This is a genomic window from Granulosicoccus antarcticus IMCC3135, assembly GCF_002215215.1.
Classification (GTDB): Bacteria; Pseudomonadota; Gammaproteobacteria; order Granulosicoccales; family Granulosicoccaceae; genus Granulosicoccus; species Granulosicoccus antarcticus.
On record NZ_CP018632.1, the window covers coordinates 6,783,174 to 6,898,516 of the forward strand.

At 53.7% G+C, this 115,343-nt stretch carries 107 protein-coding genes (2 of these 107 cut by a window edge); 36 read left to right on the plus strand and 71 right to left on the minus strand.

The window, feature by feature from the left end; genetic code table 11:
* The 6 genes from htpG to metH form a co-directional block, all read right to left on the minus strand.
* Positions 1-1,797, minus strand: partial view of a molecular chaperone HtpG gene (gene htpG / locus IMCC3135_RS29375; protein ID WP_088922154.1) — the 5' portion only. 126 nt of this gene lie to the left of the window's left edge; the window shows 1,797 of its 1,923 coding nt (coding positions 1-1,797); its start codon is at positions 1,795-1,797; its stop codon lies beyond the left edge, outside the window.
* A 484-nt stretch (positions 1,798-2,281) separates the two neighbouring features.
* Complete coding sequence (gene rplS, locus IMCC3135_RS29380; RefSeq protein ID WP_088920823.1) at positions 2,282-2,626, minus strand: 50S ribosomal protein L19; 345 nt, start codon at positions 2,624-2,626, stop codon at positions 2,282-2,284.
* A 2-nt stretch (positions 2,627-2,628) separates the two neighbouring features.
* Complete coding sequence (trmD, locus tag IMCC3135_RS29385) at positions 2,629-3,393, minus strand: tRNA (guanosine(37)-N1)-methyltransferase TrmD (RefSeq protein ID WP_088920824.1); 765 nt, start codon at positions 3,391-3,393, stop codon at positions 2,629-2,631.
* 1 nt (position 3,394) lies between these two features.
* Positions 3,395-3,946: a ribosome maturation factor RimM gene (gene rimM / locus IMCC3135_RS29390; RefSeq protein ID WP_088920825.1), complete on the minus strand. Its 552-nt coding sequence runs from the start codon at positions 3,944-3,946 to the stop codon at positions 3,395-3,397.
* A 7-nt stretch (positions 3,947-3,953) separates the two neighbouring features.
* A complete protein-coding gene (rpsP, locus tag IMCC3135_RS29395) occupies positions 3,954-4,211 on the minus strand; it encodes a 30S ribosomal protein S16 (RefSeq protein ID WP_088920826.1) in 258 nt (85 codons plus the stop codon).
* A gap of 280 nt (positions 4,212-4,491) precedes the next feature.
* A complete protein-coding gene (metH, locus tag IMCC3135_RS29400) occupies positions 4,492-8,184 on the minus strand; it encodes a methionine synthase (protein ID WP_088920827.1) in 3,693 nt (1,230 codons plus the stop codon).
* 465 nt (positions 8,185-8,649) lie between these two features.
* Here metH and IMCC3135_RS29405 point away from each other — a divergent pair, with 465 nt between their 5' ends.
* Positions 8,650-9,039: a DUF3293 domain-containing protein gene (locus tag IMCC3135_RS29405; protein ID WP_169727546.1), complete on the plus strand. Its 390-nt coding sequence runs from the start codon at positions 8,650-8,652 to the stop codon at positions 9,037-9,039.
* A 241-nt stretch (positions 9,040-9,280) separates the two neighbouring features.
* A complete protein-coding gene (locus IMCC3135_RS29410; RefSeq protein ID WP_157736349.1) occupies positions 9,281-11,770 on the plus strand; it encodes a bifunctional diguanylate cyclase/phosphodiesterase in 2,490 nt (829 codons plus the stop codon).
* Here IMCC3135_RS29410 and IMCC3135_RS29415 read toward each other — a convergent pair.
* The 3 genes from IMCC3135_RS29415 to IMCC3135_RS29425 are packed head-to-tail and all read right to left on the minus strand — an operon-like array spanning position 11,753 to position 16,628.
* Entirely contained in the window at positions 11,753-13,744 is a 1,992-nt protein-coding gene (locus IMCC3135_RS29415) for an ABC transporter permease subunit (RefSeq protein WP_088920830.1), read from the minus strand. The two genes, IMCC3135_RS29410 and IMCC3135_RS29415, sit on opposite strands and share 18 nt — an antisense overlap.
* Positions 13,741-15,669 carry a hypothetical protein gene (locus IMCC3135_RS29420; RefSeq protein WP_088920831.1) on the minus strand — a complete coding sequence of 643 codons (1,929 nt, stop codon included), beginning with the start codon at positions 15,667-15,669 and terminating at the stop codon, positions 13,741-13,743. The genes IMCC3135_RS29415 and IMCC3135_RS29420 overlap by 4 nt, the downstream gene beginning before the upstream one ends.
* A gap of 8 nt (positions 15,670-15,677) precedes the next feature.
* Positions 15,678-16,628: an ABC transporter ATP-binding protein gene (locus IMCC3135_RS29425; RefSeq protein WP_157736350.1), complete on the minus strand. Its 951-nt coding sequence runs from the start codon at positions 16,626-16,628 to the stop codon at positions 15,678-15,680.
* A 64-nt stretch (positions 16,629-16,692) separates the two neighbouring features.
* Here IMCC3135_RS29425 and IMCC3135_RS29430 point away from each other — a divergent pair, with 64 nt between their 5' ends.
* Entirely contained in the window at positions 16,693-17,310 is a 618-nt protein-coding gene (locus tag IMCC3135_RS29430; RefSeq protein WP_257790398.1) for a DUF6151 family protein, read from the plus strand.
* Positions 17,311-17,357: 47 nt separating this feature from the next.
* Here the strand turns inward: IMCC3135_RS29430 and IMCC3135_RS35115 are convergent, their stop codons facing one another.
* From IMCC3135_RS35115 to IMCC3135_RS29535, 22 genes are all read right to left on the minus strand, one after another.
* A complete protein-coding gene (locus IMCC3135_RS35115) occupies positions 17,358-18,395 on the minus strand; it encodes an NYN domain-containing protein (RefSeq protein WP_236994688.1) in 1,038 nt (345 codons plus the stop codon).
* Between the two features lie 107 nt (positions 18,396-18,502).
* The gene (locus tag IMCC3135_RS29440; RefSeq protein ID WP_088920834.1) at positions 18,503-20,401 is read right to left on the minus strand and encodes a monovalent cation:proton antiporter-2 (CPA2) family protein; all 1,899 of its coding nucleotides are present in this window, start codon (positions 20,399-20,401) and stop codon (positions 18,503-18,505) included.
* The gene (locus tag IMCC3135_RS29445; RefSeq protein WP_236994689.1) at positions 20,394-21,029 is read right to left on the minus strand and encodes an NAD(P)H-dependent oxidoreductase; all 636 of its coding nucleotides are present in this window, start codon (positions 21,027-21,029) and stop codon (positions 20,394-20,396) included. Before IMCC3135_RS29445 ends, IMCC3135_RS29440 begins: the two co-directional genes overlap by 8 nt.
* 26 nt (positions 21,030-21,055) lie before the next feature.
* Positions 21,056-22,201, minus strand: a complete 1,146-nt coding sequence (locus IMCC3135_RS29450; protein ID WP_088920836.1) for an iron-containing alcohol dehydrogenase — start codon at positions 22,199-22,201, stop codon at positions 21,056-21,058.
* 174 nt (positions 22,202-22,375) lie between these two features.
* Positions 22,376-22,528: a hypothetical protein gene (locus IMCC3135_RS34375; protein ID WP_157736351.1), complete on the minus strand. Its 153-nt coding sequence runs from the start codon at positions 22,526-22,528 to the stop codon at positions 22,376-22,378.
* A complete protein-coding gene (locus IMCC3135_RS29455; RefSeq protein ID WP_088920837.1) occupies positions 22,525-23,892 on the minus strand; it encodes a glutamine synthetase family protein in 1,368 nt (455 codons plus the stop codon). Before IMCC3135_RS29455 ends, IMCC3135_RS34375 begins: the two co-directional genes overlap by 4 nt.
* A gap of 93 nt (positions 23,893-23,985) precedes the next feature.
* Positions 23,986-25,035, minus strand: a complete 1,050-nt coding sequence (locus IMCC3135_RS29460) for a TRAP transporter substrate-binding protein (RefSeq protein WP_088920838.1) — start codon at positions 25,033-25,035, stop codon at positions 23,986-23,988.
* A gap of 77 nt (positions 25,036-25,112) precedes the next feature.
* Positions 25,113-26,435: a TRAP transporter large permease gene (locus tag IMCC3135_RS29465; protein WP_088920839.1), complete on the minus strand. Its 1,323-nt coding sequence runs from the start codon at positions 26,433-26,435 to the stop codon at positions 25,113-25,115.
* Between the two features lie 68 nt (positions 26,436-26,503).
* Entirely contained in the window at positions 26,504-27,013 is a 510-nt protein-coding gene (locus IMCC3135_RS29470) for a TRAP transporter small permease subunit (protein WP_088920840.1), read from the minus strand.
* A 152-nt stretch (positions 27,014-27,165) separates the two neighbouring features.
* Positions 27,166-27,795 carry a hypothetical protein gene (locus IMCC3135_RS29475; protein WP_088920841.1) on the minus strand — a complete coding sequence of 210 codons (630 nt, stop codon included), beginning with the start codon at positions 27,793-27,795 and terminating at the stop codon, positions 27,166-27,168.
* A gap of 24 nt (positions 27,796-27,819) precedes the next feature.
* Complete coding sequence (locus IMCC3135_RS29480) at positions 27,820-28,149, minus strand: hypothetical protein (protein WP_088920842.1); 330 nt, start codon at positions 28,147-28,149, stop codon at positions 27,820-27,822.
* Between the two features lie 40 nt (positions 28,150-28,189).
* Complete coding sequence (locus IMCC3135_RS29485) at positions 28,190-28,810, minus strand: FixH family protein (protein WP_157736352.1); 621 nt, start codon at positions 28,808-28,810, stop codon at positions 28,190-28,192.
* A 13-nt stretch (positions 28,811-28,823) separates the two neighbouring features.
* On the minus strand, positions 28,824-30,236 hold the full coding sequence (gene ccoG, locus IMCC3135_RS29490; RefSeq protein WP_088920844.1) for a cytochrome c oxidase accessory protein CcoG: 1,413 nt from the start codon (positions 30,234-30,236) through the stop codon (positions 28,824-28,826).
* A 66-nt stretch (positions 30,237-30,302) separates the two neighbouring features.
* Positions 30,303-31,238: a cytochrome-c oxidase, cbb3-type subunit III gene (gene ccoP / locus IMCC3135_RS29495; RefSeq protein WP_088920845.1), complete on the minus strand. Its 936-nt coding sequence runs from the start codon at positions 31,236-31,238 to the stop codon at positions 30,303-30,305.
* Positions 31,231-31,473, minus strand: coding sequence for a cbb3-type cytochrome oxidase subunit 3 (locus IMCC3135_RS35670; protein ID WP_418251413.1), 243 nt, complete (start codon positions 31,471-31,473; stop codon positions 31,231-31,233). Before IMCC3135_RS35670 ends, ccoP begins: the two co-directional genes overlap by 8 nt.
* A gap of 14 nt (positions 31,474-31,487) precedes the next feature.
* The gene (gene ccoO, locus IMCC3135_RS29505; protein ID WP_205738195.1) at positions 31,488-32,096 is read right to left on the minus strand and encodes a cytochrome-c oxidase, cbb3-type subunit II; all 609 of its coding nucleotides are present in this window, start codon (positions 32,094-32,096) and stop codon (positions 31,488-31,490) included.
* Positions 32,097-32,127: 31 nt separating this feature from the next.
* Positions 32,128-33,645, minus strand: coding sequence for a cytochrome-c oxidase, cbb3-type subunit I (gene ccoN / locus IMCC3135_RS29510; protein WP_088920846.1), 1,518 nt, complete (start codon positions 33,643-33,645; stop codon positions 32,128-32,130).
* Between the two features lie 300 nt (positions 33,646-33,945).
* The gene (ccoS, locus tag IMCC3135_RS29515; protein ID WP_088920847.1) at positions 33,946-34,191 is read right to left on the minus strand and encodes a cbb3-type cytochrome oxidase assembly protein CcoS; all 246 of its coding nucleotides are present in this window, start codon (positions 34,189-34,191) and stop codon (positions 33,946-33,948) included.
* Entirely contained in the window at positions 34,170-36,770 is a 2,601-nt protein-coding gene (locus IMCC3135_RS29520; protein ID WP_088920848.1) for a heavy metal translocating P-type ATPase, read from the minus strand. Before IMCC3135_RS29520 ends, ccoS begins: the two co-directional genes overlap by 22 nt.
* Entirely contained in the window at positions 36,767-37,513 is a 747-nt protein-coding gene (locus tag IMCC3135_RS29525) for a sulfite exporter TauE/SafE family protein (RefSeq protein WP_088920849.1), read from the minus strand. Before IMCC3135_RS29525 ends, IMCC3135_RS29520 begins: the two co-directional genes overlap by 4 nt.
* 38 nt (positions 37,514-37,551) lie before the next feature.
* Positions 37,552-37,761 (minus strand): DUF2788 domain-containing protein, encoded by a 210-nt coding sequence (locus tag IMCC3135_RS29530; protein ID WP_088920850.1) that lies wholly within the window; start codon positions 37,759-37,761, stop codon positions 37,552-37,554.
* On the minus strand, positions 37,762-38,625 hold the full coding sequence (locus IMCC3135_RS29535; RefSeq protein ID WP_157736353.1) for a DUF2189 domain-containing protein: 864 nt from the start codon (positions 38,623-38,625) through the stop codon (positions 37,762-37,764).
* Between the two features lie 473 nt (positions 38,626-39,098).
* Here IMCC3135_RS29535 and IMCC3135_RS29540 point away from each other — a divergent pair, with 473 nt between their 5' ends.
* Positions 39,099-41,144: an NAD(+) synthase gene (locus tag IMCC3135_RS29540; protein WP_088920852.1), complete on the plus strand. Its 2,046-nt coding sequence runs from the start codon at positions 39,099-39,101 to the stop codon at positions 41,142-41,144.
* 93 nt (positions 41,145-41,237) lie between these two features.
* Here IMCC3135_RS29540 and IMCC3135_RS29545 read toward each other — a convergent pair whose 3' ends face one another.
* On the minus strand, positions 41,238-42,167 hold the full coding sequence (locus IMCC3135_RS29545; RefSeq protein ID WP_157736354.1) for a hypothetical protein: 930 nt from the start codon (positions 42,165-42,167) through the stop codon (positions 41,238-41,240).
* Positions 42,168-42,433: 266 nt separating this feature from the next.
* Between IMCC3135_RS29545 and IMCC3135_RS29550 the strand changes: the two genes are divergently transcribed.
* Both IMCC3135_RS29550 and IMCC3135_RS29555 read left to right on the plus strand, forming a co-directional pair.
* Positions 42,434-43,432 (plus strand): TAXI family TRAP transporter solute-binding subunit, encoded by a 999-nt coding sequence (locus tag IMCC3135_RS29550; protein WP_157736355.1) that lies wholly within the window; start codon positions 42,434-42,436, stop codon positions 43,430-43,432.
* Between the two features lie 370 nt (positions 43,433-43,802).
* A complete protein-coding gene (locus IMCC3135_RS29555; RefSeq protein ID WP_157736356.1) occupies positions 43,803-44,741 on the plus strand; it encodes a CHASE domain-containing protein in 939 nt (312 codons plus the stop codon).
* Here the strand turns inward: IMCC3135_RS29555 and IMCC3135_RS29560 are convergent.
* From IMCC3135_RS29560 to IMCC3135_RS29575, 4 genes are all read right to left on the minus strand, one after another.
* The gene (locus tag IMCC3135_RS29560) at positions 44,725-46,335 is read right to left on the minus strand and encodes an alkaline phosphatase (RefSeq protein WP_157736357.1); all 1,611 of its coding nucleotides are present in this window, start codon (positions 46,333-46,335) and stop codon (positions 44,725-44,727) included. The genes IMCC3135_RS29555 and IMCC3135_RS29560 overlap by 17 nt on opposite strands.
* Positions 46,336-46,620: 285 nt before the next feature.
* Positions 46,621-47,331 (minus strand): bifunctional nicotinamidase/pyrazinamidase, encoded by a 711-nt coding sequence (pncA, locus tag IMCC3135_RS29565; protein ID WP_088920857.1) that lies wholly within the window; start codon positions 47,329-47,331, stop codon positions 46,621-46,623.
* Positions 47,332-47,365: 34 nt separating this feature from the next.
* On the minus strand, positions 47,366-47,644 hold the full coding sequence (locus tag IMCC3135_RS29570; protein WP_088920858.1) for a hypothetical protein: 279 nt from the start codon (positions 47,642-47,644) through the stop codon (positions 47,366-47,368).
* A 74-nt stretch (positions 47,645-47,718) separates the two neighbouring features.
* Positions 47,719-48,990: a cupin domain-containing protein gene (locus IMCC3135_RS29575; protein WP_157736358.1), complete on the minus strand. Its 1,272-nt coding sequence runs from the start codon at positions 48,988-48,990 to the stop codon at positions 47,719-47,721.
* Positions 48,991-49,069: 79 nt separating this feature from the next.
* On the opposite strand from IMCC3135_RS29575, the gene IMCC3135_RS29580 reads away from it, so the two are divergent.
* Positions 49,070-50,194, plus strand: coding sequence for a DNA alkylation repair protein (locus IMCC3135_RS29580; protein ID WP_088920860.1), 1,125 nt, complete (start codon positions 49,070-49,072; stop codon positions 50,192-50,194).
* Between the two features lie 47 nt (positions 50,195-50,241).
* On the opposite strand, the gene IMCC3135_RS29585 is transcribed toward IMCC3135_RS29580, so the two are convergent.
* Both IMCC3135_RS29585 and IMCC3135_RS29590 read right to left on the minus strand, forming a co-directional pair.
* Positions 50,242-51,177 (minus strand): pirin family protein, encoded by a 936-nt coding sequence (locus IMCC3135_RS29585; RefSeq protein WP_088920861.1) that lies wholly within the window; start codon positions 51,175-51,177, stop codon positions 50,242-50,244.
* Positions 51,178-51,226: 49 nt separating this feature from the next.
* Positions 51,227-52,105, minus strand: a complete 879-nt coding sequence (locus tag IMCC3135_RS29590) for a pirin family protein (RefSeq protein WP_088920862.1) — start codon at positions 52,103-52,105, stop codon at positions 51,227-51,229.
* A gap of 126 nt (positions 52,106-52,231) precedes the next feature.
* Between IMCC3135_RS29590 and IMCC3135_RS29595 the strand changes: the two genes are divergently transcribed.
* The gene (locus IMCC3135_RS29595; protein ID WP_088920863.1) at positions 52,232-53,146 is read left to right on the plus strand and encodes a LysR substrate-binding domain-containing protein; all 915 of its coding nucleotides are present in this window, start codon (positions 52,232-52,234) and stop codon (positions 53,144-53,146) included.
* 6 nt (positions 53,147-53,152) lie between these two features.
* On the opposite strand, the gene IMCC3135_RS29600 is transcribed toward IMCC3135_RS29595, so the two are convergent.
* On the minus strand, positions 53,153-53,887 hold the full coding sequence (locus IMCC3135_RS29600) for a maleate cis-trans isomerase family protein (RefSeq protein ID WP_088920864.1): 735 nt from the start codon (positions 53,885-53,887) through the stop codon (positions 53,153-53,155).
* A 58-nt stretch (positions 53,888-53,945) separates the two neighbouring features.
* Positions 53,946-54,563 carry a glutathione S-transferase family protein gene (locus IMCC3135_RS29605; RefSeq protein ID WP_088920865.1) on the minus strand — a complete coding sequence of 206 codons (618 nt, stop codon included), beginning with the start codon at positions 54,561-54,563 and terminating at the stop codon, positions 53,946-53,948.
* Between the two features lie 170 nt (positions 54,564-54,733).
* On the opposite strand from IMCC3135_RS29605, the gene IMCC3135_RS29610 reads away from it, so the two are divergent.
* The gene (locus IMCC3135_RS29610) at positions 54,734-56,698 is read left to right on the plus strand and encodes an AAA family ATPase (RefSeq protein ID WP_088920866.1); all 1,965 of its coding nucleotides are present in this window, start codon (positions 54,734-54,736) and stop codon (positions 56,696-56,698) included.
* Between the two features lie 63 nt (positions 56,699-56,761).
* On the plus strand, positions 56,762-57,130 hold the full coding sequence (locus tag IMCC3135_RS29615) for a glyoxalase superfamily protein (protein ID WP_088920867.1): 369 nt from the start codon (positions 56,762-56,764) through the stop codon (positions 57,128-57,130).
* A gap of 80 nt (positions 57,131-57,210) precedes the next feature.
* On the opposite strand, the gene IMCC3135_RS29620 is transcribed toward IMCC3135_RS29615, so the two are convergent.
* Complete coding sequence (locus IMCC3135_RS29620) at positions 57,211-58,161, minus strand: hypothetical protein (protein WP_205737775.1); 951 nt, start codon at positions 58,159-58,161, stop codon at positions 57,211-57,213.
* Positions 58,162-58,285: 124 nt separating this feature from the next.
* Between IMCC3135_RS29620 and IMCC3135_RS29625 the strand changes: the two genes are divergently transcribed.
* The gene (locus tag IMCC3135_RS29625) at positions 58,286-58,753 is read left to right on the plus strand and encodes an Lrp/AsnC family transcriptional regulator (RefSeq protein ID WP_205737776.1); all 468 of its coding nucleotides are present in this window, start codon (positions 58,286-58,288) and stop codon (positions 58,751-58,753) included.
* 33 nt (positions 58,754-58,786) lie between these two features.
* Here the strand turns inward: IMCC3135_RS29625 and IMCC3135_RS29630 are convergent, their stop codons facing one another.
* Positions 58,787-59,647, minus strand: a complete 861-nt coding sequence (locus tag IMCC3135_RS29630; RefSeq protein ID WP_088920870.1) for a DMT family transporter — start codon at positions 59,645-59,647, stop codon at positions 58,787-58,789.
* 115 nt (positions 59,648-59,762) lie between these two features.
* Here IMCC3135_RS29630 and IMCC3135_RS29635 point away from each other — a divergent pair, with 115 nt between their 5' ends.
* The 3 genes from IMCC3135_RS29635 to IMCC3135_RS29640 all read left to right on the plus strand — a co-directional run bounded on the left by IMCC3135_RS29635 (position 59,763) and on the right by IMCC3135_RS29640 (position 62,302).
* Positions 59,763-61,193 (plus strand): aminotransferase-like domain-containing protein, encoded by a 1,431-nt coding sequence (locus IMCC3135_RS29635; protein ID WP_205737777.1) that lies wholly within the window; start codon positions 59,763-59,765, stop codon positions 61,191-61,193.
* Positions 61,190-61,360 (plus strand): hypothetical protein, encoded by a 171-nt coding sequence (locus IMCC3135_RS34380; protein WP_157736359.1) that lies wholly within the window; start codon positions 61,190-61,192, stop codon positions 61,358-61,360. Before IMCC3135_RS29635 ends, IMCC3135_RS34380 begins: the two co-directional genes overlap by 4 nt.
* Before the next feature lie 63 nt (positions 61,361-61,423).
* Complete coding sequence (locus IMCC3135_RS29640) at positions 61,424-62,302, plus strand: DMT family transporter (protein WP_088920871.1); 879 nt, start codon at positions 61,424-61,426, stop codon at positions 62,300-62,302.
* Positions 62,303-62,394: 92 nt separating this feature from the next.
* Here IMCC3135_RS29640 and IMCC3135_RS29645 read toward each other — a convergent pair whose 3' ends face one another.
* Complete coding sequence (locus tag IMCC3135_RS29645; RefSeq protein WP_236994690.1) at positions 62,395-63,732, minus strand: cation:proton antiporter domain-containing protein; 1,338 nt, start codon at positions 63,730-63,732, stop codon at positions 62,395-62,397.
* A 59-nt stretch (positions 63,733-63,791) separates the two neighbouring features.
* Complete coding sequence (locus tag IMCC3135_RS29650; RefSeq protein ID WP_088920872.1) at positions 63,792-64,850, minus strand: alpha/beta hydrolase family protein; 1,059 nt, start codon at positions 64,848-64,850, stop codon at positions 63,792-63,794.
* An 81-nt stretch (positions 64,851-64,931) separates the two neighbouring features.
* Here IMCC3135_RS29650 and IMCC3135_RS29655 point away from each other — a divergent pair, with 81 nt between their 5' ends.
* Entirely contained in the window at positions 64,932-66,059 is a 1,128-nt protein-coding gene (locus IMCC3135_RS29655) for a helix-turn-helix domain-containing protein (protein WP_157736360.1), read from the plus strand.
* A gap of 64 nt (positions 66,060-66,123) precedes the next feature.
* On the opposite strand, the gene IMCC3135_RS29660 is transcribed toward IMCC3135_RS29655, so the two are convergent.
* Both IMCC3135_RS29660 and IMCC3135_RS29665 read right to left on the minus strand, forming a co-directional pair.
* Complete coding sequence (locus IMCC3135_RS29660) at positions 66,124-66,681, minus strand: hypothetical protein (RefSeq protein ID WP_088920874.1); 558 nt, start codon at positions 66,679-66,681, stop codon at positions 66,124-66,126.
* Between the two features lie 202 nt (positions 66,682-66,883).
* Positions 66,884-68,410, minus strand: coding sequence for an HAL/PAL/TAL family ammonia-lyase (locus tag IMCC3135_RS29665; RefSeq protein WP_088920875.1), 1,527 nt, complete (start codon positions 68,408-68,410; stop codon positions 66,884-66,886).
* 558 nt (positions 68,411-68,968) lie between these two features.
* On the opposite strand from IMCC3135_RS29665, the gene IMCC3135_RS29670 reads away from it, so the two are divergent.
* Both IMCC3135_RS29670 and IMCC3135_RS29675 read left to right on the plus strand, forming a co-directional pair.
* Entirely contained in the window at positions 68,969-69,442 is a 474-nt protein-coding gene (locus IMCC3135_RS29670; protein ID WP_088920876.1) for a DUF4410 domain-containing protein, read from the plus strand.
* Positions 69,443-69,560: 118 nt separating this feature from the next.
* Positions 69,561-69,746, plus strand: coding sequence for a hypothetical protein (locus tag IMCC3135_RS29675; protein WP_088920877.1), 186 nt, complete (start codon positions 69,561-69,563; stop codon positions 69,744-69,746).
* On the opposite strand, the gene IMCC3135_RS29680 is transcribed toward IMCC3135_RS29675, so the two are convergent.
* From IMCC3135_RS29680 to IMCC3135_RS29690, 3 genes are all read right to left on the minus strand, one after another.
* Positions 69,747-71,894: a heparinase II/III domain-containing protein gene (locus IMCC3135_RS29680; RefSeq protein WP_088920878.1), complete on the minus strand. Its 2,148-nt coding sequence runs from the start codon at positions 71,892-71,894 to the stop codon at positions 69,747-69,749.
* Positions 71,895-71,972: 78 nt separating this feature from the next.
* On the minus strand, positions 71,973-73,361 hold the full coding sequence (ffh, locus tag IMCC3135_RS29685; RefSeq protein WP_088920879.1) for a signal recognition particle protein: 1,389 nt from the start codon (positions 73,359-73,361) through the stop codon (positions 71,973-71,975).
* Positions 73,362-73,521: 160 nt separating this feature from the next.
* Positions 73,522-74,259, minus strand: a complete 738-nt coding sequence (locus tag IMCC3135_RS29690; RefSeq protein WP_088920880.1) for a DUF2786 domain-containing protein — start codon at positions 74,257-74,259, stop codon at positions 73,522-73,524.
* Positions 74,260-74,431: 172 nt separating this feature from the next.
* Between IMCC3135_RS29690 and IMCC3135_RS29695 the strand changes: the two genes are divergently transcribed.
* On the plus strand, positions 74,432-75,298 hold the full coding sequence (locus tag IMCC3135_RS29695) for a cytochrome C assembly family protein (protein WP_157736361.1): 867 nt from the start codon (positions 74,432-74,434) through the stop codon (positions 75,296-75,298).
* Between the two features lie 106 nt (positions 75,299-75,404).
* Positions 75,405-76,712 (plus strand): HlyC/CorC family transporter, encoded by a 1,308-nt coding sequence (locus IMCC3135_RS29700; RefSeq protein WP_088922158.1) that lies wholly within the window; start codon positions 75,405-75,407, stop codon positions 76,710-76,712.
* 53 nt (positions 76,713-76,765) lie between these two features.
* Here the strand turns inward: IMCC3135_RS29700 and IMCC3135_RS29705 are convergent, their stop codons facing one another.
* The 5 genes from IMCC3135_RS29705 to IMCC3135_RS29725 form a co-directional block, all read right to left on the minus strand.
* Positions 76,766-77,341: a DUF3299 domain-containing protein gene (locus IMCC3135_RS29705; RefSeq protein WP_088920882.1), complete on the minus strand. Its 576-nt coding sequence runs from the start codon at positions 77,339-77,341 to the stop codon at positions 76,766-76,768.
* A gap of 60 nt (positions 77,342-77,401) precedes the next feature.
* The gene (locus IMCC3135_RS29710; RefSeq protein ID WP_088920883.1) at positions 77,402-78,655 is read right to left on the minus strand and encodes an ABC transporter permease; all 1,254 of its coding nucleotides are present in this window, start codon (positions 78,653-78,655) and stop codon (positions 77,402-77,404) included.
* A gap of 1 nt (position 78,656) precedes the next feature.
* A complete protein-coding gene (locus tag IMCC3135_RS29715) occupies positions 78,657-79,394 on the minus strand; it encodes an ABC transporter ATP-binding protein (protein WP_088920884.1) in 738 nt (245 codons plus the stop codon).
* Positions 79,395-79,427: 33 nt separating this feature from the next.
* Positions 79,428-80,024, minus strand: a complete 597-nt coding sequence (locus IMCC3135_RS29720) for a ZrgA family zinc uptake protein (protein WP_157736362.1) — start codon at positions 80,022-80,024, stop codon at positions 79,428-79,430.
* Positions 80,025-80,090: 66 nt separating this feature from the next.
* The gene (locus tag IMCC3135_RS29725; protein ID WP_088920886.1) at positions 80,091-80,498 is read right to left on the minus strand and encodes a hypothetical protein; all 408 of its coding nucleotides are present in this window, start codon (positions 80,496-80,498) and stop codon (positions 80,091-80,093) included.
* A 167-nt stretch (positions 80,499-80,665) separates the two neighbouring features.
* Between IMCC3135_RS29725 and radA the strand changes: the two genes are divergently transcribed.
* From radA to dxs, 4 genes are all read left to right on the plus strand, one after another.
* The gene (radA, locus tag IMCC3135_RS29730; RefSeq protein WP_088920887.1) at positions 80,666-82,045 is read left to right on the plus strand and encodes a DNA repair protein RadA; all 1,380 of its coding nucleotides are present in this window, start codon (positions 80,666-80,668) and stop codon (positions 82,043-82,045) included.
* A 126-nt stretch (positions 82,046-82,171) separates the two neighbouring features.
* On the plus strand, positions 82,172-82,441 hold the full coding sequence (locus IMCC3135_RS29735) for an exodeoxyribonuclease VII small subunit (protein WP_205737778.1): 270 nt from the start codon (positions 82,172-82,174) through the stop codon (positions 82,439-82,441).
* Positions 82,441-83,367 (plus strand): (2E,6E)-farnesyl diphosphate synthase, encoded by a 927-nt coding sequence (gene ispA / locus IMCC3135_RS29740; RefSeq protein ID WP_088920888.1) that lies wholly within the window; start codon positions 82,441-82,443, stop codon positions 83,365-83,367. The genes IMCC3135_RS29735 and ispA overlap by 1 nt, the downstream gene beginning before the upstream one ends.
* 190 nt (positions 83,368-83,557) lie before the next feature.
* Positions 83,558-85,504, plus strand: coding sequence for a 1-deoxy-D-xylulose-5-phosphate synthase (gene dxs, locus IMCC3135_RS29745; RefSeq protein WP_088920889.1), 1,947 nt, complete (start codon positions 83,558-83,560; stop codon positions 85,502-85,504).
* Between the two features lie 192 nt (positions 85,505-85,696).
* Here the strand turns inward: dxs and IMCC3135_RS29750 are convergent, their stop codons facing one another.
* The 3 genes from IMCC3135_RS29750 to dapA are packed head-to-tail and all read right to left on the minus strand — an operon-like array spanning position 85,697 to position 88,358.
* Entirely contained in the window at positions 85,697-86,494 is a 798-nt protein-coding gene (locus tag IMCC3135_RS29750) for an MBL fold metallo-hydrolase (protein ID WP_088920890.1), read from the minus strand.
* 2 nt (positions 86,495-86,496) lie between these two features.
* A complete protein-coding gene (gene bamC / locus IMCC3135_RS29755) occupies positions 86,497-87,483 on the minus strand; it encodes an outer membrane protein assembly factor BamC (protein ID WP_157736363.1) in 987 nt (328 codons plus the stop codon).
* Complete coding sequence (gene dapA / locus IMCC3135_RS29760; RefSeq protein WP_088920892.1) at positions 87,480-88,358, minus strand: 4-hydroxy-tetrahydrodipicolinate synthase; 879 nt, start codon at positions 88,356-88,358, stop codon at positions 87,480-87,482. The genes bamC and dapA overlap by 4 nt, the downstream gene beginning before the upstream one ends.
* An 89-nt stretch (positions 88,359-88,447) precedes the next feature.
* On the opposite strand from dapA, the gene IMCC3135_RS29765 reads away from it, so the two are divergent.
* On the plus strand, positions 88,448-88,915 hold the full coding sequence (locus IMCC3135_RS29765) for a peroxiredoxin (RefSeq protein WP_088920893.1): 468 nt from the start codon (positions 88,448-88,450) through the stop codon (positions 88,913-88,915).
* A 138-nt stretch (positions 88,916-89,053) separates the two neighbouring features.
* On the opposite strand, the gene IMCC3135_RS29770 is transcribed toward IMCC3135_RS29765, so the two are convergent.
* Positions 89,054-90,166, minus strand: a complete 1,113-nt coding sequence (locus IMCC3135_RS29770) for an AI-2E family transporter (RefSeq protein WP_088920894.1) — start codon at positions 90,164-90,166, stop codon at positions 89,054-89,056.
* 194 nt (positions 90,167-90,360) lie between these two features.
* The gene (locus IMCC3135_RS29775) at positions 90,361-91,272 is read right to left on the minus strand and encodes a selenium metabolism-associated LysR family transcriptional regulator (RefSeq protein WP_088920895.1); all 912 of its coding nucleotides are present in this window, start codon (positions 91,270-91,272) and stop codon (positions 90,361-90,363) included.
* A 125-nt stretch (positions 91,273-91,397) separates the two neighbouring features.
* On the opposite strand from IMCC3135_RS29775, the gene IMCC3135_RS29780 reads away from it, so the two are divergent.
* The 4 genes from IMCC3135_RS29780 (at position 91,398) to IMCC3135_RS29795 (ending at position 95,456) form a co-directional block, all read left to right on the plus strand.
* Complete coding sequence (locus IMCC3135_RS29780) at positions 91,398-93,089, plus strand: proline--tRNA ligase (protein WP_088920896.1); 1,692 nt, start codon at positions 91,398-91,400, stop codon at positions 93,087-93,089.
* Positions 93,090-93,160: 71 nt separating this feature from the next.
* Entirely contained in the window at positions 93,161-93,487 is a 327-nt protein-coding gene (locus IMCC3135_RS29785; protein WP_088920897.1) for a WHG domain-containing protein, read from the plus strand.
* A gap of 164 nt (positions 93,488-93,651) precedes the next feature.
* Positions 93,652-94,179, plus strand: a complete 528-nt coding sequence (locus IMCC3135_RS29790) for a redoxin domain-containing protein (protein WP_088922160.1) — start codon at positions 93,652-93,654, stop codon at positions 94,177-94,179.
* Between the two features lie 65 nt (positions 94,180-94,244).
* Positions 94,245-95,456, plus strand: coding sequence for an ISAzo13 family transposase (locus tag IMCC3135_RS29795; protein WP_088920898.1), 1,212 nt, complete (start codon positions 94,245-94,247; stop codon positions 95,454-95,456).
* A 91-nt stretch (positions 95,457-95,547) separates the two neighbouring features.
* On the opposite strand, the gene IMCC3135_RS29800 is transcribed toward IMCC3135_RS29795, so the two are convergent.
* From IMCC3135_RS29800 to tfpB, 8 genes are all read right to left on the minus strand, one after another.
* Positions 95,548-96,924 carry an NAD(P)/FAD-dependent oxidoreductase gene (locus IMCC3135_RS29800; RefSeq protein ID WP_205737779.1) on the minus strand — a complete coding sequence of 459 codons (1,377 nt, stop codon included), beginning with the start codon at positions 96,922-96,924 and terminating at the stop codon, positions 95,548-95,550.
* Positions 96,925-96,986: 62 nt separating this feature from the next.
* Entirely contained in the window at positions 96,987-97,307 is a 321-nt protein-coding gene (locus tag IMCC3135_RS29805; RefSeq protein WP_088920899.1) for a BrnA antitoxin family protein, read from the minus strand.
* A gap of 212 nt (positions 97,308-97,519) precedes the next feature.
* The gene (locus IMCC3135_RS29810) at positions 97,520-98,398 is read right to left on the minus strand and encodes a hypothetical protein (protein WP_088920900.1); all 879 of its coding nucleotides are present in this window, start codon (positions 98,396-98,398) and stop codon (positions 97,520-97,522) included.
* 60 nt (positions 98,399-98,458) lie between these two features.
* The gene (locus IMCC3135_RS29815; RefSeq protein WP_088920901.1) at positions 98,459-99,655 is read right to left on the minus strand and encodes a GNAT family N-acetyltransferase; all 1,197 of its coding nucleotides are present in this window, start codon (positions 99,653-99,655) and stop codon (positions 98,459-98,461) included.
* A 28-nt stretch (positions 99,656-99,683) separates the two neighbouring features.
* The gene (locus tag IMCC3135_RS29820; RefSeq protein WP_088920902.1) at positions 99,684-100,694 is read right to left on the minus strand and encodes a cupin domain-containing protein; all 1,011 of its coding nucleotides are present in this window, start codon (positions 100,692-100,694) and stop codon (positions 99,684-99,686) included.
* A gap of 311 nt (positions 100,695-101,005) precedes the next feature.
* Positions 101,006-101,176, minus strand: coding sequence for a transposase (locus IMCC3135_RS35675; RefSeq protein WP_236994691.1), 171 nt, complete (start codon positions 101,174-101,176; stop codon positions 101,006-101,008).
* Positions 101,177-101,209: 33 nt separating this feature from the next.
* Positions 101,210-102,106, minus strand: coding sequence for an RNA-guided endonuclease InsQ/TnpB family protein (locus IMCC3135_RS29825; RefSeq protein WP_236994692.1), 897 nt, complete (start codon positions 102,104-102,106; stop codon positions 101,210-101,212).
* Between the two features lie 147 nt (positions 102,107-102,253).
* The gene (gene tfpB / locus IMCC3135_RS29830; RefSeq protein WP_088920903.1) at positions 102,254-104,059 is read right to left on the minus strand and encodes a type IV pilus assembly ATPase TfpB; all 1,806 of its coding nucleotides are present in this window, start codon (positions 104,057-104,059) and stop codon (positions 102,254-102,256) included.
* Positions 104,060-104,215: 156 nt separating this feature from the next.
* Between tfpB and wrbA the strand changes: the two genes are divergently transcribed.
* Both wrbA and IMCC3135_RS29840 read left to right on the plus strand, forming a co-directional pair.
* Positions 104,216-104,845: an NAD(P)H:quinone oxidoreductase gene (wrbA, locus tag IMCC3135_RS29835; RefSeq protein WP_088920904.1), complete on the plus strand. Its 630-nt coding sequence runs from the start codon at positions 104,216-104,218 to the stop codon at positions 104,843-104,845.
* Positions 104,842-105,264 (plus strand): DUF2069 domain-containing protein, encoded by a 423-nt coding sequence (locus tag IMCC3135_RS29840; protein WP_088920905.1) that lies wholly within the window; start codon positions 104,842-104,844, stop codon positions 105,262-105,264. Before wrbA ends, IMCC3135_RS29840 begins: the two co-directional genes overlap by 4 nt.
* Here IMCC3135_RS29840 and hda read toward each other — a convergent pair whose 3' ends face one another.
* Positions 105,265-105,990: a DnaA regulatory inactivator Hda gene (gene hda / locus IMCC3135_RS29845; protein ID WP_088920906.1), complete on the minus strand. Its 726-nt coding sequence runs from the start codon at positions 105,988-105,990 to the stop codon at positions 105,265-105,267.
* 54 nt (positions 105,991-106,044) lie between these two features.
* Positions 106,045-107,322, minus strand: coding sequence for a DUF2066 domain-containing protein (locus IMCC3135_RS29850; RefSeq protein WP_157736364.1), 1,278 nt, complete (start codon positions 107,320-107,322; stop codon positions 106,045-106,047).
* Between the two features lie 101 nt (positions 107,323-107,423).
* Between IMCC3135_RS29850 and purM the strand changes: the two genes are divergently transcribed.
* The 3 genes from purM to IMCC3135_RS29865 all read left to right on the plus strand — a co-directional run bounded on the left by purM (position 107,424) and on the right by IMCC3135_RS29865 (position 110,218).
* The gene (gene purM, locus IMCC3135_RS29855) at positions 107,424-108,482 is read left to right on the plus strand and encodes a phosphoribosylformylglycinamidine cyclo-ligase (RefSeq protein ID WP_088922162.1); all 1,059 of its coding nucleotides are present in this window, start codon (positions 107,424-107,426) and stop codon (positions 108,480-108,482) included.
* Between the two features lie 65 nt (positions 108,483-108,547).
* A complete protein-coding gene (purN, locus tag IMCC3135_RS29860) occupies positions 108,548-109,180 on the plus strand; it encodes a phosphoribosylglycinamide formyltransferase (RefSeq protein ID WP_088920908.1) in 633 nt (210 codons plus the stop codon).
* 105 nt (positions 109,181-109,285) lie between these two features.
* Positions 109,286-110,218: a DUF3108 domain-containing protein gene (locus IMCC3135_RS29865; RefSeq protein ID WP_088920909.1), complete on the plus strand. Its 933-nt coding sequence runs from the start codon at positions 109,286-109,288 to the stop codon at positions 110,216-110,218.
* A 75-nt stretch (positions 110,219-110,293) separates the two neighbouring features.
* Here IMCC3135_RS29865 and IMCC3135_RS29870 read toward each other — a convergent pair whose 3' ends face one another.
* Positions 110,294-111,160, minus strand: a complete 867-nt coding sequence (locus IMCC3135_RS29870; RefSeq protein WP_088920910.1) for a hypothetical protein — start codon at positions 111,158-111,160, stop codon at positions 110,294-110,296.
* Positions 111,161-111,316: 156 nt separating this feature from the next.
* Between IMCC3135_RS29870 and yjgA the strand changes: the two genes are divergently transcribed.
* A complete protein-coding gene (yjgA, locus tag IMCC3135_RS29875) occupies positions 111,317-111,883 on the plus strand; it encodes a ribosome biogenesis factor YjgA (RefSeq protein ID WP_157736365.1) in 567 nt (188 codons plus the stop codon).
* Positions 111,876-112,925, plus strand: a complete 1,050-nt coding sequence (locus IMCC3135_RS29880) for a hypothetical protein (RefSeq protein WP_088920912.1) — start codon at positions 111,876-111,878, stop codon at positions 112,923-112,925. The genes yjgA and IMCC3135_RS29880 overlap by 8 nt, the downstream gene beginning before the upstream one ends.
* A gap of 63 nt (positions 112,926-112,988) precedes the next feature.
* Here IMCC3135_RS29880 and IMCC3135_RS29885 read toward each other — a convergent pair whose 3' ends face one another.
* Entirely contained in the window at positions 112,989-114,383 is a 1,395-nt protein-coding gene (locus IMCC3135_RS29885; RefSeq protein WP_088920913.1) for a dicarboxylate/amino acid:cation symporter, read from the minus strand.
* Positions 114,384-114,524: 141 nt separating this feature from the next.
* Between IMCC3135_RS29885 and IMCC3135_RS29890 the strand changes: the two genes are divergently transcribed.
* A protein-coding gene (locus IMCC3135_RS29890) for a PQQ-dependent sugar dehydrogenase (protein WP_088920914.1) crosses the window boundary here: on the plus strand, positions 114,525-115,343 show its 5' portion. The gene runs 567 nt beyond the window's last position; the window shows 819 of its 1,386 coding nt (coding positions 1-819); the start codon lies at positions 114,525-114,527; the stop codon falls past the right edge of the window.

Here is a 115,343-nt window from a genome sequence, read left to right on the forward strand (position 1 = left end):
ATCGTCCTGTTCATTGTCCATCAGATCCAGAATCGGATGTGTAGGGTTAACTTCCAGAACCGGCTTGCTACTAGGCAGATCATGACCCGCCTGCTTCAGCAGTTGTTGCATATGCAGTGCCATGTCGTGCTGACCCATGACGATACAGGCAGGCGAAGAGGTCAATCGAGTCGAGGCACGAACATCACTGGTGGTATCACCCAGAACCGCTTTGATGCGCTCGATGGTGGGCGCGATATCAACAGCCTTCTTCTCTTTTTCGGCCTTGACTTCGTCTGATTCCTGCTCGACACCTTCGATTGAGCCCAGATCCAGGTCACCTTTGGCGATAGAGACGAACGACTTGGAATCGTACTCGTTCAGGTAAGACATCATCCACTCGTCTACCCGATCGTGCATCAACAAGACTTCGATACCCTTGTCACGGAAAATTTCCAGATGCGGGCTGTTCTTGGCAGCCTGATAGCTATCAGCAGTGATGTAATACAGCTTGTCCTGACCAACCTTCATGCGTGCAATGTAGTCGTCAAGACTCGTCAGCTCACCAACCTTGTCATTGTTCGTGGTATCAAAACGATACAGCTTCGCCACTTGCTCCTTATTGGCAAAATCTTCACCAGGAGCCTCTTTCAGACAGGCACCAAACTCAGTCCAGAATCCTGCGTAGTCTTCCGGCTGCTTGTCAGCCAGCTTTTCCAGCATGCCCAGAACACGCTTGATCGATGCATTGCGAATCGCATCAATGGTCTTGTTGTCCTGCAGAATTTCCCGCGACACATTCAGCGGCAGATCGTTGCTGTCCACCAGACCGCGAACAAAGCGCAGGTAACGTGGCATGAGCTTTTCAGCCTCATCCATGATGAAGACACGCTGTACAAACAACTTGATGCCGTTACGCTGGTGATTACCATCGTAGAGATCAAACGGGGCTTTTTTCGGGACGTAAAGCAGCGAGGTATATTCCTGATTACCTTCCACCTTGTTGTGAGACCAGATCAGCGCATCTTCGTAGTCATTGCAGACTTGCTTGTAGAAATTCTGGTATTCCTCATCCTTGATCGTGGATTTGGGACGAGTCCAGAGCGCCGATGCATCATTGACCTGCTCAAGCTGAGCTACCTGCGGCTCCTCTACCACAGCTTCTTCGCCTTCTTCAGGCTCCGGAGCGGGTGGCACTTCTCCCAACATCATGATCGGGAAAGTAATGTGATCAGAGTACTTCTTGATGACACCACGCAAACGGTAGTCGTTCAGGAATTCCTTGCTTTCTTCTTTCAGCTTCAGCGTGATTTCAGTACCTCTAACAGGCTTGTCCACGGCTGACAGAGTGTATCCGCCACTGGCATCGCTTTCCCAACGCACGCCTGTATCGCCATTCTCGCCCGCTTTGCGCGTTACAAGAACGACTGAATCTGCAACTACAAAGGCTGAATAGAAACCCACGCCAAACTGACCAATCAGCTTCGCATCGGCTTTTTGATCACCTGACAGGGATTCAAGGAACTGTTTGGTACCAGACTTTGCGATGGTGCCGATATTGGCTATCACTTCATCGCGATTCATGCCGATACCGTTATCACTGACAGTTACAGTACCTGCTTCCTCGTCAACACTGACAACAACACGAAGTTCCGGATCACTCTCCAACAATGAAGCATTCTCGATGGACTCGAAACGCAACTTGTCGCAGGCATCAGAACTGTTGGAAATCAGCTCTCGCAGGAAAATTTCCTGATTGCTATACAGCGAATGGATCATCAACTGGAGTAGCTGATTGACCTCGGCCTGAAAGACCATTTTTTCGCCATCAACAGGCGCCTGACCTTCGGTCGGCGCAGAATCGATATTAGCTTCGGTTTTCTCACTCATACAGCAGGTCTCCGGTGGATCACGGACGATTAGGATAGATAAAGTGTCGAGAAGATCGGGCTTCTGCGACCAGAAATCAAGCCTGTACAAGCCCGTGAGCGGACAGAGACAGGTAATTCCTGTAAACCCTGTCGCGGGTATTGCTGACGTTAAGAGTGGGCAACAGCCCACTGGCAACCTTGAGGAGTCAGGCTCCAACGCGTCTCGAGAAGTGTTCGAGAGACCCGTACAGGCGCAATCAGATACAAATCAGACAGCCCCGGACATTTTCCAGGAAAGATACATTACAGACTTTACCTGGCAATGCAGGCAGTCGGCTGTCAGGTGCAAACCCGAAGTAATACTTCGGGATTTGCGCCGGAGTATCCGCTCGCTTTGATAGCGAGCAGACTTTCCGGGAAAAAGCTCAGACTTACAGCTTTTCCTTGATACGAGCAGCACGACCAGTCAGGCCACGCAGGTAGTACAACTTGGCACGTCGGACATCACCGCGACGCTTCACTTCGATATCAGCAACCAGCGGGCTGTAAGTCTGGAACACACGCTCGACACCTTCGCCGTGAGATATCTTGCGAACAGTGAATGCCGAGTGCAGGCCACGATTACGCTTGGCGATACACACACCTTCGAACGCCTGCAGACGCTCACGGTCTCCTTCTTTAACACGAACCTGTACAACAACCGTGTCACCGGCGGCGAACGTGGGCAATTCTTTGCCCATTTGCTCGGCGTTGATTTCGTCGATGATATTGCTCATTACTATTGCTCTTCGATGGTAGCGCCGGAGTTACCGTCTGACGGTCCGAGGCTGGTTAGAAATACTTTGTCTTCCTTAGTCAGGTCTGCTTTTTCAAGCAGCTCCGGACGTCGGTCCCTTGTTCTTGCCAATGACTGCTGGCGACGCCAGCGGGCAATGGCTTTGTGATCTCCCGACATCAGCACGGCAGGCACCGTCTGGTTTTCGTAAACCTCGGGCCGCGTGTAATGCGGACAATCCAGCAAACCCTCAATACCGAAAGAATCCTCTTCCGCTGATAAGGGATCACCCAAAACACCCGGCTCCAGTCGCGTTACCGCATCGATAATCGCCAGAGCCGCAAACTCACCACCACTGAGCACAAAATCACCCAGCGATACTTCCTCATCAACGAGACGGTCAATAACCCGCTCATCGATACCTTCATAACGACCGGCCACCAGAATCACGCTACCGTGAGCCTGCCAGGCACGAGCCATCGCCTGATCAAACGGGCGACCTTGCGGAGACAAGTAAACCACCGGAGCTTCAGGCATTGCTTCCTTGAGGGAAACAATAGCTGCGCTCAACGGTGCCGGCGTCATGACCATCCCGGGACCACCGCCAAAGGGCCGGTCATCCACAGTACGATGCTTGTCAGCGGTCAGGTCCCTTGGATTGGATAATTCCAACTCCAACTGACCCTTTGTTCTTGCCCGCCCGATCACCCCGTGCTCAAGCGCCCCATCCATCAATTCGGGAAACAGCGTAATGACGCCAACTTTCACGTCAGAAATCCGGATCCCAATCGATCGTTACCACTCTATCCTTCACATTCACATCCGTGATGACATCCGGCACCAGCCATGGCACCAGTACTTCACGCGGCCCTTCCACCTCTTCACGCTCGTCAGAGACCACGACGACATCATTGGCACCTGTTTCGAACAGACGCACAACAGCACCGACATCAACACCTTCGACCGTTCTGACATGCATTCCGATCAGATCAGCCCAATAATACTCGCCCTTTGCCGGTTCAGGCATGGCAATGCGACTGATGGCGATACTTGCACCAATCAGCGTACCCGCCTCTTCAGGAGTTTCGAATCCTTCCAGCTGCGCCACGATGGTTTTACCCTGCGGCCTACCCTGAAGCACTCGCACCTCTTTCCAGTTACCACCCTGCTCCATCCACCATGACTTGTAGGTCACGATGTTGTCGCGCGGGTTGGTGTCTGAATGAACCTTGACCCAGCCTTTCAGACCGTAGATGCCAGTGATATGACCCAGCAGCACGCGATCGGCAGGCACAGCATTACTCGTTACAACGGAAGACACAACAGCCTCAGGCTGCTGCGCTTACCTTGCGGTGATCTTTAACGATCTTGGATACGCGGTCACTCATTTGAGCGCCAACACCGATCCAGTAATCAACACGTTCCATGTCGAGACGAACTTCAGTGGCATCACCACGAGCAACAGGATTGTAGTAACCCAGTCTTTCAATGTAACGACCATCACGACGTGCACGACTGTCAGTAGCAACCACATGATAGAAAGGTTGCTTCTTAGCGCCACCGCGAGATAAGCGGATTGTGACCATGAGCCTTTAATTCCTAAAAAAATACTAAAACGAGGCCACACAACAGTGCCGCCGGAAGGGAACTCCCAATGATACGCAATTTCGCGCCCCACGCCAACAACCGACCCAAAAAATTCCCCACCATTGGGTCGGACCACCACAAGCTCTTGATATTTCGAAAATTCCAGAACCAAGATGACGCTTTTTCACGCTTAAATCGCCCGATCAACCCGCAATAACGGCCGTTAAGGGCTTCATCCTTAACGTAAATGAGCAAATGTTCACACTTACAGGTATCAAATCAGTAAGCCAGAGAACTGGCTAACCAACGCTCTGACTCAGCCAATGGCTCATCACGTCGCTCTACGTAATCAACGAGCTGACTCTTGGTCAACTTGCCCAAACCGAAATATCGGCTCTGCGGATTGGCAAAATAGAACCCACTGACCGACGAGGCCGGCATCATGGCCAAACTCTCGGTAATGCTGATTCCCGCATTGCCCAGAGGATCGATCATGCGCCATATCACCTCTTTCTGACGATGATCCGGATTGGCAGGGTAACCCGGCGCTGGCCGGATACCTTCATAGCGCTCCTTGATCAGCTCATCGCTCTCCAGCGCCTCAGCCGGTGCGTAACCCCACAACTGCTTGCGTACTTCCAGGTGCAGGTATTCGGCAAAGGCTTCGGCCAGTCGATCAGCAATCGCCTTGACCATGATGCTGTTGTAAACATCATTATCCTTATCGTATTCGGCCACGACCTCATCCAGCCCGAGACCCGCGGTCACCGCGAACATGCCAATGTAATCCTCGATTCCCAGATCAGATGGTGCAATAAAATCAGATAACGACAGATTGGGCCTGCCATCCGGAAATCGACGCTGCTGACGCAGACAATGAATGACATCGACCGGCTCCTGACGCGACTCGTCCGCATACACCGCAATATCATCCACATTGATCGAATTGGCGGGAAAGATCCCGACCACACCTTTTGCCGTCACCGTGCCGGATTCGATAAATTTTGCCAACATCTCCTGCGCGTCCTTGAACAGCGTAGTGGCTTCCTGACCTACCGTCGGATCCTTGAGAATTCGGGGATATTTTCCACGCAGCTCCCATGTATGGAAAAACGGCGTCCAGTCAATGAATTCCGCCAGCGTTGCGAGCGAGACATCGTCGATCACCTTCACCCCGGTAAACGCAGGCTTCGAGATGGGCGATTCCTGCCAGTCGATCTGCAGGCCATTGCTTCTGGCAGCCTCGATATCCATCAGATCAAGCTGACTGTTCTTGTCGGCAAAACGCTTGCGATAACGCTCGTAGTCCTCCTCCAGATCCTGTTCGAATAACGGCCGATGCGTATCACTCATCAAAGAGCTTGCCACCTGTACACAGCGCGATGCATCCATGACATGGACAACCGGCTGGTGATAATGCTCACTGATCTTGACCGCAGTATGCATCCGCGAGGTGGTCGCCCCGCCAATCAGTAACGGCAGGGCAAACTCTTCTCGCTGCAGCTCCTGCGCCACGTGCACCATCTCTTCGAGCGAAGGCGTAATCAGACCGGACAATCCGATCATGTCCACCTTGTGCGTACGTGCCTCTTCCAGAATTCGACTGGATGACACCATAACCCCAAGGTCGATGACCTCATACCCGTTGCACTGCAGAACCACGCCAACGATGTTCTTGCCGATATCATGCACATCACCCTTGACGGTTGCCATCAACACTTTGCCGGCACTGCGCTGCCCACTATCATCGTCTTCCATATAGGGCAACAAGTGCGCAACCGCCTTCTTCATGACGCGCGCCGACTTCACCACTTGAGGCAGAAACATCTTGCCCGCACCAAACAGATCACCCACTCGATTCATGCCGTCCATCAGCGGACCTTCAATAACATCGAGTGGCTTGTCCATGGCGAGCCGCGCCTCTTCCACATCCGTCTCTATATGCGCATCCAGGCCCTTTACCAGTGCATGCTCGATACGCTCGCGCAAAGGCAACTCGCGCCAGGCGTCGGTCTGCTTTTCCACCTGCTGATTGTCACCGCGATATTTTTCAGCGATGTCAATAAGACGATCGGTGGCATCCTCGCGCCGTGCAAGCACCGCATCTTCGACGGCCTCTACCAATTCTTTTGGCAATTCTTCCAACACAGCCAACTGGCCGGCATTCACGATGCCCATGCTCAAACCCGCCCTGATGGCGTGGTACAAGAACACCGCGTGTATCGCCTCTCTGACAGTATTATTGCCACGAAATGAGAAGGATACGTTGGAGACACCACCACTGACCATGACACCTGGCATGTTCTGGCGAATCTGCCGAACAGCTTCTATAAAGGCGACGCCGTAGCCATTATGCTCTTCTATACCAGTAGCAATGGCGAAAATGTTGGGGTCGAAAATAATATCGCAGGGGTCAAAATCCAACTCGCTGACCAACAGATCATGCGCTCGTTGACAGATATTGACCTTGCGCTCGATCGTATCGGCCTGACCTTCTTCGTCGAAAGCCATTACTACAACTGCAGCCCCATAGCGTTGAGCCAGCTTGGCCTGCCGAAGAAATTCCTCTTCACCTTCTTTCATACTGATCGAATTGATGACGCATTTACCTTGCAAACACTGCAAGCCTGCTTCTATCACTGACCATTTTGACGAATCAATCATCACGGGAATGCGTGAAATATCAGGCTCAGATGCAATCAGATGAAGAAAACGCACCATGACGGCCTTCGAATCCAGCAAGCCTTCATCCATATTGACATCGATAATCTGCGCACCGTCGTCGACCTGTTGCCGAGCGACATCCAGCGCCTCTTCATACTGTGCATTCTTGACGAGTCGCAGGAACTTTGCAGAGCCGGTCACATTGGTACGCTCACCGACATTGACGAACAGGCTGTCTTCGCGCAAATTGCAGGCCTCAAGCCCTGACAGGCGACAGGACAGATCCAGCGTGGGTATTACACGTGGAGATTCATCCCTGACGGCATCGTAAATTGCAGCAATATGCTCTGGCGTCGTACCGCAGCACCCACCCACCATGTTGATATAACCGGCGCGCACCCACTCGGCGATCTCTTCCGCCATCTGACGAGGTGTTTCATCGTAACCGCCAAAGGCATTCGGCAGACCGGCATTGGGATGCACACTCACATGAGTGTCTGCAATACGAGACAGCTCCTGCACGTGCTCACGTAGCTGGGATGGGCCCAATGCGCAGTTCAAACCGATGAACAAAGGTTTGGCGTGCCGCACCGAGTTCCAGAAGGCTTCTGGAGTTTGTCCCGAAAGCGTGCGTCCGGAAGCATCGGTAATGGTTCCGGAGATGGCGATCGGCAGACGAACACCGCGATCGTCAAAGACTCGATTGACGGCAAAGATGGCCGCCTTGGCGTTGAGCGTATCGAAGATGGTTTCAATCAGAATGAAATCAACACCTCCGTCCATCAACGCATCAGTCGCCTCGTAATAATTCTTGTCCAAGTCGGCGAAAGTGATATTGCGATAACCCGGGTCTTCCACCTTGGGTGACAGCGAAGCCGTGCGATTGGTGGGCCCAAGCACCCCTGCGACAAATCGGGGTTTATCAGGGTTTTGCGCGGTCGCCGCATCGGCACAATCGCGCGCCAGCTTCGCACTGACCAGATTCAACTCTCGCACCTGTTCCTGCATGTTGTAATCTGCCATCGAGACAGAATTGGCATTGAAGGTGTTGGTCTCGATGACATCGGCACCGGCAGCCAGGAAGGCATTATGGATATCCGTAATGATCTGCGGCTGCGTGATCGAAAGCAGGTCATTGTTGCCACGAAGATCACTCTGCCAATCAGCGAAGCGCTCGCCTCGAAAGTCCTCTTCCGTCAGCTTGTGCTTCTGAATCATGGTGCCCATGGCACCATCCAGCATCAGGATCCGTTCCGCGAGTATCTGTTTCAGGTCAAGCGCTGCACCTGTATCTACTTGATCGCCCATTATCTCGTCAGAAACCCGTAAGTATTGAAGAAAATAGTATAAACATAAAGAAATGCTTATATCCTTATTTGGTGATTGTATACGTATTGTGATGTTGGCGCCGGTGCAGTTTTGAGACCACCTCGTGCAGATGAACCATCATAAAGGGTCGCCTATTCCGATAAGCGCTCCGCTAACTTCACAATCCGTATGGTTTCGCACATGGGCATGGATTGTTCAACAGCTCGTGCTTTGGATATTTTCAACCACGATCCAGCGTTTTAGCGATCATTTGCGTTATTTAGCCGTATTTTGAGGCTTAAATGGGCTTAATTCACACTAAATCGGGCAGTTAGGGGGCTTTATGGGCATTGATATGCGGGTATTTATTTATTATTCAATTACTTACGGTGGTCCGACCCAATGAGTTTGGAGGGGGTGTATCGGGGGGCGAGATATTGTGTGGAGGGGGATGAGCCATTTGTGATGCGTGTGGGGCAATTTTCTGACGCGCTACAACGGGTGTATCAGTCCCATCGGTGTCAGTCGGCGGCTTTTTTGACGGCGGCAAACCCGGGAGGCGTCAAAATTTCGGACACCGACAATCTGCAGGCTGAAGCAAAACTTCAGCGGGACATAACATCGATGAGATATACCGCATTCCCCGGCATTGGCCTCGATGGTGATGAAAAGTCGGACTGGCCAGGTGAGCGCAGCTTACTGGTGCTGGGTATCGTATATCAGGAAGCGATCCGCATAGGTACCTCATTTGATCAACTGGCAATCATCTGGTGTGACAAAGATGCGGTACCTCAGCTGCTGATGCTGAATACAGACACAGATCTGCCGAACACGAATAACGAAGCTGTAATGTAACAGGGTAATTCGCCCGCAATTATCTGAAAAACAAGCCTAAACACTGAGGCAATCACCCTTCTGAAAATATCCAAATATTAATGTTTATGCCACATTTGATACTTGTGGCTAACTTTGTCTTCAAACGTTCACCAGTTCACCTTATCCGGCATGAATTCTGCGACACAGTTTTTTACGTTTCTCGCTCATCTAACGTTTGAGCTGGAATATCGATTTCGAAGTACGTCAAGGAAACAATGCCATGGGAATACGCGCAAAGCTCGTTCTCTGTCTGTTGGCAGTATTGCTACCGATAGTTGCCGTCAGTCTCGTCACAATCAATCTGCTGGAAAACCAACTGGTCGAGCGCACAGAATCGTCGTTGTCTAATACGCAACGTCTGGAAGCGGCTCGCATCAACGAAATTCTGACTACATATGCCCAAGACGCCAGAAATCTGGCCTCTGACACGCATGTCAAAGAATTCGTCGATGCATCCAATGAATTCCGTCAGGCCCGACTCGCTGGCCATGACACGAGCACACTGTTGAATACCAGCATTGGTGGCATTGACGGCATAGCGATCATTGACCTTGCCAGCGATTGGCCACTCCAGCAACTCGCTCTGGCACTGCAGAGAAAAGCAGGTATCGTCGGTTCCAATATCGTTGAGTTGAGAATTGTCGACATAACGGGCAAGACGCTGGGCGAAACCATGGGATATACCTGGGAGCCTATCGACTCTGATTTGCTAACGCGATCCATCAACACGGTAAAGACCTCTTTCGGCGAGGCATTTCTCAGCGTGAGCGATCAAACAAGACTGGGAATCGTATCGCCTATCATCGCTAATAGTGGTGAAGTGGTTGGCGCACTGATGCTGGAAACCCGGCTCAACCCCATTGTCGATCTGATTTCAAAACACGAACAGGTCAGCAAGAGCAGCGAAGCCCATATCGCGCAGCCCATGCTAAACGGCGATGCTCAGTTCCTGACGGAGCTACGATTCGACCGTACTTCAGCATTCAGCAAGATCATTCCCAAGTCTAAAAACCTGCCCATCAATCAGGCCTTGGATGCGCCACGTGGACGTATCTTGCATGCTCGGGATTATCGCGGCGTAGACAGTATCCTGGCCATAGAAACCATACCGGCTACCGGCTGGGGCCTGGTTGTCAAAGTTGACACCTCCGAAGCCTTTGGTCCGGTCAACGAACTACGCCACGTGCTGATGATCACGACTTTCTCCTCCATCGCCTTTGTACTGGTGTGCTACATGTTTTGCCTGGTGCCCATTGCCCAGCGGCTCAAACGCACGGCGGCAGCCGCACACAAGATAATGAGTGGTGATCTCACTACGCGTGTCAACGATTTCGCACAGGATGAAATCGGCAATCTGGCCAGAACCATCGATACCCTGGCAAGGGATCTGGAGTCTGACCAGCAAATTCGCACGGAAGTGGAAGCTCGATTACGACATCAGGCATTGCACGATGAACTCACCGGCCTGCTTAATCGCAAGTACGCCAACAATGTGATCGAGCAGCTTAATAACGATAGACAGAGCCAGCACTCAGTCATGTTTCTGGACCTGAATGGCTTCAAGGATGTCAACGATCTGTATGGACATGCTGCGGGCGATGAAGTACTGATCACCGTTTCACAGAGACTTTCAGATCAGATCGGCGACGGTGTCACTCTGGCACGCTGGGGTGGAGACGAATTTGTGGTGATTCTGCCCGGCTGCGGCGAAGCTGCTGCCACCGAGACTGCCTTGTCACTGCATTGCGCTTTCGACGAAGCCATCACTACCAGCAAGGGCTTGCACCAGCTCAGTTGCAGCATCGGTCTTGCGACATCCAGTGAAACAAAGTCTCTGGACGATGTACTGATGGAGGCTGACATCCTGATGTACGAACAAAAGAAGGCAAAGCAGAACGCACGCTCCAGAGGCAGCATGGCGACAAGAACCGTGGAGCGCGCCCTCAAGGAAGATCGACTGGAGATCTGGTTTCAGCCCATCGTCTCGTTCAAGCGCCCTGGAACCTATGCACTGGCTGGAGCAGAAGCATTCGTTCGTATCCGCTCTCGCGATGGCGGCATCGTGCTGCCACAGGATTTCATGAACGATGTCGAGTCTATTGAATTGGGGACAGAGCTGGACAGGCGGGTACTTACTCGAGCTCTGAGCTCCCTGGCCCGCTGGCGCGCATCAGGTGTTGTCGGTGAAGACTTCCGTCTGTCGCTCAACCTTACCGCCCATTCATTGAATGAGCCTGAGTTCAGCGCCACACTGCAAAATCAGTTAAAGGCCTCCGCTGTCAAACCCGAGCAGGTGATTATCGAACTGCCGCCCAACGCAGCCGTTGACCCACTGCTTCTGGCGCACCTGCGCATGCTGGGTGTCGCTGTCGCACTCGACAAGCTGGGCACTGACCCCATGAACCTGGGACACACTGCAAGGCTACAGCCGGATATCGCGAAAATTGATCGACGCCTGCTCAGTGACGCCATTGTTGCACCGCATGTCGTGTCCATCTGTGAGGAGCGCAGACTTGACATCATCGTCGAGGGAGTTGAGACCCGCGAGCAGATGGCAGCACTGCACAACCTGGGCGTCACCTACTTTCAGGGGTATCTTTTCGACAGACCACAACGTGGCGTGGATTTTATAACCCGCTGGGGAAAGTCTTCATCCCCCAGTGTTGGTGAGCGATTGAATCGGGATGTATCGCTACGACTCGCCGGATGATTCTGGCATAACGCTGCTGGCGGCGCTTCCACGCCGCCAGCTTTCGTAGTAGTAGCGAGCATCAGCAGAAGGCGTAAAACCCAACTGGAAGCGGAATCGATCGCCAGCGATGGCGTAGTCTGGTATCAGAAATTCGACTCTCTGATCACCCTGCTCACCTGTCATCTGCCCTTTGAAAACCGGATCGACCCCACCTGCCAACTGTGTTGAAATGCCTCCGATACGCACGATAAATCGCGCAGGAGATATCAGCTCTTCCGGTTTGGAGCCAGCCTCCCCCTCGTCATTATCAGCGTCGTTCACAGCTGCATTTTCCGCTTGCGATTCTGCGGGCTTGAGCCGGGCTGTCAATCTGACCTGCCGGGTGTCTGGATCACGCTGGATAACGACATCCGAAAACTCTGGATAATGTCGCCCGTCCACTTCTTGATACAGCTCACTCATCTGCTGGCGCCACGTTGCATTGACTGTATCCAGATCACAGCCGATTGCGCGAGTTGTATCTCTCCAGAAGATAGCTGCTGGCAAATCGCGAACCGCACCTTCTCTGGAGCTTGCACGCAGAAAGTCACCCAATGATGACAAGCCGCAAGTATCAACCATGGCACGAGTCCATAAATCACCCAGACTATAATGCAACTCTGCATCAAACTTCTGTGCAAACCCTGCCGAATCTATCAGATCGTCGAAGCGAATCTTCTGCCGCTGCCAGGCAACGCTGGCCAGCTCCCAGTTGCTACGCCGACGCTCGTTTTCCGGCACAACTTCGAAAGAGGTATATTGCGCCATACCTTCAATGAAAAATTTGGCAGCCGCGTAATTTTCAGCCAACGCCCGTTCGGATTCCACCGCCTGCAAAACGTGTGCAGTCTCGTGACTGAGCACTCGACGTTGTGAGACATCTTCACTAAATGCATCCAGGTCCATCTGGATCTTTTTCCACTTGGCAAGCCCTGCCGCATGCTCACTGCTGGCAGACAGATCAACACGAATCTTCGGAAGATTGCTCACCCCCAGAATCTCACCCAGAGCCTGCAGATCATCCTCGGCATGCTCGGCTATATACCCCACTACTTGCTCACGTTTGACGTCATAGACAAAGCGATAATGCTCCGTCGCTGTGACAGTCAGACTTTCACCTTCGGCCTTGCCCGTGTCGACACCGATCCGATAAGCCAGCATCAGTCCCAGCCCCAGAAACCCGACGATACTGAACAGGACATTCACCACCCGCATGCCCCGTGACGAGCTGGGTTTGCCAGACGTACTGGAGTCGGTACGATTCCACAGTCGATAGGCGATCAGCAGCATGAGAAGTGCAATGCCGGTATGAATTGCCAGAGCATCTTTGTTGACGATCAGCGAGGAGCCCTGATATTCATTAGACAGGAGACTGAAGATGCTCCAGTTACCGGATGTACCCAGTGCGCTTTCAGCCCACATCAACCCGACCAGGTAAAGTCCGTAGATAACCAGTCCAAGCGTGCGGAACCAGGACAGCAGCACGCCGTGAGACAGAATGATGAACATGAACAGGCAATCACGCCAAAGCAGAGTTGCCCACACCTGCGTGTAGAACAACCCGCCTATGGATTCCGGATTACTTGTCAGCAACGCCCAGTCGATTCCATAGCTCAGTATGTTGATAAGACACAGCAGTATCCAGGCAGCGGCAACCTTGGCAATGAATACAGCCTTGCGTGACACCGGCAAGGCACGCAGAAAGTCAATCGTCGCATCATCATGCTCCCGAGGGAACAGGCTATAGGCTGTCACCAATGCCAGCAGGACCAGAAACACAGCCACAGCAGCATTACTGCTGTATTCACAATAACCTTCGCACCAGCCCCCGAACGTTTTCTCATCCGCACGCTCGGTAAAGAACTGCATGGCGTACCCAAGCACCAGTACCGCCAGCCACAAGTAGGCAATGGGTAGTAATTGTCTCAGTTCTTTGGCTATCAAGCGGATCATTGGATCGTCAAACGTTCAGCATGCAACCGTATTGGCTGATGAAATACAGGGCCTTCGTAATCCAGTGCAAAGTAGACTCGATCACCTGGTGAGTAGTAGCTGTCCAACACATGCGCCTTCATGTCAGTCCGACACGCGGCAATATCTTCGTATTCATCGCTGACTTCCAGCTCTGTATCGAAGGGACCAATGTAGTCGTGTTTCATGATGCATTTCCCGCTCAGCCGCGACAGATCTGTCTGCAGGTTCAAGGTGCTGGTTGCTGGCTCATACCAGGCCTCGACCTGCTGCGCCCCTTCGGCCGTACGCCCCATACTCAAACGTCCTGTCAGCGCAGGAATGGAGGACAGATAGCGCTGCACCGATTCATCATCGCGCTGCGCAAGCAGCCAGGCCTGCCAGGCTGTCTGAAACGATTCTATCGGCATGCCCAGCACCTTCTCCAGTCGCAAGCCAACTTTCACACGCCGGTCCTTAAGGCTACCGATAGTATTGCCGGCAACCGGACGAACCAGAAATTCATTAGCCAGGGCCAGTACCTTTTCACGTCCCTGACTCTGCTCCAGATACATCATTGCCGCCCATGCCAGACTCTCCGCACTGGGGTACGAAAATCTATCGGCGCTCAGCTGCCAGCGTGTGATCAGCTGTGCGGCCGCAGGCTCTGTCTCCAGTACCCATAGAGCACGTGCTACAAGCTCAGCCTGATGCTCAGGGTTGAGGCCATCTGCTCCATGCTCTACCCACCAGCGAGTAAACCCATCAAGCACCCAATGATAGGGTTCGAACATTGCACGCCCACCGGTCTGAGCACTGAGCACTCCATGCAGGATGACGGAGTCCAGAATGGCGTCATCGTAGCTATCATGCTGCAACCAGTTAGCCGTAATGAAGACCCCATCGGCGGTCGCATAGTCGAATTCATGCGGCTTGCGTTCCGGAGCCAGCGCCAGTTTGACATCAGGCATCTGCGCTATTCCCAATGATGCCTGCAGCGAACTCAGCGACTTGCTCAAGCGCTGCGCCAGTCTCTGGGCCGAAGCCTCATAGTCATCTTCCAGATACAACACCGACACGGCAGGATCGCTCATCCGCACCACGTATTCACTGGAAAACTCCACCGGCTCACGGCTGTTCTTTTCCAGCAGACTTGTCCAGATTGCCAGCCCCGACGCCGCCAGTACTCCCAGTGCCACATAGTCGCGTCGCGTCATGGGTTTGGCAAGACGTTCAACCACTGAGCCTTCGCCTACGCGTGTCAGGATAAAACCTGCGAGGGTGAACATCAGTGCCATGAAGATCGTACCCAGCATGTCACACCAGGGCACAAGGTCTCGTTCGAAGACAAACAATTGATCATCCATCAACCCGAACGGTGCAACACGTCCCGAGTCAATACCCGGATACCAGGCAATCAATGCAATCAAGGCTGCACTGACCAGATACAAGGCAATACGCAAGTGACCACACAGAGAAAAACAGAAGACAACACTCCAGTAGAGTGAGGTCATGATCAGTGTCTTGCCGATGATCAGCAGTACGTAATCCTGCGTGACATCATCTGCAATGCCAGCCTCATGAGCTGCCATCAACACCATGACTACTGCCAGTGTGGCCAGGTAGAACCACCCCAGCAAAAATTTGAGTAACAGTGGCAGGGTCGGACCGACGGGCAATGCCTCGACAAACAGTCGTGTGCCACTCAGATATTCGCGCACAATCAGGCGATTACCGACGATCAGAGCGATAAGCGGCAAAAAGCTCATCAGAGCAAATCGCACTATCTCGAACGGACTCATGCTGTAGGGAGCTTCGCTATTCCAGGCGAGCAACAACAACACCATGGCCAATGCACCGCCACCGAGAAACACAGCCGCCAGGCGGTGTTCGCGAATATCCTTGCCTAACAGGGAGCTGAGCGCCATGAGTATCGCTACGCGTTAGCTACAACAGCGATAAAGACGTCTTCCAGCGACATGGAGTCGTGTCGCCAGCCCGGAGCCAGAAGAATTTCATGCGATGCCAGAACCTCTTGTGAGAATTGCAGACTGACCACCCAACGCCCCTGTCGCTCACCTTCCTTGAGCACACGCAGTCTTTGCCGGGAGAACTCACCGGGCATGGAACCTGGGATGTAATCCTGCATGGCAATGGACCATGTTCCGATACTGTTGCGTAGAGGATCCAGCTCACCATCGTAGACAGTTCGACCGGACTCAACGATACCGATGCGATCTGCCACCGCTTCGATTTCATCAATCAGATGAGTGGAGAAGAAAGTGGTCGCACCATCCTGCATGGTTTGCTCTCTGACCAGGTCAAGAAACTCACGACGTGCAACCGGATCCATACCCGCCGTAGGCTCATCCAGTATCAGCAACTGAGGTCGCGTGGACAAAGCCAGGGTCAGGGCCAGTTTGGCTTTCATGCCCCCGGAGAATGTGCCGATGCGACGACCAGGTGGTAATTCGAAATCTGTCATCAGCTTCTGATAACGCTTTTCATCCCAACGCGGATAGAAGCCACGTACGAAGCGCGACAACACCTTGGGTGTCATCCACGGATACATATTCTGTTCCTGAGCCACGTAGCCGATTCGCTGCCGGATGCCGACAACATCAGAATGCAAACTCTTGCCGAACACATTGATATGGCCAGCATCGCAACGAAGAATACCCATGAGTATTCGGATTGCCGTAGACTTTCCAGCACCATTACGGCCCAGAAACCCAAATACTTCCCCTGGATAGACGGCCAGAGACAAGCCATCCAGCACCGTCAGGGAACCGAAAGACTTGCGCACATCCTGCAGGGCCAGTACGGGAGTACCTGCCGTGCGGTGATTGATATTTAACGAGGGCTCATCAGCCAGATCGATCATCATGCATGCCATCAGATGCGAATGTTTATAATAGTACGCCAAAGCAGACCTGCCGGAGCTCCTAGCAATGCCCAACACGTTCAACTTCTCGTGCCAGTGCCGAACTTTAAAAGGTACGGTTGAGCTGCCTGATATGCGATCTCTGACACGCCTCGTCTGTTACTGCGAGGACTGTCAAGCCTACGCACGACACCTGAAGCCCAGCGAACCGGTACTCGGACCGCACGGTGGCACTGATTTTGTGCAGGTGTCACCCGCTCATTTTCACATCAAACGTGGCATGGAAAAACTGGGTAACCTGCGTCTGAGCGAGTCGGGCCTCTACCGCTGGCATGCCACCTGTTGTAATACACCACTTTGTAATACACCCCCGAACCCATCCATGCCCTTCGTCGGTTTGATCACCAACAATCTGGTGTGTAACCAGAGCACGCTGGCCAACAAGGTTGGCCCTGTCAGACTGGGTGTCTGCGCCGGCTCCCAATACCCTATCAGTGCTGATTGGCCGGTCGCCAGGAACTTCGGTTTCAAAGCCCTGACCCGCACGCTGCTCAATATCGGACGCTGGCGCATTGCCGGTGATCACACCCGTTCAACTCTGATTGACGCCGAGACCGGCAAGCCGGTGATTGAACCCTATACGCTCAATGAGACAGAGCGCAAAGAGCTTTACACCACAGCCTGACTTCGCAGACAGCAGCTGAGCTGCCAAAATGACAGCTGCCAAGCCCCTCAACGGTCGTTAAAGCCACTGACCTTGCGAATGATATAACCGCCTGAGCGATCATCCAGTTCCATGCTCAGATACCCTCTGGATTGTGCTTCTTCGAGCATCTTGCCGAATGAATCAAAACCATAGTAGCTTTCGTTGAATCCGGGGCGGCGTCGCTTCAGAGTCTGCTTGATCATCGAGCCCCAGAGCTTGTCGTTGCCATCGCGATCAATACTCAGTGCAAGGGCGGTTTCCACCACCAGCTCGAGCCCTTCGAGCATCAGCTCTTCGCCGCCATCACTATCATCGGCAGCGCCAGTATCGTCAGCGGCATCGTCAGTTCCCGCATCTACGGGTACTTCAGCCACTACCACCTCAACGGCTTTGCCTCGCTTGCGACGTCCCTTGGGCGGCGTCTCAGTCGCAGCGACAGCAACCTCCTTGAGCTGGGCGACATCAACGTCCATCTCCTGAGTCGCATCAGCGGCCTCATTAGCAGTCGTGGACTCATCCTTGCTCTTGGTGGCTCGCACAGCACGCTTCTTGGCGCGCTTGCGTGTCGGTTGCTTGCGCTCCAACTCGCGCACCAGATCATCGTAGTATATAAACTCATCGCAGTTATTGATCAGCAGGTCTGATGTGGAGTTCTTGACCCCGACACCAATAACTGTTTTGGCATTCTCGCGCAGTTTGGAAACCAGCGGCGAAAAGTCAGAATCACCACTGATAATGACAAATGTATCAACGTGGGACTTGGTGTAACACAGGTCCAGTGCGTCCACCACCATGCGGATATCGGCTGAATTCTTGCCCGACTGCCGTACATGCGGGATATCGATCAGCTCGAAGGATGCCTCATGCATGGGCACCTTGAAATCCTTGTAACGATTCCAGTCGCAGTAGGCCTTCTTGACCACAATACTGCCCTTCACCAATAGTTTTTCAAGAATGAAGCTGATATCGAACTTCTGATACTTTGCGTCCCTGACACCAAGAGCGATATTTTCGAAATCGCAGAACAGGGCAAGTTTTTTGTTATCGTCAGACGAACCTGTCATAAAAGATAAACCGTAATGCTCTCAGAAGACCTGAGGTCTTTCATGATACCTGAGGCCAACTGACAGCCTCGCCTACTTACACAAATACCGTGTTACCCGACCTCCATTCACTCCTTGACAACCGTGTTGCCTGGCGGCCTCCAGCCCTCTTCCGGATGCTCATGACTGACTGGAAACTTGCCGCTGAGCATGGCCGTATCCATTCGCGCCTTGATCTCAAGTGCAAGCTTTACATAACGAGGATTTTGCGCAACCGGTATATCCGGATCGTAGACTTCAGCCAGTTGCCGAATCCCCTTCAACTCCTCATTAACGTACAGCGTTGCTGCCCGCTCAGCATCAACCGGGTGCATGCCCAGCGCTTGCAGAGCATATCGCCCCGCACGCAATGCACTATCAGCAGTTTCTCTGACAATATCGTTGGTTCCAGACTGGTATAACTGATAGACGTTCCTGCGATCATAAGCTCTGGCGATGATATGCAAGTCGGGTCGTTCACGACGGGCATGATCAATCAGGGTCAGAGCCGCTGCCTGGTCATCAATAGCGACTACCAGCAGATCCGCCTCATGCAAACCGGCAGCATGTAGCAAATCCGGGCGGGACGCATCACCATAAAAACTCTTGACTTCAAAAACACGCATGCTTTCTACCAGATCCGCATGCAGATCCAGCACCACCGTCTTGTAACCATTGGCCAATAACAGGCGATTGACAACCTGACCGAATCGCCCATGCCCTGCAATAACAACGGTTCCCTGCTCGGTAATCTCGTCACTCTCGCGCGTCTGTTTGCGCACCATTCGGGGCTGAATGATTTTCTCGAAGAAAATGAACAAGGCTGGTGTCAACAACATGGATAGGGCAACAACCAGTAACAGTATTCGGGATAACTCAACAGGCAGAGCAGCTGATTGCAGGCAGAAGGAGATCAGTACGAAACCGAACTCACCCGCCTGAGCCAATCCCAGAAACAACAGCCACCGATCACTGCCCTTGATGCCAAACACCACTGCCAGAAAGAACAACACCAACGCCTTGATAGCCATCACACCGGCCGTTACAGCAAGCACGACCCCTAAATTTTCCATCAACACACCAAAATCAACACCCGCCCCGACGGTAATAAAGAACAGGCCCAGCAACAGGCCTTTGAACGGCTCAATATCACTTTCCAGTTCATGACGGTATTCACTGGTCGCCAGGACTACGCCGGCCAGAAAAGTGCCCAGCGCCGGCGATAACCCCACCATCGACATCAGCAAGGCAATCCCGATAACCAATAGCAACGCAACGGCGGTAAACATTTCCGGCAGTTTCGAGCGGGCAATGTAGCGAAAGACAGGCCGCGACAAGTAATGTCCGGCAATGATGACAAAGGCAACCGCGCCGATAGTCAGCAACGTCTGCTGCCATCCCGCCAGCCCTGCCACCAGGTTTATGCCGCCCTCAACATCACCACCTGAATGTTCGCCACCCTCACCGGACAAGCCGGGCATGGCAAGCAAGGGGATGATCGCCAGCATCGGTATGACGGCAATATCCTGGAACAGCAGCACCGAAAAGCTGGAGGCACCACCTTCACTTTTCATCAGATTTTTTTCGTTGAGTGTCTGTAACACAATGGCTGTGGAGGACAGGGAGAACACCATGCCGACAGCAATCGCGACCTGCCAGGCAAGTCCCAGCAGTACGCCACCACCTGCAATCAGCAGCACACTCAACACCACCTGCAGACCGCCGAGCCCCAGAAGCTTGTGTCGCATCGCCCACAATGATTGCGGCTCCAGCTCAAGCCCGACGATAAACAGCATCATCACCACACCAAACTCTGCGAAGTGCTGCAAGTCACTGGTCTCACTACCGACCAGACCGATGACCGGGCCGATAATGACGCCGGCAATCAGATATCCCAACACCGACCCAAGCCCCAGGCGACTGGCGATGGGCACAGCAACCACGGCAGCCGTCAGATAGATAACGGCCTGCAACAAGACGCTATCCATGAGATTGACCTCCGGTATCACCCTTGCCCGACAACAGCGGAATCATCGGCATGCCGAGCAAATTCTGTTCAAACACCTTTGGCAGATCAAGCTGATCATCCCGCAAGGCCTCCAGCACCTGTTTGTATTTTGCGACATGCTGCTCCGCCCGCGCATCCTTGGCGGCCACATGTGAGGAGAACAGCACCAGTGGCGGCAGAAATTTCATCTGACACAAACCGGCCATCTGCTCCAGTGGTGACAACAAGGTTCTTATCGGAAACCGATTGGCCCCGTCAGCGCAATAGGCCAACTCCGCCCCGCCGGCCGTGATGGCCAGCAGACACAGCTTGTTGGCAAGATAACTGCCACCATCACCGTAGGCAAACCCGTACTCCAGCACCAGGTCTTGCCATTCTTTTAGCAAGGCCGGTGTGGAGTACCAGTAAACGGGAAACTGGAACACGATAACATCGTGCTCTTTCAGTCGCTGCTGCTCGAGTCCGACATCAATCTTGAAGCTCGGATACAGCGCATATAAATCAACCACAGTGACACCCGAAAGGCTGGTCGCCATGGCGCTCAATCGCTGATTGATACGGGAATACCCGGGATTGGGATGAGCCGTCAGAATCAGAACTCGTGTCACAGGCACCTCATGCAAATGGCTTTGCTCTATAGACAGGCTTCGAGCAAAGCTCGGGTATTGATGGCATTCATGATCACCGGATTGCCACCTGTACTCGGATCCGCCAGAGCAGACACCGTCAATGCATCAAGATCGGGATTCACGACACCCAGCTCGGTCAGGTTGGCCGGTATGCCAAACAGGCGATTCAACTCGCCCACTCTGGCATGCAACCCTTCAAAACCACCCGCAATACCCAAATAGCTGGCAGCCTGATCCAGACGACTTTCAACCGCACCACGGTTGAACATCAGTACCTGCTGCATGACGACAGCATTGGTCGTGCCATGATGCGTGTTGTATACAGCACCGATCGGATGCGACAAGGCATGAATGGCACCGAGCCCTTTCTGGAACGCTGTGGCCCCCATGGCTGCTGCACTCATCATATGAGCGCGTGCTTCAATATCAGATCCATCTTCATAAGCTCGTGGCAGAAACTCATTAACCAGCCGCATGCCTTCCAGCGCAATACCCTGACTCATGGGGTGATAATGTGGCGAGCAGAATGCCTCAAGACAATGGGCAAAAGCATCCATCCCCGTACCCGCGGTTATGGACGGTGGCATACCAACGGTCAGTTCCGGATCACAGATGACCAGTGCGGGCAGGATCTTCGGATGAAAGATGATCTTCTTTTCGTGAGTCTGAGCGTTCGTCAGTACTGAGGCACGCCCTACCTCGGAGCCGGTACCGGCTGTAGTGGGTACGGCCACGATCGGATCGATGCCATCCGGATCAGCGCGCGTCCACCAGTCACCGATGTCCTCGAAGTCCCATAGCGGTCTTGTCTGACGTGACATGAAAGCCAGAGCCTTGCCCAGATCCAGCGCCGAACCGCCGCCGAAAGCCACCACACCATCATGCCCACCTGCGCGGTAGACAGCCAGGCCGGCATCGACGTTTTCACCCGATGGGTTCATGTCGACATCGGCAAACATCGCTCGGCCCAGGCCTGCCGCTTCCAGCAAATCCAGGGCCGATTGCGTTATGGGCAGATCCTTCAAACCTCGGTCTGTGACGAGCAGGGGTTTGCTGATTCCGACAGCCTGACAGGCGTCGGCGATTTCCTTGATACGTCCGGCACCAAATCGAATCGGTGTCGGGTAGTTCCAATTGCCACTAAGTTGCATAGGGGTCGCTCTGCTCGTTTCCAGTAAAGATTCAGTCGCTTCAGGACTGTTTTTTGAAATGGTAGGATTTGGGTCGCGTGACACTGTGATATCCCAGCTCGGACAAACCGGCACCACGCCCGGTGTCCTTGCAACCCGTCCAGCACAGCGAGGGGTCGAGGTAGTCACAGCGATTCATGAAGACGGTGCCTGTTGCGCCCATTCACGTTGCGCCTGGGTAGCCGCACTCAGCTTTACAGCCGCCTCTTCACGTGTCATGACGGCACGCGAAGCATAGACGCTACCGTCTATCGGGGAAATACACTCCAGAGTCTTGCGAGTACTCATGAACGTTCAAAACCTCTTCGAATTTCGTATTCAGTCACAATGCGATCGAACTCTTCCTGTTCCCAACGTGCTGCGCGCACGTAGTGATCCACCACCTCATCGCCCAGCGCGGAGCGTAGCATTGACGAGCCATCAAGGGCTGCCGTGGCATCACGTAAATTATTGGGAATTTCGGTTGTCTGCGTATCACCATAGGCGTCCCCGTTATAGACAGGCGGCAGACTCAGAGATTGTTCGATGCCGGCAATACCGGCTGCTATCTGCGAGGCCAGAGCCAGATAGGGGTTCATGTCCGAACCGCCGATACGACATTCGATTCGTACATTGTCGCTATCGGGTGCCACGATACGAAAACCTGCGGTGCGGTTGTCGATTGACCAGATGATGCGCGTCGGTGCAAAAGTACCCTTGGCAAAGCGTTTATAGGAATTGATATAGGGAGCCAGAAACACGGTAGAGTCAGACGCGTAAGTCAGCAATCCTGCCAGATACTGCCGCATGAGAGTCGACATGCCGTGCGGTGCGTCCGCATCAAAAAATGCCGGTTTGCCCTCATCGCTGCGCAGTGATTGGTGTATATGGCTGGAGGAGCCCACCAGATCTTCATGTGGCTTGGCGACAAAGCTGACACTGCAACCCGTATTCCAGGCAATTTCCTTGGTGGCATGCTTGGCCAGACTGTGGGTATCAGCCATGTCCAGAGCATCCGAATAGCGCAGATTCAGCTCCGCCTGCCCCGCTTCTGCTTCCCCTTTGGTACCTTCCACCGGTACGCCAGCTGCATAAAGCTGGTTGCGCAGCGGCCGCATGAAACCTTCTTCACGAGCTGTCTGCAGGATGTGGTAATCCTCGTTATAGGCACTGATAGGTGTCAGATCACGATACTGCTTTTCACGGGCCTGCTCATAGGTTTCCCGATAGACAAAGAATTCCAGCTCGGTCGCTGCGATGCAATTCAGGCCCAGGGCCTTCAGTCGTTCTATCTGTCGTTTGAGCATGGCACGCGGTGAGTGCGGCACCTCTGCATGCGTTTTATGATCCAGCACATCACACAACACCATAGCCGCCCCTTCAGCCCAGGGAGTCCGGCGCAAAGTGCTCATGTCTGGCTTCATGATGTAATCGCCGTAGCCCGCCGACCAGCTGGTGGAGGCATAACCATCCGGCGTGGCCATCTCAAAATCAGTTGCCAGCAGATAATTGCAGCAATGAGTTTCCTTGTAGGCGGTTTCCAGAAAGTTACTGACATGGAAACGCTTGCCGAGCAAACGCCCCTGCATGTCTACCATGGCGACAACAACTGTATCGATCGTGCCATCGTCCGCTGCACTCTTCAGTGCATCAAGGGTCAAGTTTCCGGGCATGTTTTTACCGTTGAATGAGAAACGCACCTGAGGGTTGTCAGGTGCGCAAGTGGAACAAAATCAAATCCGTAGGACTACGGGCTCTTCACCTGATCAGCTATAGCGATAAGGTCGACCGGCTTTTTCCATGACCGCATTGTATTGCTTGAATATCTCAACCACCTTGGCTTTGGTTTCCGACTCAGCGGCAATTTCGTCCCAGAACTTGATAGCTGCGGTTTCAACCGTTGCCCATTCCTCATCGGGAATCGTGGTCAGCTCCATATCCGGACCGTTGACACGCAGATCTGCCTCACCGCCCCAATACCACCACTGGCGATAATAGTGCGAGCTATCCATGGTCAGCTTGAGCAGCTCCTGCAGATGCGGTGGCAGCTCCTGATACTTGTCCATATTGGCGTAGAAAGAGCCAGCCCAGGCACCGGAGATATTGTTGGTCAGAAAATAATTGGTGACATCAGACCAGCCCACCGTGTAATCCTCAGTGATACCTGACCAGGCGACACCATCCAGCTCACCGGTTTGCACCGCGACTTCGATATCTTCCCAAGGCAGAGTGACGGGTACAACACCGAACTGATTCAGGAAACGTCCCGCGGTCGGGAAGGTAAATACCCGCTTGCCCTTCAGGTCTTCCAGGCTGCGAATCGGATCTTTGGTTGCAAAATGGCAGGGATCCCAGGCACCTGCAGAGAGCCATTTGACACCGACTTTTTCATATTCTTCCTCCCAGATCTTGCCCAGTCCGTACTGATTGAACAGTACCGGCACATCCAGTGAATAGCGACTGGCAAACGGGAAATAACCACCGAATACCGTTACTTCAGTCGGCGAGGCCATGGAGTCATCGTCGGATTGAACCGCATCGATCGTGCCCTTCTGCAAGGCACGGAACAGTTCGCCGGTGGGCACCAGCTGATCGGCGAAATACAACTCGATCTCCATTTCATCGCCCGCAATCTTGTTGAACGAATCAATCGCCGGCTTGATGACATGTTCAGCCAATGCAGGGCCTGCATAGGTCTGCATACGCCACTTGATCTTTGATTGAGCATGGATAGCAGGTGCACCGAGAATGGTCCCGGTACCGACAGCAGCCGTACCGGCTGCAGCTTTTGACAAGAACTTGCGACGTGTACTCATGTTCACTCTCCTCAGTCTTGGTTTCAGTTAAGTCTGTTCAGACATGCCTAGGCATGCGCTATCAAATCACAATCTATCTACTTTCCATAAACCGTATGCGGCAACCACAGTGCAATATCCGGGAAGCGCATGACAATGGCCAAACCGACAACCATGACCAGTACAAACGGCACAATGGATCGGTAGATATCCTTCAAAGTGATTTCCGGAGGCGCCATCGCCCGCATCAGAAACAGGTTGTATCCGAATGGCGGCGTCATATAGGCGATCTGTGTGGTCATGGTGTACAGCACACCGTACCAGATAAGATCGAACCCCAATGACTGTACCAGCGGTACATAGAGCGGTGCAACGATGACCAGCATGGCGGTGTCATCCAGAAAGGTCCCCATCAGGATGAACGACAACTGCATCAGAATAAGTATGGTCCACGGACTAAGACCCAGACGTTCGGTGAACAGATCCTCGATGGCTCGTACCGCGCCCAGACCATCAAACACCGCACCAAAACACAGCGCCGCCAGAATGATCCACATGAACATGCAACTGATGGCCAGCGTCTGTCGCACCGAGGTTTCAAACACGACTTTTGACATCCGGCCTTTCACTATTGCAGCCAGAAGGGCTGTCATGGCACCAATAGCCGAACTTTCCACCAGACTGGTCCAGCCATTGACGAACGGCACCATCATGGCGGCGAATATCAATAACGGCAGAGCTCCTGCACCCAGCAGACGAATTTTTTCGCGACGTGGAACGTTACGCTCTTCGAGTGGCAGTGCAGGCCCCAGATGCGGCTGGAACTTGCAACGCACCACGATGTAGATCACGAACAAGGCAGCCATCATGAGTCCCGGCATCACGCCTGCCAGCCAGAGCTGTCCGACGGGTTGACGCGCAATCATGGCGTACAGCACCAGCACCACTGATGGCGGCACAAGAATCCCCAGGGAAGAACCAGCCTGCACCACACCTGTCACCAGCTGTTTGTCGTAACCGCGTCGCAGCAATTCGGGCAAGGCAATGGTGGCACCAATAGCCATGCCTGCCACTGACAGACCGTTCATGGCAGAGACCAGCACCATCAGGCCAATGGTACCGATGGCCAGTCCCCCACTAAGCGAGCCCATCCAGACATGAAACATGCGGTACAGATCATTCGCCAGACCGGACTCCGATAATATATAGCCCATGAAGATGAACATCGGCAAGGTCAGCAGCGGATACCATTTCATCAGCTTCATGGCGGCTGTAAAGCCAAAGTCGGAACCGCCGGTGCCATACAACAGAACAGCGGCAATGACCCCGACTGAACCAATGGCTGCGAACACGCGCTGACCCGTCATCAGCATCAGCATCATTGACGAGAACATCAGGATGGCGATGAGTTCGTAAGACATCTAGAGAAAGTTACTCGCTGCGTCGAGCATCACCACAATCGGGTGATGCGGGTGAACCGGGGTAGCCATCACGACAAGGCAACCCCACGGATGCGGGCAATATCCCGGATAAATTCTGCCAGCGCCTGCAACAGCATCAAAAAGATGCCCAGACACATGACACTCTTGATGGGCCACATTTCCGGGCGCCAGGCAGTGGGACTACGTTCCCCGTATTCGAGCGCATAAGCCAGACTCTCAATTCCCCCGTAGAGCAGAACGCCCAGATAGAAGATCAGAAAGAAGACCGTAAATGCATCCATCCATGCCTTGCCGCGTGGACCCCAGCTGCCATAGAGCAGATCCATTCTTACATGTGAATCCAGCTGCATCGCATAGGGGCCGCCCAGAATGAAATAGGCCACCATGACAAACTGCGCCATCTCCAGCGTCCACAGAGAAGGCAGAAAAAATGTCTTGGAAATCGAGGACCACAACAGAATACCGATCATCACGAAGATCAGATACATGGCCATGCGGCCGAGCCTGTAGTTGACAGCATCCACGAATCGGATGAACTTCAATGCAAACGTTGGCATTGCTCAGGCATTGTGGTCAGTAAATGTCATGGGAGGATACTGTGCCGAGACAAGGCCTGTGTCAAGTCTTAGACGCTCAGGGCCCGTAATATGGCTAAGTTATTGTTTTACGAGCACTCAAGCTCCATTTCGGAGCAGTTGCACCCATAGGACTACATGGGCCGCGACAGATAGAACTCGTCGTCAAACAACAGCACGGCTTGGGGAAAATACACAACCAGGATGGTGATGATCATGCCCTCCAGAGTGGCCTCGCCACTTGCCAGCAGCAAGTGCAAACCGGTTCGTTCTGAAAACAGGGTGGACAGAATAGGTGTATCCACCGACACAGACCAGACGGCAAGCCCGACACACTGCTGCACCGCGTACACCGTAAACAAGCCAATAAAGCTGCAACCCAACAGAAAGATAAACGGATTGGCAGGCAAGTACCGACGGCTTAGATTTACCACGAATATCATCAGCCAGATAGGCAACAGGGCATCCACCAACAGAACCACCCCTGCATTGGCCCAGGGCTGCGTAATCAGCAGCAACAGAGTCATGGATAACAGCGCTCGCGAGTACCCCAGGGTCAGAGCCATGAAGGCTGCACCTGAATATTTCAGAGTCACCCCTTCGGGCAAGTCTCGAGTGCACAGCAAGATACCGAAGATCAAGCCCGTCAACCCTATCCAGATGAAAAGATCGTCCCGTGACATCTTTTCGATTCCCGAACGACGCACGGCGTCCAGCAAGCAAGGAAGCAGTATCAGCAGGCAGGCATATTGGAGAGCGATCACAAGGGCTAATCGATGAAATTTTTTCTAATCGCGCAGACTTCGACCTATTCGGCCTTTGGGAGTTTCGGTGGCAGCCAGATACCAGGTCATGCCGCAGCTAATCGCAAATAGTGCCCAAAAGACGAGAAAACCCAAGGTATAGGCCGCAGGACGACTGTCTTCAAGATGCACCTGCACCCACTCTATCTGCAAAGGGTCAATCACCGAAAACAACAAGCCGACGGCTATTGCCGCGCCAATGAAAGCGGGCCATAGCACCTGCATGAGACCACGTACCAGAAGGCCCTTGCCCGGATCAGGATTTGAGCCCTGTGAGGCTAATGGTATATCGGTAGACACCTTTGATTCCAACATGGGCAGAACACTCCGACGGGTCGAAACAACAAATGCGAGTCTACTTGAACTCAGAATGATTAAAAACTTCTTCCGGCAGCTTCGCCGCCATGGATAAGTTCGCGCGGTCTCCTACTTCGATCAGCTGACTGACCAATCGCCAGGGAGCATTGTCGATGGGTTGCAAGTGTATGCGAAATTTTCCTTTTTCCGGCAAGCTCACGCCTGCTGCCAGGAATCTATCGCCACCAATGGATTGCAGCACCACCTCACCATCACGCTCAGCCTGTGTAACATGGACCCACCGCATTTGCATCGCGGTTGGCCAGTGGAAACCAGCCTCCATGGTCATCGCCTCAGCCGACAACTGCTCGGGCAATGCAGGCATCTTGCGCGACAGATCCAGTACCAACCCTTCCTCGGTACGGGTCACTGTTGCCGCCAGCCCCAGCAATGAGGCCGATCGATCACGCTCGATGCGCTGATTGATACCCTTGCCTTCCGCGTAATAGTCATCGACCACCAGTGAATTATTGGTAGTCAGTGCCAGGTACACCATCATGATGCCCAGTAACACGGAGATCAGAGGGAAGCTGATCAGAAACCATGGCCAGCCGTAGCGATACCACGGCTTGGTCTGGCGGTCCGAATCATCGATTGGAGTATTGATGGCAGTGCTCATGGTTAAAAAAAATCTACTCAAACATTTCTGGTAGAAAAAAGGAAGTCTTGGAGGTTTGAACAACGGAGCTGTCATCAACCGCCTCGACAGCGATCATGATCAGATTACTGCCCGCATCACCCGCATCCGGTTCAGCACGCACACGTAACGCAATCGTACGGTTGGAGGCAGAAGCTACCTCAATCGTATCGACCGTATCTATATGCAATGTTGGCAGGCCTGTGACAGACACCTTGAATGTGCGATCAAACTCGGCACTGTTGATGAGATTGAGACGGTAGACATTTTCGATCACGCCGTTCTTGACCTCTCTGGACAACGCCCCACGGTCACGCATGACATCCAGCATGACCGGCACACGGGTAGCGATGTGTCCAATCAGCACTCCGGTCACTGTCAGCAGAATCACACTGTAAATGAGTATCCGAGGTCGAAAGACGCGCCGCCACAACTGGGCACGCGTCCAGCCGTTTTCCATACCATTGAGCGTGTCATAGCGGATCAAACCTTTGGGACTGCCTACTTTTTCCATGACCTGATCACAGGCATCGATACAAGCTGCACAGCCAATGCATTCGTACTGCTGGCCATCTCGAATATCGATGCCGGTAGGACACACCTGCACACACAGGCTGCAATCCACACAGTCACCACGCCCTTCGACGCTGGATTTTTTAGAGCGCGCACCGCGCGGCTCGCCACGGCCAGGATCGTAGGTGATAACCCAGGTATCGTTGTCGAACATGACGCCCTGAAAACGTGCATAGGGGCACATGTACTTGCACACCTGCTCGCGCAGAAAGCCAGCGTTACCGTAAGTGGCAAAACCGTAAAACACGATCCAGAACATCTGCCAGGAACCCAGTGACAAAGTGACAAATTGCCCCAGCATGTCGCGTATAGGTGTGAAATAACCAACGAAGGTGATTCCTGTCCATAGAGCGAAGGCGATCCAGGCACCGTGTTTGGCAATTTTCAAGCGCAGCTTGTGCGCCGAAAAAGCCGAGGCATCCAGTTTCATGCGACGGGCACGATCGCCTTCGATCTTGCGCTCTATCCACATGAATATTTCGGTATAAACCGTTTGCGGGCAGGCAAAACCACACCACACCCGACCAGCAACCGCCGTAAACAGAAACAGCGACATTGCCGAGATAATGAGAAGGGCTGCCAGATAAATGAAATCCTGTGGGTACAGGATGAGCCCGAAAATATGGAACTTGCGGGCAGCCAGATCAAACAAGACAGCCTGACGGTCGTTCCATGACAACCATGGCAGACCGTAGAACAGCACCTGCGTCAACCAGACAAAAATCCAACGCCACTTGGCAAAAAGACCTGTCACAGAGCGCATGTACACCTTGCGGCTCACTTCCAGCAGCAATTGCTCTTGTCGCTTGCTGCCGGGCGAAGTAGATGTAGACATTGGTTGACCGTTCAGTTTAGTGGATGGCTACGCGGTGGCACGCGCAGCCATCACAGGGGTCACAAACTAGTTGGTTTGTGTTGTGCTCTCATCAGAATTTGACAAGCTCCAGATATAGGCTGCCAGTACATGCGCCTTGCCCTCATCCAGTAGATTTCCGAAAGATGGCATGCGATTGTTAAAACCATTACTGATCGCATCTTCAATCGATTTGCGTGAACCGCCATACAGCCAGGTGTCATCCGTCAGATTGGGAGCACCTACCGCCGCGACACCTTTCCCATCTGCGCCATGACAAGCTGCACAAACAGCAAATTTAGGCTTGGCTTTCGCCGCCAGGATGGCATCATGCCGGCTGTCGGATAATGACAGTACATAGTTGGCCATCGCTTCCACATCAGCGGGTGTATTACCGATGGCCGCAGCCATTGCCGGCATCACCGCGTTACGACCGTTAAGTACCGTGTGCTTGATGTATTCCGGATCACCGGCTCCCAGCCAGTCATTGTCGGACAGATTGGGAAACGAGCGACTGCCGCGCGCATCGGAACCATGACACTGACTGCAATAGGTCAGAAACAGACGTTCCCCCATGGCTTGTGCCTCGGGATCTTTTGCCACTTCTGCAATATCCTGAGCCATATAGCCGGCAAACAACGGCGCCGTCACCTCATCCATCTTGGCCACTTCGTCATCGTACTGCCCGTTTTGCGTCCAATTCAGTGTGCCTTTGAACGTACCCAGTCCCGGATACAGAATCAGGTAGCCAACCCCGAAAACACACGTGATGTAGAACAGATACAACCACCAGCGAGGCAAGGGATTGTTCAGCTCACGCAGATTTTCATCCCATACATGTCCGGTGGACTCGACCACGCCATCAACTGCAGGTGGCACTTTCGCCCGGGATGTCACCCATGCCAGCAGAAAGCAGGCAAGAATGGAAATGATGGTTATAGCGGATACATAGTGACTCCAGAAACTACTTACAAAATCAGACATGCCGCACCTCCTGTTCTGCTGTTGCACGGGCCGCTGACTGGTCGGCGGATTTGATGCTGGATGAATTCCTTCTGTTTTCAGCCAGCTGTTCTTCGACAGTTCGCTCTTGCATGTCATCGTCAGCAAACGGCAGATTGGCCGCTTCATCAAAACGTTGTTTCTGACGTCCGCTGTAAGCCCACCATACGATCAATAGAAATACGACAAAGCTGACGACGGTGATTACCACCCTCATGTCCATGATTTCCACTACTGCACCCCATTGCCGGCAGTACCCATCACTTGCAGATAGGCGATCAGAGCATCAAGCTCATTCTTGCCTTCCAGCATGCTCGGACCTGCAGCTATCTGTTCATCGGTATAAGGATGGCCCAACATGCGCAGCACGTTCATCTTCTTCGTGACACCTTCTGGATCCAATGGAGACTTTGCGAGCCAAGGGTAAGCCGGCATGACTGATTCAGGCACCAGATCACGAGGGTTATTCATGTGAACACGGTGCCATTCATCGGTATAACGTCCACCTACACGATGCAGGTCTGGCCCCGTGCGTTTGCTGCCCCACTGGAACGGTCGGTCGTAAACGAATTCACCGGCCACCGAGTAAGGTCCATACCGTTCTGTCTCGGCACGAAAGGGACGAATCATCTGCGAGTGGCAGTTGTAGCAGCCTTCACGCACATAGACATCGCGTCCGGTCAGTTGCAAGGCATCGTAGGGCTCAAGCCCTGCAACCGGTTCAGTCGTGGACTTCTGGTAGAACAATGGCACGATCTCCACCAGTCCTCCTACCGATACGACTAATACGATCAGAATAGCCATCAGACCGATGTTTTTCTCGATCAGCTCGTGTGTCAATTTCATCTTGTAATCTCTATCGCTTGCCTGATCAGGAATGCGCTGCTGAAGCGACTGCCGGGGCCTTACCACCACCTGCATGTCCATGATTGACAGCAGGAATGGCTGCAACCGCGTTCTTGCCCTGACGAATGGTCATGATCATGTTGAACAGCATCAGCAACATACCGCTGAGATACAGCAAACCACCGAAAAATCGCATCATGAAGTACGGATGGGTTGCTTTGACCGCTTCGATGAAAGCATAGACAAGCGTTCCATCGGGGTTGGTTGCACGCCACATCAGGCCCTGCATGACACCTGCAATCCACATAGAGGCGATGTACAGAACGATACCCAGAGTCGAGACCCAGAAATGCACTTCAATCAGTTTGACGCTGTACATCTGATTACGACCAAACAGGCGCGGAATGAGGTAGTAGATTGAACCCATGGTGATCATGCCGACCCAACCGAGCGCACCGGAATGCACATGGCCAATGGTCCAGTCAGTGTAGTGAGACAGCGCGTTGACTGTCTTGATGGCCATCATCGGACCTTCGAACGTCGACATGCCATAGAACGACAGCGAGACGATCAGAAACTTCAGGATGGGATCGGTACGCAGTTTGTGCCAGGCACCTGACAAGGTCATGATGCCGTTGATCATGCCACCCCAGCTGGGTGCCAGCAGGATCAGTGAAAACACCATACCCACGGACTGAGTCCAGTCTGGCAAAGCGGTGTAATGCAAATGGTGCGGACCGGCCCACATGTACGTGAAAATCAATCCCCAGAAATGCACGATGGACAAGCGATAAGAGTAGATCGGGCGCCCTGCCTGCTTGGGAATGAAGTAGTACATCATGCCGAGGAATCCGGCAGTCAGAAAGAAGCCCACGGCGTTATGACCGTACCACCACTGGATCATGGCATCCTGTACACCAGCGTAGGCAGAGTAGGACTTTCCAAGCGTGACGGGAACGGCAGCGCTGTTGACAATATGCAGTATGGCAACCGTCAGAATATAGGCACCGTAGAACCAGTTGGCCACATAGATATGAGGAGTCTTGCGCTTCACTATTGTGCCGAAGAACACCAGCGCAAACGCAATCCAGACCACTGCAATCAGGATATCGATGGGCCATTCCAGTTCAGCATATTCCTTGGACTGAGTAATACCCATTGGCAGCGTGATGGCCGCCAGCACGATGACTGTCTGCCAGCCCCAGAAAGTAAATGGCACCAGCCACCCGCCCCAGAGTCGAGCCTGACAAGTTCGCTGCACGACGTAATAACCGGTGGCAAACAGCGCGCTTCCGCCGAAGGCAAAGATCACGGCATTGGTATGCAAAGGTCGCAGACGACCAAAACTGAACCAGGAGATACCCAGATTGAACTCAGGCCATGTCAACTGGGCTGCAATGATGACACCAACCAGCATGCCGACAACGCCCCACACAACAGTCATCACGGCAAACTGCCGAACCACTTTGTAGTTGTAGGTGTCTTTACTCTCAACCTGCAAGTCGTCGTGCTCAGCAGCTGCCAACCCCGCCGTCTCGTTCATGGTAGTACTCATCAATCGCAACCCTCGGCGTGAAATCTATATGGCATTACAGCAACGTCCAGTCCTTAGTACAACTGAAAGATGCATTTTCTGCAGGCGAAAATACGTATCGACATAGCGCCTGTCGATCTGCAGATGTTACGCAATAGAACACGGCAACTTCTTGACATAGGTCAAGCCGAGGAGGATAGAGCTGCCAGCTGACTGATAAAGCAGGAGAAACACCTGTGAACAACAATCGTCACAAGCAGCGAAACCCTCAACCTCTAACCGCTGCCAGTACCTGAACCTGCGTGATGATCAGTGACTTTCAGGAGGCGTCTCATTCTCGCTTACCCCTATCTTGTCACCCGTCTCGTTCAATTTCTCTGCCTTCTTCTCAGTACTGTTCTTAGCCTGGACGGGCCGGTCATCATCAAGCAATATGCTCCATGCAGGCCCTTGGTCATCGTCGAACTGGCCGCTCTTGTTCATCCAGAAAAAGACCAGAACAGCCACCACCACCGCCATGACCGACAGTGGTATCAGAAGATATAGCGATTCCACAGGCGGGACCTCGGTTGACGAACAGAATCGACCGGCACAGATCCGGGACGCGACCATAATCGTTGAGCGTTACTGACGACCAGCAGCGAGCTGGCCGCCATACCAATGGCGGCAGCCCAAGGTGGCACATAACCCAAGGCCGCTAGCGGAATGGCCGTGACATTGTAAATGGCTGCCCATGCCAGATTCTGACGTACGATTTTCATGGTCTGGACAGACTTGGCAAGCAACGGCTCCAATCCCTCAAGCCCGGGTAGTAGAGAAATGACATCAGCGGCGGTGCGTGCCAGCGCTGTCGCCTCACCCGCGGCCAGAGAGACATCGGCACTCGCCAGCACCGGGGCATCATTGATGCCATCACCCACCATCAAAACAGTCGCGCCACCAGCTTGCAACTTAGCGACATAAGCCTGTTTTTCAGTCGGTGTAACACCTGCCGTGTATTGAGCAATACCCAGTGACTGAGCTGCGACTTGTACCGCAGGCAGCCGATCACCGGACAATAGATGAACCGTCAACCCATCTTGAATCAAGCCCCTGACCAAAGACAAGGCTTCATCACGCAACGAATCACTGATGAGAAAACGTGCCAGTACGACCGGCGCTCCAGGCTCAAGCCCCCCACCTGATTCCATCAGCGAACGTTGTGCCAGAAAGACCTCACTGGCAGCTCGTGCCTGCTCGTCATCGGCGGCCTGCCATGAGTGCGCAGTCTCTGGCGTCACGCCACACCAGTTGGCAGACCCCACATAGAAGGCAAATCTTGCGCTATCGGTCGGTTCGATACTGGCCGCCAGACCATGGCCTGCACAATGTTCCAGATCGACAGCGACATACCCCAGGTGTACCAGCTCGGCAATAGCGTCAGCACCTGTCGGTTCTACGCTGGACGCCTGTCGCAAGGCATGCGCGTAGGGATGTGTGGAGCCCATTTCCAGAGCTGTAGCCAACTGCAAAACCTGACTACGCTCCCATCCCTGAGCCAGCTGAATACCACTGACAGTGGGAGCGCCGGTGGTCAGCGTGCCGGTCTTGTCGAACACGACATCTGTCACTCGGGCCAGAGTTTCCAGAGCGTGGCCGCGGGTGATCAGCAAACGGCTACGTAACAGATCACCGGTGGCTGCAGCCAGCGCCGCTGGTGTCGCCAGTGACAAGGCACAAGGACAGGACACGACCAGTACGGCAATAGCCGTTGTTGCTGCTCGTGTTGCATCCAGCTGCATCCAGACTAGCCACACCATCGCGGCAAACACCAGCAAAGCGGTAACAAAAACGGTTGCAATGCGATCAGCAATACGAACGGCCCTGGGTTTCTCAGTGGCACCGCGATCAATCAACCGATCTATGACCGACAAGGTACTGGCCGCCTGCCGTCGCAGAACACGCACTTGTACAGGCGCACCCGTCAACAAAGAACCTCCGGCCAGCACATCCCCCGGCCCGATCGGCACGGGCACCGATTCACCGGTCACCAGGGCATTATTGACGTCGCTATGGCCGGCCTGCACAACACTATCCACAGGCACACGTTCACCGGTATTGATCAGAACAAGATCATCCACGTCGAGTCGCGCTGCCGGTACCGTTTCGAGCTCATCACCAACAAGACGTTGTGCGGTTTCAGGTGCCGCAGCACTGATGTCATCCACCGCCCGCATCGCACGTCGCCGCGCCGCCCATTCAAGATAGCGCGCACCAGACAACAGAAATACGAACATGGCCACCGAGTCAAAATAGATCTCTCCAGTGCCGGTGACTGTCGCCCAGACGCTCGAAAAAAAAGCGGCCAGTATGCCGATACTCACCGGCACATCCATACCCGGCTCACGCCGTTTCAGATCCAGCCAGGCGCCCTTCAAAAAAGGCACGGCACTGTAGAGCAATACGGGGGTCGTCAGCACCAGACTCGCCCAGCGCATCAGACTCTCGTGGCTCGGATCAATGTCGCCATCCCCACTCAGATAAGCTGGCAATGCATACATCATGACTTGCATGGTGGCAATACCTGCCACAAACAGGCGCTGCAAATGCACACGAGATTCGCGCTTGAGTGCCAGCTCGCGCTCGCGGGCATCAAAGGGTGCGCAGCTATAACCCATCTGCGCCACCCGTCGCAAGATATCGGACAGCTTCAGACGCGCGATATCAAAACGGACACTGGCACGTCCACTGGAAAAATTGACACTACTGCGCTCAACTCCTGGCAAAGCCGCAATCGAGCGCTCCAGTACCCACACGCAGGCGCCACAACGCATGCCCTCAACCGACAAATTCACATCCACCAGTTCGCTGCTACGAGCAGGGTCATCTGAACTCACTGGCTGCAGATAACGCTCACTGATTTCGGGCTCGTCAAATACTCCCACTTCATCCAGTCTGGCGGCAAGTTTGTCCGGGATAACACCAAATTGGGCAGGTTCAGTGCGGAAGCGGTAATAGTCGCCCAGGCCCGACTCCACGATGGCTTGCATGACCGCCTCGCAGCCAGCACAGCAAAGATCATGCGAGGCGCCGTCAAAGTCGACTTGCCAGCATCCGGGCTCCAGCACCTCTTCTGTACAGTGGTAGCATCTCATGCGGCGATCATCATGCTCCAGTGCATGAACCCTCTCAGGCCCAGCAGGATGATCAGACTACCTGCCAGTAAACGCACCCAGCGGTTCCGACTGATCCTGCCCAGCCATTGGCCGGACAAGCCCAGCAACATCAGGTTGGGCAAGGTACCGAGACCAAAGGCCAGCATCAATAGTGCCCCCTGGTACCAGCCACCCGATACCAGTGCCGCGCTGAGAGCTGCGTAGACCATCCCACAAGGCACAAGCCCCCACAGAGAACCAGCCAGCACTGAATTCACAAACCCCAAACCCGTCAGGCGAGCCGTGGCGACAGGCCGGATATGCTGCCAAAGATGCTTGCCCCAAGACTCCGCCATGGCCCCTATTCGCTTGAAGCCAATAACGTACAAACCCATCAGCACCACCAACAGATTACTGAGAAAGAAGGCTGTCTGTTGAATCGGCAGCATCGACTGCATTAACCATGCAACGGAACCCACACCTCCCGCCAGCGCACCCAACAGGGAATAGGTCAGTATACGACCCAGGTTATAGGCGGCCACGGCTGAAAAAGCGGAGCGAACAGGACCCTCTGGCGTTTTGCCACCCTCGACCTTCACGGGAATGTTCAACGCGCGCGACACAGGCTTTTGATTCATCATGCCCAGCGCACTGACAATGCCACCACACATACCCGCACAGTGCACACCGCCCAGCAGCCCTGTCAGGAATACGGCAAGCAGAGAAATATCAGGATAGGTCATGGTTGCAGATCAGGTACCAGGAACGCACGTCACCAGATTCAGATATCCAAAATGCGCTGAATAATACTCTTGGCAATAAACCCCAACATGCCAAAACCCAGTACAAAGAAAAGAACCAAGGTGCCCACCTTGCCAGCCTTCGATTCTTTCGCCAGATTCCAGACGATGAACAACATGTACAGCATGAAGCCGCCAACACCAAAGGTCAGCCCGAATGATGAAATCTGTTGTTCTGTAAAACCAAACACCTAATTAGCAGACTCAGGTTCGACTAGATCACGATAGGCATGCCATGTGGCGTGACCAATGAGAGGCGCTGTAATCAGCAACGGGAGGAAACCTGCAGCCAGACTCAGACCAATGATGACTACAACCAGTAAAGCCCAGAAATACAGGGGGCGAGGATTGGCCTGCAGACTGCGCACACTGCTGAACAGCGCCATGAACGTATCGGATGTGCGATCAAGCATCATCGGCGCGGATATAACACTGAGGGCGAAGACGATCGAGGCGAAAATAAAGCCAACTCCCACCCACAGCACCAGGAACTGCGGATTCTGAAAGGAAAAAATCATCGATAGCACACCCTGGACGGTCGGGAAGCTGGTCGTAGAACTCAAAGCAAAGAGTATCAGGGAAACTCGCGCCCAGACGATCATGGCGAAGGTCAGAATGATGGCAAAAAATGCCAGCCCTGAGAGGTTTCTCGACCAGCAAGTCAATGATTTGGTCAGACTCGCCTTGCCGAATTTTTCCTGCTGACGTGACAAATCGTAGATTCCAGTACACAGGAAAGGCCCCATCAGGAAGAATCCGCCAATCAGCCCCATGGTCAGTTGCCACTTGGTGGCATAGACCCAGACGATGGCATAACCCATCAGCACGAATACCAGGCCATAGAGGCAACCCTTGAAGCGTGTAGCCACCATATCCTGCCAGCCACGTTGCAACCAGCTCAATGGCGCCCTGGCCTCCAGACGTCTGATGGCCGGCATTGGCGGTGGCAATTCCTCACCCACAGTAGAGCTTGCCTCTACGGGTGCTGTGCCTCCGGCCTCAGGCGAGCCAGCGCTCGGTCGGGATCCAGTTGAATTGTCGGTGGTATTTGTCATGCCTACTCCCGCGCTGTACGCAATAACCTGTAACGGTGGCCCAGACGCTAACATAGCGCAAACCAATCGCCCACATGTTGACCATGATCAACGAGATGCATCACGATGATCAGTCGATATACAGCGTTACCAATATAGCCTCTTATCGTGCCGGTTACAGCAAGGCCTGACAACAGACTTACAATCCGTAACTGCTTTGACTAATTCTCTTGCATACATTGATGAATCAGAGGCTAACATGGCGTAAGGGATCGTGAAATAATTAAGTATCAGTTTTCAGTTGGTCCTGCGCCTGTCCGGCAAGGCGTGAGAAGGGCGAATAGCTGGCTATTCAACCGCCGAACAACGCGGCAGGGCAGGATGCAGGGACGACTGAAAATGATAATTAATTGTTTCACGATCCCTAAGCCTATCGCCCGCGTCTTGACGATTGTCAAAGGACGCTTTCTTTCAACCCACCTTAAAATTTGCACATGAAAGGATATGCCCGAATTGCTGCCGCCATACCTGCTGCTGCCGTTGCCGATGTCACTGCAAATCGTGAGCGCACTCTGACACTGTGGCGTGAAGCCGATATGGGTTGCGCCAACGTTGTCGTGTTTCCGGAACTGGGCCTCAGTGGCTACAGCATCCGCGATCTCTGTATGAACACCACGCTACTGGACGCCTGCGAAGACTCCTTGTCGCAACTGATCGAAGCCGGCGAATCCTTCGAACCTGTTGCCATCGTGGGATTGCCCTTGCGCTTCAACCATGGTTTGTACAACTGCGCCGCCCTGATCCATCACGGCAAACTGCTGGGGGTGGTCCCCAAGGCCTACCTGCCGAACTATCGTGAATTTGAAGAAGCACGCTGGTTCCGCTCCGGTTTTGACTTGCCACCAGGCGCCACCATCACGGTGGGCAAACACAAGGCACCTTTCGGACTCGACCTGTTATTCAACAGCTCCCTGCCCGAGTTGATGCTCGGTGTGGAGGTCTGTGAAGACAACTGGGTACAAGTGCCACCCAGCAGCTTTCAGGTCTCGGCTGGGGCTAGCGTCATCTGTAACCTGTCCGCTTCGAATTTCACGATCGGCAAAGCCGAACTGCGACGCCTGCTGGCACGATCAACATCCGATCGTGGCAAATGCGCTTATGTCTATGTTGCAGCAGGTCCGGGAGAATCATCCACCGATGTCAGCTTCGACGCCGATGCCTTCATTTGTGAAAATGGCAACGTGCTGGTGGAATCACATCGCTTCCAGCGTACCGGGCAGCTCATCGTGCAGGATATCGATCTGGAACTACTGGCCTTCGAACGACGTTCCACGGGAACCTTTGGTGACTGTGCCCGTGAAAACCAGCGCCCGATGCGAACCATTGACTTCAAGTCCACGGTGCCTCAAGGCATGGTCAGACATGTATCACGCACACCTTTCCTGCCACGCGACCCGGCCACTCTGGCCAATCGCTGCTGGGAGATGTTCGAGATTCAGAGTAATGCACTAGCCACCCGCATGGCGGCTATCGGCAAACCCAAACTGGTGCTCGGTGTTTCCGGAGGCCTGGACTCCAGCCACGCAGCTCTGGTGGCCGCAGCCGCTCTCGATCTGCGAGGCCAGCCGCGCACCGATCTGCTGTGCGTCACCTTGCCAGGCTTCGGTACCAGCGATGGCACTCGTGACAACGCCGAAGCACTATCCCACGCCCTGGGTGCCAGCTTCAGTCAGGTGAGCATTTCCGATGCCAGCCGTACGGTACTTGAAGCTATCAAGCACCCTGCCACACAGAATGTGGATACGGTTGAACAGCTTATCGAACAGCTGCGCACTCATCCTGAATTGGGCGATGTCACTCTCGAGAACGTCCAGGCACGACTACGCACCTTGTTGCTGATGACCATGGCTAACCAGAACGGTGGCCTGGTGGTTGGCACAGGCGACCTGTCAGAGAAAGCCTTGGGATGGTCTACCTATGCTGGCGATCATATTGCCATGTACGATGTGAATGCGGGTGTACCCAAGACACTCATCCAGTTCGTCATACGCTGGGTGGCCAATGAACGGGCCAGCACCTGGAGCGACAGTGAGAGCTTGCGAACAACCTTGTTTGCCATTCTGGACACGCCTATTTCCCCGGAACTGCTGCCGGCCAGCGCCGAAGGTCAGATATCGCAACTCACCGAAGAGAAAATCGGGCCTTACGAACTGCACGATTTCTTTCTCTATCACTTTGTCCGACATGGTGCCCGACCGTCACGCATTCTTGATCTGGCACGCGTCGCCTTCAACGAATCACAATACAATGACGAGACCCTGAAGAAATGGCTCAGCGTTTTCATCAAGCGTTTTTTCACACATCAGTTCAAACGCTCTTGCACTGCCGATGGACCAAAGGTGGGCAATGTAGCCTTGTCGCCCAGAGGTGACTGGCGCATGCCTTCCGATGCCAAGCCTGACACCTGGCTGGAAGATATTGCCAATTGGCATGCCAGCCCGACTGTCGCCAAGGACTCAGGTGGGCGGCCTTTGTACTAAAGTATAAAAGCGAGATGACCCTCAGAAATGAGGGTCATTAACCTCCAACCAAGCAGCCACCAGAATAGGCCCGCTCAGCGTGACACCTATCCCTTAGCGTCCTGATACTGAATCGAATATCAAGCTATCGGACCACAAGGACCATGATTGTATAATGGTGCTCGTAGTTCCATCAGCGGTTATCGTGACTTCAACCGTGTCCACATCCCCTGTAGCCCCGTTCATGGTCAGCACGTTGCCCGATTCAAAGCTAAGCTCCATTTCGCCTGCACCGTTGGCGGGGGTCAGATCAGTGGGGACATGAACTGTCATTCGTTCACCCCCTGTCCAGTCAGCTTGTACCGAGAAGTCTCCGGTGAGCGCAGAATCACGCCAGAAGTCAGTATCCGAGTCCTCGATAACCAGAGAAGCGTCACTGCCTTCACGACTGAAATCAAAATTGGTGGTGGTCCAGAACCTGTCACTACGGCCGCCGAAGTCTCCTGAAGCTCGAATAACTTCAGTTTGATCATCACGTTCGAAATCAGTGAAGGTGATGTATATGGCCTCATAGATTGCAGTCGATACCTGCCCATCAAACATCACGATCCCATCCTGGCAGTTATCAAAGTCAAAATGCCAAGTCAGCAAGTTATCTGTGTGATAGCCCTGGGTTTCAGGTATGACAACCAGTGTCCCTCCATTACTGCAGACGGTGTCCGCACGTTGAGTGATCAATTCAGTCGTTTCAGGGTTCACCTCCGGCCAGCCATCATAGGTTGGATCAGAATAGTCTGGTGCTGTGAGAATTTTATCGCCGTAAAGCTTGCCTGAAAAGATGCCAAAAACATTGGCAACGATATCGACGTAATTGTCCGGTGTAATCACCGCTGCAGATTGCTCAGGATCCGGTGTGGGATCCGGTGTTGGGTCGGGTGTGGCTGTCTGTTGGTCAGTCGGATCGTTCAATGGCTGTGCGCCTTCGTTATCACTTCCACTACAAGCCGCGACGAACATGACAAATACAAGCGATAGATATTTCAAAGTCAGCGCCCCTTCCATTCCATGAAATTGTGATGTAAATCACGATAATGTAAGAACCGGTCGCAACTGTCAAACCTACTTTCAGACAGGACCATTACTTACAACGCTCATCCACCATCGACGCTGTACGATGACTGTGAAAGTGCAAAAATACAGTACCGATGACCACACTCAATAGACACTCTGACGAGGATAGCAATTTGCACGTTCGCAATAATTTGAAAGGATTCAGGGGCGCACACTTTACTGACCTCCGGTTGGTTACCGTGCTGCTCACATTGCTCTTACTGCAGACCGCCTGTGCTACTAAAGCTGCTGTCAATAACGACTCGCAACTAACACTGATCGCGGCAAACGGTGGCGCGTGGTACCGCCAAGTCAATCTTCAGTTACACGAGGTGCTTGGCGCAGCGACCAGCAGTGAGCTGCAGATCATTAACGCGACGCCACTAGGCTTTCACATGGCGTTGAGAGGCCTCAAAGACCAAGCCGGCGCCGTTGTGTTCCAGTCCCCAGCCAACTCTGTAAAGTTAGCCAGCGAAGGCAAATTGACGATTACGAAGTTAGGAGGCGATGACAACATGACGGTTGAAAAAGAGCCGGTAGCACGTATTGACGGCATCACGGCTCTGTTCCCGATTCCTGCTCTGATCACGTATGTGGTGGTCAGTGATCTTAGCGGGTTAACTCGTCTTGATGATCTGCCTGAACTGGATGTCGCCTGGCTCGTGTTCGAAAACAAAGCGGAGCTCATCACGTACACACATTTTCTGCGCAGCGCCAAACTGAAATCACACGCACTTTTGCTGAGCGAGAGCTCGTTACCGGAGACAGTAGCCGATCTGCGTGACGAACGTATCGACGGCTTTATCTTCAAGCGTCTCGGTCAGGCCGAGGATCTGAGCAACGCTCTGCAGAGTCTGGAGGACATTGGCATCAGAATATTGTCGCTGAGCGACGAGCATATCAAGGCACTACACCTCACACCGATTGAGATTCCTGCGGATACCTTCGCCGGTCAGTCTGAGCAGGTCGTAACAGGCTCTTTAAGAATGTTTGCCTATGCCAACGCACACGTGAGCGATGACATGGCCTATCAGCTAGTCAAGGCATTCTGGGAAAACCAGAACGCTCTAGTCGGCAAGTCCACGACTTGGTCAGGCATCACACCTGCTCTACTGGATGAGGTGAGCACACCCTTCCATCCTGGCGCATTGCGCTATTACCAAGAAATCGGGGTCGAGTTGCCTGATAATTTGCACTAAGGGATCGTGAAATAATTAAGTATCAGTTTTCAGTTGGTCCTGGGGGACGCCCAGTCCGCCTGTCCGGCAAGGCGTGAGAAGGGCGAATAGCTGGCCATTCAACCGCCGAACAACGCGGCAGGGCAGGATGCAGGGACGACTGAAAATGATAATTAATTGTTTCACGATCCCTAACTCCCGTTCCGTCAGAATTTAGCACTTCAGTCGCTAAAAATGTAACCTTCAAAGCACCGAGCGGAATTACATCACTCTACATGTCTGCCTCAGGACTACCGTTAACAACAATACGCATTGACAGAATCTATTCGTTTTTCATTAACGCATTCGATCTAGGACTGTTGCACTTGCTTAAATTGTGATGGAAAACACCATGTCCACTGAACGAACAATAGCTCAATACTTGTTACCAATAGTTGTATTTGCAGTCGCTCTGGGATTCGGGTTCAAGTTCATCGATTTAAACCAGACTATCCGCGTCAACGAAAGCCAATTGGAGCGCCAGCAGCTACTGGCAGATGTACGCTCACAAATTGAACGCCATCTTGTACAAACCCTGACATCCACAGAACTGCTGGCACACGAGGTCGTGCGTACGCGTGGCCATCTGCAGAATTTTGAAACTCTGGCTCAAGGCATTCTCAACAGAATGCCAGCTATCAGCAACCTGCAACTGGCTCCCAACGGCGTAGTCAGACGAATTCATCCTCTGGCGGCTAATGTGGAGGCACTGGGGCACAATATTCTGAGAGACAAGCGGGTCAACGCGGATGCGTTCACCGCAGTTGAAAGTGGCAATATAACGCTCGCTGGCCCCATACACCTGGTGCAGGGCGGAGTCGCTGTTATTGCACGACAACCTGTTTATCTGTGGAAAAATCCCATTCAGAATGTCAGTCTGAACAAACCGAGTGAGCGACCACCGTTCTGGGGGTTCGTATCAGCGCTGATCACGCTCGATAATCTGCTCGCCTCTGACACTCTGGATTCACTGGCCGGCAAAGGCTACGGTTATCACTTCAGCCGTATTGAAAACAAAAAGGATTCGATTATCTACTTTGCAGAGAACGGCACATTGAACAATGCCTGGTCAGACAAGATAGAGATATGGGTTCCCAACGACAAGTGGACTCTAACAATTGGAAATCAAACCGCAGTAGGAGCCAGTTCTGCAGCCTTTGAACTGGCTATGACATTACTACTCTCATTACTACTGGCAGGCGCTACCCGGTACTTCCTGCAACGGCAGGGAACACAGGTCCCCCACCGTACACGTTCAAACAAGCAATACGCGACTACAGAACGCTCATGATCTCCTGTGCCCACTCGTTTGTGCGCAGAATGCCCTTGAAAGCATCAGTGCTGTCGCCCGGCCCCTTGGAAAACAGGTATACCGGCGTACTACTGTGGTTATCACTGGCCCAGACCACATTGGATTGATTGGCCACAACAGCTGCCAGGATGTTCTTTCGAACGCCCGTGCTATATACATAGAACGCCTTGCGCTCATGCATCACAGGGAAGCGCTCTGCACTGAGCGTGCCGTGATCTGCCACGTAGAACTCGTTCTCTTCGGTCTCCAGCACCCGTTCTGCATCTGCCAGACTAATGGGGAAGCTGGTGTTCTCATTAACGATGGCACGCAGGTTTTCAGCTGTTTGCTCGCTCTCATCCAGACCATCGAACTCACTGAAGATGCCGTCGTAGGAGAGCTTCTGGCTGAACATACGATCCAGAGTTTCCACCTGTCCGAAGTTCCAGTTTGGCTTGTACTCGTCGCCGTTGAACACATCGCCATCCAGAGGCTGACCTTCAGGCAAGTCGTTACGTGAATAGGCAAATCCAAAGCCACCGGTTTCATGGTCTGCTGACACCACCAGAAGTGTGTCATCACGCCCTTCCATCCACTCCAGTACCGAATCGATGGCATCCGAGAACTTGATCATCTCATGCAGTACGGTGCCCGCATCGTTGTTGTGTGCGGCCCAGTCAATCTGCCCGCCTTCTACCATCAGGAAAAAACCATCTTCATCCTTTTCAAGCACTGACAAAGCCTTGTCTGTCATTTCCGTCAGCGTTGGCTGAACGCGACTCGCATCGCTCAGAGCTTTGGTATTTGCAATACCATCCAGCATGCCCGAATAGGCATAGAGACCCAATACCTTATCGCCGGTACTGGCTGCCAGATCGGTTCGATTGAAAGACAGATCGTAACCAGCTTGCGCTGCTTCATCCAGCAAATTGCGATCATCCTTACGCTTGGAGGTTAATCGGATAGTGCCACCTGTCTGGGCTTCCAATTGCTGTCGAATGGCACTGCCTTCCTCATTAACGCCTTGTGGCAGCCAGTGTCGAATGCCACCGCTGAGCATCACGTCAGCACCGGTCTCCAGCATCTCTGCTGCAATTTCGTTTTCCAGACTACGGTGCTGCTGATGAGAGGCATAAGCCGCTGGAGTCGCATGTGTCAGCCGCGTGTCTGACACGATACCGACAGCTTTACCCTTGGTCTGTGCCAGCTCCAGCATTGACTCAGCCCGGTTACCTTCGTAATCGGTACCAATCATTTCTGAACCAGCCAACTTGCCACTGGCAAACTGCGTTGCCGATGCAGCAGAATCAACGACCAGCACATCATGAGATTCGGTACGAGAGATACCAATAACACCCTCTTCTGCCAAACGCTCGAAAGCAGAGGACTTCAAAACCGGGTTGGGTGCATAGCGAATATAGGAATCCAACAGGCCTACCTGCTGAGGTCCCATACCATCTCCAATCATGACGATGACATTCTTTATCTTGCTCCCGACAATGGGCTCCATTGCCTTTTGGGTAGCTTCCTCTACCGTTGCGCAACTGACCAGCAACGTCGCAGTACAAATGGAAGTCAGTACTTTAGTAATCATTTTCCTCTTCCTGTGTCCTTGAGATATTTTTATTGTACTTGCGTACCTTTTCAGGCTAGCACGACACAGACATAGTCGTAAGTCATTATTAGTGATGCTCACTTGCATCATTTCCTGATGTTTTCGTATCAGTGTTTCGTGCGATTTTTTCAAAGGCTCAATTCGAGCCCTTATCAGTACGCTGTCAATGGCGGCAGATTCACGTCACTTGTACTGAAAGCAGCAGAGCAGACTATCGAAGTACAAACCTGTCACTCTTGCGCCCTACCAACTGACTACTGAGGATCAGGCTATATCAGCGGATTGTATTCGGCTGACGCCCGCTTCCGACATCGCCTTCCAGGCAGCATCCACAGAGCCATTCAGATCAATCCCTCTGCAGGCATCCTCGATCACAGAAACAACCATTCCGGTCGAGGCTGCGTCCTGTGCCGACCAGCTGACGCAGAAATCAGTTGCCAGACCACAGACGTAAACCTTGCTGAGACCGCGTTCCTGCAGGTATCCCGTCAGACCTGTTTTGGTAGTGCCATCGGCTTCCATGAAACCTGAATAGCTATCTACCTCGTTGTGATAACCCTTGCGCATGATCAATTGGGCATGGGGAATATCCAGAGCATCTGATAGCTGAGCATCCTGCGTGCCCTGAACACAATGATCCGGCCACAACACCTGAGTGCCATAGGGCATTTCAATGGTTTCAAAGGCTGACTTGCCTGGGTGAGTTGATGCAAAAGATGCGTGTTCCGGCGTATGCCAATCCTGTGTAAAGACCACGTTCTGAAACTTGGCACCCAATGAGTTGATCACCGGAATAATCTGATCGCCATTGTCGACCGCCAGTGTTCCACCTGGCAGAAAACAATTCTGCACATCGATGACCAGTAACACGGCATCTGCTCCGGGAGTTACTGATGCAGCAGCCAGGGCTCTTGCGCTCGAACTCAGAGTCAGCGCACTCATACCCGCCAGCTGTAAAAAACTGCGTCGATTCATATGATTCTATTGAGATTTATCGTTACTGTGCATTTTAGGCTTTCACTTTCCTGACGATGACAGCTGCTTTTCGTTCAGGCTGATGTTGCGAGACGATATTGGGGCTCTCGCAATCTTTACGATCTGCCTGGCCACCCTCGTCCGAGTCGGAGGAGCTGCTTTTTGAGCCGCCCTGATCGCAATCGGTTGCCAGTGTTGAACCACTGAAGGCAATTGCAGCCCCCGCCAGCAAAACACTACTACCGCTGCGCATAAACTGTCGACGACTGGACTTGTCCAGCACCACTATGGATTCCGGCTGCTTGCTGGACATGGTCAGTTCCTTTCAGGGGACTTTGAAAACACCATAACTCAGACTTTATTGTGCGGTCAATGCCAGACACCCAATTAAGGCGCAGCAGACTCTTGACTCGACGCTTCATCTATAGAAAGCTCCGGAAGCTTCAGAATATTGGCGTACAGAAGGCGTTGACAGACAGCCAGCTTCTGCTCATCGTCCAAGCCGGGCAATGATGACACCACACACTGCCCCACACCTAACAGCCACTCTACGGCAGAAGCCGATGGCTCACTGAACTCCAGCACCTGTCCGTGAGTTCGACAACGCAAAGTAGTGCCCGAACGCTCCTTGCTGATAAGCAGTGAATGCTTCACCTTGATATTTGCTGACAGACAAAGCCCTGAGGCAGGATTGTCTGTCTGTGCAACACCCGGCTCCTGAGTGATCGAATCAGACAACAGGGAGCTCAACATGCCACGACAATCAGCGGACGAGTCAATAGCGGCTGTATCAGCCAGACTCGACAAGGCTTGCTGCAGATGCAATGGGCTGAACACCGGACTCAGCTCCTCAGTTTGCGACAATGGCGTAGATGAATCGATCAACTCATTCTGCCGCAACCAGCTCCCAGGCACGCTTTGCCGGTATCGGGCATCCTGCTGCGTCAATTGCTGCACCATCTCCAGCAAGACATCTCGCCATGTAACCGCATATACGCCAAGCGTTATATGCAACGATGAGGCTTCACTCGCCACCGCATCGTGCATCACGCCGCGGGGAATATACAGGGTATCGCCAGCCTCAAGCAAAATGGACTCTTGCAGTTCTCCGCAAACGTGACGGGAAGCCTCAAAGCCATCGTGCGAATAGGGTAATTCAACACCTCCACCATAGAAATTGAAAGTCTTGGAGCCTGCGACCTGAAGAATGAAAACATCGTGCGAATCATAGTGTGCGTTGAAGCCCTGCTTGCCTGGCGGCGACAGGTAGACATTGGTCTGACAACGTAACTGCAGGGCCGTCTGCACAGAGCGTCGAAAATCTGCAAGACTGGCAATCTTCTCGTGCGCTTGCGACAGCACGATGGTGGCACCGTTGCGATGATATTCCACCAGCCGGTGTGGAATGATGCGTCTTGCATCGTCGGTATAGGTAGAAGTTACAACAGGATCATGCAGACGTACTAGCTGAACCGATGGAAAGTACAGAGCCTGGGATGACAGCAGGGTTTCGATCTTCTGCAATGATAATAACGAACTAAAGTGACCTGGATCCGCCCTGCTCACATGTAGCGGGGCCTGCTCCCAGTAATCATTAAAAAACTCAGCCTCTTGAATCGGGCCTAGAATCACCGATAATTCTTCACCGCTCGTGTGCATGTTTTTCTCATCCTCACTTTGAGTCAGGATAGCAACCGCCACGAACCGACGCCAACTCCCTCATGAACCGAGTCGCCGAATGGAACCCTTCAAGAACTTGATCAGTGCCGAACTGGTAGCACTGATAGCGGATCAACTCGCCCAATGCAGCGACAGAAAATCAGCCAATCGATTCAGCCGCACTGTTCTTGAAACTCTGCAGGAACTGGAACTGAAAGAGCGTGTCCAGTCGATAGCCGACGCGCTGTTTGAGGAACTCCCCGACCACAGTGTCGAGCGGCATGCCGCCTTACTTGGCATGCTGCACCCGGTGGTCGGCATCGGCTTCAACCGCTCATCCGATACCCAGGGCATCGCTGGCTGGGGCATCTGGCCTTTGTCCCTGATCGTCGGCCAACACGGTCTGGATGACTTCGAAGGCGGCATGATCTTGCTGCGCGAAATGACCCAACGCAGCACGGCAGAATTCGCCATTCGCTATTTTCTGATTGCTGATCAGCAGCGGGCTCTGGCAATCATGAGTAGCTGGGTCGAAGATGACAATGAAGATGTGCGTCGCCTGGTTTCGGAAGGCACACGTCCACGACTCCCCTGGGGCATGCGGCTGCCTTCTCTGGTCAAGGATCCCAGACCCACATTTTCACTGCTTGAGGCCTTGCGTGATGATCCAACGGAATACGTCAGACGTTCAGTGGCCAATCATTTGAATGATGTCGCCAAGGATCACCCTGAACTGGTTGTCGATATTGCCAGGCGGTGGTATGAAAATACAAGTTCGGAACGAGAAAAACTACTCCGGCATGCTTGCCGTACCTTGATCAAGCAGGGCCATCAAGAGACGCTGGGGCTGTTTGGCTTCCCCCCGGCCAAGGCTGACATTACGCCAGTCAATCTGTCGAGCGAGAGAGTTTCAATGGGTGAAAGTCTGACAATCTCGGTGCTCATTGAATCGCAGAGCAACAAGCCGCAAGCATTGTCCATTGACTATGTCCTGCACATGCTCAAAGCCAATGGTTCATCCAGCCAGCGCGTCTTCAAGGGAAGTGTGATCCGCCTTGAAGCGGGTGCTCAAATGAATTTCAGTCGCACTCACAAGTTCAGGGAAGTGACCACCCGTCGGCACTACCCCGGCACTCATGCGGTGCACCTGCGTATCAACGGGGTGGATACACCCAAAACTGATTTTGAACTTGCCTGTGCTTAACTGCTGCTCAGAGCAACAGCAACGCTCGGTAGATTGTCAAACGCGCCTCAGTCTGGCAATGGAATGAATTCTGAACGATCGTCTGGCGGCAGATCGAACTGTCCGGCACCCCACTCTGCTCGACGCCATTGCTCTTTCGCCTCCTCGATTCTCTCTTTACTGGAGGATACAAAGTTCCACCAGACATAGCGTGGCCCGTTCAGCGTCTCCCCGCCCAGAATAATCACGCGCGCGCCTCGCGCACCAGCAGCGATGGTGATTTTATCGCCGGGACGAAACACCATCATCTGTGCTTCGCTGAATTCCTTGCCGGCAATGGATACCGATCCTTCCACGATATAGATTCCTCGATCCTCATGATCGTCCGGCATTGGCAGCAAGGCACCTGGCTGCAAGATGGCATCACCATAGAACATCTCGGAGAAAACACTGGCAGGTGCCTTCTCCCCGTAGGCCGTACCAAGAATCAATTTCATGCTCACACCGGTATCTTCGATAATCGGCAGAACCTCCTTACCGTGGTGTTCGAAACTCGGCGCCTCCTCCTCCTTGTCTTCCGGCAAGGCCACCCAAGTCTGTATACCAAACAAGCTATGGGGCGCCTTGCGAGTCTCTTCACTAGTGCGTTCTGAATGCGTCACTCCATTACCGGCCACCATCCAGTTGACCGCACCGGGCAAAATCATCTGGTTGGTACCCAGACTGTCCCGGTGCTGAAACTCACCCCGGTACAGATAGGTAACCGTGGCCAGACCGATATGCGGATGTGGCCGCACATCGACCCCCTTACCCGTGATGAATTCAGCCGGTCCCGCCTGATCAAAGAATATGAAAGGACCAACCATCTGTCGTTTAGGCGCGGGTAACGCCCGTCGCACTTCAAAACTACCCAGATCCCGAGCTCGTGGAACTATCAGTGTTTCGATCGAATCCATACCGATCTCATCGGGGCAACCTGGTTCTAATCCTGGTATCCAACTCATGTTTTTCTCCTGATTAACTGATCTGGCCGAAGCCGCCCTTCTTCGTGACTTAAACCGCGTCTGCCACCGGCATTTGGCCCAATGCACCTCGGTTGAACTGCATGACAGCCTCCCTGATTTCCTCTGTCGTATTCATGACAAACGGACCATGCGCAACAACGGGCTCATCAATGGGTTCACCACTGAGAACCAACAATTTAGCCTCACCCTCCGCCTCAATGCTCACTAGCCCACCGTCTCGACTCAGCAGCACGGTCTGCGCCTCTCGGGCCAGCTCCTGTCCATTGATACTGACAGTTCCCGACAGCACCAGCACTGACAGTGTGTGCCCTTCAGAAACATCCAGTTCTATCCTTTTTTCGCGATGCAATCTGACATCCCAGATATTGATGGGCGTGAAACTCTGAGCCGGACCCCTTCCATTGAGAAATTCACCGGCAATCACACGCACGGAACCAGCGTTGTCCGGGAGTTCTACCTCCGGAATGTGTGCATTCAGAATCGTCTGATATCCCGGGCTGGCCGACTTGTCCTTAGCCAACAGGTTGACCCACAACTGCACCATTTCGAATTTGCCGCCGGAGGCTGCAAAGGCTGGCGAATGATATTCCTCATGCAAAATGCCAGATCCAGCCGTCATCCACTGAACATCGCCCGGACCAATCACCCCACCAGCACCTGTCGAATCCCGGTGCTCCACTTCACCTTGATAGACGATAGTGACGGTCTCGAAGCCTTTGTGGGGATGCGCACCAACACCGCGCCGAGCGCTTGTCGGTTCAAAGCTTGCCGGGCCCGCATAGTCGAGCATGATGAACGGGCTTATATGCTGCCCCTGATCATGGTGCGAAAGCATGGTGCGAACAGGAAAACCATCACCCACCCAATGCTGTCCGGGTGCGCTGTGTATGCCGAGTATCTGTCTCATGACTTATCTCCTGGAATGAGTCGGTGGTTTCCGACCAATTGCTTGCCATCAAGTATATTGACGAGACAATGCATTGACTAGATGGCAATATTGCATCAGATCGTTCCATATACAGGACAATGAAGCATGCATGATCTCAACGATCTCTACTACTTCGTCAAGGTGGTGGAACATGGCAGTTACGCGGCAGCATCCCGGGCATTGCTGGTACCAAAGTCCAGGTTGAGCCGTCGCATCATTGCCCTGGAAGAGCGACTGGGCATTCGCCTTATTCAGCGCTCAACCCGTCGGCTGGCCATCACGGATATCGGCCAGGAATACTACCGGCACTGTGTCGCCATGCTGGTGGAGGCCGAAGCTGCCCAGGAAGTGATCGACCGCTCACGCTCAGGACCACAGGGTCTGATCAGAGTCAGTGCCCCGCCAGCTCTGCTGTGCTTCGAGGCGGGCCCCATGATTGCCCGTTACATGGCCGCCAACCCTCTGGTTACGGTAGAACTGGAATCCACATCACGCCGTGTCGATGTCATTGGCGAAAGCATTGATATTGCCTTGCGTGTGCGCTTCCCTCCCGTTGAGAACTCAGACCTGACCTTGCGGGTACTGGGCGACAGCAAGCAGCGGATGGTGGCAAGCCCCGGCTTGATCAATCAAGGGCCTGCGACGCTCAAGCCTGCCGATCTTGCCTTGTTGCCGAGCCTGGATCTGAACCAGACAGGAGGTGAACATGCATGGAAGCTGGATGGTCCAAACCAGTCGCAAGTGCGTATCCGGCATTCACCACGACTGGTAACCGATGACATGTCGCAGCTGCTGCATGCAGCCGTTGAAGGTGTCGGTGTTGTGCAATTGCCTGCCATGGTGGCAGAAGATGCCTTGCAGGCAGGCACCATTGTAGACCTACTGCCAAACTGGAGACCGGTCGCCGGATCGGTTCAGGCGATCTTCCCCTCACGACGAGGGTTGCTGCCATCAGTCAGGAGTCTGATCGACTTTCTGGTAATGGAGTATGCACGGCGTGATGCTGCAGATAATGGCTGAGCCCCGTTAAAGAGCAAAAACACTCCCCCAACCCATGATTTCTGAAGGATCTTCCCCAACCAGACGTAATGTCTGCCAGGCGGTAATGGATACCGAGTCAATCACTGGAATACCGATTGCCGCCTCAACCTCAGCGGCAATGGGGGCGCCACGAAAGTTGGTACAAACGATCAGAATGGCATCAGGCTTGGACTCAGCGGCACTCATCGCATAGCCTTTGATTTGATCGGAAGGGTATGTGGCAAAAGAGAAATTACCCTGATCTTCCAGCCGAGTGTCATGCACGATCTCAAAGCCTGCAGCCTGGTATCTGGCAATGATGGCATCCTGAATCTCGGAGGTGTATGGCGTTATCAATGCCAGACGTTTTGCCCCCAGACGCTCGACGGCTTCTGCAAACGCGGCCATGGTAGATGTTGCCCGAATGCCAGTTTCCTCGGTAATACGTCGGCATAAGGCCTGCTCCTGTTCCATACCCAGCCATGCGGCAGCCGTGCCACTCCAGGCAATGCAATCAACACTGGCTTCTGCCAATCGGTGGGCCGCCTCCATAATCGTATCGTGATCGAACTGCTTCACTGACTCCGGAGAGAGTGAGATGCCAGTTACCTTGAAGCGCGCATAATGCACACTCACGGTTTCCATGAATGGCATGAAAAGCCTGGAGGTGTAGGGCTCAATCACCGTATTTGATGAGGGTGTCAGCATGCCGATGCGCTTGGGACTTACAAATGTGCTCATGGTTGGATTCGTGCTTCGATGGAGATCAACAGACTAAAGTAGGTGCGATAGGTCGGATTCACAATGTCTTCATCACATGCAGTACCGATTCGCGCTCAAGCATTCTGGCACGATGCGCCTGAATCTTCGGGTAACGTGACGGATCGACTCCATCGCCCTCCATCCACAAGCTGAGCGCAAACAGATAGGGATCGCTAATGGAAAATGCCTCACCGTGCACCCAATCCCCTTGCAGCATCTCTGTTTCGATCAGTTCAAAACACGCGCTCATCGAGACAGGCACATAGGCTGTCATCGCTGTCAGAGCATTGGCATCATCTGCCCAGCGCCGACCCCGCTTCTTGTGCGCATGTGCGATATGCACAGTGGAGGACAGATAACTGTTGAACGACTGCAGCTGCGCAAATGCCAGCGGATCAGTAGGCAGGGCCAATATGGAAGCAGGTGCCAGCTGTGCCAGGTAAACCAGAATAGCAGGGGTTTCGGTGAGCACCTGATCATTGACAAGCAATGCTGGCACACGCAATTTGGGATTGACCTGACGATACTGGTCAGTCAGTTGTTCGCCACTGGCAAAATCAATCCTGATCAGCTCATAGTCCAGGCCGGACTCTTCAAGTGCAATATGCACAGCCACGCCGATGCTGCCTGGTGATGTATAGAGTTTCAATGTCATGAATCCGTTCAGCCATGATGGGATGCGAGCGCTAGGAGGCTGTCCGAGAATAGTGAGGACAGCCTCCTAGTCTATTACTCTGGCGAGTACTCGTGTTGTGGCAAGGCTGGCCTGTGAGATGATTGCCCGCAGAGCCACTATCGGTTTGCGCCTTGTTTTCGAACCTAGCCATGTTACTCATTGATGCCGCCATGTACTTACCTGTCAGCGAAAGCACGCTGCTGACGGTGCTTGACGAGACGGCCAGCTGGGAGAACACTTTACAGCGGCTCGAGATACCGGAAATTGCCGCCCTCTTTCTTCTGGCTCACCTGCCCGCGCTGCGCGACCACAAGCGTCTGCCTGCCGAACGCGTATTAGCTGAAACCATCGAGTCATGCAAGCAACAGGTCGACAGAGACGGCCTGGCTGAGCTGACTGACTACGCCCTGAAAAACCTGAACCGGCAATCAGTGGCTATAGGCTCTGAGCTGCTTGTCGACTTTCGCATCGCACTGCTGGACGAGGAGACGGTCAGGCGCAAGGCTTATCTTCACTACACCGGTCTCTGGGATTATGGTTTTCAGCAGAAGTATCGGGAAAGCCTGGCCAGCCAACGCGTCAGCACGACGATTGATTCAAGACAATTTTCACTGAGCGCCGAGCAAAGCCGGGTCTACCGGGAATTCGAATCGCAGAAAGACGAGCATATGCATATTCAGGGTTATGCAGGGACTGGCAAGTCTTCCCTGATTAAAACCCTGTTGGGCATGTTTGAAACATCGGGTGGAAAAATACTGGTACTGGCGGCTCAGAAGCGACAACTGGACGCCCTGAGTATCGACTCTTCCAGCCTGCGCCATGTCCACAAATGCACCTTTTCCGAACTGGCCGAAATGGTCATCCCCGTCGATTTCACCTCCTCGGCCAACCGCAACATGCTGCGCAAGTACAGCACTCGTGCCACCATGCCTGACAGTGTGATTGTGCAACAGCTGGGGGTAAAGCCCAGTAACGAATTCGGCACCGATCAGATCATAAAAGCCATTCGCGCCACCGTGTTCAGCTTCTGCCAAAGTGGCGACGCTCAAATCCAGACAAAACATATACCGGCCAGCTATGCCAGCACCTTCGATCTGACTCTGCGCGCCGTCGTCTGCCAATACGCCAAAGAGCTCTGGAACACACTGCTATCGCCACCGACACCAGACTTCAAACCTCAGATTCGTGGTTTTCATAAAATCAAATGGGCAGCTCTCAATGGCTGGTCCGTTCCGGAGAAGTACACCCACGTTCTGGTTGACGAGTGCCATGATCTGCCCAAACCTGTATTCCAGATTCTGGCCTGCGGCCCGCAAGCCCGTTCAACTCTGGGTGATGATTACCAGAACCTGAAAGGCCAGTCCACCAGGCATTCGGGTCAGACTCGTTTGCGCGAGATGGTTCATTCAGTACGTTCCGGCCACGAACTGGAGAGCATCATCAACCCCATCATTGCCACGCACCCCAGTGGCACAAAAGCCAGATTCCAGGGCAACAACCTGAGCAGACTCGACATTCAGTACTACCAGAAAGCAGTGGTGCCAGACGTGCCAGCCGTGATCCTGGTCAGTGACACCTGGGGCTTGTTCGAATGGGTACAGCGTCTGGCAAACCAGAATATCAACCCGGTCCTGATGAGCGATCACAAGGATCTGGACATGTTCGTACAGGACTGCATCGAGCTCAAGTCAGGCGGCGGCAGTGCCCGACATGGCGAGTTGTTCCGCTTCAATTCCTGGGACAGGCTAGCCAGCAGTTATCAGAACAACCCGGGCTTTCGACGCATCAATCAACTACTGGAAAAAGGCTATGGGCAGAAAAACTGGCAGCAGACCTATATGCGTCTAGGCACAACTCGCAGCCACACACATACCCATGCCGTAAGCCTGATCGAGAATGTACGTAATCTTGAATTCGATAACGTCATGCTGGCACCCGATGTTTTCAATGCGGTAGAAACAGCCTCAAGAGCTGCCTTCAGCTCCGCCATCTATGTCGGAGTAACACGAGCCAGAAAACGGCTCATGGTTCCCGAGGAGCTCAGACACTGGATCGAAGAAATCTCTGCCACCGGCAAGGTTGACAACAAACCCGGCAGACGAACACGAGCCTGATATCGATCCACCTGATAGGCGTTATGACCGATGCTCGCCCTTTAAGCCCAGTTGAGAAATCCTATGAACATGCAAAGCCCCATACCGATTCTGCGCAGTTTCGACGAAGCGAAAACCAAAGCTTTCTATCTGGATTTTCTGGGCTTCGACGTCTCCTTCGAACATCGTTTTGATACGGAATCACCCTTGTACTTCGGTGCCTTCAAGGATAACTGCGTCTTGCATCTGTCCGAACATCATGGCGATGCCTGCCCCGGCTCGACACTCAGAATCGATGTTGACGATGTCGATGCCTACTGCAAAGAGTTGAATGCAAAAGGCTATCAGAATGCCCGACCTGGTGTGCAGGAACAGCCCTGGGGCTATCGCGAAATGTCGATCCAGGACCCTTCAGGCAACAGACTTGTATTCTGCACATCTGTTTCAAACTGATCCCAATAACGACGGCGTCCGCGACGACGCACTCACTGCATCCACAATGAATCCACAATGAATCCGCACTGCGTACGCAACTACTCAAGCACTGGCTGTCTGATCTCCCAAACACCATAAAGCCTGGCCAGCACAGCAATAACAACAAACGAAAATATCAGTCTTGCCCATAAAATACCTGACAAATCAGCGCCAAGTGCCAGAATCAGCAAGGTATCCTCAATGATGCTGTGGAGCAAACCCAGAAAACACAGGGAAAGATAGGCATCACGCCGGTTCATCACGCCCTGGTCAAGATCGCGTATCAGCAAACCTGCCCCATAGCTCAAGCCGAGAGCTACGCCTACCACAGTGACATTGGCGGCTGAGCGCCCGATTCCCAGCACACGCAGTACAGGAACCAGCCCGATATGCATTAGCCTCTCCAGGCCCAGCAATCGAAGTGTATTCAGCAAAATGATCAGGGACAGAATCACAAAGTAGATCATGCCCAATGTCTTGGCCTGACTAATAACCCACGCCGTCAGAGAATCATCGCCACCCGAAGAACTCCAGACAATGGTCGCAGGCTCCTGCAACAAGTTGAAGTGTGTATAAAACAAATGCAGCAGGCTAGCCAGCAGTAGTGCGCCACCCACCCGTAATACAATAGTGACCCACCAGGGTACGCCTGCCCTTCTGGCCACCGCGCCTTCAATCGGAATGGAGTGTCCGATCAACATCAGAGTACCCAGCACCGTTACCTGCTCGACACTCAGGGAAAGCTGACCGGCCAGCCCGACAAAGACCACGATTCCGGAGAATATATTCGTCAGCAATGTGGTCGCCCAGACGACACCCAGCAAGGCCGGTAACCCCGTCAGGTACATGACCGGTGCCAGAACCGCGCCGATAAGCTGCATGGCTCCCAGCTCCTCCAACACCTTCACCACCAACAGGGCCGGAATCATGATCTTGAGCAAGACGCCGTAAACCTTGATTGATTCGACCAGGATGGTGCGTACTGCAAACAGGGACTGAGAGAATTTCACTAGCTGGATGTCGGTCATTAACGAGGCATAACGATACGACAATCAAGACAGAATATTCTGCAATATTCCATCTGTTCACGTATTTTTATAGCGTATCAGCCTGCCCTTATCGAATTTTATGTACATGGACTCACTTGACCGTCGAATACTTGATCATCTGCAGCAGGACGCCAATATCACCAACCAGACACTGGCTGAACGAGTCGGACTCTCACCCTCTGCCTGCCTGAAGCGTGTCAAGCGACTGCATGCCAGCGGCATCATTGATCGAGTGGTTGCGCTGTTGAATCCCGAAGCCACGGGCAACAGCATCTACCTGATCATCGAAGTCACGATGGAGCGCGATCACAAACTCATGTACAAGCGTTTTGAAGACAGCGCGCTGGCCGCCCGAGAGGTCAAGCAGTGTTATCAGGTGACCGGTGAATCCGACTTCATGTTGATCGTTTCTGTGCCCGACATGCAGGCTTATGACAGATTCTGCGATGCGGTGCTGTATGCCGATGACAACATGCGCAAATTCAGAACCTTACTGTCACGCAAACGCAGCAAGTTCGACACATCCACCTTGCTGGCCCCTGAAAAACCGTAAAACAAGCACGCTCAACCAAGAACCTGCGCCATCTCACCCCAAGCGCCGGCCACCAACGACACAGAATATAACCAGTGCCGAGGTCCCAACCATGGCAAGACTGATCGTCTCTCCCAGTACCAGTGCTGCCAGTAACATCCCTATGAAAGGTTGCAGAAGTTGCAGCTGACCTACCGCCGCGATTCCGCCCAGAGCCAGGCCCCGATACCAGAATACAAAGCCGATAAGCATGCTGAACAAGGAGACATAAGCCAGAGCAACCCAGGAGGCAGCGCCAATCTCCCGAAAGCTTGAAGGCTGCAGCACAACACTTGAAACCAGCATCAGCGGTAGTGAAAACGCCAATGCCCAGCAGATGACCTGCCAGCCACCCAGTTTTCTGGATAACTTCGCCCCTTCGGCATATCCCAGCCCGCATACGACAATAGCTGCCAGCATGTAGACATCACCCAGCATGCTTGCCGAGGAACTACCGTACAAGGCAAAGCCTGCGACCAGCGCACTACCTGCAATGGAGAAAAACCAGAATGCCAGGCTTGGCCGCTCGCCGGCGAGAATGACGCCGAACAGCGCCGTCATCAAAGGTAACAGGGCAATGTAGACAACAGAATGAGCGGCGCTCACCTGCTGCAAGGCCAGAGCGGTCAACAGCGGAAAGCCGACAACCACGCCAATGGCCACCAGCAGAAGCGAGATGGCATCGACGCGCTCTGGTCTTTTCACTTTCAGAAGCAGTAGAACACCAATGGCAACCAGCCCGGCAATTGCCGCTCTGCAAACCGTCAGAAACACGGGATCAAAATCCATGACGGCCAACCGTGTCGCAGGTAGAGATCCACTGAAGATCAGCATCCCCACAAATCCGTTCAGCCAACCTGTCGTGATGTCCTTCATGTGTCTACTCGTGAAAACCGTTAGACACAGCATGCGGTGTTCTGGAGAAATAAACCAGAGACAGTAGGGTACAATTTGATCATACTGTACTGGTCTGTCAAGAACGACAACTCTTATGAACGCACCAGATCGGCAATCAGCAAAATCCTCTACCACACTGATTGCCAGCACCATGGCCGCTGTGCACGAACGCATTGCTGCAAGAACACTGACACCGGGTTCTCGGCTGCCCTCAATTCGCGAGTTCGCCCAATGCCTTGGCGTGTCAAAGTCGACCGTGGTGGAAGCCTACGAACGACTGCGAGCAGACGGCGTCATTCAATCACGTCCCGGTGCTGGCTATTATGTATCGGCACCACTCGCCCCCTTATCCTTGTCAAGGACTGAGCCTTGCCGGGATCGCGACATCGACCCTTTGTGGATCACCAGACAATCACTGGATGCAGCCCATGACACACTCAAACCTGGCTGTGGATGGATGCCACCATCGTGGATGCCCGAGGCCAGCCTGCGTCGTGCACTGCGCAAAGTCGCCAGAAGCACAGGGAACGCTCTGGCCGACTACGCACCAGCACAAGGCCTGGCACCACTGCGAGAGCTTCTGTCCCACCGCCTGGCAAACATCAGCATCAACACGGCAGCAGCAGACATTCTGCTGACAGAATCGGGCACCCAGGCCATTGATCTAATGTGCCGTTGCCTGCTCGAAAACGGCGACACCGTACTCGTCGATGACCCCTGCTATTTCAACTTCCATGCCTTGCTCAAGGCCCATGGTGCTCATGTGATCAGCGTGCCTTACACGGCAACCGGGCCGGATATCTCGTTATTCGAAAATGCTCTGAAAACGCATCGACCACGCCTGTACATCACCAACTCGGGTGTTCACAACCCAACGGGAGCCACCTTGTCTACCGACACGGCTCTGCGCGTCGTCAAACTGGCTGAGCAGTACGACCTGAGAATCGTGGAAGACGATATCTTTACCGATTTCGAGCAAAGCCCAGCGGTCCGACTGGCAGCGCTGGACGGACTGCAACGAGTCTGTCTGATTGGCAGTTTTTCCAAAACCATTTCGGCATCGATTCGCTGCGGCTTCATCGCAGCACCCGCTAGCTGGGTAGAGGAATTGCTGGATCTGAAAATTGCCACCTCATTTGGCAGTGGCAACCTGGCCGCACATATCACGCTGGCCATATTGAAAGATGGCGCCTACCGAAAGCATGTGGAATCACTGAGACAGCGATTGTCTGATCAGCGCATTCGGGTTGCACAGAGACTTGCCACCATGAATATCCTGCCCTGGTTGACACCTCAAGCTGGCCTTTACCTGTGGTGCCAGCTTCCCAATGGCATTGATGCTGCGGCTGTAGCACGCAAAGCACTGGCCGATCATGTCGTGCTCGCGCCCGGTAATGCTTTCAGCTTGTCACACGACTTCAGTGACTTCATGCGATTCAACGTCACCCAGACTCACGATGAAACTGTTTACCAAGTGCTTGAAGCGGCGATGAGTGATACTCCCCAGAATGAGAAAGCTCAATGAACCTGCGATCGCTGGATCTTAACCTGCTGGTCGTGTTCGATGCCCACACCCCGGGCACTGGATGTGGTCTGGACCTGATCTGGCATGACAGGTTCAGCAGACACCCTGCGCAGCAATGGCTTCGACAAGTCATATTGCGGGCAGCTCACTCAGTCGCCAACGCCTGACACGACCAGTCGTTCAAACCGAAGTATCGGAATTCATACCACCCACTTTCTGGAGCATTCACATTGGATAATTCTCGCGGCAGCCTGTTCATGGTACTTGCCATGGCGGCATTCGCCCTGGAAGACATGTTCATCAAGGCTGCAACCTTGACTCTGCCTGTTGGTCAGGTACTCCTGATATTCGGCCTCTCTGGAACGATCGTGTTTGCAATACTGGCCAGGCGCCAGGGCAGTCCGGTATTTGACCCCTCCAGCTTTTCACGAGTCATGGTCGCCCGATCCGGGTTCGAGATCATGGGTCGTCTGTGTTTCACTCTGGCGATTGCCCTGACCCCCTTGTCCAATGCATCAGCTATCCTGCAAGCAACGCCTCTGGTGGTCGCTGTCGGTGCCGTTTTTGTGTTCGGCGAAACCGTCGGATGGCGACGCTGGAGTGCAATCTGCATCGGCTTCATCGGCGTGCTGCTGATATTGCGCCCTGGTTTGAGCGGTTTCGAACCTGCCTCGATATTCGCTGTGCTGGGCACTATCGGTTTTGCCGGCCGGGATCTGGCAACCAAGGCAGCCCCACCACAATTGACCAATGCACAATTGGGCGTCTACGGTTTTACCATGTTGATGATTGCCGGCATCATCGCCCTGAGTTATACCGGCGGTGCAATGTGGCCGGATATCAGCGTCTTGTCCAAGATTGCAGCAGCCACTGTCTTCGGGGTCCTGGCCTACAGCGCACTGACCAATGCCATGCGCCTGGGAGAGGTGTCCGCGGTAGCGCCTTTTCGCTACTCACGACTGGTCTTCGCCATGCTTATCGGCGTTGTGGTTTTCGGCGAGCGACCGGACACATTAACCCTTATTGGCAGCGCCATTGTTGTGGGCAGTGGGCTTTATACCGTGCTGAGGCAACGTCGGGTGGATACCACTGATGCGCGATTGCCCTGACTCGACAATCCCACCATTGCGCTAATGCTATTCCCGTAGATAGACATGATTCACTGATTGCAGGATTGCGACTAACACGCACTACATAACACTCATGGCTTCTCGTCCTGCGCCTCTTCGAGTACGGGCTGATAATCCCGGTCTCTGACTTCCTGGATCATCAGGTCGATATCATTGACTGGCACCCGCAGTACCTGCAACGCGGTTGCACCCAGACGCAGGCTCGCTTCGATCATTTCCGGATAGGCATGCGAGACCCCAGCGGCAAGCAAACTGGAACTCGACTCCAGATCCCTGGCGCGTGCAATGATGGGCACATGCGGTGCAGCGGTACGCACATTTGAAACTGCCTGCAGTGCAACCGGGAAATCATCAACACTGAGTATCACCAGAGAAGCTTGATCCACTTGAACCGTCGCCAATAGCTCCGGATCAGTAATATCCCCATACATCACCTGATGGCCATCAGCCTTACCTTGCTCGACCCGTTTCATATCAGTATCAAACGCCATGAAGGCAATACCACTGTCATGCAGCAACACAGCGATCGTATGACCGACACGACCATAACCACCGATCAGTACTCTAGGCTCATCTGAACTCAGCGTCGCATCACTCAGATCCGAAGCTTCGCCTTGCTTGACACCACTGAGTCGAGTTGCAATTGCCTGATTGAATCGAATCAGAACCGAACCACCAATCATTGAGAAAAAGACAGAGGTCAAGGCAATCTGACCCAGGCGCACGTCAATCACATTCGCATCCAGCGCAATGGCAAGCAAAGCAAAACCAAACTCGCCCCCAACCGCCAGCAACAAGCCCACACGCCAGGCTGTCAATGTGACGATGCCGCTCATCCTCACCATTGCAGCCACCAGTAGTAACTTGCTCGATAGAATAAGAACAGCACCCAGCATGGCCAAGTGCCAGATGTCGGGGATTGCCCCCGGATCAATCAAGGTACCGATACCGACGAAAAACAAACCGAGTAAAACATCCCGGAAAGGACGCATGGTCGATTCGACCTGAAAGCGAAACTCGGTCTCGCCCAGCATCATCCCAACCAGGAATGCCCCGAACGCAAGAGAAAGACCCAAACCGTTGGTCGTCCACGCAGCCAGCAATGCAACCAGTAGAACTGTCAGGGTAAACACCTCGGCTGAACGACGCCGGGTAACCAGTTGAAACAGCGGACGCAGCAACCAGCGGCCGGCAAAAAACACCAGTGCGAAGGCGAGCACCGCCTTGCCTATGGCCAACCCCAAAGCACCCGCCAGTGCCAGGCTGCCAACTGCAGTACCCAACACCGGAATGACCACCAGAAAAGGCACAGCCGTAACGTCCTGAAAGACAGACATCGCAAGCCCGAGGCGGCCATGGGCGCTGCCCTCCTCGCCTTGTTCGGTCAACTGACTACTGAAAACTGACAACGCTATTGTTCGACTCAGGGAACAATACCTGAGCAACGCCAAGAGCTCACCTCTCGCAATCACCTCTCAATGAACGCTGCGATCTGCTCAATCACTTGCTCGTGAATCCTTTGCCTATCTGCACTTACTGGATCAGTACAGACCGGATCATCTCCTTCTTCTGCCAACAGTTCGGCGCCGATTGGCTTACACAGAAGAAACGTGCTGAAGTGATTAGCCGGAGCAATACTCGAAATTGTGGCGTTCGGCAGCATCGCTGCAAATCCGCTACCCGAATCACTGAAATCTGTCGCCAGCAGGCGATCCTTGCCTTCACCTAAACCGATGAGCAATACATTGTCGACAAGCTCAACGACATCGGAACGCTGTATCCCATAAAGCAGCCCGGGATCGATAGCAATCACTGACTTGATACGCTTGTCTTTATATGAAGCATCCCAGTGAACAGAATCCAGCGTACTCAGATCGATACCAGCACGCGTGATATCAGCGCAATGCGTCGAGGCCGTTCCCACGGATTTGCAATGTGCGGCATAACCGGCCAGATTCCCACTCACGCCCCCCATCGACAGAGCCGTCCAGCCACCGTATGAGAATCCGGCTGCGTGAAGACTGTTCATATCCATACTGGCTCCCATGACAGGATCTGCAGCCAACTGATGCAGTGCTGCTTGCAAATCCAGCACGCGTGTCCAGTGATCCAGTCCCTTGAGCATGTCGAAATCACGCGTTGTACTGTTCGGGTGATTGACCGCCACAACCATGACGCCCTGTCGAGCCAACTCAGCTCCCAGCCAGCTCAGAGTCCCCGTATGACCACCCAGGCCATGTGAGAGTAGGAGCACCGGAAACCGGCCTTTCGCCATACCCGCATCCTGCCTGACATTGACTCCCTGGAACACGGGATTCTCCCCCAGCAGAACCGTATTGCCATCCTCATTTGCCGGATAGTACATCACGCCCGAGAATGGGTTCTCGTGATGTCCGGCCTGCACTTCGAACGTACGGTATCCCGGCTCATGAATGACTGCTTCGCCAGCACTTGGGGATTCTGAAGCCTGCACACAGTGTGTGGCAGCAATCAACAAGAGAGTAAAACTGATTCCAGAGAGATTCATTTGTTGTTTCGTTCGTGGGAAGATGGATATCCATTTAGCGCCTTCGACACGCTTTTCGCGTCCTGAAACCGGATCGAGGACGTGCAGAACACGTTAATAGGACCTGAACTCTCTGGGTTCAGCTCCACGTTCACTCTTGCCTCTTGTACTTGTGCTTACGCCGCTATGTTGGTTTTACCGATTCCGCTGATCGTATCCATCCTGCTTGCCTTTTTGATGATGCGGGCAAGCCTGCGTGAGAATCCGCAGAAGCCTCTACTATTGCTTATCGGTTTGTGTGCACTACAAAGCTTGATCATAGCCCTGGTACATCATTACGGCTGGATCAACATGCGCTGGTTGCAGCCCCTGACGGCCTCGCTGATCCCACCGGCTTGCTGGCTGGTTTTTGCCAGCACTACCCGTCGCGCATTTAATGTGCAAACAGATGCTTTGCATGCCGTGCTGCCACTGGCCACCCTACTCAGTCTGGTAACCATGCCAGCAGCACTTGATACCATCGTGCCGCTCAACTTTGTGATCTACGGAAGAAAACTGCTGGCGGCTACGTCACAAGATGGCGACAGCTTGCCTGGCATGCGACTGGAAAGTGGTGAGCTGCCGAGACGACTATGGCGAGCAATTGCCTTTGCTTTGCTGGCCTCTGCTGTCTGTGATGCTCTGATCATTCTGGATCAGGCGATCGGCAGCGGGCACTGGCTACCGGTCATTGTCAGCCTGTTTACGTCCGTCAATCTACTGCTTATTGGCGCGCTCTGCCTATCTCAAGAGCTGACACAAGCTCAAGGGCAAGTGTGTGATTTGCCAGCTCGTGATTTGCCAGCTAATAAGGAAACTGACGACACAGAGCCCTTGCTCTCAGAAGAGAACATCCAGCGAGATGTGGAGATCATGAGTCAATTGAGCACACTCATGAATAAAGAACAGCTATTTCTGGACGCGGATCTGACACTCACACGGCTCGCACGCAAGCTGGGTATCCCCGCCAAACAAGTCTCTGCAGCTATCAATAGACAAAAGGGAGAAAACGTCTCCAGGTACGTCAATCGCTACCGTATCGATCACGCCTACAAACTATTAAAGGCAGGAAAAAGCATTACTCAAACAGTTTACGAATGTGGATTCAATACAAAGTCCAACTTCAATCGCGAGTTCATGCGCCTCAGCCAGGCCAGTCCGAGCGATTGGCTGACAACCCAATCGGGCTAACTAAAAACTTTAACCGTGATTCGTGCATTTTTATCATGAGGCGAACCGTTCGAACACCCAACCTTTAGCTGATTACGAACTCGCCTCTCGCCGACTCGCCTTGCACGATAGCTTCGACAAAGCAGTCGCAAGAGGCATGCATACAGCGACAACCTCTTTTGAATGCTCGTATCCACTCAGGCTTTACAATGCCGCCATATCCCCTGTCTTTCATGATCTTCTGCAGAATCTTGAGTTGATCAATCTGTGTCATTGACTCAATCCAATGAAAAAAGGGCTCAGCCGGTTTCAGGTCATTGTATGCATCCATGAAAAAATTGAGCAATTTACCCATACGATGCCTGGAATCCATTTCCTCCAGTGCCTGCTCACCATCTTGCAGTTCGCCGTCGGTTTGTGCCCGCCGCTGCATCTGTATTTGCCTCGCCAGGGTACGCTGACGCCAGTACTCATCCTGTCGAGCACGTCGCTTTTCGACTTGCTTGTCAGGCTCCATCAATACTCGTTGTCGCTGGGAAGTATTCGAATCCAATCGTTTATAAATCACGCGATTGCTGGTTGGCGACACGCTCTCTTTGTCGAGAGCGTCAGGTGAAAAGCTTGAATTCCCTTGAATGTTCATGACATCAGGCACTTGCTTTAAGAACTGGTTGATTCACTATGCCAGCTGTTCAAAGAGCAGTCTGTGAACAAATGCTGCATTAGAACGCGAATATTCCCGTGCAATAATTTGCCACAAACAGCTCGGAAATGTGATGCGCATTCGATGCAGCCATGCAGTGCTGATAGATATTTGCACTATACAGCCTGCCACGTTTGCTCTTCTACTCAAATAGCTGCCAATGCTGCGATTGAATTTGATCAATCATTTTTCGCAGTTCTTTCTCCAGGGCACGATCCTCCTTGAGAAACGCAAACTCTTCCCGCACCTGAGAAAGTGTCTCCTGCATACCGCCAGTCAGTGCGTATTCACCATCCCCCGCTTGCGCTCGCAGCTCAACACCCTGACAGGCAGCTAACAAGGCGGCGGCTGCAACCTGCTCTGTCAACTGCAATATTCGCAGGCAATCTCTTGCTGCGATGGTTCCCATGCTGACCTTGTCTTGATTATGACATTCCGTTGAGCGGGAAAAAACACTTGCTGGCATGGTCAACTTCAATGCTTCTGCGGTCCAGGCTGACATGCCAATTTGAACGGCCTTGAAACCATGATTGATCGCTGCTCGATCTTTGGGTGCACCTGATAGATTCGCGGGCAAGCCATTATTGAACTTTGGATCAACCAGTTGCGCCATCTGCCGATCCAGAAGGTCAGCCACATTGGCAACGGTATTTTTCATTGAGTCCATGACATAGGCGATATGCCCTCCATAAAAATGCCCGCCATGCAGCACATGCCCACCTTCTCCATCAATGATCGGGTTGTCATTAGCGCTATTCAGTTCATTTTCAATAAATTGTCGCCACCACGGAAAACTGTCGGCAACCACACCTATGACATGTGGTGCACAACGCAAAGAATATCGATCCTGAAGCCTGTCTGGATTTCTAGTAGGCTCACCAGCATGCAGATCCTCGCGCAGCCATGCAGCAATTTTCTGCTGACCAGGATGAGGTTTAACGCTGAACAGCAATTCATCAAAATGATGAGCATTACCGTGTATTGCCACGGTCATCAAAGAAGTAATGCGAGTCGCTAGCTGAGCAAGATAGCTTGTTCTTTCATAGGCGACACAGGCCAACGCAGTCATCACTGCAGTACCGTTCATCAAAGCCAACCCTTCTTTTGGGCGCAGATGAACAGGTTCTATTTTCAACTCACGAAAAACACCTTTCGTCTCACGCCGCTGACCCTGATAATAGACTTCACGCTCACCGCAGAGAACTGCTGCGACATAAGATAATGGCGTTAAATCCCCACTAGCACCGACCGATCCTTCCTCAGGAATAATGGGAATAATGTCTTGTCGTAACAACAGCATGAGTTGTTCCAGCAAACCATAGCTAACGCCAGAAAAACCCTTTGCCAATGAGACCAATCTCACGGCCAATACGGCACGCCCAATAGGTGCCGAAAATTCCGCGCCCAAGCCACAGCCATGAAAAGTATATAAATGCTTTGGCAACTCTGACACCAGATCCATAGGGATATGAGTTGTACATGAATCACCGTAGCCGGTCGTTACGCCGTAGATAACACCTTCTTCTTTTAGTAGATCATCAAGGAATTCAGCTCCCTTGTTAATTTTCTTTACGAAGTCAGGTGCGCCACTAAGGCAGCTCTCTTTGCGCTGATAAGCCACATCAACAACATCTTCTATAACTAATGCTGAGTCATCAAAAACCAACATTTATTCAGCCCCGCCCAATACAGTAAAAATACAAGATTTCATCATTCTAATCCGCCCTGACCAATTCGAAAATTCTAGCAGCATATAACGTCCGCGTTTCGCTTCTAACGAATGACGATGGATTCGATACAGGCGTACCAGATGGATGTCCCAACACCTTACTAAACGGCAACAATACAAACCCAGCTCTTTTACGATTTGTGTGCTTTTCAATTGCAAATTGCCTCGGTATTTATTTTGGGTTATTTATCCCATTTTGTACTTGAATGTGGCATAGTCTGCCACACACGCAAAGGAGTGCACCTGATGAAATACCCCTGGCAGATAATTGCGCCTTCCGACACAGCAAGGCGATCAGATCGGCTGATATTCGAACCGAAGCGCTGATTCTATTCAGCCCTGAACGAGCTGTACGAAGGCCACCCAGGCCTCTGCCATTACCCACCGATTGTCCACAATCCACGAAGCCGATTCATTCGGCTGGATGGAAGCTCGTGACTGTGCGCAAGGTGGACACTCAGCACTCGATTTACCCCTATTAAACTCGGAGAAAAACTTATGAAACGTCGTACGATTCTCAGCCTGGTTCTTGTTTCCGCCTTCATTACTGCCTGTGGCAGCAACAGCGATGTTCAACTAGCACTGCCAGCTACTGATGGAACTCAGCTCTACCAGATAGCGAACATCTCCAGCAGTGCCGCCGATGTTCCTGATAAGTTTGAGAGCAACCTGCGCAAGTACCTGGAAAAGGATCTGAAAAAGAAAGGCATGCTGGCGACAGGCAATGCTGCTCGAAAAGTAGACGTGACAATCACTGAATTCAAAATGTCTAAAGGTGTGTCTCGCATCCTGCTGGGCGGACTTGCTGGCAAGGACTCTGTCCAGACAAAAATCAATGTCATTGATACAGCTAGCAACAAGAGCATAGGAATTTCGAACATTGAATCGACAGATGGCTTGGCCGGTGGTGGTCCAGAGCTGTTTACCAGCAACCACGCCAAGGCTATTTCCAAGTTCCTGCAGGGAAAATAGTACTCACCCAAGAGCCATGATCGCTCAATCTGTGTTGCGGTCACGGTTGGGAATTACATTCCCCTCTCTTCATCTGTGAACAAGCTCTCGAAATGTGCATAACCACAACTCCTGATTCTTGTTCAACAGCGAAATATTCATACTCGAATTGCGATCGTCAATCGCCTGCATCGAACTGTATATCAGCTTTGCCTTGGGCGGCGGCTACCAGACAATGCCCAGGCTGACGCTTGAAGCCGACTTCACCAACGTTGACGAAGACAATGACTGGTTCATGATTTCGGCCAGATACCAGATAAAGTAATTATTCCTGGCAGGCGAAGAAGCCGGTCCATCGATAATCACGACCATTGAAATGGACCTCATTGACGCTGTCTGATTTGACGTCTGGCCGGTTGCTGATCATGACGATCAAATGCAGACGTTTGCCCCGCAGCTCGATCACACTGGCTGTATCATCATGGCCAATGATGCGGATCTCATCAAGCTCACCACGTCCGCCCCAGCAACGTTCGGTCGGCTCGTCAAAGAAACCATGGGTTTCGAATGCCGATGCAAACAAGTGAGTGCTGCCCCGTTGACGTAAAAGCAAAGTCGATTCACGACGCAGGTTGAACGAGGGATCATTGCCACCGAGTTGGGCGAACACCAATTCACCTTGATCGGCTGCACTGAGCCAGGTATTGAAGCGCTGCCCTTGCAGCCAGGTAAGGCGAGTCGGCTCTGTGATGCTGGCCTGCGCCATGCCCATCAGGTGTTGATAGCCGTGGGCCTCGCCCAGCACTGACCACTGATCAAGATTGGGTTGGTAGTCCGCACTCGTATCGCAGATCTGCCCTGAATACTGCAAGGCGTAATCGTAATCGTGTTCGACATCGCTACTGAGACGATACAGATCGACGAGCAACGGTGTACTCAATACTTCATGCTCAATCATCAATACCGTGCGCTGCATCCCAACGCCCGGATAGTGCTCATTGGCAAATGCACTCATTGCCTGCACGGGTCCCGAGCCAACAAAGAAGTGTGATTGGCCATGGACGCCATCGGCACGTATCTGATCACCGTCATTCTGGGATCGACGGTCTACCACGACACCGTTGTGAGCTAATGTCTGACGCGCCCACGACTTGTTCTCGGGGAGATAACGTCCACCAAACTTGGGCTCAACGTTGAGCCAGCGGGCAAAGCCGTATTCGCGCAGCGACTCACCGCCTCGGTTGAACAGATTAATACCCAGGGTATCGAAATGGCCATGATCCATACCGTGCTGACCGTAGTTCATCGACACCTGGCTGATATCACCATCAGCGGCCCTGGCACGCAAGAACCCTTGAGCTCCCTTGTCACCGTTTGGTCCCTCGCTGAGCTGGGCACTGGGCCAGAACGGCGGCGCATTGCCGACCAATTGATCGGCCGATGCTGCCAGAGCGAGTCCGGTCGGATGCACCCATACCTGAGCTTGCTGGCGTGCCAGTGCGTGAACAGCAGGATCATCGCCGTAGCGTGCGTTGTAGACACTGGCGGCAATCAGTAGTCCATCGTCCTGAATGCCCATGCTCAATGAGGCATCATTCAACGCTGGCAGACGCCCGTCGGGATAGACAAGCGACAACAAGGCCTTGATCGTAGCGCCGATGCGCTGCCCACTGACGTTATAGATATCCAGCTCTGGACGATGCGTATGTAGCGCCTCGGCAAAAATCAGTAGAGGTCGAATCGCGAATCGGTGGTAGTAGGGTCCTTCTATGTAATAACCCGAAGGTGCGAACAGCTGGCCGATCTCAGCCAGATAGCCGCCACTGGTGCGGTCCCCTTGCAGGCCATCGACAGCTTGCGCCACATAATTGTCATCGCCGATCACCAGACCGCATATGCCCACCGCCGCAACGCTCCACAGACCATGATTGTGTATGGTGCCAAAGTGGTGAGCGTAATGCTGCGTCATCATCTCCACCACTGGGCGCAGCAACTGGGTCTCGATATGACTGCGACGCTCTGGCGTCAGGCTGTGTTTGATGCAGCCATAGCCGATCGACATCGACAACAACCACATGTTCTCGTTGAGAATCTGGTGAAAGATGCGACCTGCAGGATTGGTGTTCCTGGCTTGCTGGAAACCCAGGCCCAGGTAGCAGTCGGCATAGCGGCTCAGTAGATCAGCCGCAAAGTCAGCGTAACGCTGCTCCCCGGTTATCTGGTGGAGCGTTCCCGCCTCTTCACACAGCCGACAGTTTAGCTGATGCTGATTGTGTGCATAACTACCGGCTTCTCCATGCCCCGGTATGTCGCTTGACTGCAGAAGGTGTGGCGCAAGACGCGACACCATCGCGGCAATACTGTCACCCATGAGACCAGTCTGGTCCTGCGCCTGGCGCAGACCCCCCATGTCAGTGGCTGTAGACAGTGCCACCGAATTTGCGATGGCAGTTGGGTCCTTGTCGATCGTCATGGCTTGCTCCTTCTGATGCCTGATGCCTCATGGCAGCTAGTCGAGTGCGAAGTGGCCGGTATCAGGAAAATTCCCTGACTACTTCATTCCCATCCCACCCATGCCGCCCATTCCACCCATACCGGGCGGCAATTTGCCTTGCATGGAGCGCATCATCTTGGCCATGCCACCCTTACTCATCTTCTTCATGGTACGAGCCATTTGCTGATGTTGCTTGAGCAGGCGATTCACATCCTGCACCTGCAGACCTGCACCAGTGGCAATGCGCTTCTTGCGTGAGCCTTTCAGGATAGCCGGGTACTTACGCTCCTGCGGAGTCATGGAGTTGACCAGTGCGATCATATGGACAAACTGCTTGTCGTCCATCTTCTTCTTCATGGCCTCAGGCACTTCGTTCATGCCTGGCATCTTGTCCATCAGGGCGGCCATGCCACCCATATTGGCCATTTGCTCCAGCTGATCCTTCAGGTCCACAAGGTCGAAGTTGTGACCCTTCTTCATCTTGTTGGCAAACTTCTCCGCCTTGTCGTGATCGACTTTGGCGGTGACCTCTTCTACCAGACTGACAACATCGCCCATACCCAGAATGCGAGAGGCAATTCTGTCCGGGTGGAAGGTTTCAAGAGCATCGGTCTTTTCACCGGCACCAATGAACTTGATGGGTTTACCGGTGATGACGCGTACGGAGAGTGCAGCACCTCCACGAGCATCGCCGTCTGTCTTGGTCAGCACAACACCCGTCAGAGGCAGAGCCTCACCGAAAGCGGCAGCCGTGGTGGCCGCATCCTGACCCGTCATGCTGTCAACGACAAACAGGGTTTCTACCGGCTTGATGGCTGCGTGAAGATCCTTGATCTCCGCCATCATTTCCTCATCGATAGCCAGACGGCCGGCGGTATCGACCAACAGCACATCCACCATCTGCTTGCGCGCAGCATCCAGAGCGCTCTTTGCGATAGCGACCGGTGACTGATCTATCGAGCTTGCAAAGAAAATGGCACCCACCGAGTCGGCCAAGGTCTCCAGCTGCTTGATGGCGGCCGGACGATAAACGTCACAACTGACCACCATGACCTTTTTCTTGTCACGCTCCTTTAGCAGGCGCGCCAGTTTCGCAACCGTGGTGGTTTTACCTGCGCCCTGCAGGCCCGCCATGAGAACGACAGCCGGCGGCTGGGTTGACAGATTCAGCGGCTGGGCGTTGTCGCCCATGACCGACACCAGCTCGTCGTTGACGATCTTGATGAAGGCTTGTCCGGGAGACAGGCTGCCGATGACTTCCTGACCCATCGCCTTTTCGCGAATGGCGTCGATCAGTTGTTTGACGACGGGTAGGGCAACATCGGCTTCCAGCAACGCCATGCGCACTTCGCGCAGCGTATCCTTGATGTTGTCCTCGGACAGGCGACCCTGACCCCGAAGATTCTTGATGGTGCGGCCTAACCGCTCACTGAGACTATCGAACATGCTCTGTCCTGGATCGTTTGGGTGGCAATCGGTCGAATCCCGGGCAACAGGCCCGGCTACCGGCCGTATGTCCACAGTATACGGGACACAGCAGGAGGCTTTCAGGGCTTCCTGTACCGTGTCGTTGAAAAGGTTAGCTGTACCGGGTTTGCGGCTGGCCTCAGCTTTCCTGCAAGGCCGGGTTATTACGTCCCGTCACCTGCTTGTCCAGCGATACTCGCGACCCGTCGTCAGAGCCGGCCGAGTGGGCGTTACCGCTGCGATAGCGCACCCGCTTGGGCCGCCCTGTCACCAGCCCCTCCATGCAGTTTTCCCGCACGATTTCACGCTTTCTGATGGTCAGACTGGATCCACGAGGAATGCTTGAATCACTATCCGGGGGGGTATCAGGACGATTATTGCGAAGCGCCGCCTCAGCGGCCTGTCGATCCTTGTCAATTTTACGGGCCCGCTCCAGCACGGCCAATGAGAACCCGACCCGGTAGTCAAAACTGGCGGATCGACCTGGCGGCACCGAACCGTCGGCCTTGCGCAGCTTCAGTGAGCGCTCCATGACCTCGCTGAGATAGCCATAGGTCAACGATGCCACTTCGGCATCGATGCTGAAGCCTCGGAACTCGATACTCCGGCTTTTCACACAGATGCAGTCATGTAACAGGGCAACTGCCGAGCCCAGCACACCGACATAGGCAGGTACCGCGCGAAAATCCTTGCCAATGCCACTGGCACCGAACTCCGAGGTTTCCAGATCGCTCTCGGTAACGCCAAATTTTTCCATCAGAGACTGACAGCGACGCATGGCAATCTCAGCCTCATGCGGGCTGGACTCGCTCTCCCGGCTCATGGCGTAGAGCTTGCGGATGCGTGTCAGCAGTTTTTCACGGTCAGCAGTTTTCATGAGTTCAGCATACCGACCATGGAGTGCAAACGTTACAAAAAACCCGCCTGCAAGTTACGTTCGCATGCCAGCTTACAAGGTACTGATGACGATAAGTAGTGCATGCTATTCTTGACAAATCCTGGCAGCCATTAAACTGCCGTTTCCGCTTGAAGCAACTGGCACTGTTATTGTGAGTTTCACCATACCCTTGATTGCAGTCGCGTTCTACAGCTTGGCAAGCGCACTGTTATCACGTTCACTGGCGGCCTCTGCCCCCCGTGCCGATCAATTGCAGAGCACAGTGGCTATCGGGCATGCGCGCGATGGCGCGCGCAGCGGCCACCCGCCTATTCCAGGCAGTCGCCGCAAGAAAACGCTGACACTCGCATTCATTGCAGCCCTGTTTCACGCCTGGGTAGTGATTCAGCAAACGGGCCTGCCCGACGACCTGCGACTACCACTGCTTACCTCTTTTGCTGCAACCACACTCATCGTTGCACTACTACAGATAGCTCTTTGCCTGTATCAACCAGCAGATTATCTGGGTCTGGCCGTATACCCACTGGCAGCTATATCGCTGGTCGTCAGCCACGCCTCAGGCGGTGGCACAGAAATCATTGGTGATGCGGTACAGATACACGTCTTTCTATCACTGCTCTCCTACGCCATGCTCTCACTGGCGGCGGCTCAGGCCATACTGGTATCGATACAACGCCACTTTCTGTCCCGTCACAAGCCCGGAGGCTTCATGCGGGCACTACCACCACTGGACACCACTGAAGAGCTGCTATTCACTTTATTGACGGCCGGCTTTGTTCTGCTGTCACTGAGCCTGATGACCGGCTTTGCATTTCTGGAGAACATGTTTCACCAGCACCTGGTTCACAAAACCGTACTATCCTGCATCGCGTGGGCAATTTTCGGTATTTTGCTTTTTGGGCGCTGGAAGTTTGGCTGGAGGGGCAAAAAGGCCGTTCATTGGACTCTGGCGGGCTTTGCGATGCTGATTCTTGCCTATTTCGGCAGCAAACTCGTATTGGAAGTGGTTCTGCGTTAGCACGATGCACACTGGTTACAAAACACTTAGTTGAAGCCCGAGCACTCAAACAGGCTTACTCGTTGCTATAGTGCAAGTATCTTTAGCAAACTCAGGTTAGTTGTTCTTGAACAGCATCCCCATCAGTGCACTATTCTCCATTCTAGTGCTGCTGGTATTGATTTCAGGTTTCTTTTCCGGATCTGAAACGGCATTAATGACCGTCAATCGGTATCGATTGCGGCACCAGGCCAATAACGGACACAAGGCGGCCCAAAGAACGGCCAAATTGCTGGAAAACCCTGATCGGCTTATCAGCCTGATCCTGCTGGGTAACAACTTCGTCAACATTTCGGCGTCAGCCATTGCGACGGTTATTGCTCTGCGCCTGATGGGAGAAGCCGGTATTGCGATAGCAACCGGGCTGCTGACCATTGTCATACTGGTGTTTGCCGAAGTAACGCCCAAGACGTTCGCAACACGCCGTGCGGAACAGTTCGCGTTTCTGGCCTCAGCCATCTATGGCCCGCTGATGACAGTGACCTACCCTCTGGTTGTTGCTACCAACTGGATCAGCTCCCTGATTCTCAAGTTGCTCAAAACCGACTCCATTCCTGCCGAGGATGAGCACCTGTCCAGTGAAGAGCTGCGAACCGTGCTCAATGAGACCGCCGGCATGGTGCCGCAGCGCCACCGCGACATGTTGCTCAATATTCTTGATCTTGGCACCGTATCGGTCAATGACATCATGGTGCCGCGTAACGAAATCGTGGGGATCGATCTTTCTGCTCCCTGGGACGAGGTTTTACACGGAATCATCAATAGCCCTCACAGCCGGGTCATGGTCTATCGCGAAGATGTCGACAATGTCGTCGGTTTTCTGTACCTGAGGAAAATGCTGGACGCCCTGCGTGCCGGAAAAATCACGCGTGAATATGTAGAGTCGGTTGTCCGTGATCCCTACTTCATTCCCGAAGGCACGACTCTGACGGTGCAGCTACTGAACTTCCAACGTGAGCGTCGACGTGTAGGACTCGTGGTTGATGAGTATGGCGATATTCAGGGCTTGCTGACACTGGAAGAAATTCTGGAAGAAATTGTTGGCGAGTTTGACAATGACCCGCACGTCAAACCGGCAGAAATCCGGCCACAGCCTGACGGCAGCTTCATTGTCGATGGCACCACACAGGTCCGCAACCTGAACAAATCGCTCAACTGGTCCTTGCCCTCGGAAGGCCCCAAGACGCTGAATGGCATTGTGGTCGAACATTTCGAAAACTTCCCGCCACAGGGTGCCGTGTTCACCTTCAATGGTCACCCTATTACCATACTGGCCGTCGAAGACAACAAGGTTCAGCAAGTGCGCATTGAACCGGCAGACTTCGATGAAGCTGACGAGGATGCCAAGAATACGGATATCGCTTCCAGCAGCTAAGAGGTCGTGAAATAGTTAATTGTTTCACGACCTCCAAGCTCCTCTAGCAGCAGCTATTCTGAATAAGGCAGAACCGCTTCCACTTCCAGACGGTAGCCGGCTTCTGCCAGTTCACTATTCGTCGTATCGACATGTAGTACGCCGACGGCCCACACCGGCTCATAGGGACTTTTCAGTTCCACCAGAGTCGGTGACATGGCATACACGATCTGATTGGCTGGCGGAGGTGGCGTGTGAATGCAGGCCCCCATATAGGGCACCAGCAAGAATTCCTTCAGTTGCATTTGCTCATCGAAATCCAGTGGCGTCACGTAGGCTGCCAAGCGAACGCGCTTACCATCCAGCGCCTCAACAGTTGGCGCATAGTCAAACGCCTCCTGTAGTCGAGTCAGCTCCGCGTTGGATTCATCACTGCCATCAAGCAACTTGTCTATGGCCTCCTGCGTCATGGTATTGAAAGGATTTTCCGGTTGCTGAAAATCGGCAGGTATCAGGTCATCCCAGCTCAGCTCCTGCAGCTCCCCGGTCACCGACTCATCGGATGACCACCACCATGCCGCATTGGCCATCGCCATCCAGCCGCCGCCCAGGCTCAGTGCCACGAGCAAGACAATTCTGATTGCTTTCATTGTTTTATCCTCGATTCAAATTGATTACAGAACGTTGAGTAACTACCGGTTGATTACCCACTAGAGTCGCTGTGCCATGCCATCTGACAGCGATTTACGATAGGCGCTCAGTGCCGGCAGTGTTCCGGCAACCAGTCCTGCCATCACGATAGAGCCCAGAATGAACAGCTCATTTCTGCCCGGCAACGACAAACTCAGGTTGATTCCGTACTGATGTTGCAGCCACTGTCCACCCAGCATGGTGGCCAGGTAATACAAGATGAGCCCCATGATGACCCCCACGATCGTCAGCAGCGTCGACTCGATACACAGCAACAGAAATATATGCGCAGGACGGGCCCCGGCGGAGCGCAGAATTGCCATCTCTCGACGCCTCTCGTTGAGTCCTGCCAGCAACACGGTAATGAGATTGACAAGCCCACATATCACCACGCTGACAGAGACGATGAACAAAGCACTCTCTGCAACCCCTACCAGGCCCCATAGTTCTTGTAACGCCACTCCCGGCAGAATCGCCAGCAAGGGTTCTTCGGTATAGGTATTGATGGCACGCTGCTCCTTGAATACAGCGCCTCGGGAGTGCAATCCCACCAAAACGGCCGTTACCGCACCGGGCTGCAGATCCATGTCGCGGATGATGTCCGCCGGCGTACCTTCACCACGCTTCTTGGTACCGCTGCGCCAATCCACATGCATCGCCTCGATACCCTCCAGGCTGACATGCACCGCTCTGTCGACGGGTGTTCCCGTACGCTCAAGAATCCCACTAACAACGAATGGCTGATTATCATGCTCTACCAGCCCCACGTTGCCGGTACCGTGAGCCACGACGATGGACTGACCCACTGAATACCCCAGCTTTTCCGCCACTTCACTACCAATGACCGTGTCAAATACGTCATTAAAGGGCTTTCCGGTCTGCAGCTTCAGCGAGCGATCATTGCCATAACGGAAGTGCTCGAAAAAGGCGCTATTGGTCCCTACAACCCGAAAGCCCTTGTGCGAATCACCAAGCGACAAGGGAATCAGCCATTCCACTGCAGAGCGATCCGCAATGTCCTGAACACTTTCCCAGCTGATGTTGTTAGTCGCATTGCCAATCCGGAAAACGGAATAGAGCAACAGTTGAACCGCACCACTCCTGGCACCCACGATCAGGTCAGTGCCGGATACTGTCTGGGTAAAACTGGATCGCGCATCGTGCCGAACCTTCTCTACCGTCAGGATCAAGGCAACGCTCATGACGATGGCCAGAATGGCCAGCATTGCTGTTGGCCAACGATTGCAGAGACTTTTCCAGGCAATTGAAAACATGTCAGTGCAACTCCCCGATCAGGCTCGTACTAGCGCTATTGATCTCACCCAGATCGACGCATCGATCAAAACCTTTCGCCAGTGTCTCGTCATGACTGACGAACAACAGGCTGGAGTTTGCAGCCGCCACTTCTTCGAACAACAGACTGGTAAAGGCTTGCTGGGAGTCCCTGTCCAGAGCTGATGTCGGCTCGTCAGCGATGATAAGAGCCGGCTGCCCGATCAGCGCCCGCGCAACAGCGACTCGCTGCTGCTGACCAACACTCAGCTGCATGACAGAGCGCTCCAGCGTATCGCCAGCAAGCTTCATGCGCTCAAGCAATCGGGTTGTCTCCTCCCGCAGGCTCAAACCTGCCTGCGTAGCGCGGGCACGCCGATTAGAAGAAAATCGGCAAGGCAATTCGATATTTTCAGCAACGGACAGAAACGGCAACAAATTGAACTGCTGAAAAACAAGCCCGATAGTATCGGCACGGAACCGATCCCGGTGCCGACCATCAAGATTGTGCAGATCAACACCGGCAACCTCGATAGTGCCGCGCTGAGCCATCAGCACGGCAGAGACCAGACTCAGTAATGTTGTTTTACCCGACCCCGATGGACCGCGCAAGAACACACGCTCCCCCGCTGCAATCGTGAAATGATCAATGCTGATGACAGGCTTGCTCTGCCCTGGCCAGGCAAACTCCACCTTCGACATCTGCACAATTGCAGAGGATGTACTACGGGATACAGTCATGATGTCGGCTACCGGGTTGATGTTATCCAGCCGTTAAAGTACTGAAGCCATATCGACTGTTTTATTATCGGCCCCTAGCTCGGTAGAGGACTGCCCCTGGGGTCCGACAATCTGTACATCAATATCGTCTATACCAGACCAGACTGACTGCAGCTCCACATCAATCGTTTCCAGCTTGCTGATGTCGGCACAATCAAAGACATAACTGACGACGATCTCGGAATGTTCACCACCTTCGTGTTCTTCGTGATCTGAGTCGTGATCTGAGTCGTGATCTGAGTCGTGATCTGCATCATGCTCCTCGTGTTCGCTATTCATCGAACTTTCGACGACAGTTTCATGCAATTCGCACTGTGTTCCGGCGAAGGCAAAAAGAGTGCCGCCTTCCTGCAGTCTTTGTATGGATTCTGCAATCGCCGCTTCTTGCTCTTCAGTGGAGGGTTCGTGCTCGAAACCCACCAGATTAACCCATGGCGATTCGAATTCCACAAACAAGGTATTGTCATCTATCGCCATGTTCAGCGAAGCGCCACCGTGTACATGGCTATCAAGATCACGCTCAGTGGCAGCATGCAGGGAAAGGGAGGTTGTCAGGCACAGCGTGATCGCTGGCAAAGCTTGGTATTTCATGGGTATTTTCCTGAGATTGGGTGACACGGCAATGCGCAAAGGCATTGCACGTCAAAACAATGAACTTCAGGAAAAGTGGGGAGGACCCCGAATACTATGCAGACCTCGAACCAGCATTACCCATTCAGGGGTCAGGCTTGGCAACTGATGGAAATTGATAAAACCTGCCACTGAGGCAAGCCCATCGTCCTGCGGCAGGAAGCAGGCACCTGCATGAATGTGATACATCGTGCAGGACAGCGGCAGCTTATGTTGCGTATCCGCATCGTTGTGCCCGGCCTTGTCAGCCGTCAGGCCATGATTGGCATGATTGGCATGATTGGCATGATCAATATGATCGGCATGCTCATGAAACTGACTTTCTGAGTCCCGGGGACCATGAAGGTGACCCGCAATATGGGCAGCCGAAACCATCTGGCTGCACAGCAGTGCAACAACGATCAGTAGATGGATAAGGCGGCCGCGTATCATCATGGAAGTATAGGGCAATGTTCATGAAACGGGTGTTACCGAAAAGCATTGGCCCGCGTCGACTGTGTAGTAATCGGCATTCCGCAAGCTCACTTGAGGGCCGATATGATGTTCACAACTGTCACGCGCTCAGTCGCCACACTGCTACCCAAACATGACACACTTCCGCTATGTCGAAAGTCAAGCAACGCTATCAATGTACCGCCTGCGGCGCAATATCCTCAAAATGGAGTGGCCAATGCGCAGACTGCGGTGAATGGAACTCGCTGGAAGAATCTACAGCAGTTGTAGGCCCTGCCAGCACAGCAACGGCGGCGGCCACCAATGCCCGCTACGGTGGCTACGCTGGTGGTAATGGCATCACCAATGCCTCCGATGTCACCATGGTCGAGCAGGCACGTGTCAGCACGGGACTCTCCGAACTTGACCGTGTGCTGGGGGGTGGACTGGTCTCGGGTTCAGTGACACTGCTTGGCGGCGATCCGGGTATCGGCAAGTCAACCTTGCTGATCCAGAGCCTGGCCTATCTGAGTGAGCAGCGTCGTGTGCTGTACATCACCGGTGAAGAATCCTTGCAACAGGTCACACTCAGGGCACGACGTCTGAACTTGCCAGAGAAGAATCTGCGGCTACTGGCAGAGACTCAGGTAGAAGCCATTCTTGGCCATGCCAGCCAGGAAAAGCCGGATGTCATGGTCATTGACTCCATTCAGACAATGTATACCGAGCTGCTGAGTTCGGCGCCTGGAGCCGTTGCCCAGGTACGCGAAAGTGCAGCCCGACTGGTGCGTTACGCCAAACAGACAGGTACGGCCATCTTTCTGGTTGGGCATGTCACCAAGGAAGGCGCATTGGCAGGTCCGCGAGTGCTGGAACACATGGTCGATACCGTCCTGTATTTCGAAGGCGACCCCGGCAGCCGCTATCGAGTCATTCGTGCTGTCAAGAACCGCTTTGGCGCTGTTAATGAGCTGGGTGTCTTTGCCATGGATGAGTCGGGCTTGAAGGCCGTCAAGAACCCATCTGCCATTTTCCTGTCCCGGCATCCGGAGCCGGTCAGCGGCAGTGTCATCATGGTTACGCGAGAAGGTACAAGACCCATGCTGGTGGAGGCCCAGGCGCTGGTGGATACCAGCCACTCAGGCAGTCCTCGGCGCGTCTCTCTGGGACTGGAACAGAACCGCCTGTCAATGTTGCTGGCTGTCATGCATCGCCATGCAGGCATTGCCATGTTTGACCAGGATGTCTATGTCAACGTGGTCGGAGGCGTTCGTATATCCGAAACCGCTGCCGACCTGCCCGTCCTGCTGGCGGCTCTGTCATCTTTTCGCACACGCCCTCTGCCCAGTGACCTTGTGGTATTTGGTGAAGTCGGCCTGGCAGGCGAGGTTCGCCCGGTCTCCAATGGTGAGGAACGCTTGCAGGAGTCCGTCAAACACGGATTCAAGCGAGCGATCGTCCCCTATGGCAACCTGCCCAAAAAAGCCATCAAGGGGCTGCAGGTGGATGGCATTCATCGCCTGCATGAGGCCATCGATCTGCTGGACTAGACTGGCCAGACAGCCAGTGCGCAGAGCACTGGCTTGCCTGCAACATCACCTGCAACATCACACGAGGCTGCCGGATGAGCGCCAATCCCGTAAACTACGACTTGAGCACACCAGAAGAGTACGCACGTGTCGCAGAAAACGCGAAAAATACCCAAGTCCACCAAGTTCGAAGACGCACTCGGCGAACTGGAAACCCTCGTTGAGTCACTGGAAAGCGGCGATCAGTCACTGGAAAGTTCTCTGGAGCAATTCGAGCGTGGTGTCGCTTTGTCGCGCTTCTGCCAGCAAAGCCTGAGCGAAGCTGAACAGAAAGTGAAAATACTCATGGATGACACCGCCGAGGACTCAGCGGACAATGATGGCTTGGCAGACTTCGAACCTGTTGCGGAAAATTGATGTCAACTCTGACTCCTACCCCTATTCAGGTCGACGCAGCTTTCACTGAAACTCTCAAGATCTATCAGCAACGTGTCGACGCAGCCTTGCTTCTGCATTTGCCGGATCCCAAAATCAGTGGCACCCGACTGCCCTCAGCCATGCGTTACTCGGTAACCAATGGCGGCAAGCGCATACGTCCGATACTCACCTATGCCACTGGCAAGGCTCTGGGCCTGTCACTTGATCGGGTCGATGTCGCCGCCTGCTCTCTTGAAATGATGCACGCCTATTCTCTGGTCCATGACGATCTGCCTGCCATGGATGATGATGATTTGAGGCGGGGCAAGCCTACCTGTCACAAGGCATTTGATGAGGCGACCGCTATTCTGGCAGGCGATGCTCTGCAAGCGCTGGCATTCACGATTCTGGCCTTGAATCGCGACCCTCTGGTGTCCGCCACGGCCAAATTGCGCATGGTCGAAATTCTGGGTCAAGCCAGTGGTGCCCACGGCATGGCTGCAGGCCAGGCCATTGATCTGGAATCGGTCGGTCGCAAGCTGACATTGGCCGAGCTGGAAAACATGCACAATCACAAAACCGGGGCCCTGATCAAAGCCAGCGTACTGCTACCTGCCATGCTGGCTGATCCCGAGACGTCAGAATTACAGACCAGGCTGGAAAATTACGCAGGGGCCGTCGGTCTGTGCTTCCAGATTGTGGACGACATTCTGGATGTCGTCAGCGATACTGAAACGCTTGGCAAGAAACAGGGTGCCGACATTGCCCTGAACAAACCCACCTACCCGGCACTGCTAGGCCTGGAGGGCGCTCGCGAGCATGCTCAGAATATGCACCAGACAGCCTTGTCACAGCTCGACGGGCTCGGACCGGATTTTGACGAACTGCGAATGCTTTCGGCCTATATTGTGCAACGTAATTTTTAGACAAGGCTTTCAGCACGCTGCCAATCAGCCGATTCAGCGCTAAAACTGCCAATACACACTTTCGCCAATCGCGCTAGCACAGGCTGACGGCCGCGTCAAAGTAATGGGAATTTCACACGTTTTTGCAACTCGGGTTGTAATTTGAGTCTTACAACAGTGATAATCCGCGTTACGTATCTAATGTGACACCATGACCAAAGCGACGGATTACCCCCTGTTGGACCGCATTGACGCACCGTCAGACCTGCGCAAGCTCGATGTGAACCAGCTCCCTGCTCTATCTCACGAATTGAGAAATTTCGTGGTGGAGTCCGTGTCACGTACTGGCGGCCACCTGGGCTCCAGTCTGGGCACCATCGAGCTGACCATTGCCATCCACTATGTCTATAACACCCCGCGAGACAAGCTCGTCTGGGATGTGGGGCATCAGACCTATGGCCACAAGATTCTGACCGGTCGACGCCATCAGATGCCAAGCATGCGCAAGCAAGGTGGCCTGGCAGGTTTCCCCAATCGCGCTGAGAGCGAGTACGACACTTTCGGTGTCGGGCACTCCAGCACATCCATCAGTGCGGCTCTGGGCATGGCATTGGCGGCACGCCAGCGAACCAGAAACAGCAGTGCGAGCGACCAGCCACCAGCCACGAAAGCGGCGGGCCAGGCTCTGGCCGACCCTGCACAGGGCCCCGAGAAGGTCGTTGCCGTCATTGGTGATGGTGCGCTGACAGCCGGACTCGCCTACGAGGCACTTAATCATGCAGGCGGCATAAAGGCCGACATGCTGGTCATTCTCAATGACAACGACATGTCCATATCTCCCAATGTCGGTGCCATGAACAAGTATCTGGCTCGCATGCTGTCCGGCAAGTTCGTATCCGGCGCACGCGAAGGCAGTAAACGCGTATTGAGCCACGTACCGTCCATGCTCGAGCTGGCCAGACGCACCGAAGAGCACGTCAAGGGCATGGTCGTCCCCAGCTCCCTGTTTGAAGAACTGGGTTTCAACTATTTTGGCCCGGTTGATGGTCACGATGTGGAAAGCCTGGTAGCGGTCCTGCGCAATGTACGCGAGCTGAAAGGCCCGGTCTTTCTGCACGTGGTGACCCGCAAAGGACAAGGCTACAAATTTGCAGAGCAAGACCCTCTGGCTCTGCATGCCATTGGCCCGTTCGACACGGCCACCGGCAAGGTTCTCAAAAGCAGCAAGTCCAACCGCCCTACCTACACTCAGGTTTTCGGCCAATGGCTCTGCGATATGGCCGGCAAGGATGATCGACTGATCGGCATCACGCCTGCCATGCGCGAAGGTTCCGGGATGGTGGCATTCGAGCAGCAGTTTCCTGATCGCTATTTTGATGTCGGCATCGCCGAGCAACACGCCGTCACACTGGCTGCAGGGCTTGCCTGCGGTGGCATGCGACCGGTCGTGGCCATCTACTCCACGTTCTTTCAGCGCTCCTACGACCAGCTCATCCACGACGTAGTCATACAGAATCTACCCGTCGTTTTTGCCATAGATCGCGCAGGTCTGGTCGGCCCCGATGGTCCGACCCATTCGGGCAGCTTCGATTTCTCATTCATGCGCTGCCTACCCAACATTGTCGTCATGGCCCCGGCTGATGAGAACGAATGTCGACAGATGCTCTACACCGCCATGCAGATAGACGGTCCCAGTTCAGTACGCTATCCACGTGGCAATGGCCCCGGTGTCGATGTGGACGAGCTCATGACAGCCTTGCCTGTCGGCAAGGCCCAGCTGCGTCGCGAAGGCAAGCGGGTTGCCCTGCTCGCCTTTGGCACACTGGTTGAGCCGGCCCAGCAACTCGCTGAAGAACTGGATTTCACGATGGTGAACATGCGCTTTGTCAAACCGCTGGATACCGAACTGCTGGAATCCATCGCGCAATCTCACGACCTGATCATCACCCTGGAAGAAAATTCGATTGCTGGCGGTGCCGGTGCCGGAGTTCTGGAGTATTTGAGCCAGGTTGGCGCTACCACCGCCATCAAACTGATCGGCTTACCGGATGAATTCGTGGAGCATGGCTCACGCGAAGAACTGCTCGAGTATTGCCGACTGGATTTAGCGGGTCTGCGTGAGCAGATCAATGTTCTGGTTGCTGCCCAAGCCGCGTGATTCTGAAAATCTGGTCGAGCCCTGCAAGGCTGACCAGATTTTTGCTTCCGCAGTAAATCGGATCCATTCCCGGACAGGCCCTTGCAAGGCGTTTACGGCATCAGGGCCGCACTCTGGCTAAAAGAGAGGCGCCACACAGCCCCGCAGGCACACCACAGACACAGAAAAAGGGCAAGAGGCCCCGTGCTTGCCTCAGGCGGGCTCCAAAGCCTCAGCTGCGACACTGCAGACGACATCGAACCACTGACTGCAACAGTGCTGAGCCAGCACGGATATACGCTCATGACGATCTTCGACATGGGCTTGCATGGTGGCCAGTGCCAAAGCATCAGAGTTATTCTGTTCTGACAGATGCCCCAGCAGGATGAACTGCAATTCCGGATGATCCAGCTCCTGCAACAGTTCGCCGGCCTGATCGTTTCCCAGGTGCCCGTAGTCGGAGCGTATCCGTGCCTGCAAGCTGGGTGGATAGGGCCCTTTGCGCAACATCTCGTTGTCGTAGTTGCATTCCACGACAAGACCATGAATACCGGCCAGCTTCTCACGCACGTGCGGCGTGCAGGCCCCCAGGTCCGTCACATTGGCGAACCGTACATCATTGACTGAGAAGACGAATTGACAAGGCTCTGCGGCATCGTGCGGCGTCGGAAACGGATCGACTTCCATATCGCCGATGATGAATGGCTCATGCGCATGAAACAGCCGTACCGAGGAGAAACGATTGTCACGTGCACGGTGGTAAGTACCATGCGTACACCAGACAGGCAGACCAAACTTGCGGGACATCGGCCCCACACCTTTCATGTGGTCACCGTGTTCATGCGAAATCAGGATAGCGTCAAGATCTGACGGTGCCAGCCCCAGATGGTGGAGCCTGGCGATGGTTTCCTTCATCGTGAAACCGCAGTCGATCAGCAGTGTCGTTTTATCTGATCGCACCAATAACGAATTACCGGAACTGCCACTACCCAGTGCCGCAACCTGAATCATCGTCAGGCAATTTTCGCCAGTAAAGCGTTCAATATCGTCTCTTCTGTCGTTTCTGGCAGACGCCGTCCGTCCATGTCGCTCAAGGCCGCTCGCACTTCGCTGATGTGCTGTGGTGTCAGTTCGATAACCATCGGTGTTTCACCGTCCATGAATTCGATACGACCAACGCCATCATCACTACTCGTAACGGCATAGTCGAGCTGATTCAAGGCTGCCAGCACGGCGGTGAAAGTCGGCTTGAAGCCGCGCTGGACAACCAGCTGCCGGCCTGCACCTGTCTCTTGCACCAATGCCTCATCGGTCACAAGACTTGCCTGTCCCGCATCGATAATGCCACGCGCCTTCTGCTCTTCTACTCCCAGAAATACCAACAGACTGTTCAGCACAGCACTGGTCTCTTCCGGGTCATGAGAGCTGGCAGGCCAGGCAATCTTGTCACTTGCCGGGGCGTTGGCAACTTTCTCAGAGGCTGCCTGCGAGCGTGCAAAAAGGCGCGAACCGGTACCGTTTCGTTCGATGCGAAAGCTTAGTCGACTGTATTCCTCATCAGCACCAATCAGGTTTTTCAGCAAATTGGCCTTGGCCACCGCGCTAGCGGGACGCCATTGCGTCACAAGCAGACCGGTGGCCGGCTCGGTTTTGTAGATCAGATACTTTTCCTTTTTGGCAAATGCCAACAGCTCGGGCCAGATATCTTCCGGTGAGCGTTCAAAAGTCAGCCAGCTCTGTTGCCCGGCACGCTCAAAGCGTACGGTTGAGAACTCCGGCAACAGAGTATTGCGGGTCACCGGGCCACCCGATGTACCAGGCAGGACAAATTGCTCTGCATTACTGATGTCGGTCAGATCAGGGGGAACCTGCAACTCACGAGCGGCTTCCGCCCGGGTGTCGTACACCACATCGGGACTGGCATCGGAACGAAAACTGGCACAACCAGACAGGATCGTGGCACTAAGCGCCAGCAAGGCAAGTGAATTGCAGGTATTCAAGATAGGGCTCCGGCTTTCTTCAGGGCAACAGTGACCGCTTCGTGATACTGACTTGCCAATGGCGTTAACGGTAGGCGAATGCCGCTACCAATGCGCCCCATGGCATACAAGGCCCATTTAACCGGAATGGGATTTGACTCGCCAAACAGATCTCGATGCAGATCGCAGATTTTTTCTTCGATGGCCGTCGCGGTCACCCGGTCACCAGCAATGGCTGCCTTGCACATCAAATGCATTTCACGCGGCACGACATTGGCCGTTACCGAGATATCGCCATGCGCACCTGCCAGCATGCTTTCCATGGCAGTGGCGTCATCGCCGGTCACAATCATGAAATCATCGGCACAGACTTCCAGCAGCTCGCGGATGCGATCGACCGTACCGAAGGCCTCTTTGATGCCAACGATATTGGCAAGCTGTGACAAGCGTGCCGTCGTCGCAGGTAACATATCCACAGCCGTTCTGCCCGGCACGTTGTACAGGATCTGGGGAATATTCACAGCCTTGGCTATCGCCTCGAAGTGCAGATACAGCCCTTCCTGTGTGGGTTTGTTGTAATACGGGGTGACCAGCAGACAGGCATCTGCACCCGCATCTCGAGCGAAAGCCGTCAATTCAATGGCTTCAGCTGTGGCGTTTGCCCCTGTACCCGCAATAACCGGCACCCGTTTAGCGACCAGCTCAATGATCCGTTTGATCACCTGAGCATGCTCTGGTACCGTCAATGTAGCTGACTCTCCTGTAGTACCTACCGCCACAATGGCGTCAGTACCAGATTCGACATGAAACTCGATCAGATCGGCCAAAGCCGTATCATCAACCGAACCATCGTCGAGCATGGGGGTGACGAGTGCCACCATACTGCCCTGAAACATGCATCACTCCTGAGTTATTCCGCAATGGTACTGTTGCCACGCGGCTTTCTCAACCGCTATCCGAACGATTACACCGTTACTGAAATCACATGAGCATTCCAGATCTCGACAAACCAGCCCCGAGTTTCGATTTACCAGCCACCGGCGGGCAGAACATTTCTCTACCCAGCCTGAAAGGTAGCAAAGTGGTGCTGTATTTCTACCCCCGCGATGCCACTCCCGGTTGCACGACCGAAAGCCAGAATTTTCGTGACTCCATCGATGCATTCACCGCCGCCGGTGTTGTCATCCTCGGATTGTCACAAGATACAGTCGCCAGCCACGAGAAGTTCAAGACCAAGCAGGAAATGCCCTTCGAATTGCTGTCTGACGAAGATGGCAGTGTCTGTCGCGCCTATGATGTCATCAAGCTGAAAAAAATGTATGGCAAGGAGTTCGAAGGTATCGAGCGCAGCACTTTCCTGATCGATGAGGCTGGGGTTTTGCGTCAACAATGGCGCAAGGTCAAGGTTCCGGGGCACGTCGACGAAGTGCTGGAAGCCGTTCAAGCCCTTTAGAACCTCTACGATCGATAGCTGATTGTTTCACAAGTCTTCCAGGCTCGTGAAATGGGTAGCTAACTGTTTCACAAGGCCTTGGCACTATCTGGCGGCAGACTCTGCTCTTGAGTTAAGAGTCTGCCGTTTCCCGCACACTCAGGCGCGGTTATCGGTGTCTATTATTATATGGCCCGCTTCCGGGTCATGCAGCAATCGTTGCTCTCGCGCCTTGGGCCAGGCATTCATGACTGCCTGCACCAGCGTGGCCAGCGGGATAGCGAAGAAGACGCCCCACAATCCGAACAGCCCGCCAAAGAAGAGAACGCCTGTGATGATGGCCAGCGGATGCAGATTGACGACTTCGGAAAACAGCAATGGGACCAACACATTACCGTCGAGAATCTGAACCACCTGATAGGCAATCAGCATGTAGCCAAGCTTGGGCGTCAAGCCCCACTGGAAAAATCCGATCAATGCGATAGGTACAGTGACCGCGATGGCACCTACGTAAGGAATGATGACGGACAAACCCACCAGAAAACTGAGCAACAAGGAATAGTTGAGGCCCATGATCGCAAACAGAATGTAGCTGGCCACCCAGATGATGACAATTTCGACAAACTTGCCGCGAATATAGTTGCCTATTTTTTCGTCCACCTCGCGCCATACCTGAAACGTCAGCTCACTGCGATGAGGAACAAATTTGGAGGCAAAAGCCAGCAGCTTGTCTTTGTCCTTGAGAGCGAAGAAGACCATGATGGGCACCAGCACCACATACACAGCGATCATGACCAGGTTACCCAGACGTGCCAGTGAGAATGACAGTACGTTCTGTGTAAATGAGGTTAGTTCGCGGCGCAGAACTTCAATCAGGTCATTGACCTGAACGGTGGTAAAGATATCCGGATATTTCTCCGGCAGCCGTAGCAACTGTTCCTGGATGTTGCCAATCATGCCCGGTAACTCTCGAACGATACTGGTCAGCTGCTGCGACAAAACCGGTACCAGACCGAACAGCACAACAATGGATAGCGCCAGAATCAGACACAAGACAATCGCCGAGGCCAGTGTCCGTGGCACGTGAAGTCGCCGCATGGCCGCAACCACGCTTTCAAGCAGATAGGCCAGTACCAGAGCAATCAGTACAGGCGCCATGATATCGCCCACCGCCCACAGTAGCCCTGAAACGACTACCAGGAGAAACGCAAGAATGACCGCTTGGGGATCCGAGAAATTTCGGGAGTACCAGTCCCGGACTATGTCGTACATTGCCAGAACGACTCCATCATTAACCCTATTGAATAACAGAAAGCCAGAGCTCAGCACTCTGGAATATGGATAGTATGACACTAGCGAGTGTCCCCTGTGTCACAGGATGCTCGCTTCATCATTGATTGCAAACGACTTGCAACAAACCTTATCAGGCCTGTCAGCAGCATTCCGACTTGACCATGAGCGTGGCATCAGACTGGAGGGCTACTGGCTTGTTCAAAATAGTTGCGAGCAAACTGAAACAGCTCATCCATCAAATGAGTTCTGAACTGCTGCTTCTGCCGCACGAAATAGAATGAGCGCATAAGTGGCGGATTCAAGGGCAGAGCCACCAATTGTCCCAACGATAATTCCTTCTGCAAGGCTGAGCGCGACACGATACTGATACCGACACCGGCTTGCACCGCCCCCTTGATAGCCTCTGTACTGCCCAGTTCGAACGGACGGTTCAGATCATTTACGCTGACACCGTGCTCACTGAAATAACGTTCGATGACACTACGGGTTCCCGAACCACCCTCACGGTATATGAACGGGTAATCGGTCAGTTCAAGCACGGTGATGCAAGATTTCTGAGCCAGTTCATGTTCTGGCGGCACAATGACCTGCAATTCGTCTCGCTGGCATTGCTCAACCCGAAGCAACTGGTTATCCACCTCACTTTCCACGACCCCCAGTTCGATGGAATTGTCGGCCACCATACTGACCACAGCATCCGTATTGGCAACTCGCAACCTGATTTGCACCTCTGGAAACCATTGGCGGAACCCCCCAAGCAAACCTGGCAACATGTATTCGGCAATAGTGGTGCTGGCCCCCAGCGTGACCAACCCGGTACGATCCCCTGTCAGCGCCTTGACAGATTCCTGCATCTCATCATAGAGAGCCAGAATACGATCGGCGTACTCCATGACCTGTTGGCCAGCGGTGGTCAGACTGATGCGATTGTTGCTGCGATCGAACAGGCGCGCGTTGAGCTCCTCCTCCAGCTGACGAATCTGATGGGTCACAGCTGGCTGTGTCATATGCAGCAGTTCTGCAGCACGTGTAAAGCTGAGCACACCGCCTACGGTATGGAACACCTGCAATCGACGGTCAGACATGACAGGCGTGCACGCGGTAGCAAATCTCATTCATAGACATATGGTACCTCTCTCCCGCGCACAGAGGACGACATACAGGCGGCATGGCTCGTTATACTGAGCATCGGACCATCGAGATAAAAGGCATGCGCGCCAGTCAGTTCCATATAAGTACCGCTAAAGAAACACCCAATGATGCGGAAATTGCCAGCCATCAGCTGATGCTGAGAGCCGGTCTCATTCGTCGCCTGGGCTCCGGCCTGTATTCCTGGCTGCCGCTGGGATTGCGAGTTGTACGCAAAATTGAAGCCGTTGTACGTGAAGAGATGAACAAGGCTGGTGCTCTGGAGGTGTTGATGCCCTCTATCCAGCCCTCAGAGCTGTGGCAGGAGTCGGGACGCTGGGAAAAATTCGGACCTGAATTGTTGCGCCTGCACGATCGGCATAACCGTGAATACTGTGTAGGACCGACCCATGAAGAGGTCATTACCGATATCGCACGGCGTGAAATCAAGAGCTATCGCCAGCTACCTCTCAATTTCTACCAGATTCAGACCAAATTCCGGGACGAGGTCCGACCCCGTTTCGGCGTCATGCGTGCACGCGAATTCATCATGAAGGATGGCTATTCCTTCAACCTGGGTGCCGAATCCCTGCAACAGAGCTTCGATCAGATGCACGTCGCTTACTGCAACGTCTTCGACCGCATGGGATTGACATACCGGGCAGTGGAAGCTGACAGCGGTAGTATCGGTGGTGCGCAGTCGCGTGAATTTCACGTTCTGGCAGACAGCGGTGAAGACGCCGTGGTCTATTCGACAGAGGGCGAATACGCAGCCAACATGGAAAAGGCGGTGGCTGTCAGCCAGGGCACTCGCGGCGAAGCCTCGCAAGCCATGGAAACCATTGACACACCTGGCGTTCATACCATCACCGAACTGGCCACTCAGCTCGATATTGACGAGTCCAAGTGCCTGAAAACACTATTGGTACAAGGCGTTGAAACACCGGTAATCGCCTTGGTACTGCGCGGTGATCACCAACTCAATGAAGTCAAGGCAGAACACTTGCCTGAAGTGGCCTCCCCATTGACCATGGCCGACGCCGCTGCCATCAAGGCTGCAGCCAATTGCGATGCAGGATCCATCGGTCCCGTCGGCCTGTCTATCCCGGTCATCGCCGATGCCGATGCTGCCAAGATGAGTGATTTTGTCTGCGGAGCCAATCAGAATGACAAGCACCTGAGCGGTGTCAACTGGGATCGCGACCTGCCAGAACCAATCGTGCGTGACTTGCGTAACGTTGTGGAAGGCGACGCCAGTCCTGTCGGTGGCGGCACACTGAAAATAGTGCGCGGCATAGAGGTCGGTCATATCTTCCAGCTGGGCGACACCTACAGTCAGTCCATGGGCGCATCGGTTCTCGATGAGAACGGCAAGCCTCAGGTTATGCTGATGGGTTGCTACGGCATTGGTATCACGCGGATAGCGGCAGCTGCAATTGAGCAGAACAACGATGACAAGGGCATGATCTGGCCTATGGCCATTGCACCTTTCGAGGCGGTGATCTGCCCCATCAACATGGTGAAATCCGAGGCCGTAAAAGAGGCAGCCGAGGCGCTCTACAACGAGCTCAAAGAGGCCGGCGTCGACGTCTTGTTTGATGATCGCCCTTTGCGACCTGGTGCCATGTTTGCCGATATGGAACTCATCGGTATTCCGCATCGCTTTGTGGTCAGCGACAAGTTGCTGGCCAACAATGAAATCGAATACCGCGACCGTACCGCTGCAGAATCCGTGATTATTCCACGTGCTGACGTTTTATCGAAAATAGTCTGACACCGTTCTCTTTTTTCAGAACGGAAAACCGGCCGCCTCGCTCACCTGAGTGACTGAGGCGGCCCGGGCTGTTGCAAGACAGGTGCGGCGGTATCGACAAACCGGCATTCTTTCGCGCCATGTGGAGCGAAGAGACCATCTATTCGGGCAATGAAGCTTATATGGCCGCCTCAGAGCAGCTCGGTTCCAACCTGAAAGGCGGCTTTGCTGATTCCATCCACGATACCGACCCCTTCCAACTCAGCACCGAAGAGCTGCTGGCCTGGTCATCTGTTCACGGGCTCGCCAATTTGTTCATCGATGGCCCCATTGCACGAGGGCAGTCCCGACAACACAAGTTGGCACTTGCCACACGCATGATTATCGCCATGAAACCTGTATTCACCACTGCCAGCTAGCGCCGTTGCGGCAATGGCATTTTGGTGATGACGGTTCTCACCCCATCAGCTCGCTTGCCGGCCAGACCCCAGGACTGCCTCCATTTGCCTGCAATCATTACATCGCTATTGATTTACCAGTCACGATTAATAGTATGAGCGCAACTCAACTTGATGGAGAACTCATGCAAGCTTCAAAACTGACCGCCGGCAGTGTATTTCCCGAACTTATCGTCTCTGATATGAACGGGGGTGAAATCAACCTGGCCAAGCCGACCGCGCCCAATGACTGGAAGCTGGTCATCGTGTACCGAGGCAAACATTGCCCTCTTTGCACAAAATATCTGACTCAGTTAAATGATTTCAGCGGCAAGCTGGCTGAACTGAACGTCGATCTGGTAGCCGTGTCCGGAGATCCGCTGGAAAAGGTAGAAGAACAGATGTCGACCATTGAGCCAACTTACACCGTTGGTTATGGGCTGAGTATCGAACAGATGCAAACACTGGGACTCTACATCTCTGACCCTCGTTCACCTGAGGAAACTGATCGGCCTTTCGCAGAGCCAGGCGTGTTTCTCATCAACGATAAAGGCACTTTGCAGTTAGTCGATATTTCCAATGCTCCCTTCTCTCGCCCGGATCTTGAATCGCTGGTGGGTGGAATTGGCTTTATCCGCTCAAACGACTACCCGATCAGAGGCACCCATCAGTAAACAGTGCTAAGGGCTTGTGAATTAATTAACTAGCTTTTTGAGACAAGTCTGCTACGCTTATATTAATGAAAAGTGAAAAGCAGATCCGAGAGCAGTATTTTCAGATTCTACCCTCGCTCGACGAACGTGGACGACGCGAGTGGGCTGCCTCTGAGGCGATGGCGATTGGTTACGGAGGTATTGCTCTGGTTCATCGGGCCAGTGAGCTTTCTCTGATGACCATTCGCCGCGGTATTGACGAGTTGCGCGAGCGCGACGGTGAGGAGATAGAATCGCCGCGTCGGGTTCGCCGTCCCGGTGCAGGGCGGCCGTTGAAAGTGGCCGAGGACCCGACATTGCTCAGCGCCCTTGAGTCGTTAGTCGAACCCGAGGCACGGGGTGATCCGCAGTCGCCGCTGCGATGGACTCTGAAGAGTCTGCGTATACTCGCCGCCGAATTGGGCGAGCTTGGCCACACGGTGAGCTATCGTACGGTGGGTCATCTGCTCAAGAAGAAGTTGGGTTATTCGTTGCAAGGCAATGCGAAGAAGCTTGAGGGTGCCCAGCATGTTGATCGTGATGCACAGTTTCGACATATCGCCAGTCAGAGCAAGCGACGGATCAAGGCCGGAGAGCCCGTGCTGTCGGTGGACACGAAGAAAAAAGAGCTTGTAGGGCTCTATAAGAACGGCGGCAAGGAGTACCGTCCGAAAGGTGAACCACTGCCGGTGAAGACTCACGACTTCAAAGGCGAGTTGGGTCGGGTGAGCCCCTATGGAGTCTACGACATTGGTGACAACGAGGCTTGGGTGAGCGTGGGGATCAGTGCTGACACCGCCGAATTCGCTGTGCACAGTCTGCGCCGCTGGTGGCAAGAACTGGGTCAGGAACGCTACGACTCGACGAGCGAGATTTTCGTCACAGCCGATTGCGGGGGCAGCAACGGCTACCGAGCCAGACTCTGGAAACTGGAGCTGCAGGAACTCAGTGACGAGCTGGGCATTGCAATCAGCGTCAGTCACTATCCTCCAGGGACAAGCAAGTGGAATCGGATTGAGCACCGCCTATTCAGTTTCATTACGCTCAACTGGCGCGGCAAGCCCTTGGCGGATTACCGCACGGTTGTCGAGCTGATCGGAGCGACAAAAACTCAAGAAGGACTTCAGGTGCACTGCGAACTTGATCAGAACACCTACGAGAAAGGCAAAAAGGTCACTGACAATGAGATGGAATCGATAAACTTGCACCCCCATCGATTTCATGGTGAATGGAATTACACGATTAAACCAAGAGAATAGTGACACGACGTAGAAATATAATTTATTTATTCACACCCCCTAACGCAGTAGGACAATATGCAGGGGCGGTTGAAATGGATAGTTAATTATTTCACCCGCCCCTGGCTCGCTCCTGCCACTTATCCATGAGCTGGTAGCCCCAATAAGTTGCCTGCACTGCCGCACGCCCCACCACGCCCCCTGTGTATTCCAACCCGAAGGGGCTGAATTGACGATAGCGATCAGATTGCCCGGTGATCGCCTCCGCAATGACATGCCCACCAATGGCAGTGGTATTCATGCCATGCCCGCCAAATGCGGTGCAATACCACTGCCCATTGGGAAGTTGGCCAATTTGCGGCATGCGGTGACGCGCATAGCTCATGCTGCCCGACCAGGCCGTGTCAACTTTCAGCTGCGCCAGCTGCGGGTAGGTTGCAACCATTGAGCGATGCAACAATACAGACAAGGCACGAGGCTCAGAGACACGCGTTGTGATGCGCCCGCCCCAAAGCAGTCGCCGGCCTTCATCAACCACTCGATAATAATCACTGGCACGTCGATCATCCAGTATGGCCGAGCGTGTGCTGATGACACTGGCGATCAGCTCCGGATTGTTCTCGGTGAGCATCACATAGGTGGCAATCGGCAGATAGCTTCGATGCAATGCAGGCTGCAATTTACCGGTGTATCCACCGGTCGTCAGCAGAACATCACGCGCTGCAACCGTGCCGCGTGAAGTCACAACCTTCCAGCTGCCCTGCGAGCCGTTGATGGTTTCTACTGCCGTTTTTTCATGGATGCGACCACCCAGCTTTCGAATAGCGGCGGCCAATCCCCTGGCGTAGGCCAATGGGTTGAAGTGGAAGGCGTTCTGATCATGCAAGGCATCGTGATAACAAGCACTTTTCAGATGCTCACTCAACTCATCACCGGCAAGGTGATCTACATGATAGTCAAAGTGCTTTGCCAACCAGTCACGGCGTGACTTGAGTTCGCCGGCGGCAGGGTATCGACAGATTCCCAGAATACCCGGGACAGGCTGAGCATCTTCAATCTGCAATTGCCTGATATTGTCAGCAACGATCTGCATACCTTCGATGGACAGGCCATGCAACGCCTGTGCAGCAGTTTGCCCGACACGTGCTTCGACTGCCGCATAACCCTGAGCAAAACCAGGAGTTACGAACCCGCCATTTCGACCCGATGCCCCCCAGGCGATTTGCTCTGCCTCCAGCACAACCACTTGCAGACCACTACGTGCCAGTTGCAGAGCACTGGTCAATCCGGCAAGACCGGCACCCACAATGCAGATGTCGGCCTCGCAGGATTCCGACATGACATCCACTGTCGGTTCGGCCAGGCAACGCTTGTACCAGGTATCAATCATGTCAGTTGAGCTGCTTGAGAAGTCACGATGGCAATCATCGCATTTTCCCAGCTCATCAACACCATTGGCCTGCGTCAACAGACCTGGTGCGGACTCCATCAGGCTATCTTGAAAAACTCGTGATATAGCCTTTGCTGCGACATCAACACACCGCCCCGAACTCAGGCCTGTGTATCTCCTTCATCAGCGGACGGTACCAACTTCTCGGGCAAATCTGGCGTGCGGCGCTTGTCTGCTTCCATCAAGGCCGTCAACAAGCCATTGATACGGCTGTAATGACGTGGCCCCATGGCTTTCAGCCAATCCATGACCTCTACATTCAGCCTGATCTTTGCATCGACTTTCGGCACATAGCCTGAGCCACGCTTGGGCCGACCAATTACCGAGGTCGATACGACATTGTCGGCCCGTTGGAACAACTCATCAAGATCCAGAAGAATCTTGTCATTACTTGATACTGGGTCCGTGCTTGAATCTGGCATCCGGAAACTTCCACCGTGAACTTTTCATTATTCGGAGTGCGAACAAATCACCTTGCCGATGAGTTTCCTATCTGGCAAAACGTTGTCTGCTCGTTAACGGAGACAAGTCTATCCAGATGAAACAATACGGACGTTCCGAAGGTCACAGTTATGAAAACCCGTGGCGAGTAATCACTGAAAGTTTGAAGTAATCGTGAAAAATGGAGCCCTGTTCAAGCCTTAGGAGCGGGCAACTCGATAACCGGATAGCCATTCGGGTTTGACAGCTCACATCCAACCGCACTGATTCCATCGCCATCACGATTGAATGACAGCGTGCCCCCCTTGGCAAGTCCGGTCGCGCAATAGTCAGGCAGTCGCAGCGCGTACAAGCAACCACCTACGACCGGCTTACGCAAGACAACACTGGCGGGCGCATCAGCCGAAATTCCTGCCAGATAGGTCGTTACCGAGCCGTTTTCCAATTCGGCAGTCAAGCTGACCATATTCTGCTCCTGATGCCTGAACTGGACAGCGCCATCACCGCGTGACAACAATTCCAGTGAATCCCCAAAGTCCTGTGTCAGTGTGACGTAGGCAGACACATCCTGCGGTTCGCTCAACACGCCAGCTGCCAGCTCTTCCTCTGTCAAGCCCCGAGTGATGTTTACATCAAAGCTCTCACCGACTGCACTACAACGTGCACTGTCGCCAATGCTCAAGGCCACTCGGTCAATATCCGTCAGTTCATCGGGCACGCTGACCGACGGCACTGAGGGGTCTCCTACTTGCCCGACCACGCCCGTGTCTGGTGTCTCGTTCTGGCCGAGTTCATCGTCGTCCTCGGTTTCTGTACCGGTTCCCATCTCGGCATCGACCGTGGGGGTAGATGTTGAATTGCTACTTCCACCACAAGCTGCCAACAGGCAGCTGGCCAGCAAAACGGCGAACAGCTTTGCACCGGAACGAGGCTGCTCTGGCAAAGCAGCCATACCGGATCCGAACAAGCCTTGCTCCGGTTCTTGCAGCTTTGCACAAACCGGGCTGAACAAACGGTGACTTGCCTGAGCGGGGTCGCGGGCAATCTCAAAGGAGCGTTGTGGTGATGTCATGAGAGCTGCAGGGTACGTTAACCAGTTAGGCATGCATGGTTACCAGAAAAAGCGCTCAGGTCAACTATTGGCGTCTCCATCAGGCACCACTATCGTCGTTTTTTTAGTTTGCAGGCGGGCGACCCGGTCGCGTGCAGCACCAAGAAATCGACGCACACCGGGACATAAATAGCCCAGACCAATAGTCTGAATCTCATCTCTGGCATAGACTGATTTGTAGGAATAGTGCCCCTTGAGCATATCCAGCCCCTGCATGCCTTGCTCGATACCGCGCTGAATGGCGTAGGTAAAGAGTACATGTCCCGGGCTCAGACGTTCATGCTCCGGCGAATAGCCGCTTTGCATGAACATGAGCTGGCCACGCCAGGCAAAAATATACTGGACTCCTATGATCGAGCCATCCAGCTTCAGAGTCGTCAGCCATAATGCATCCATGGCAAAAAAGTGCCGAATCACAGCACGGTGAAATTGCTCGTAGGCCGTACTTCTGAAACCACCGACTCCACCTTTACTGTCCCAGCGCAACCGATGCAGAGAGACCAGGGCATCACTGGCCTGCGCCAGCTCTTCGTTCGTCGAGCAAATAGACAGTTCTGAGACCCCGGCCGCATCCAGCCTGTTCTGCCGGTGATTGATCTGCTTGCGATGTTTGCGACTGAGCTGCGCACGGTAGTCTTCAAAGCTTGCCGGCAATGCGGCTTTCTGAATGAACTGAATGCGAGGCTCCAGCACCGTACCCGGTCCAGAATCAATCAGTTTTTGAACTCGCCTCACCAACGATGATGCCTGCAACATGTCGGTCAGATGCAATTTATGCCAACCACCAATCTGAGGCAGGTAATTCAGCAAGGCTTGCTCTACCTCATTTCGCAGCTGAGGCAGAGTAATGATATTGAGGTAATCCGGCGATGTATCGCCACCGGTGCCAATGAAACTCAGCACCCGTACAGGTATGACTTTGCACATGACGGTGGCATGAATATACAGAGGTGCTATACCCACAACGCGATTGCCCTGCCGGGCAATCAGTATCGTCAGACGGTCCCTTCTGGTGCCGTAGTGCTGCCACCACAAGCTGTTCCACACCCAGGTGTTGAACGGTGTGCACTGCGTATCCTGACGCTCAAGTTCCTGCCAGATAGCCTGCAGTTGATCAAATGCCTCCGCCGAATCCAGGCACTTTACCAGTACCGGCTCCTGCGACTTCGCATCGGGCTTTCTACACGAGCTCGCCGGCCTGGTCTTCTCGTGAATCATGCGGAAAACTCGTGCTCAGGCAACTGTCTCAATTTGCGTTTGCCTGTTCTTCTTGCGACTGTGCGGATTTGCGGCCAAATGAGGCCAGACGAGGCTCTGACAATTGGCGCAAACCCAGTGGTCCATCAGGGTCGATCTGCAGGTCCGTAATATAACCGGCAGAACGCTCTTTTCTCTTGAACGGCCTGATCTTGTTGATGACACGATAGGACATGCGCTTTGCTGCAGCCACCAATCCCTGCTCGCTCATGCTGCGATTCTGAATACCCAGATTACGCAGGATGAAACGATTGGCTAGCTGAACATACTGCCTTTGATAAACCGCGGGCGTGTAGTAGCTGGTGGCCAAAGAGACGTTCATGTCCACATTGACAATCCGGTGCGGGCCGTTGTGCGGCCACGAGGCAGCATCCCCAGGCTGCAGGCGAGCCTTTACAGCGCGTTTGTCGAATTCGGTTCTGTACGGCAGGTTTTCACCAATTTCGCCCGCATAGATATCTTCCAGATAGTTCTGCGGAACCAGCTCGGGGTCCATGGCTGGGTACAACCAGACATCCTTCTCACCACGCAAATGCCACAGCATGTTGGGTTCGGCGTCCAGATGGTAGTAAACCTGGGCTCCCGGCGAGCTGATCAGCAGCGCACTGTGTGTTGCTTTGGGATTCTGCAGATGTGGGCAATGCTCGCCCAGATGGGCATACATGGAATCGATCAGCTCACGGTATTCCTGCCGGTTTGATTCAATATTGACCAGGTTGAGCCAGATGCGACCAGACTCGGCAGCGCGCCACAAGTCGGCTCCACAGGTGCCTTCGGCGATATCCACTTGCCGCCAATCACTGTTTTTTTTCGGGTCGGTGCCCATCGTATAGGCTTGCAGATGCTTACGTGGATAGGCATCCAGCAGCGCGATCAGAACATCTGTGTCGAACAAGGGCAGTTCGTGATAACGGTGCTTGCTGACCTGAGGTATTTTACCGAAACTCTGGTATTCCTCATCGCTCCAGGCAATCGGATGTAAAACCTGTGACTGTGACATGGTGTAATTCTCAAATAACCCTGGTGAGCTGCGCGGGCATTGTAATTGCCAAGATCAGAATCAGGGAGAACCCGGCGATTGATGATCATGACACAGTCATTACAACAAGGAGATCCTTGCCAGCTTATCGCGTTAGCTCGACAGATTCAGGTCCGTCTATAAAGTCTATCCGACTTTTGAGGCCCACATCTCGCTAGATGTACAGAACACTTAGCCATATTGCCTGTGTGAACCCACTCTGGCGGATCCACCGAAGCCTCAATCCTTGAATTCTCCTCTCCCTGAAGTAAGAGGATTCTTTACCTCTTCATTCATTCGTAGGTTCCTCCTGCGAGACTCTGAATTCCCAGAGCGGCAATGTTGCGAGCCGCATTTACATCGCGGTCGTGCGAGCTTCCACACTCAGCACAGCTCCATTCCCCCTGCGCGGGCCGCTTATTCCGAGCTCTTTCAGTCCTTTCGGACCGCTGAGTGCACCGCACTCAGAACAGGTTCGGGTGGCCTCTGTTTATCAACTAAGGGGCCTCGTTTACTTCCTGATAGAGGACCCCTGCGCTAGCGCATTTATATTCCAGAGTCTTCTTGAGGCTATACCAGCCAGCATCCAGCGCTGACTTGGCCATGTTTGTTTTTACCATCGCTTTGGATGAGACATTTCCCACAAATATCGCACCACTTTTCTCTACCAGACCGGTTGTAAATTGATGGGTATCCTCTTTGCGCCGGTTCTTGATTCTGGCATGTATTTTCTTGACCTGTCTTTTCTTGCCCGCGCGCTGGGCCGTTGCCAATGCTTTCTCGTCGTCACGATACCAACGCCCACGCAATTTTTCAGCATTACTCGCCGTTGCCGCCTCTTTGCACCCCAGGTCAATACCGATAACGCTTTTGCCCGCGGACAGCTTTGTTTCAGTTTCTACGGCGACATTGAAATACCACCGGCCCCGACTGTCTTCACTGAATGATCCCGAGCGAAGGGTAAAGCCTGCCAATCCGTAGCTATCCCAGACACCGTAAGCGGTGCCATTGAAATGCACCTGGCCGTTACGCCAGCGGGCGTGACCGGTATTGAACGGCACCCAACCCAATGAGCGGCGTACACCACCGCTCTTGCGCCAGGCAAGTTTGCGTTTTCTGAACTGAATTCTAGCCTGAACGTATGAGGCGCTTGTTTTCTGCACCGTATGACTATGCAATCCCAGCGCTTTGCTTGCGCCAGTGGTGTAACGATGGAGATCGAATGCCGAAAGAAAGACACCGCGTTCGCGAATGCTACGCTCTGACAACTCGTTGATGTAATTCCAGACGTAATTTACGGCTCGTGCCTGACGAGCAAGCTCGGCGGCGTGCTTGTCTTTGACACGCAGCCTTAATGTGCGCAAATGTGTAGGGTTGGAAACTGACTGGTTCATAACGTTATCTTAGCCGCTTCTTACACTACAAAGAGCCTCTGGCTATTAAAATACTGTCTTTTCATACAGTACAAAATATTTTCAGCTCTAACGTTCGCTCTGACCCCGCCCTGAGCGCAGGCCCGGCTGAACGACGGGGTTTGCTGCTCATCTGATCAAGGGTGACGGTGTCACTTTCAGCACTTCCGCAAAACTGGTCTTGCCCTGCCCGACCTTGGCCAGACCACTGATACGCATCGGGCGCATACCGTCCTTGTAGGCCTGCTTGCGCAGATCTTCAAGATGCACATCCGCTGTAATCAGATTCTTCACACCCGGTGTCATCTGCAGCAGCTCGTAGATACCGGCGCGACCGAGAAAACCGGTATTGCGACACTCCAGACAGCCTGTGGGTGTGTGCATGGATTCGGGAACCTGTGCTTTCCAGGGCGCCATCAGGGAGGTCCATTGTTCTTCGTCCATGGGCACTTTGGTTGCACAGACCGGGCAATAGGTCCGAATCAGACGTTGCGCGACCACACCGATCAGCGTGGATCGGATGAGATAATAGGGAATACCCAGCTCCAGTAAACGGGTGACGGCCGATGCAGCATCATTGGTGTGCAAGGTGGAGAGCACCAGATGCCCGGTCAGTGCCGCTTGTACTGCCATCTGAGCGGTTTCCAGGTCACGTATCTCACCCACCATGATGATATCCGGATCCTGTCTGAGTAGCGTGCGCACACCGGCAGCAAAATCCAGTTCGATATTATGCTGCACCTGCATCTGGTTGAAGGCGGGTACGACCAGCTCGATAGGGTCCTCGATCGTGCAGACATTGACCTCGGGAGTCGCCAGCATTTGCAGACTGCTGTACAACGTGGTGGTTTTGCCTGACCCGGTAGGACCCGTGACCAGCAGAATGCCGTTCGGCTGCTTGATCATGGTGTTCCATATGTCAGCTTCACGACGGTCGAAACCAAGCTGACTCTGGTCCTTGACCAGCACCTCCGGATCGAAGATTCGCATGACCATCTTCTCGCCAAACGCGGTCGGCATGGTGGATATGCGCAGCTCCACCTCTTTGCCCTCGCTGTTACGAGTTTTCAGACGACCATCCTGCGGTCGGCGCTTTTCAGCAACATCCAGTCTTCCCAGTATCTTGAGCCGGCTGGTAACGGCCGACATGACCGCCGCCGGCATGTCATACACCTGCTGCATGACCCCATCGATACGGAACCGGACCGCTCCGGTTTCGCGTCGTGGCTCCAGATGAATATCACTGGCGCGCTGCTCGTAGGCATATTGCAGCAACCAGTCAACGATGCTGATGACGTGGCTATCATTAGCCTCCAGCTTGCCTGTTCGCCCCAGATCCATGAGCTGTTCCAGGTTCTGCACCGCACTGGACTGATAGCCTTGATCCTTCTTCGCCCCCAGCACCGACCTGGATACCGAGTAGAGCTCGTGCAGATACCGGCGAATATCAACCGGGTTGCAGATAACCAGCCGAATTTCCTTGCGCAGGACTCGTTGCAGCTCGCTCTGCCATTCATTATAGAAGGGCTCGGCGGTGCCAAACACCACATACTCGGGAGTGACATCCACGCAAATGATATTGAAGCGACTGGCGTAGGCATGCGACATCACTGCGGTAACAGCGGGAACATCCGTCTGCAGAGGATCGATACGCAGCCATTCCAGACCGACCTTTTTCGCCAGCCAGCGTGTCAGAAAATCCAGATCGATTTTCTGCGTCGGATCATGTGCATTGGTCCAGCCGCCAGCGGCAATGCGCTCCAACGGGCTTGCACCGCCACTCTGGGAATTTTTCTCCGGCTTGGCAATCGAACGCAACAGCGAACTGTTGGACTCTTCAATCAGACCGTCGATCAATAGACCATCCAGTACCGCTTCAAGCTCAAGCTTGCCGGTGACCGGGTCCGCAAAACGTTTGGCATCTTCAGTTAGCACTAGCGCTGCAAGGTTGACTGTTAACAACTCGCTATCGGCGCTTTGTGGCGGATGGTAAAGGAAACCCTTCCAAGGTATCGCCTGGATCACGAAGCAGGCCTTGGATGTGACACACTGAACACACCCATAGAATCAGGATAGTGAGTGCCCACGCGCATGACGTTCGACAATCAGACCCGAATATTGATCGTTTACGATTCCAACGGCGGCAACACCTACCGGATGGCCCAGCAGATTGCACGTGGAGTGGAATCTGTCAAAAACTGCCACGCCATACTCAGAGCGACCCCCAAGGTTGGCGATCGTAGCGCCACCGCGCTTCCCGAGGTACCAGAAAGCGGTGCACCTTTCGCTGAAACTGCTGATCTGCGCGAATGCGAAGGGCTGATCATCGGTAGTCCAACGCATTTCGGCAATATGTCGGCCTCACTGAAGTATTTTCTGGACCAGACGACAGAACAGTGGTTTGCAGGCACCTTGGCTGGCAAGCCCGCCGCCGCCTTTACCTCCACCGGCAGTATGCATGGCGGACAGGAATCGACACTGCTGAGCATGATGGTGCCGCTGTTGCATCACGGCATGCTCATCTGCGGGCTCCCCTACTCCAATCCGGAGCTGATGCAGACTCTACGCGGTGGCACGCCCTATGGTGCCAGCCATGTCGCAGGCGAAGACGGCAAGGCGCCACTAGCCCCTACTGAAACTGCCCTGTGCAAAGCCCTTGGTGCACGCGTGGCGTCTATCGCCCTGGCATTAACCAACAGCCCGGAGGCGGCCCGCTCATGAGCAAGACGAAAAAAGCACGCAAGCCACGCTATGAATCGCCCCACCATGCGCATATTGGCAGGCTGATGACACTGGTCGGCTACTTCGGCTTGCTGCTGTTGATCATCAACTGGTTCAGCTGGATTGCGCCACCTGAGCAAGTGCCGCGCTCACTGACCATTGCTGGCCTTGCCATACCGTTGTTATTCCCCTTACGCGGCATCATCCATGCGCGTCGCTACACCCACCAATGGGTGGGCTTTCTGAGCATGCTGTACTTCATTATCGGGGTCGATGTCTGGTTCAACCAACAAGCCATCGAGCAACTGCTGGGCATGAGCATGGTGTTGTTCAGCTTGCTGTTGATGGTCGGTAGCAGCATGTACTCACGCTACACCCCGACACCGCCGGAACTCAGAAAGCCTGTCGAAGATAAATAATCAGCGGACTCTGCCTGCCAGAGCCGCTCGTTCGGCTTCGCCAAAGACGCTCTTGATGAAAGGTACCGTGATTCGTCTCTGCTCACTCAGGGAGACATCATCGAGTGTATTGACGACATATTTCAACGTCGCCATGCGACGTGGGAAACGGCGCAATACATAGCTCAGTACCTCGTCGCTGACTTCCAGCGAGCGCGCTTCAAATTCTTTGCGAAATGCCAGCCGCAGCCCGTCCTCTTCCATGAACTGAGTATGGCTTACCAGCCCCCAGCCCAGACGGGTCTGCAGGTCGGCCAGTTTCAACCCCAGTTGATCGGGGGCACGATCGGCAGCGATGACAAGCCGTGTCTCGGCTTCACGACAACGGTTGATGCAATGGAAAACATCGACTTCCGAGGCGTGGTCCAGACGTTGCAGATCATCGAAGCACAGAAGCTCGACCTGCTCCATACCGTCCAGAGCACCTGGCTGGTTGACCATTTCGCCCGGAATATAGGCAACCCGATAGCCCTTTTGTGAAAGGGCCTGACAGGCGGCACTGAGCAGATGGGTTTTGCCGGTGCCCGACTCCCCCCAAAGAAAGATCTGCTGTTCATTGAGTTTGCCGTCGACAAAGGCACGCATGCTGTCGCGCACCAGTGCCGTCGCCGAGTCCACATGGAAGCTGTCGAACGATACCGCTGGCGCTGCGTCCAGTGCCAGAGTCAATTGAGGATGAGAATGCATGAGTTAGGATGCTACGTCTTTGTGGCAAGCGGTCCAGGTGTACAGAGTCGGATTCTAACGCCCGAACTCCAGCACCAGGTCTGCATTACGACTCAATGAGTCGGGCACGTCTGTCACCGGAGGCGCTGTTCTGCGCAACCAGCTCTGAGACACTACGGCGGATTCAACAGCTGGCAGCGAACTGCGCGGCAGCAGTGCAAAGACTACTGAGGTATCGCTGACTTCTTTGGGATATACCGTACGAACCTCTGGCAGAGCTTCGAAGAATTTCATCATGGCTGCATAGTTGGCGGTGGAATCGATTGATCCAACCCAGACCAGCACCTCGGTATCCGCAATGGCACTGCCACCATATCGATAGGTTTCATCCAGGGCCTCCTCCTCTCCCAGTATAGCCAGGCCGCTTTGCAAAGCCTGATCAAGACTGCTTGTATCGAAGTCCTGCTTCTGGATTTGATCACCTAACAACCGGGTCCAGTTACCAGTCCAGCCCTGCGCACCATTGCGGGCCAGAGTACCAATCAGTATCGTATCCTGACCATAGCGTGCCGAGGCTGCCCGGATGCGATCCAGATCTCCGACCAGCAGATCTTCCAGACCCAGAGCCGCAAGATCCTCGTCATCGCCTGACGGAAATACCAGCGAGATACCCGCAGCACCGACGATTTCACGCGACCTGGACTGCACATTCACGGCAGCCGGATCACTGATCATGATATCGCGCCCATCATCCTGTACCAGCAGCCACACCAGAGCACTATCGGTGCGCAGTAAGGGCGCCGTTTCTGAGTCTGCTGCCGTCTCGGCATTGTCGGGCTCACCTTCAATCAACAGATCAACGGATTCTCGATCAAAACTGACCAGCATCAGTTGCGTGGCCTGTCCGGTACGTCGAACTTCATCCGTCAGTGGGGTATCCGACTCGATAACGGTACCCGGCGGTGGAGCACGATATGAGTAACCAGTGACATATTGCTCTGCTTTTTTCAATCCCGCTCTGACGTCATCGCGATTAAGTAACGTTTTGTCACCACTGTTATTCAGCAACACACGGCGAAAAGCTACCTGATAGGCATGCTCTTGCTCTTCGGCCCCGCGATCGGCAACGGCCACCTCAACCGAATAGGCATCATTCTGTGCCAGCACGACGCCCGGCACTGTCAGCATCACAAGCGCAAATGCCGCCAGCTGGCGCCTCCAGCGGGCACCCTGCAGCACGCCACAGCACAGCCTCAAGGCACTGAAGATCGCCTTGCCTGATGCCGTTAACTGCGCCTGAATGCGCCAAGTTGACACACCTAATGAACTACTTGTCATTTGAGTATCCATCATGAAATCGTCCAGCGAGTATCCCGCGAACACCGCCAATGCATTAAGCGTATCATTGAACCCACCTCGCATCGCTTATGATGGCCGTTTCGCTGTACCCGACCATGACTGAAAAAACACAAGCCAAGCCCGTGACTACTAAACCTGGAATGACCTATGCCGATGCCGGCGTCGATATCGCCGCCGGTAACGAACTCGTCAACCAGATCAAACCTCTGGTTGCCCGAACACGTCGACCCGGTGTGCTGGGCAGTATCGGCGGGTTTGGTGGCCTCTTTGAGTTGCCGGTGGACCGTTACAGGCAACCTGTCATGGTTTCCGGCGCCGATGGCGTTGGCACCAAGCTGCGACTTGCCATTGAACTAGGCATTCACGACACCATCGGCATCGATCTGGTCGCCATGTGCGTCAATGACATCATTGTCTGTGGCGCTGAACCACTATGGTTTCTGGATTACTACGCCACCGGCAAACTGGACGTTGATCAAGCGCGTGATGTCATCAGTGGCATTGCCGAGGGCTGTGTCCAGTCTGGCGCTGCGCTTCTAGGCGGCGAAACAGCAGAAATGCCCGGCATTTATGCTGGTGACGACTACGATCTGGCAGGTTTTGCCGTGGGTGTGGTCGAAAAAAGCGACATCATTGACGGCTCTGCCGTTGCGGCTGGCAACCTGATTGTCGGCATCGCCTCATCAGGCCCTCACTCCAATGGTTACTCCCTGATCAGAAAATTGATTGAGGGTCACGATCTGGCAAGTCCGATGGGCGAGTCCACGCTGGGCAAGACCCTGCTTGCACCCACACGTATCTATGCAAAATCGCTTGCCCACGTCATGTCAAAACATACCGTGCATGCCGTAGCGCACATCACCGGTGGTGGCCTGACCGAGAACATTCCTCGCGTCATGCCCGACGATACCGTTGCTGTCATCAATCGCGATTCCTGGTCTCTCTCACCCATATTCAGCTGGCTGCAAACAGCCGGCAGCATCAGTGATGCAGAAATGCTGAAAACCTTCAACTGCGGCATCGGCATGGCCATTGTCGTGGCCGCCGCCGACGCAGAAGCGGTCGTTGCCAGCCTCGAAGAGGCCGGTGAACAGGCCAGCGTCATTGGCAGCATCGAGACCAGCACAGGCGAACCCTGCGTCCGCTACACATAAAGCTGAGTGTTCGCGTCGCTACCACCGACCGATCCCTTGCCTGAACCAGACTCCCCGTTGCCTCTATGCACGACGATTCTCAGAGCCCCTCTTCAGTGCTTCCATCCCTGTCGATACTGATTTCGGGGCGCGGTTCGAACATGATCGCCATTGCCAAAGCCTGCCAAAGCGGCGAGCTTCAGGCAACAGTGGGACTGGTCATCAGTAATCGCCCGGATGCCCGAGGAATCGAGGCAGCTCGGGAGATGGGCATTGAGACGGCTATCATCGACCACAAGGGTTTTGACAGTCGCCTCGAATTTGACCAGGCCCTGCACGAACGCCTGCAACAAGCCCGGCCTGACTGGATTGTTCTGGCAGGTTTCATGCGCATCCTTACAGGGCAGTTCGTTGACCGCTGGCAAGGGCGTATGCTTAACATTCACCCGTCGCTACTCCCTAAATATCCCGGACTTGATACTCATGCACGGGCTATTGCAGCGGGTGATTCACATGCTGGCGCCAGTGTCCATATCGTCTCACCGGAGCTTGATGCCGGACCTGTCATCTCGCAAGTCAAAGTGGCTATCGAGCCTGAAGATACTGCCGAATCACTGGCACAGAGAGTGTTGCAGGAAGAACATGCGTTATATATCACTGCCCTGCAACATTGCGTAAACATGGATCTCGATTCAAGCACAAATTCAATGTTACCGTGACCCGTTCTGGTGTTTGCCCATGATGGGCACACACGACTAACGGTGCCTCACCAGCAAACCGCGCTGATTAATCTATTCTGCTAATACGCCCACAGGACTACAGCCATGACGAGCTTGCATTTGCCCGGAGCATTAAGCCGAACTCTACCGTTTGCCATCGCCGGTATCGTACTGTCGGCTGTCTCGATATGTGACGCCACAGCCCAGTCATTGAAAAGCGGTGACCTGGCGCCATTCGAGGTGGTGTACGAAGTTGGCAACAACCTCATCAACGCCGGTGATGCTCGCCTGGTCTTGTCAAACAAGGCGAATCTGTGGACCTACAGCCTCAAAATCCAGCCCAGAGGCGTATTCAAGCTGGCAGGTAAAGGCCGAATCAGCGAACAAAGCACCTTCACGCTGGCAGGGTCTGACGATAATGTCCAACTTCAGCCGCAGAGCTACAGCTATCGCCAGGACGACGAACGACGTCGACAGGTAGATGCAAGTTTTGACTGGGCCAACAACGCCGTAACCCACAAATATCGAGGCAAGACGGTTACCGAAACCTTTGACGAACCCTTGCTCGATCGCCTGACGGCCACCCTGCTCATCATGAATACGCTGCGACATGATTTCCAAAAGGTTGAACTACCTATTTTCGACAGCGCCAAGATCAAGCAAGTAGAGTTCGTCAATGAAGGACATGAAACCTTGCAAACCCGGCTTGGCACTATCGATACGATACGTGTTACCAACCATAACGCTATCGGCGGAAGTCGGCAGACCATCACCTGGTTTGCCCCTTCACTGGACTATCTGCCTGTCAAGATCGAACACAAGAAACGCGATGAACTCGTAGTACGTCTCAGTTTGCTGAGCTTCGAGAACCGTGTCACCAGCCTCGAACTGGGAGGAGCCTTGCCGGTTGAAGACTCAAGCGCAGACGAAGAGGCCGAAGAGGTGGAGGTTGCAGACGAAAAAGTGGAGCTTGAGGAGATCCTGGAAGTGGTTGTTCCCGACCCTGTCACTGAGACAGAGCCTGCCAAGAGCGAATAGGTCCTGCGAACGACCCCATTGAGGGTCTTTCGGCTCATCAAAAAACATGACGGCGGTAGCCTGTAAGGCTATCTGCTATTTGAACTGCTTTTCGAATACGGCTCGCAACCGATAATCCGGCTCACCGTCATCATCGAGTGTTTCGAATTCGACAGGTAACTGCATCTGAGCGGAAAACGTGAACCCCGGCTGTTGCCAGAACAGACTCGGATTAAGATACCAATCCACCTTCGCCCCTACCTCATCACCTCTGGGCTCATCCAACAGGTCCAGATTACCCTGCACCGATACCAGCCACAACGGCGAATTTGTCGACAGTCCGGTAAATCCGAGGCGACGCCCGGTGGTGAAATCCAGTGACAACACATCAGGTTGCTCGACCCCCGTGGCATCATCGGTAAATTGCTCCAGGTTGACATCGATACCACCGTACCAGAGCCGACCGAGACGCCCGTAGGACAGTCCCAACAGGCTCGAACTGACGTAGGCCGTACCGTTGATGTCCTTGTCCTCGTGCTCGATTCGCAGTCCGGCAGAGTAGGCAAAGCCGTCATTGAGCTCCGGGATAACCTCACCGATGCGTGCCGGCCCCATCAGACGGCTATGAACATCCAGACGAGGCTCTGTAAACAGATCGAGACCATAGGCCCCTTTACGAGAGAAATCGGGCAATTTAGGCTTGAGCTTGAAGGAGAATTCGGTCTGTCGCGCCGCAATATGATTATCACGCCCCTGGTAGACATCTGATTCCACATTGGATGATCCATCGCCACCACGCTCTATCTTGGAGCGGGTAAACCGAATGGGATCAAGCTCTGCAGGGTTTAATTCGAAGGGATCGCTGTAATTTATGGCCTGACCGACAATGTCAGATGCCCACGCACACGGACCTGCCACCAACAAAGGCGTTATGATCACCAACTGAGCAAGTGAACATGCCATCCTGTGTCTCTAGTCCGAAACGGACAAGCCCTCAATAATTGTCTGAAGGCAATTAGACTCCGTCTGTCGCAAAAAAACAACAGACGATTAGGCCAGGCATGTATTCAAGTGTGACAATTCGATGAATAAGTGTTTGGCTTTGGCAATTCAATAGCAATGATAGACGACGAACTTGAAAGTAACATGGACGATTCCGAATTACCGGATGACGACCAGGAAGAGATCAGTAGAAGTCAGCGCAAACGGGAAGCGGACTCAGTTCGTGATCTGGGTGCCCATCTGGCTGAACTGGGGGCCAGTGAACTGGCCACTATCCCGATTCCCGAAGACATACTGGGTGCTATCCACGAGCTCCACCGCATAAAAGCGCATGGTGCCCGCAAACGGCAGCTGGGGTTTCTTGCCAAGCGCATGCGTCAGATTGACGTCGAACCTGTCGAAGCCGCTCTGGAAAAAATTCGCCAGACAGCTCGAGCGAACACAAAAAACCTGCACCTGGTTGAAAACTGGCGAGACCGACTGCTTGGCGAAGTGGAAGGCGAAGGCGCCAAAGACGCTCTGACCGCCTTTCTTGATGAATTTGTGGAAGCCGACAGACAACAATTCAGGCATATGCAGAAGCAATCCATCGCCGAACGCACGGCTAAACGCCCGCCTGCAGCGACGCGTCAGTTGTTCAAAGCCATCCGCGACGTCGTAATGCCCGCACAAAGCAATGACTGAAAGCAAGTTCTGGATTCTGGTGCTGCTGGTCGCAATGACCAGCGGCTGCATTTCAGCGGGCAATCAAGTCGACAAAACCGTCAAAGCCGCTGTGCCGGAAAAGGCCTCGGCCCGCGCCCCACAGAGCTCAGCGGATGACAGCAACGATGCCCCGGTTACGCGACCCAGCCCGGCTCCAACGCCCCTGACCATCGAATCTGCTCGGCGTACCGGCAAGGTAGCCAATCAGACACTTGACGAGATCAGTGGACTTGCTGTCTCTCGCAACACCCCGGGAGTATTGTTTGCCCTGAACGACAGCGGCAATCCGGCGCAGCTCTATGCGCTGAGTGAGACAGGGGCAGATCTGGGCCACTGGACTGTAGATGCGCGTAATCGCGACTGGGAAGAAATGGGCAATCTGCAGATTGCCGGCAAAAACTACCTGGTGCTTGGCGACACGGGTGACAATCGACAGAAACATGAAGAAAGCACGCTCTATCTTGTCGAGGAACCGACGCTCGACACACCCGCAACCACGACACTGGTACCCAGCTGGACAATAAGATTTCGCTATGAGGATGGACCAAGGAATGTCGAAGCCTTTGCCTTCATCGGCAATACCCTTTTCCTGATCAGCAAGGAGCCGATCGGATCCAACGGGCCTGAACCAAGTCGCCTCTACGAACTGCAAATTCCGGAGAAACCGGATTCAAGCTTGCTGGTTGCCCGGCATACTGGTGACTTACCCTTGAGCCCGACAAATCTTGAATCCAAATTGGCGGCGGCTGTCGCAGGCGTGGATCTGAACCACCCGACAGCGCTTGATTTTGATAGTGCCAGCAATACAGCCTATCTACTGACCTATCGACATGTCATCCGCATTACCAAGGCACAGGGAGAGTCCTGGTCAGATGCTTTTGCACACTCTTTCGAACGCATTTATGCACATGATCTGAGACAAGGAGAGGCCTTGGCCGTTGTTCCGGGGCAATCTGTCTGGTTCACATCCGAGCATCTGGATGCCCCATTGTGGGCCCTGCCCCTACTACCACCGTCTTGAACGCCTATAAAAACAATCAATGGCAGGGAGACTTGATGCAGTCCCCCTGCCCGCCTGGCTCTACTAGACAGTAGGCTCGCCAACTGGTCGAGTCGCTTTGGGCGCATTTTCACGTGTGGCAGCAATGGCTTCTGCCATTTCCGTCTCAACGTCATGATCGATATGCAGATCATCGCCTGTTTCGTAAGTGCCAGCGTCCGGATCATCAAACACGCGTTGATCCAGCTTGCCTTCGCTCTTGGCCACGATGCATGACACGGCCGCATCACCTGAGACGTTGACAGCGGTTCTGATCATATCCATCAGACGATCGACACCCAGTACCAGTCCGATGCCTTCAATAGGCAGCCCAACTTGTGCGAATACCATCGATAGCATGATCAAGCCAACACCCGGCACGCCTGCGGTACCAATCGATGCCAGTACGGACATCAGGATGACGGTGAGATAACCGACCACACCCAATTCCACACCATATACGTTGGCGATGAAAACGGTCGCCACACCCTGCATGATTGCAGTTCCATCCATATTGATGGTGGCACCGAAAGGCACAGAGAAAGAGGCAACAGAGTTGTTCACCCCAAAGCGCTCAGTGACGGTCCGCATGGTGACAGGGATCGTGGCATTGGAGCTAGCAGTACTGAATGCAAAGACCTGAACATTGCGAATTTTTTTCAGGAACATGGTCGGACTCAAGCCTGAGAAAACCTTCAGAACAACCATCAGCGTGACGAACAGATGTACCAGCAGAGCACCGACCAATACAGCCACATAGCCTGCCAATGAGGCCAGCAGATCGATTCCCAACTCGGCTACCGCCTTGGCAATCAGGACAAAAACTGCATAAGGAGCTACTGACATGACGATGGTGACCATCTTCATCATGACTTCGTTCGCAACTTCCGCCGCTTCGATCATAGCCTTCGCTTTTCTGCCAACCAGCAGCATGCTGATACCAAGCAGAATGGAAAAGAAGATGATGGGTAGCATGTCGCCATTCGCCATCGAACGGATCGGGTTGCTTGGAATGATATCAATCAACACCTGTACCAGAGGCGGTGCTTCCGAGGCTGAAAATGAAGCGTCGCTGGCCTGATTCATTCCTTTGCCAATACCAAAAGTGCTGGCGATGATAATCGCTGTGGCGATTGCAACAGCGGTGGTCAACATATAAAGCGCAAATGACTTGCCGCCGACTCGACCCAGTGCTCGTATGTCGCCAATTCCGCAAACACCGCAAATCAGGGAGAATATGACCAGAGGCACCACGAGCATCTTCAAGGCATTGATGAACATGCTGCCGATGGCATTGAATAAGCCACCTACTACATATTCATTGACAAAGGATCCGGGCGTGTTCATTCCCATCAGATTGATAGCCAACCCGACAGCAATGCCCAACGCCATCCCCACCAATACCTTGGTGGTCAGGCTTGATTTTCCTGTACTACTCATAGCTCCATACCTCTACATAATTGACAAAAAGGGAACAGTCACGAACATACTGCATCGTCTTTGGAATGTACACGTATGTATAAACAAGTTAAATCGTCAAGCGCTTTGTAACACTTAAATTCGTCTGGTAACCGGCAATAAATGTGTACCAGTCAACTACACGGGGCCTTTGGTGAATCGACTTCGCTGGCCTTTAACCCCATCTGGAGAATTATCATTACTACTGGATCCACCAACCTGTTCTCGCGTCTGGTCGCCATGATTGGTGCAACCGCCATATTATTCAGGCGCTGGGGAGTTAATAATGACACCCCGGCAACGGGCTCGAACCCGGACATTCCACAGGCAAAACCGCAAGGCATCCCCACACTGAAAATGCCCACCGCCAAAGGCTGGGAACCAGGCCATGTCCCGACTGCCGCACCAGGCCTGACAGTCAATGCCTTTGCAACCGATCTTATCCATCCGCGCTGGATTCACGTATTGCCCAATAACGATGTATTGGTCGCTGAGGCCCTGCAGGAAACAGGACCGGTCAAGACCGCTTTTGACTATGCCATGGTCAGCACCATGAAACGCGCAGCCGCTATTGGTGTATCAGCCAATCGGATCACACTGTTCCGGGACAGTAACGGCGATGGGGTTGGCGATATCCGCAACGTTTTCCTGGATAAGCAACGCCAGCCCTTCGGCATGGCATCACTGGGTGACAAATTCTACGTCGGCAATACCGATGGCATCGTGGTTTTTCCTTACGAGGAAGGGGCAACCCGAATCACGGGAGAAGGCCGCAAACTGGTCGACTTCAAACCCGGTGGTCACTGGACCCGAAGCCTGCTGCCCAACTCTGATGGTACAAAGCTATATGCCGGTGTCGGTTCGATGACCAACATTGCCGATAAAGGCATGCAAGAGGAAGAAGGCCGCGCTGCCATCTACGAACTGGATCTGGAATCGGGC

Coding starts and splice junctions, on each gene's coding strand:
- rplS (WP_088920823.1), bottom strand. CDS start 2,626: ATGAGCAATATCATCGACGAAATCAACGCCGAGCAAATGGGCAAAGAA.
- rpsP (WP_088920826.1), bottom strand. CDS start 4,211: ATGGTCACAATCCGCTTATCTCGCGGTGGCGCTAAGAAGCAACCTTTC.
- metH (WP_088920827.1), bottom strand. CDS start 8,184: ATGGGCGATCAAGTAGATACAGGTGCAGCGCTTGACCTGAAACAGATA.
- IMCC3135_RS29405 (WP_169727546.1), top strand. CDS start 8,650: ATGCGTGTGGGGCAATTTTCTGACGCGCTACAACGGGTGTATCAGTCC.
- IMCC3135_RS29410 (WP_157736349.1), top strand. CDS start 9,281: ATGGGAATACGCGCAAAGCTCGTTCTCTGTCTGTTGGCAGTATTGCTA.
- IMCC3135_RS29415 (WP_088920830.1), bottom strand. CDS start 13,744: ATGATCCGCTTGATAGCCAAAGAACTGAGACAATTACTACCCATTGCC.
- IMCC3135_RS29420 (WP_088920831.1), bottom strand. CDS start 15,669: ATGGCGCTCAGCTCCCTGTTAGGCAAGGATATTCGCGAACACCGCCTG.
- IMCC3135_RS29425 (WP_157736350.1), bottom strand. CDS start 16,628: ATGATGATCGATCTGGCTGATGAGCCCTCGTTAAATATCAATCACCGC.
- IMCC3135_RS29430 (WP_257790398.1), top strand. CDS start 16,693: ATGCCCAACACGTTCAACTTCTCGTGCCAGTGCCGAACTTTAAAAGGT.
- IMCC3135_RS35115 (WP_236994688.1), bottom strand. CDS start 18,395: ATGACAGGTTCGTCTGACGATAACAAAAAACTTGCCCTGTTCTGCGAT.
- IMCC3135_RS29440 (WP_088920834.1), bottom strand. CDS start 20,401: ATGGATAGCGTCTTGTTGCAGGCCGTTATCTATCTGACGGCTGCCGTG.
- IMCC3135_RS29450 (WP_088920836.1), bottom strand. CDS start 22,201: ATGCAACTTAGTGGCAATTGGAACTACCCGACACCGATTCGATTTGGT.
- IMCC3135_RS34375 (WP_157736351.1), bottom strand. CDS start 22,528: ATGAGTACTCGCAAGACTCTGGAGTGTATTTCCCCGATAGACGGTAGC.
- IMCC3135_RS29455 (WP_088920837.1), bottom strand. CDS start 23,892: ATGCCCGGAAACTTGACCCTTGATGCACTGAAGAGTGCAGCGGACGAT.
- IMCC3135_RS29460 (WP_088920838.1), bottom strand. CDS start 25,035: ATGAGTACACGTCGCAAGTTCTTGTCAAAAGCTGCAGCCGGTACGGCT.
- IMCC3135_RS29465 (WP_088920839.1), bottom strand. CDS start 26,435: ATGTCTTACGAACTCATCGCCATCCTGATGTTCTCGTCAATGATGCTG.
- IMCC3135_RS29470 (WP_088920840.1), bottom strand. CDS start 27,013: ATGCCAACGTTTGCATTGAAGTTCATCCGATTCGTGGATGCTGTCAAC.
- IMCC3135_RS29480 (WP_088920842.1), bottom strand. CDS start 28,149: ATGTTGGAATCAAAGGTGTCTACCGATATACCATTAGCCTCACAGGGC.
- IMCC3135_RS29485 (WP_157736352.1), bottom strand. CDS start 28,810: ATGAGCACTGCCATCAATACTCCAATCGATGATTCGGACCGCCAGACC.
- ccoG (WP_088920844.1), bottom strand. CDS start 30,236: ATGTCTACATCTACTTCGCCCGGCAGCAAGCGACAAGAGCAATTGCTG.
- ccoP (WP_088920845.1), bottom strand. CDS start 31,238: ATGTCTGATTTTGTAAGTAGTTTCTGGAGTCACTATGTATCCGCTATA.
- IMCC3135_RS35670 (WP_418251413.1), bottom strand. CDS start 31,473: ATGAGGGTGGTAATCACCGTCGTCAGCTTTGTCGTATTTCTATTGATC.
- ccoN (WP_088920846.1), bottom strand. CDS start 33,645: ATGAACGAGACGGCGGGGTTGGCAGCTGCTGAGCACGACGACTTGCAG.
- IMCC3135_RS29520 (WP_088920848.1), bottom strand. CDS start 36,770: ATGAGATGCTACCACTGTACAGAAGAGGTGCTGGAGCCCGGATGCTGG.
- IMCC3135_RS29525 (WP_088920849.1), bottom strand. CDS start 37,513: ATGACCTATCCTGATATTTCTCTGCTTGCCGTATTCCTGACAGGGCTG.
- IMCC3135_RS29535 (WP_157736353.1), bottom strand. CDS start 38,625: ATGACAAATACCACCGACAATTCAACTGGATCCCGACCGAGCGCTGGC.
- IMCC3135_RS29540 (WP_088920852.1), top strand. CDS start 39,099: ATGAAAGGATATGCCCGAATTGCTGCCGCCATACCTGCTGCTGCCGTT.
- IMCC3135_RS29555 (WP_157736356.1), top strand. CDS start 43,803: ATGTCCACTGAACGAACAATAGCTCAATACTTGTTACCAATAGTTGTA.
- IMCC3135_RS29560 (WP_157736357.1), bottom strand. CDS start 46,335: ATGATTACTAAAGTACTGACTTCCATTTGTACTGCGACGTTGCTGGTC.
- pncA (WP_088920857.1), bottom strand. CDS start 47,331: ATGAATCGACGCAGTTTTTTACAGCTGGCGGGTATGAGTGCGCTGACT.
- IMCC3135_RS29570 (WP_088920858.1), bottom strand. CDS start 47,644: ATGTCCAGCAAGCAGCCGGAATCCATAGTGGTGCTGGACAAGTCCAGT.
- IMCC3135_RS29575 (WP_157736358.1), bottom strand. CDS start 48,990: ATGCACACGAGCGGTGAAGAATTATCGGTGATTCTAGGCCCGATTCAA.
- IMCC3135_RS29580 (WP_088920860.1), top strand. CDS start 49,070: ATGGAACCCTTCAAGAACTTGATCAGTGCCGAACTGGTAGCACTGATA.
- IMCC3135_RS29585 (WP_088920861.1), bottom strand. CDS start 51,177: ATGAGTTGGATACCAGGATTAGAACCAGGTTGCCCCGATGAGATCGGT.
- IMCC3135_RS29590 (WP_088920862.1), bottom strand. CDS start 52,105: ATGAGACAGATACTCGGCATACACAGCGCACCCGGACAGCATTGGGTG.
- IMCC3135_RS29595 (WP_088920863.1), top strand. CDS start 52,232: ATGCATGATCTCAACGATCTCTACTACTTCGTCAAGGTGGTGGAACAT.
- IMCC3135_RS29600 (WP_088920864.1), bottom strand. CDS start 53,887: ATGAGCACATTTGTAAGTCCCAAGCGCATCGGCATGCTGACACCCTCA.
- IMCC3135_RS29605 (WP_088920865.1), bottom strand. CDS start 54,563: ATGACATTGAAACTCTATACATCACCAGGCAGCATCGGCGTGGCTGTG.
- IMCC3135_RS29610 (WP_088920866.1), top strand. CDS start 54,734: ATGTTACTCATTGATGCCGCCATGTACTTACCTGTCAGCGAAAGCACG.
- IMCC3135_RS29615 (WP_088920867.1), top strand. CDS start 56,762: ATGAACATGCAAAGCCCCATACCGATTCTGCGCAGTTTCGACGAAGCG.
- IMCC3135_RS29625 (WP_205737776.1), top strand. CDS start 58,286: ATGGACTCACTTGACCGTCGAATACTTGATCATCTGCAGCAGGACGCC.
- IMCC3135_RS29630 (WP_088920870.1), bottom strand. CDS start 59,647: ATGAAGGACATCACGACAGGTTGGCTGAACGGATTTGTGGGGATGCTG.
- IMCC3135_RS29635 (WP_205737777.1), top strand. CDS start 59,763: ATGAACGCACCAGATCGGCAATCAGCAAAATCCTCTACCACACTGATT.
- IMCC3135_RS34380 (WP_157736359.1), top strand. CDS start 61,190: ATGAACCTGCGATCGCTGGATCTTAACCTGCTGGTCGTGTTCGATGCC.
- IMCC3135_RS29650 (WP_088920872.1), bottom strand. CDS start 64,850: ATGAATCTCTCTGGAATCAGTTTTACTCTCTTGTTGATTGCTGCCACA.
- IMCC3135_RS29660 (WP_088920874.1), bottom strand. CDS start 66,681: ATGAACATTCAAGGGAATTCAAGCTTTTCACCTGACGCTCTCGACAAA.
- IMCC3135_RS29665 (WP_088920875.1), bottom strand. CDS start 68,410: ATGTTGGTTTTTGATGACTCAGCATTAGTTATAGAAGATGTTGTTGAT.
- IMCC3135_RS29670 (WP_088920876.1), top strand. CDS start 68,969: ATGAAACGTCGTACGATTCTCAGCCTGGTTCTTGTTTCCGCCTTCATT.
- IMCC3135_RS29680 (WP_088920878.1), bottom strand. CDS start 71,894: ATGACGATCGACAAGGACCCAACTGCCATCGCAAATTCGGTGGCACTG.
- ffh (WP_088920879.1), bottom strand. CDS start 73,361: ATGTTCGATAGTCTCAGTGAGCGGTTAGGCCGCACCATCAAGAATCTT.
- IMCC3135_RS29690 (WP_088920880.1), bottom strand. CDS start 74,259: ATGAAAACTGCTGACCGTGAAAAACTGCTGACACGCATCCGCAAGCTC.
- IMCC3135_RS29705 (WP_088920882.1), bottom strand. CDS start 77,341: ATGAAAGCAATCAGAATTGTCTTGCTCGTGGCACTGAGCCTGGGCGGC.
- IMCC3135_RS29710 (WP_088920883.1), bottom strand. CDS start 78,655: ATGTTTTCAATTGCCTGGAAAAGTCTCTGCAATCGTTGGCCAACAGCA.
- IMCC3135_RS29715 (WP_088920884.1), bottom strand. CDS start 79,394: ATGACTGTATCCCGTAGTACATCCTCTGCAATTGTGCAGATGTCGAAG.
- IMCC3135_RS29720 (WP_157736362.1), bottom strand. CDS start 80,024: ATGAAATACCAAGCTTTGCCAGCGATCACGCTGTGCCTGACAACCTCC.
- IMCC3135_RS29725 (WP_088920886.1), bottom strand. CDS start 80,498: ATGATGATACGCGGCCGCCTTATCCATCTACTGATCGTTGTTGCACTG.
- radA (WP_088920887.1), top strand. CDS start 80,666: ATGTCGAAAGTCAAGCAACGCTATCAATGTACCGCCTGCGGCGCAATA.
- ispA (WP_088920888.1), top strand. CDS start 82,441: ATGTCAACTCTGACTCCTACCCCTATTCAGGTCGACGCAGCTTTCACT.
- dxs (WP_088920889.1), top strand. CDS start 83,558: ATGACCAAAGCGACGGATTACCCCCTGTTGGACCGCATTGACGCACCG.
- IMCC3135_RS29750 (WP_088920890.1), bottom strand. CDS start 86,494: ATGATTCAGGTTGCGGCACTGGGTAGTGGCAGTTCCGGTAATTCGTTA.
- dapA (WP_088920892.1), bottom strand. CDS start 88,358: ATGTTTCAGGGCAGTATGGTGGCACTCGTCACCCCCATGCTCGACGAT.
- IMCC3135_RS29765 (WP_088920893.1), top strand. CDS start 88,448: ATGAGCATTCCAGATCTCGACAAACCAGCCCCGAGTTTCGATTTACCA.
- IMCC3135_RS29770 (WP_088920894.1), bottom strand. CDS start 90,166: ATGTACGACATAGTCCGGGACTGGTACTCCCGAAATTTCTCGGATCCC.
- IMCC3135_RS29775 (WP_088920895.1), bottom strand. CDS start 91,272: ATGTCTGACCGTCGATTGCAGGTGTTCCATACCGTAGGCGGTGTGCTC.
- IMCC3135_RS29780 (WP_088920896.1), top strand. CDS start 91,398: ATGCGCGCCAGTCAGTTCCATATAAGTACCGCTAAAGAAACACCCAAT.
- IMCC3135_RS29790 (WP_088922160.1), top strand. CDS start 93,652: ATGCAAGCTTCAAAACTGACCGCCGGCAGTGTATTTCCCGAACTTATC.
- IMCC3135_RS29795 (WP_088920898.1), top strand. CDS start 94,245: ATGAAAAGTGAAAAGCAGATCCGAGAGCAGTATTTTCAGATTCTACCC.
- IMCC3135_RS29800 (WP_205737779.1), bottom strand. CDS start 96,924: ATGGAGTCCGCACCAGGTCTGTTGACGCAGGCCAATGGTGTTGATGAG.
- IMCC3135_RS29805 (WP_088920899.1), bottom strand. CDS start 97,307: ATGCCAGATTCAAGCACGGACCCAGTATCAAGTAATGACAAGATTCTT.
- IMCC3135_RS29810 (WP_088920900.1), bottom strand. CDS start 98,398: ATGACATCACCACAACGCTCCTTTGAGATTGCCCGCGACCCCGCTCAG.
- IMCC3135_RS29815 (WP_088920901.1), bottom strand. CDS start 99,655: ATGATTCACGAGAAGACCAGGCCGGCGAGCTCGTGTAGAAAGCCCGAT.
- IMCC3135_RS29820 (WP_088920902.1), bottom strand. CDS start 100,694: ATGTCACAGTCACAGGTTTTACATCCGATTGCCTGGAGCGATGAGGAA.
- IMCC3135_RS29825 (WP_236994692.1), bottom strand. CDS start 102,106: ATGAACCAGTCAGTTTCCAACCCTACACATTTGCGCACATTAAGGCTG.
- wrbA (WP_088920904.1), top strand. CDS start 104,216: ATGACGTTCGACAATCAGACCCGAATATTGATCGTTTACGATTCCAAC.
- IMCC3135_RS29840 (WP_088920905.1), top strand. CDS start 104,842: ATGAGCAAGACGAAAAAAGCACGCAAGCCACGCTATGAATCGCCCCAC.
- hda (WP_088920906.1), bottom strand. CDS start 105,990: ATGCATTCTCATCCTCAATTGACTCTGGCACTGGACGCAGCGCCAGCG.
- IMCC3135_RS29850 (WP_157736364.1), bottom strand. CDS start 107,322: ATGATGGATACTCAAATGACAAGTAGTTCATTAGGTGTGTCAACTTGG.
- purM (WP_088922162.1), top strand. CDS start 107,424: ATGACTGAAAAAACACAAGCCAAGCCCGTGACTACTAAACCTGGAATG.
- purN (WP_088920908.1), top strand. CDS start 108,548: ATGCACGACGATTCTCAGAGCCCCTCTTCAGTGCTTCCATCCCTGTCG.
- IMCC3135_RS29865 (WP_088920909.1), top strand. CDS start 109,286: ATGACGAGCTTGCATTTGCCCGGAGCATTAAGCCGAACTCTACCGTTT.
- IMCC3135_RS29870 (WP_088920910.1), bottom strand. CDS start 111,160: ATGGCATGTTCACTTGCTCAGTTGGTGATCATAACGCCTTTGTTGGTG.
- yjgA (WP_157736365.1), top strand. CDS start 111,317: ATGATAGACGACGAACTTGAAAGTAACATGGACGATTCCGAATTACCG.
- IMCC3135_RS29880 (WP_088920912.1), top strand. CDS start 111,876: ATGACTGAAAGCAAGTTCTGGATTCTGGTGCTGCTGGTCGCAATGACC.
- IMCC3135_RS29885 (WP_088920913.1), bottom strand. CDS start 114,383: ATGAGTAGTACAGGAAAATCAAGCCTGACCACCAAGGTATTGGTGGGG.